Origin of the sequence: Streptomyces sp. NPDC093094, from assembly GCF_044754345.1 — a bacterium.
In the GTDB taxonomy this organism is placed as follows: domain Bacteria; phylum Actinomycetota; class Actinomycetes; order Streptomycetales; family Streptomycetaceae; genus Streptomyces.
The window spans coordinates 1-115343 of record NZ_JBIVOX010000015.1; the positions used below are offsets into that span (position 1 = coordinate 1).

The following is a 115343-nucleotide window of genomic DNA, read 5'->3' on the forward strand; positions in this document are numbered from 1 at the left end:
CCGGCGCCCGGATCCAGGAGGGCGTCAGCGCGCTGGCCGGCTACGGCGGCATCTTCCAGCGCAACACCAGGGCCTCGGGCGTGATCCCGCAGATCAGCGTGATGCTCGGCCCGTGCGCGGGCGGCGCCGCCTACAGCCCGGCGCTGACGGACTTCGTGTTCATGGTCCGTGAGACCTCGCAGATGTTCATCACCGGCCCGGACGTGGTCAAGGCCGTCACCGGTGAGGAGATCACCCAGAACGGGCTGGGCGGTGCGGACGTGCACGCCGAGACCTCCGGTGTGTGCCACTTCGCCTACGACGACGAGGAGACGTGCATCGCGGAGGTGCGCTACCTGCTGTCGCTGCTGCCGCAGAACAACCGCGAGAACCCGCCGCGCGTGGAGGCGTCCGACGCCACCGACCGCCGCAGCGACGTCCTCCTCGACCTCGTCCCGGCCGACGGCAACCGGCCCTACGACATGACGAAGGTGATCGAGGAGATCGTCGACGACGGCGAGTACCTCGAGGTCCACGAGCGCTGGGCCCGCAACATCATCTGCGCCCTCGCCCGCCTCGACGGCCAGGTCGTCGGCATCATCGCCAACCAGCCGCAGTCCCTCGCGGGCGTCCTCGACATCGAGGCCAGCGAGAAGGCCGCACGGTTCGTGACCATGTGCGACGCCTTCAACATCCCGATCGTCACTCTCCTGGACGTACCCGGCTTCCTGCCCGGCGTCGACCAGGAGCACGGTGGAATCATCCGGCACGGGGCCAAACTCCTCTACGCCTACTGCAACGCCACCGTGCCGCGGATCTCCCTGATCCTGCGCAAGGCGTACGGAGGTGCCTACATCGTCATGGACAGCCAGTCCATCGGGGCGGACCTCACCTACGCCTGGCCGACCAACGAGATCGCCGTGATGGGCGCCGAGGGCGCCGCCAACGTCATCTTCCGGCGGCAGATCGCCGAGGCCGAGGACCCCGAGGCCATGCGGCAGAAGATGGTCAAGGAGTACAAGGCCGAGCTGATGCACCCGTACTACGCGGCCGAGCGCGGCCTCGTGGACGACGTCATCGACCCGGCCGAGACCCGCGAGGTGCTCATCCGCTCGCTGGCGATGCTCCAGTCCAAGCACGCCGACCTGCCCTCCCGCAAGCACGGCAACCCCCCGCAGTAACCCGGCGGACCCGCGCCGCAACCTGGCCGATCCCCTGCGGAAACCTCATCCACGGAGACTGACAGCCATGAACCTCCCCGACATCCGCGTCGAGAAGGGCCACGCCGCGCCCGAGGAGGTCGCCGCCATCACGGCGATCCTCCTGGCCCGCGCGGCCGCCCAGCCGTCCACCACCCCGGCCCACCGCGGCCGCGCCAGGGCCGGCTGGCGCCGTCTGGAGCGCGAGCCCGGCTTCAGGGCGCCGCACAGCTGGCGCTGAGCCGCAGACGTACGAAGAAGGCCCCTCTCCGCCGGAGAGGGGCCTTCTTCGTCTCGTACGCCCTCGAAGGAGCGAGGGGAACCGCACGACAAGCCACAACGCTGCCGCAGACGGCGAACAGGCCGTCGACGGCAGCGCTATGGCCGGTCAGCTGCGCCGGCTACCGCAGGCGGGCCATGAGGGCGTGCTCGACCAGCGTGATCAGCGCGGACTTGGCATCCGCGCGGTGGCGGGCGTCGGTCGTGATGATCGGGGTGTCCGGGCCGATCTGGAGGGCCTCGCGGACCTCCTCCGGGTTGTAAGGCTGATTGCCGTCGAACCCGTTGAGGGCGATGACGAAGGGGAGACCCGAGTTCTCGAAGTAGTCGACGGCCGGGAAGCAGTCGGCGAGACGGCGGGTGTCGACCAGCACGATGGCGCCGATGGCGCCGCGGACCAGGTCGTCCCACATGAACCAGAAGCGGTCCTGACCGGGCGTACCGAAGAGGTACAGGATCAGGTCCTGGTCGAGGGTGATACGGCCGAAGTCCATGGCGACCGTGGTGGTCTTCTTGTCCCCGGTGTGGGTGAGGTCGTCGATGCCCGCCGATGCGGACGTCATGACGGCCTCTGTGCGCAGCGGGTTGATCTCCGAGACGGCGCCGACGAACGTGGTCTTGCCCACGCCGAAGCCGCCCGCCACCACGATCTTCGCGGAGGTGGTGGAGCGGGAAGGACCGCCGCTAGAGCTTGCGAAGTCCACTGAGCACCCTTTCGAGCAGTGTCACGTCTGGCTGGCCGCCGGCGTTCTCGGCGCCGCCGGGCTGATGGATGGCGACCAGGCCCGCCTCCGCCAAGTCGGCGACGAGGATCCTGGCCACGCCTAGGGGGATCGTGAGCAGGGCCGAGATCTCGGCCACGGACTTGATCTCCCGGCACAGATTGCAGATCCGCTGATGCTCGGGCAGCTGGCCCTGCATCTGGTGCGGAGCCGCGGTGGTGTGCACCAGTGCCTCGATGGCGAGCTGGTACCGCGGCCTGGTGCGCCCGCCCGTCATGGCGTACGGGCGCACCAAGGGGTTGTTCGACGCCCCGGCGGGCGCCGGCTCAGGGGCGCGTCGCTGCGGCTGCACCGGCTGGATGCGCGGTGAGTGAGGCTGGTCGTACGGCGAAGGGCCGGGGCCCTGCGGAGCGTACGGCTGCCGGTGACCCGGCGCGGAGGGGAAGTCGTACCGGTTCTGGGAACCGTCGCCATGACCCTGGGCAGGGTCGTACGACCAGTTACCCGATGAACCGCCTGGGGGTGTTGCCACTTTCTCCTCCTCCGACTGTGCCGGGCACCCATCCATGTGGAGCCGCGTCCCGAAACCTTACGGTCTCGGGAGGCTGGAACGCACCGTCCGTCTGTCAGTTGAGCAGGCTTCCCTGAAGCTCCGCACGCAGATCGGGCGTCAGGACGCTGCCCGCACGGTCCACGAGAAGGGCCATCTCGTACCCGATGAGGCCGATGTCCGCTTCCGGGTGGGCGAGCACCGCGAGCGACGAACCGTCGGAGATGGACATGAGGAAGAGGAATCCCCGCTCCATCTCCACAACCGTCTGGTTCACGCTGCCGCCCTCGAAGATGCGCGAGGCACCGGCGGTCAGCGAGGTCAGACCGGAGGCGACGGCCGCGAGCTGATCGGCACGGTCGCGGGGGAAGCCTTCGGACATCGCCAGAAGGAGTCCGTCGGCGGAGACCACCACCGTGTGGGACACCCCGGGGGTGTTGTCCACAAAGTTGGTGATCAACCAGTTCAGGTTCTGCGCCGCCTGGCTCATCGGGCTCACACTAACGCTCCTGGTTGTAGGTGCTGTCAGGACCGAAGCCCTGGCCGTTCGTTTCACTTCCTGCGCTGCGTCCCCGCTGGACACCCCGGCGCAGGTTGCTCAGCCTGCCCCTGACGTCCTCGGGGGCGCGGGAGACCTGTGGGCCGCCCTGCGGGGTCGATTCCGCGGTGCCTTCGACCAGGTTGGCCTTGGGCACCCGCCTCGGCAGGCCGGAGGGGGTGACCCCGCCCGCCTTGGGCTTCTTCAGCTGCGCCGCCTGCTGCCAGCGCTCGTCGTTCGCCGAGCGCCAGCCGCTGTCACCGTTGCTCTCCGGCGCGGACGCCGGCGCCTCACGGTTCGCGGACCGCGTGCCGTTCGCACCGGCTCCGGCGGCCCCGCGACGGGGGAGACCGGTGTCGGTGGCCCCACGGCGGGGGAGACCGGTGTCGGCGGCTCCGGTGGACCCGGCGCCTCCGGTGGACCCGCGGCGCGGCAGACCGGAATCGGTCAGCGCGTGCCCGGCGGAAGCAGGGTCCGGACGGTCGAAGCCTACGCGGTCCCGCTCACTCGCGTCAGCGGCCCGCGTGGATTCCGCTTGTGGAGCGTACTGGTCCGGGTAGCCGTTCTGGTAACCGTCCTGCTGCGGCCAGTCTGCCTGGTAGGACTGCTCCTCGTAGCCGGAGAAGCCGTCCGCGGCACCGGCCGGAACCGTTCCGCGGGCATCCTGACCCGACTCCGCATAGTCCGGCTCGGGGTAGCCGCCGGAGGACGAGAAGCCCTCGTCCTGCTGCATTCCGCCGTTCGGTGCGTAGTACTGGTCGTCGTACGCCGTCTGCTGCTGCTCGTCGTACGTCGTCCGCTGGGCATAGGCGTCGGACTCGTCCGGGTAACCGCCCTGGCCGTCGTCGTACGCCTGGCCACCGAACTCGTCGTACGCCTCGGTGGACTGCTGCTCCGGCTGCCCGTGGGTCTGGGCCTCCAGCGCGGCACGGCGGTCCCCGCGCATCAGGGAGCGGCCCACCGGGTCCAGCTCACGGATGTCGTCGGGCACCTCGTAGCGGCTGTCGTCGAAGCCGAGCTCCGCGGCCGTACGCATCTGCTGCGGCTGGTTGAAGTCCTCACCCTGGAAGGACTGCTGCGGCATCATCTGCGAGACGGTGAACTCGTCGCGGCCCGCAGGCTCGCCACCGCCACCGTGCGTGATCGCGTCCGGCAGCATGACCAGCGAGGTCGTTCCGGCCTGCTCGCCCGAGGGGCGCAGCTGGACACGGATGCCGTGCCGGTCGGACAGCCGGCCGACCACGAACAGGCCCATGCGCTGGGAGATCGCGGCGTCCACGGTCGGCGGGTTGGCCAGCTTGTGGTTGATGTCCGCGAAGTCCTCGGCGGTGAGGCCGATGCCCTTGTCGTGGATCTCGACCATCACGCGGCCGTCGGGAAGACGGGTCGCGGTGACGCGGACCTTGGTCTGCGGCGAGGAGAACGTGGTGGCGTTCTCCAGCAGCTCGGCCAGCAGGTGCACGAGGTCGGTCACGGCACGGCCGTGGATGTCGGCCTCCGGCACACCGGACAGCTCGATGCGCTCGTACTGCTCCACCTCGGAGGAGGCGGCGCGCAGCACGTCGACCAGCGGGACCGGCTGGTCCCAGCGGCGGCCGGGCTCCTCGCCGGCGAGGACCAGGAGGTTCTCGCCGTTGCGGCGCATACGCGTGGCCAGGTGGTCCAGGCGGAAGAGGTTCTCCAGCTGGTCCGGGTCGGCCTCGTTGTTCTCCAGGTCGGTGATCAGGGTCAGCTGGCCCTCGATCAGCGACTGGTTGCGGCGCGACAGGTTGGTGAAGATCGCGTTGATGTTGCCCCGCAGCAGAGCCTGCTCGGCGGCGAGCCGGACAGCCTCGCGGTGGACCTGGTCGAAGGCGCGGGCGACCTCGCCGATCTCGTCCGTGGTGGTGATCGGGATCGGCGCGACCCGGGTGTCGACCCGGCCGGGGTCGGTACGGGACAGCTGGTCGACCAGCATCGGCAGACGCTGCTCGGCGATGCCGAAGGCGGCGTTGCGCAGCTGGCGCATCGAGCGGCTCATCTGGCGGGCGACCATGCCGGCCAGGATGAACGCGGCGAGCAGGGCCACCACGACGATGCCGCCGGTGATGAACGTGTCCTGCTTGGCGTCGTCGGCGATGCTGGCGGCCTCGTCCACCGCCTTGTTCACCAGTTCGCTCTCGACCGTGTTGTAGCCCTGGTACTTCGCCGTGGAGGCGCCCATCCAGGTCGTGACGCTGACGCCCTTCTGGGCCAGCTCCTCGGCGCTGAAGGCGCCGGAGGCGATGCCCTGGAGCATGCGGTCGGCGGCGGGCATGGCGGAGTAGGCGCCGCCCTGCGTGGAGGAGGTCTGGCCGGCGTCGACCGCGGTGCCCTTGTCACCGACGGAGTCGCGCTGCTCGGCCATGACCTCGTCGAGCCGGTCGACGTCGGACTGCGTGGCGCCGGAGACGAACTCGTTGACCGCGATGCCCTCGAGGTAGCGGTACGAGACCAGGGACACCCGCTGCTGGGTGGCGACGGTGTCCTTCTCGCTCGGGCGCAGCAGCAGGTGCGTGCCGATCGAGCGCTGGAGCGAGGCGGCCGCCTTGGCGAGCGAGAGGGCGTACACGGTACGGCCGTAGCTCGTGACGTTGCCGGTGCCCAGGCTCAGCTCGTTGGCGAACTCCATCAGACCGTGCTGGACGGCGACGTAGCCCTCCTCGGTCTTCACCGGGTCCATCGCCTCGGTGTAGGCCGTCTTGCGCAGGCCGTCGAGCTTGCTCTCGTTGGTCTGGAACAGCTCCAGGCGGCGCTTGAGAGACGCCGTGTCCGGCATGTTCTCGGTGGCCTGGTCGAACTCTTCCTTCGCCGCGTCGGTGGCGGCCCGCAGCTTCTCGACGTCGTCCGTGGTGCCCTTGCCGGCCAGCAGGTCGGGGGCGCTGAGGTCGCGCTCGTCGAGCAGGGCCTGGCTGTAGACGTCGGCGGCGCGCACCAGGAGCGCCACGTTCTCGGCGTCCTCGGCCTCCTGCCAGGTGTCGATCGAGCTCTTCACCTGGAAGCCGCCCATGACGAGGCCGACCAGCGCGGGTATGAGCAGGATCGCGTTCAGCCGGGTCGGCACCCGCCAGTTGCGCGGGGACAACCGGCCGCCGCTCTCGACGGGGGCCGCGACGGGCTCCGAGCCGGGTACGGGGGCGGGAGCCGCTCCGCGTGGGGGCGGCGTGAAGTTGCCCCGGGCAGGCGGCTCGGGGCCGTTCTTGCTTCGCCTCACTCGACCAACAACCTCTCGGCGGTCGGCACCTTCGTCGTGCCGCAGTGTCTCAGAGCCCGGTTTGTCATCGACCATGAAGTACGTCTTTGACTATTGGGCAGTTCAGGCATTCCAGCACGTCAACCAGTGCAGTTCCAAACATGGGAATGCGGTGGAGCTCGATCTTGTAAGCCCCAGATAAAACGGTCATAAAGAGCGAGCCCCGCCAAAAGACGGGGCTTTCGTGCGCGCAGCGAGACGACCCGACCGCGACGCGTGGCGGCACCACCGGATTCCTCTGCCGAAACGTTATGAACACCGGAGCCGGCCGTGTCAAAGGACACAGCCGGCTCCGGAACGTCTACGGCAACTGCCGTACGGCGGCGCCTTTTTGATCTACCTCAGGCGGGCCATGAGGGCGTGCTCGACCAGCGTGATCAGCGCGGACTTGGCATCCGCGCGGTGCCGCGCGTCGGTCGTGATGATCGGGGTGTCCGGGCCGATCTGGAGGGCCTCGCGGACCTCCTCCGGGTTGTACGGCTGGTGGCCGTCGAACCCGTTGAGCGCCACCACGAACGGCAGCCCGCTGTTCTCGAAGTAGTCGACGGCCGGGAAGCAGTCGGCGAGACGGCGGGTGTCGACCAGGACGACGGCGCCGATGGCACCGCGGACCAGGTCGTCCCACATGAACCAGAAGCGGTCCTGACCGGGCGTACCGAAGAGGTACAGGATCAGGTCCTGGTCGAGGGTGATACGGCCGAAGTCCATGGCGACCGTGGTGGTCGTCTTGTCCCCGGTGTGGGTGAGGTCGTCGATGCCCGCGGACGCGGACGTCATGACGGCCTCCGTGCGCAGCGGGTTGATCTCCGAGACGGCGCCGACGAACGTGGTCTTGCCCACGCCGAAGCCGCCAGCCACCACGATCTTCGCGGAAGTGGTGGACCGTCCGGTGGAGACCGGCCCGGCGCTAGAGCTTGCGAAGTCCACTGAGCACCCTTTCGAGCAGTGTCACATCCGGCGCACCGGTGGTTTCGTCGCCACCCGGCTGATGGATGGCGACCAGGCCGGCCTCGGCGAGGTCGGCCACGAGGATCCTGGCCACGCCGAGCGGCATGGACAGCAGCGCCGAGACCTCCGCGACCGACTTCACCTCACGGCACAGGTGGCAGATGCGCTGGTGCTCCGGGAGGAGCCCCATGAGCGCTGCCGGGTCGGCCGTGGTGCTGATCAGCGCCTCGATCGCGAGCTGGTAACGCGGCCGGGTCCGGCCGCCGGTCATCGCGTAAGGCCTAACCAGCGGCTGGTCGCCCTCATCCCCGTACGGATCATCTGCGTACGGATCATGAGAGGCGGTGGGCGGGGTCATGAATCCTCCGGGCGGGACAGCAAGTCTCGGTCGGTCGTGCCGTCTGAGCAGGGCCGGTGGGGGGATTGTGTCGGCCGAACGATGATTTGGTGAGGCGGGTGGATCCGAGCGGATCAGTGAAGCAGACTTCCCTGTAGCTCGGCGCGCAGGTCGGGCGTGAGCACCGCACCCGCGCGGTCGACGAGGAGCGCCATCTCGTAGCCCACCAGACCGATGTCGCACTCGGGGTGCGCGAGCACGGCGAGCGACGAGCCGTCCGAGACGGACATGAGGAAGAGGAATCCCCGCTCCATCTCGACGACGGTCTGTGCCACGTTGCCGCCCTCGAAGATCCGGGAGGCCCCGGCCGTGAGGGAGGTCAGCCCGGACGCGACCGCCGCCAGCTGGTCGGCGCGATCCCGCGGGAACCCCTCCGACATGGCCAGGAGGAGGCCGTCGGCGGACACGACGACGGTGTGGGACACCCCGGGGGTGTTGTCCACGAAATTGGTGATCAACCAGTTGAGGTTCTGTGCCGCCTGGCTCATCTGGCTCAACTAACGCTCCTGCTGGTGAGAGGGGCTGGGGAAACTGCCGGTCTGACCGTTGCCGTTGCCGGCCTGGCGACCTTGTGCGATGCCCCTGCGGAGATTGGTCAGCCGCCCGCGCACGTCGTCAGGCGCACGCGAGACCTGCGGACCGGTGTGGTGCTGTTGCTGCTGAGCCGTTCCCGGGACGAGGTTCGCCCGGGGAACCCGCTTCGGCAGGCCGGAGGTGGTGATGCCACCTGCGGCCGGCTGCCGGACACGCTCTGCCTGCCGGACGAGGTCGTCGTTCGGCGAGCTGCGCCAGGCGGTGGCGGCGGGACGCTGCGGAGCCGGAGGCTGCTGCGACTGCTGCGGGGCGGCCGGGGCCGACGGGGCCGGGGCCGCACCTCCTTCACCCTGACGTTCCTGGCGGAACCAGTTGGTCTCCAGGGTGTCGTACAGCGGTGTACGGCCGTCGCCCGGCGTGGGGGCCGGCGGCAGGGCCTCCGGCTCGGTACGGGCGGGCCGCTGCGGCCGCTGCGAGGCGGCGGGACGCTGGGCACCGCCCTGCTGGGGCCGCTCGAACTGGCCCGTGGAGCCGTTGCCGTAGCCCTGGGGGGTCTGGGGGACCGGGAACTGGCCCGTGGAGCCGTTCTGGTAGCCCTGCGGGGCCGCGTACTGGCCCGTGGAGCCGTTGTCGTAGCCCTGCACGGCCGGGAACTGGCCCGTGGTCGCCGGGTTCTGCTGGTTCTGCTGGCCGTAGGCGTCCGGGCGGGCGTACTGGCCGGTGTCCTGCGGGCCGTTCGCACCCGGGCGGGAGTAGTCCGAGGGAGCCGCGGGCAGGCCCTGGCGCTCGTCGTACCTCGGGATCTCGGCGGTGGCGCCGGGACCCTGCTCCTCGACGCGCGGCAGGCGGCCGGTGCGGTCGAGCTCGGGCTCCTCGTGGCCGCGCGGGGCGTCCAGCGAGGCGCGGGAGACCTGCGGCTGCGCGTTGTCGTCGCTCCAGGCGGGCCGCTGCTGCGGCGAACCGCCGGGCAGCTCGGCCCGGGCCCCGCCCTGCGGCGGCAGCTGGGGACGGCGACGGCCGCGCGGGCCGCCCTGCTCGGCGTTGGCGTCGGCGCGCTGTCCGGGCACCGGGCCGCGGGGACCGCCGAAGGCGTCCTGGCCCTGGGCCGGAGCGGCGGGCTGACGGCCCTGCCCGGCGGAGGGCGCCTGCCCGAAGGCGGACGGGGCCGGGGCCTGACGGCCCTGCTGGCCGCCCGGACCCTGCTGGGCCGGAGGGGTCTGTGCGGAGTGACCCTGCTGTCCGCGCCCGCCGGCGGGCGCGGCCGGACGGCCGTTGTCACGGCCGGGCAGCGCGGCGCGCGGCCCCTGGCCGCCACCGAGCAGACCACCGCCCGCGGAGGCACCGGCGCCGAGGGCACCGCCGTTCTGGCGCCGGGCCGCGGCAGCGCCGGCGGCGGCCTGAGCCGCGGCCGGACCGCCGTTGCCCGCGCCCTGGCCGGGCTTGGGCTGGGGCTTCTTGCCGCCCTGGGCGACATCGACGGGCAGCATGACCAGTGCGGTCGTACCACCGGAGTCGGACGGACGCAGCTGGATGCGGATGCCGTGCCGCTGCGACAGACGACCGACCACGAAGAGGCCCATGCGGCGGGAGACGGAGACGTCCACGGTGGGCGGCGCGGCGAGCCGCTCGTTGATCGCGGCGAGGTCCTCGGGGGACAGACCGATACCGGTGTCGTGGATCTCGATCAGCACGCGGCCGTCGGGCAGCGCGTGACCGGTGACCTTGACCTTGGTCTGCGGCGAGGAGAACGAGGTCGCGTTCTCCAGCAGCTCGGCGAGCAGGTGCACGAGGTCGTTGACGACGCGGCCGGCGACCTGGGTCGTCGGCACCGAGGCCAGCTCGATGCGCTCGTACTGCTCCACCTCGGACGCGGCGGCACGCAGGACGTCGACCAGCGGGACCGGGCGGGTCCAGCGGCGGCCGGGCTCTTCACCCGCGAGGACCAGGAGGTTCTCACCGTTACGGCGCATACGCGTCGCGAGGTGGTCGAGCTTGAACAGCGAGGCCAGCTGGTCGGGGTCGGCCTCGCGGGACTCCAGTTCGGAGATCAGCGACAGCTGGCGCTGGATCAGACCCTGGGAACGACGCGAGAGGTTGGTGAACATCGCGTTGACGTTGCCTCGCAGAAGGGCCTGCTCGGCGGCGAGGCGGACCGCCTCGCGGTGCACGTCGTCGAAGGCCGCGGCCACCTGGCCGATCTCGTCCCGGGAGTGCACACCGACCGACTCCACGGACGTGTCGACGTCCTGCGGGTCGGACTCGGACAGCTGCTTGACCAGCTCGGGCAGCCGGTCCTGGGCGACCTTGGTGGCGGTCTCCTGGAGGCGGCGCAGCGAGCGGATCATGGAGCGGGCCACGACGAAGGCGCCGACGAGGGACACACCGAGCACCAGCAGGATCAGCGCACCGGAGATGATCGCTTCCTGCTCGGACTCGCTGCGCAGCTCACGGGCCTTCTGCTCCATGTCGTCGAGCAGCGAGGTCTCGATCTTGCGCATCTGCTCGAGCTTCGCCGAGCTGTCGTCCACCCAGTCCAGGTAGGAGCGGCGGCCCAGGCCGTCGAGGCCGTCGGCGGTGTCGAAGGCACGGCCGGCGTAGATGTCGGCGTCCTTGATGGTCGCGTTGCCCTCTTCGATGGGCTTGAGCAGCTCGGCGGCGCTCTCGTCGCCGTAGATGCTGCGGAAGCTCGCGAGCTCGGACTCCTCGCTCTCCAGCGCCGACTGGGCGTAGAGGCGGTCGTTCTCGGAGAGGTCACCGCTGGTCTTGGTGTTCGCGGGGAGCGCGGCGGCCAGGACGGCCCGCTGGATCGACGCGTACTCCTTGGCGGAGGAGAAGGCCGCCAGCGTACGCGTCCGCTGGATCATCTCCGGGTTGCTGGTGGCCTCCGCCATGTCCTGGGAGAGGTCGAGCAGGTGGGTGATCAGACGGTGGTACGCCTCCACGGTCTGGGTGGAGTTGTCCTCGCTCTGGTACGCCTTCGAGCGGACCTTGGCGACGTTGCCGAGCTCGCCGACGAGACCGACGAGGGTGTCGCGGACACCTTCGAGGTTGCCGTCCTTGGCGGCGGCGTCGATCTCCTCCGAGGCGTCGACGAAGTTGTCCATGGCCCGGTCCGTCTTGGTCCGGTAGCCCTTGATCGTGAGGTCGTTCGCGGTGGAGTTGTGCGCGAGCGGACCGGCCGACTTGTCGCGCTCCTCCTGGAGGGCCTGCGCGAGCTCGGTGGCCTGCTTGGTCATGTCCGTCAGCAGCCGCATGTTGTCGAGCTGCTGCATGTCGTCCATCGACTGGTTGATGCGCAGGGCACCCAGCGTGGTCGCGGCGACCACGGGGAGCGCCAGCAGCGACACCAGTCGGGTGGAGATGCGCCAGTTGCGCATCGCTATTCGCGGACCGGGGCCGGTCGGTGCCTGTGTCCGCTTCACCGCCTGCGCGGGCTCGGCCGGCGGTGCGGATGCACCGGAGCGCCCGGCGGCGTCGGACGGAGTCGGGCCCTGGCTCTGGGCGTGCTGGGGCGAGGAGCTGACGGCCTTAGGGCCCGTCCCGCCATGCGTCTCCGGCTCCGCCGAAGCGCTGCCATCCCTCTTGAAACGTCCCTGCACTAGCGTCGCAACCTCTGGACCAGGCGCTCCTCCGAACGAACGGAAGAACGGTGTCGGCATCGTGGGGAACGCCCTGAATACGTTCCCGGATGGTCGTGATGAACCGGCGCTGCTTCCCCCTTCTCGCCCCCGCGCGGCGCTGAGTGCGCCCCTGCGCGGCGGCTCGATCCCGCGGCGGTCCGTGGAATTCCAGCACAGTGCAGGATCTCCAACAAGGGCCGTAGGCCATGCCGTGACATACGTGACACGATGTGAGGGTGGTGTCACGAGGCGTAGACCTACGCCTCCTATATATCGGGCATTCCCCAAGGAATCGCCGGGACAGAGCCGGTGTCCCAGTCGCCATGATCAGGAGCGGAATGGCTGCTTCAGGTGACAAATGTCCGGTTTGTGGGCATGGAGGGCGGGCCTGAATTGACCGGTTTGAGTCACGCTACGTGAGCAAACTCACACGCTCATCATGCCGTCTTCACGCGTTCCTCAGGGAATCGCATGTTTAGCCTGACGCTTTACAAGAGGTAACAGTCTGACAACCGGCCCCTCACCGGCCGCACACCGACAGGATCCGTACCACCGTGAAGACGACGACGCTGTTCCGCACCGCCAACCCGCGGCGCACCACGCTGATGCACCTGACGGACGCCGGCGAACTGCAGACCCCGGAGCTCGTGGAGCACTCGGTCGACCTCCCCGCCCAGACCGCCAACCCCCGGCGCACGGTCCTGATGGAGCTCCCGGCCCCGGCCGCCGCGGCCGGACAGCCCGCCTTCGCAGAGTAGTACGCACGCCGGCCGCGGATCGTTCGCGCCGGCCCGGGGCCCGTCCCAGGGACCCCGCCCGCACGGCACCCAGGCGCCGCGGACCCGACCGGTCCGTGGCGCCTTCGCCTTAATGCGCACGGTGCCCGCCGCCTGCCGCGTTAGCCTGGAGCGTCAGACTCCAGCCGCATCAGTCAAGGGGCCAAGCAACCCGTGCGCATCGCCAGGTTCTCCATCGACGGGAACGTCGCCTTCGGCGCGGTCGAGGGCGAGAAGCAGGACGAGCTCGTCCTCGACATCATCAAGGGCATCCCGTTCGCGGACTTCGAGCTCTCCGGCACGAAGGTGCCGCTGAGCAAGGTCAGGCTGCTGCCGCCGGTGCTCCCCAACAAGGTCGTGGCCTTCGGCCGCAACTACGCCGAGCACGCCCGTGAACTGGGCAACGAGGTGCCGGACGCCCCGTTCGCCTTCTTCAAGCCCGCCACCTCCGTGATCGGCCCGGGCGACGCGATCCAGTACCCGTCCTTCTCCGAGGACCTCCACCACGAGGCCGAGCTGGCCGTCGTCATCGGCCGCATGTGCCGCGAGGTCCCGCGCGAACGCGTCAAGGACGTGATCTTCGGCTACACCTGCGCCAACGACGTCACCGCCCGCGACGTGCAGAAGCGCGAGAAGCAGTGGGCCCGGGCCAAGGGGTTCGACACCTCCTGCCCCCTCGGCCCCTGGGTGGAGACCGACCTCGACCCGAGCGACCTCACCATCCAGCTCACGGTCGACGGCCGGCAGCGCCAGCTCGGCCGCACCAGCGAGATGATCCACTCCGTCGAGGACCTGATCGTCAACATCACCGAGGCCATGACGCTGCTGCCCGGCGACGTCATCCTCACGGGCACCCCGGCAGGGGTCGGCCCCCTGGCTGTCGGCGACGAGGTCGCCGTCACCATCGAAGGCATCGGCACTCTCACCAACAAGGTTGTCAAGCGTGGCTAGCGCACCCGGCTCCCCCGTACGTGTCCGTTTCTGCCCCTCGCCCACCGGTAACCCCCATGTGGGCCTGGTCCGCACCGCCCTGTTCAACTGGGCGTTCGCCCGGCACCACCAGGGCACTCTGGTCTTCCGCATCGAGGACACCGACGCGGCCCGCGACTCCGAGGAGTCGTACGGCCAGCTCCTCGACGCGATGCGCTGGCTGGGCTTCGACTGGGACGAGGGCCCCGAGGTCGGCGGCCCGCACGCGCCCTACCGCCAGTCGCAGCGCATGGACATCTACAAGGACGTCGCGCAGAAGCTCCTGGACGCCGGCCACGCCTACCGCTGCTACTGCTCCCAGGAGGAGCTGGACGAGCGCCGCGAGGCCGCCCGCGCCGCCGGCCGGCCCTCCGGCTACGACGGCCACTGCCGCGAGCTGAGCGAGGAGCAGGTCGCCGGCTACGAGGCCGAGGGCCGCGCGCCGATCGTCCGCTTCCGGATGCCCGACGAGACGATCACCTTCGACGACCTGGTCCGCGGCGAGCTGACCTTCACGCCGGAGAACGTGCCCGACTACGGCATCGTCCGCGCGAACGGCGCCCCCCTGTACACGCTCGTCAACCCGGTCGACGACGCCCTGATGGAGATCACCCACGTCCTGCGCGGCGAGGACCTGCTCTCCTCCACCCCGCGCCAGATCGCCCTGTACAAGGCGCTGATCGAGCTGGGCGTCGCCAAGTCCGTCCCCGCCTTCGGCCACCTGCCGTACGTGATGGGCGAGGGCAACAAGAAGCTCTCCAAGCGCGACCCGCAGGCGTCCCTGAACCTCTACCGCGACAAGGGCTTCCTCCCCGAGGGCCTGCTCAACTACCTCTCGCTCCTCGGCTGGTCGCTCTCCGCCGACCAGGACATCTTCTCGATCGAGGAGATGGTCGCGGCCTTCGACATCAAGGACGTGAACCCCAACCCGGCCCGCTTCGACCTGAAGAAGTGCGAGTCGATCAACGGCGACCACATCCGCATGCTCGATGTGAAGGACTTCACCGAGCGCTGCGCGCCCTGGCTGACGGCCCCGTTCGCGCCCTGGGCCCCGGAGGACTTCGACGAGGCGAAGTGGGAGGCGATCGCCCCGCACGCCCAGACCCGTCTGAAGGTGCTGTCGGAGATCACCGACAACGTCGACTTCCTCTTCCTCGCCGAGCCCGCCTTCGACGAGGCGAGCTGGACGAAGGCGATGAAGGAGGGCTCCGACGCCCTGCTGCGCACGGCCCGCGAGAAGCTGGAGCCGGCCGACTGGACCTCGGCCGAGTCCCTCAAGGAGGCCGTCCTGGCCGCCGGTGAGGCCCATGGCCTCAAGCTGGGCAAGGCCCAGGCCCCGGTCCGTGTCGCGGTCACCGGCCGCACGGTCGGTCTGCCGCTCTTCGAGTCCCTGGAGATCCTCGGCAAGGACACGACGCTGGCCCGCATCGACGCGGCCCTGGCCAGGCTGTCCGCGTAGGTCACCCGCACGCACAGGGGCGGCACCCGGAACATCCGGGTGCCGCCCCTGTGCGTTCGCTCACTGCGCGTCGGCCTCGTCGATCAGATAGGCGCTCTCGTCGAAGATCTCCAGCACGACGACGACCATGATCGCGCCGGCCACCATGTACTCCAGCATCACGCCGGGGGCCACGTACGCCTTGCGCAGATGCTCGTCGGGTCCCAGCTGCGCGGTCGAGTGCTTCCGGAACGGATCACGGGCCAGTATCCCCACGGCCCTGTCCAGGTGGGCCTGGCGCGAGGGAGGCAGGGCGTCGTACGCGGTGCGGGCCTCGACGGTGAACTGGACGCGGTACTCGCTCATGGCCCAAGTGTGCCAGCCGGGCCGCTTCGCCGTATCCGGCCCGTCGGCGGGCCCGGCGGGTTACGGTCGGATCATGAGCATTCGGGCCGTGGTCTGGGACGTGGACGACACGCTGTTCGACTACACGACCGCGGACCGGGAGGGCATGCGGTCCCACCTCGTCGCCGAGGGGCTGATGGAGCGGTACGGCGGCCCCGTGGCGGCCCTCGTGCGGTGGCGGGAGGCCACGGACGCGCAGTGGGCGCGGTTCTCCGCGGGGGAGACGACGTTCCGGGGGCAGCGCAGGGACCGGGTCAGGGTCTTCCTCGGGCAGGGGATGAGCGACGCGGAGGCGGACGCCTGGTTCGAGCGCTACATGACCCACTACGAGGCCGCCTGGGCCGTCTTCCCGGACGTCGTGCCCGCCCTGGACAGCCTTGCGGCCGGCTACCGGCACAGCGTCCTGTCCAACTCCAGCCTCCATGTCCAGGACCGCAAGCTGCGCGTGCTCGGGCTCCACGGCCGCTTCGAGTCGATCCTGTGCGCCGCCGAGCTGGGCGTCTCCAAGCCGCAGGCGGCCGCGTTCCTCGCCGCCTGCGAGGCCCTGGCGCTGCCCCCGCACCAGGTCGCGTACGTCGGCGACCACCCCGAGATCGACGGCCGGGGCGCCGCGGAGGCGGGCCTGCTGTCCGTCTGGATCGACCGCGAGGGCAGGTCCGCCACGGTTCCGGCGCCGCCCGGAGGGCACCGGATCGGGAGTCTCGCCGAACTGCCCGCGGTCCTCGGCGCCGATACCCGTTTTGGAGCCCCGGACACCTTCAGGTAATGTTCTTCCTGCGCCGAGGGGAGCGAGCCGAAAGGCCAAAACCCCGAGGAGCAAGCTAGAACGAGAACCCCCCAGGGGCTTGAGTTCCAGTGGCCTATGGTGTAATTGGCAGCACGACTGATTCTGGTTCAGTTAGTCTTGGTTCGAGTCCAGGTAGGCCAGCTCGCAGAGCTTATCTGCAAAGCCCCCGTTGTGTAGCGGCCTAGCACGCTGCCCTCTCAAGGCAGTAGCGCCGGTTCGAATCCGGTCGGGGGTACAGATCCTTCCCGCGAGGACAGTTGGGTAGCTCCCGCTGACCTTGATGCAGGATCGCTAGGGCCCCCGTTGTGTAGCGGCCTAGCACGCCGCCCTCTCAAGGCGGTAGCGCCGGTTCGAATCCGGTCGGGGGTACTGACTGGTCTAAACCACATTGGTCTATGGTGTAATTGGCAGCACGACTGATTCTGGTTCAGTTAGTCTTGGTTCGAGTCCAGGTAGACCAGCTCGGGCCTGCGGAAACGCAGTGTCCACGCCCCCGTTGTGTAGCGGCCTAGCACGCCGCCCTCTCAAGGCGGTAGCGCCGGTTCGAATCCGGTCGGGGGTACAGCACAGGAAGGCCCTCCGCTTCGGCGGAGGGCCTTCCTGCGTACGGCCGCCGGAGCCTTCGCGCGCGGCCCCGTGTCAGGTGATCCCGTACCGCCGGGCCGACTCCTCCTCCTGTGCCAGCCGGTGCAGCGCCCGCAGCACGGGCTCGAACAGCACCGCGGAGGACACCGCGAGTTCGACCTTCTCCGTGTCGGAGTCGAGCGTCTCCAGGCGGTCGAGATCGCGCCGCGCCGCCTCGTGCATCAACTGCGCGTACGGCGCCATGAGTTCGGCGTCGCAGGGATAGCCGAGCCGCAGCAGCACGGCCACCAGCGCGACCAGCGACCTGTGCACGGGGGAGAGCGAGCCGATCTCCCGCGCCGAGTCCCAGCCCAGCGTCCGCAGCAGCCGGTCCACCTCCGCGCGCGCGGTGGCCGTCGCCGGGGACTCCTCGTCCGGCTCGGGGCCCTGCGGCAGTTCCCACAGCGCCGCGCCCAGCCGGATCGTGCGCCCCAGGGACTCGTCGTCCACGTGCCGGAGCACCTCCCGGGCGGCGGCCACCGGCACCCTGCCCACCTGGATCAGCGCCCGCACCAGCCGCAGCCGGCGCAGATGGGTCCCGTCGTACTCCGCGGTGGTCGCGTTGATCTGCCGGCCCGGCGGCAACAGACCCTCGCGCAGGTAGTACTTGATCGTCGCGGTGGGGACACCGCTGCGGTCGCTCAGTTCGGCCAGCCGCATCTCTTGCGCCTCTCCTTGGGTAGCGGCACTATCCAAGCATGGCGGACTCGGAGAACGTAGGCGGCCGCGGCGCGCGGCGCACCACGGCGGATGCCCGGGGGGACGTGGTCGTCCTGCTGATCGGGATGCGGATCAACAGCTTCTGGGCGGTGCACCAGTGGCTGCCGGTGCTGCTGGGGATGCTGCGGATGCTCGCGGAGCTCAAGAAGGACCCCGGGCGCGGACTGCTGTCGCGGGTGCTGCTGACGGCGTCCCCGCGGACGTACTACGTCGTGCAGTACTGGGAGTCGAAGGAGAAGCTGTACGCGTACGCGAGCGCGCCGGACGGCCTCCATCACACCGCCTGGGGGCGGATCAACCGGATGGAGCGCGAGGGGAAGGTGCGGGGGAGGGTCGGGATCTGGCACGAGGCGTACATCGTGCCGGAGGGGTCCTACGAGGCGATCTACGGGGACATGCCGGCGTTCGGTCTCGCCGCGGCGCACGGACAGGTGCCGCTCGCGGAGCGCGGGCGCTACGCGAAGGACCGGTTCGCGCACCGGTCGGGCGGCGCGGCCGCCCAGGAGCGGTCGTCCGGCTCATGACGGCGCGACCGCCGGCGGACGGCCGGTGGTCGCGGATTCCTCGTCGTCGGGCCGTCGGGCCGTCGGGTTGTCGGGCGTGGGGTGTGGGGCGGGCGCGGGGCCGTCCGTGGCCGCTCGCGCAGTTCCCCGCCCCCCCCTGGAGGCCGGAGGTGTCACCTGACGCCGGAGAAGGGCCGCCGCGGCGTTGAGGCCGCCCTTTCCCGACGTACGGCGATGCCGTGCACTCAGCCCGTGCGGCGCAGGGCCTCGGAGAGACGGGCCGCGGCGTCGATGACCGCCTGGGCGTGCATACGGCCCGGGTGACGGGTGAGACGCTCGATGGGGCCGGAGACGGAGACCGCGGCCACCACGCGGTTGGAGGGACCCCGTACGGGCGCGGAGACCGAGGCCACGCCCGGCTCGCGCTCGCCGATCGACTGCGCCCAGCCGCGGCGGCGCACGCCCGACAGGGCCGTCGCCGTGAAGCGGGCGCCCTGAAGGCCGCGGTGGAGGCGCTCGGGCTCCTCCCAGGCCATGAGGATCTGCGCCGAGGAACCGGCCTTCATCGTCAGCGTGGAGCCCACCGGGACGGTGTCCCGCAGTCCGGACAGACGCTCCGCCGCGGCGACGCAGATGCGCATGTCGCCCTGGCGGCGGTAGAGCTGCGCGCTCTCGCCCGTCACGTCGCGGAGATGGGTGAGCACCGGGCCCGCCGTGGCGAGGAGGCGGTCCTCGCCGGCCGCCGCCGCCAGTTCTGCCAGGCGCGGGCCGAGGATGAACCGGCCCTGCATGTCGCGTGCCACCATGCGGTGGTGTTCCAGAGCCACGGCCAGGCGGTGGGCCGTGGGTCGTGCCAGTCCGGTGGCCGCGACCAGACCCGCGAGGGTGGCCGGACCGGACTCCAGAGCGCTCAGGACGAGGGCCGCCTTGTCCAGAACGCCGACGCCGCTACTGTTGTCCATGCAACGATACTTGCGTCTCACTCTGTGAAACGCAAGTTCAATTTTCCAGAGAACGCGCAACCCTTGGAGACACAGCGGCCCGCGGACCAACGGGCCTGGCGGCGAGCGCCCGGATCAGGGGTGCGGGCGCCGTCTCCTCAAGATCTCTAGTTGGGCCGGCGCACCTTTGCCGGCCGGAGGGAAAGCGATGGGTAGGACACTCGCGGAGAAGGTCTGGGACGACCACGTCGTCCGGCGCGCCGAGGGCGAGCCCGACCTCCTCTACATCGATCTGCACCTGCTGCACGAGGTGACCAGCCCGCAGGCCTTCGACGGCCTCCGCAAGAGCGGCCGCCAGGTGCGCCGTCTCGACCTGACCATCGCCACCGAGGACCACAACACCCCCACCCTCGACATCGACAAGCCGATCGCGGACCCGGTCTCCCGCGCCCAGCTGGAGACCCTGCGCAAGAACTGCGCGGAGTTCGGCGTACGGCTGCACCCGCTCGGCGACGTCGAGCAGGGCGTCGTCCATGTCGTGGGACCGCAGCTGGGTCTGACCCAGCCCGGCACCACCGTGGTCTGCGGTGACTCGCACACCTCCACGCACGGCGCCTTCGGCGCACTGGCGTTCGGCATCGGCACCTCGCAGGTCGAGCATGTGCTGGCCACCCAGACGCTGCCCCTGGCCCGTCCGAAGACCATGGCGATCACGGTCGACGGCGAACTGCCCGAGGGCGTCACCGCCAAGGACCTGATCCTCGCGATCATCGCGAAGATCGGCACCGGCGGCGGTCAGGGCTACGTTCTGGAGTACCGCGGCGAGGCCATCGAGAAGCTCTCGATGGAGGCCCGGATGACCATCTGCAACATGTCGATCGAGGCCGGCGCCCGCGCGGGCATGATCGCCCCCGACGAGACCACCTTCGCGTACCTCAAGGGCCGCCCGCACGCCCCCGAGGGCGCCGACTGGGACGCGGCCGTCGAGTACTGGAGGACGCTGCGCACCGACGACGACGCCGAGTTCGACGCCGAGGTCGTCATCGACGGCGCCGCGCTGTCGCCGTTCGTCACCTGGGGCACCAACCCGGGCCAGGGCGCACCGCTTTCGGCGTCCGTCCCCGACCCGGCTTCGTACGAAGACGCTTCGGAGCGCCTCGCCGCCGAAAAGGCCCTGGAGTACATGGGGTTGGAGGCCGGTCAGACGCTGCGCTCCATCAAGGTGGACACCGTCTTCGTAGGCTCCTGCACCAACGGCCGCATCGAGGACCTGCGCGCCGCCGCCGACCTGCTGAAGGGCCGCAAAGTCGCCGACGGCGTACGGATGCTGGTCGTCCCCGGCTCCGTGCGGGTGGGCCTGCAGGCCGTCTCCGAGGGTCTGGACGTCGTCTTCAAGGACGCCGGCGCCGAATGGCGGCACGCGGGCTGCTCGATGTGCCTGGGCATGAACCCCGACCAGCTGGCCCCGGGTGAGCGCTCCGCGTCCACCTCCAACCGCAACTTCGAGGGCCGGCAGGGCAAGGGCGGCCGGACCCACCTGGTGTCCCCGCAGGTCGCGGCCGCCACGGCCGTCCTGGGCCACCTGGCCTCCCCGGCCGACCTGTCCGACGCCGAGACCCGTACGCCCGCTGGAGTCTGATCAGCCATGGAAGCATTCACCACGCACACCGGCCGGGCCGTCCCGCTGCGCCGCTCCAACGTCGACACCGACCAGATCATCCCTGCTCACTGGCTCAAGAAGGTGACCCGGGACGGCTTCGAGGACGGTCTGTTCGAGGCATGGCGCAAGGACACGGAGTTCGTGCTCAACCGGCCCGAGCGGCAGGGGGCGACCGTGCTGGTCGCCGGCCCCGACTTCGGCACCGGATCCTCCCGTGAGCACGCCGTCTGGGCGCTGCAGAACTACGGCTTCAAGACCGTGATCTCCTCCCGCTTCGCCGACATCTTCCGCGGCAACTCGCTGAAGAACGGCCTGCTCACGGTCGTGCTGGAGCAGAAGACCGTGGACGCGCTGTGGGAGCTCACCGAGCGCGACCCGCAGGCCGAGGTCACGGTCGACCTGGAGGCCCGTGAGGTGCGCGCCGAGGGCATCACCGCCTCCTTCGAGCTGGACGAGAACTCCCGCTGGCGGCTGCTGAACGGTCTGGACGACATCTCCATCACCCTCCAGAACGAGGGCGACATCGCCGCGTACGAGACGGAGCGCCCCGCGTACAAGCCGCGGACGCTCCAGGTCTGACCCCGCCCCCTGAACGGGGTCGAATTCCGGCCACCGCCAGCCCTCCCTGTACCCCCGATCGCCCCCGATCGGGGGTACAGCCGTCTCTGCGTCCGGGTGCCCCGGCCCGGGAGCGCCGCTCGGGCCAACTTGCCTGGTTACAGGGCTGCTTGCCGGGGTAGTCGAGCCGTTGCACCGTCCCTGCGGCGGGAGTTCGGGCGCCTGCGCCGGGCGACAGTTGCCCCCCGAGCAGGCGACAACTCGCCCCAGATGGCACAATCTGTGCATGGAACGCGACGGCCAACTCGAGCTCTATACGGCGGTCGCGAGCCAACTCAAGGAAGCGCACGCAAGAGTGCGCGCACTGCAAGTCCCGGAGGGCGTACGGATGGCGCTGACCCGGAAGCTGCTGGTCATTACGGCCGCGGCCAAGCACGATCTCGCCGATGCGACAAGGCGTCTGGAGCGGTTCACCGCGGACCTCGACAAGGGGCGTCTGCCCGAAGAGGACCGCTGAACAAGCCCGGTGCGGTCGAGTCCGTTGCGGCACAAGGGTGATTAGCCCGTTTCGTGTTTGATTTGCGGTATATATCTGCCTAACGTGCGAAAAAGCTTGAACACTTTCGTTCTGGCGATGTCTCCGAAGGGGAAGACGTGAACAAGGCGCAGCTCGTAGAAGCGATTGCCGACAAGCTGGGCGGCCGCCAGCAGGCCGCCGACGCTGTCGACGCGGTCCTGGACGCCATCGTCCGTGCGACCGTCGCGGGGGACCGTGTCTCGGTCACCGGCTTCGGTTCGTTCGAGAAGGTCGAGCGTCCGGCTCGCTACGCCCGTAACCCCCAGACGGGCGAGCGGGTTCGGGTCAAGAAGACCTCCGTCCCCCGCTTCCGTGCTGGTCAGGGCTTCAAGGACCTGGTCAGCGGCTCGAAGAAGCTGCCGCGTGGCGGCGAGGTCTCCGTCAAGAAGGCCCCCAAGGGCAGCCTGACCGGAGGCGCCTCCGCCACGGTGAAGAAGGCCGCGGCGAAGAAGGCCACCGCGACCGCGAAGAAGACCACCGCCGCCGCGAAGAAGACCGCCGCGACCGCGAAGAAGACCACCGCGGCGGCCAAGAAGACCACGGCGACCGCGAAGAAGACCGCGGCGAAGAAGGCTCCGGCCAAGAAGACCACCGCGACCGCGAAGAAGACCACCGCCGCCGCGAAGAAGACCACGGCGACCGCGAAGAAGACCGCGGCGAAGAAGGCTCCGGCCAAGAAGGTCACCGCCAAGAAGGCCCCCGCCAAGAAGTCGACCGCGCGCAAGACCACCGCCAAGAAGGCCACCGCCCGCAAATAGACGACGGCACAGGGCACTCACGCGCCGGGCCGGACTCCCCGCGGAGCCCGGCCCGCGGCGTGTCCGGGACCTCCGTGGCCTCGCTGTCGTCCGCGGAACCGCAGTTCAGAGGGTCTGCGGTGGCTCTCAGAAGGTCTGCAGGGTCACCAGGGTGATCTTGCGGGCGTCGCCCTCGCCCTCGGTCTCGATCCGCACCCGCTGACCGGGACGCAGCAGCCGCAGCCCGCCCGCGTCGAACGCGGCCGTACCGAAGGGGACAGGGGTGCCGTCGTCGAGCAGCACCTGGCCGCTGCGCGTCTCGGCGTCGTACGTGTATGCGGTCGCGTGCATGTCCGCAGCCTACTGCCCGGGCATCACCAGCCGCGCGGCCGCGGCGGCCGTACGGGGCCCCACGCCCAGGGCGAGAGCCGCGCGCAGATCGTCGCCCGTGTCCACGTCCTGCCGTACGGAATCCACCCCGTCCGGCGCGAGTTCCGCCGCCCCGCTCTCACGGTGACGGGCCCGGGAACCGGGACCGAATGCCGGGAGAAGCCTCCGTCCCGGACCGGCCGCCAGGAGCGTGGTGCCGATTGCGGCGGCGTCCGGAAGAAAAGCACGGGGGAATTGCGCCGCCGCGTCGAGGACCCGGGCCAATTCCACCGGTCGAAGAGCCGGCAGATCGGCGTTCAGGGCCGCCAGCGGGCTTTGGGGGCGCGAAGTCCGCACGGCCGCCTCCGCGTGTGCCAGCGCGGCGTTCAGTCCCGCCCGGGGTTCGTCGGGGACGATGCGCGCGCCGAGCGCCGCCAGCTCCCGCGCCGCCAGCCCGTCGTCCGTGACGACCGCCACATCGCGCACGGCGGCACAGGCCAGCGCCGCCGCCACGGTGTCCTGGGCGAACGCGAGGGCGAGCCCCGGGCGGACCTCGTCACCGGCGGTGTCCGCGAGTCTGCTCTTGGCCTGCGTCAGGGGTTTCAGGGGAATGACCAAGGTCCACTGCACCGGCGTTCCGCCCCTCTCTCGTCCGGGCCATTCTCCCGGTCCCGGCCGGCGCCCCCTGTCGCGGGAGGGACGCGAGGCCCCCTGTGGGGGGTGGCGGGTGACGGGCGGGCGTACGGTGTTCTCGACAGGACGGCGGCCTGGGGCGACACTTGTGCGGCCCCCCAGGCCCTAGAGGAAGGTACTCGCGTGCCCCGCCGCAGAATCGGCTTCTGGTACCGCTTCGCCGCGGTGATCTGCAAACCGCCGCTGGTGCTTCTGCTCAAGCGGGACTGGCGTGGAATGGAGAACATTCCGGCCGACGGTGGATTCATCACCGTGGTGAACCACAATTCGCACGTCGACCCCTTCGGATACGCCCACTATCAGTACAACACCGGACGGGTTCCGCGATTCCTGGCGAAGAGCGGCCTTTTCCGGAAGGGATTCGTCGGCGCCGCCATGCGGGGCACCGGGCAGATCCCCGTCTACCGCGAGAGCACCGACGCGCTCAGCGCCTTCCGTGCCGCGATCGACGCCGTGGAGCGCGGCGAATGCGTCGCCTTCTACCCCGAGGGCACCCTCACCCGCGACCCCGACGGCTGGCCCATGACCGGCAAGACCGGCGCCGCCCGGGTCGCCCTGCAGACCAGGTGCCCGGTGATCCCGGTGGCCCAGTGGGGATGCAACGAACTGCTGCCGCCCTACGCCAAGAAGCCCGACCTCCTGCCCCGCAAGACCCACCGCGTCCTCGCCGGCCCGCCGGTGGACCTCTCGCCCTTCTACGGCCGTGAGATGACCGCGGACGTGCTCAAGGAGGCCACCGAGGCGATCATGGCGGCGATCACCCGCCATCTGGAGGAGATCCGCGGCGAGAAGGCCCCCGACGCGCCCTACGACCCGCGGCGCGAGCGGATCGAGCAGCGGCGCCGCACCCAGGCGCAGAACCAGGGCAGGCAGGCAGAAGGGCAGGACCAGTGAGCAAGCCGGTCAAGGCGGCGGTCTTCAGCGCCGGTTCGTGGGGCACGGCCTTCGGCATGGTGCTCGCCGACGCGGGCTGCGAGGTGACCCTGTGGGCACGCCGTCCCGAGGTCGCCGAGGCGATCAACTCCACCCGGATCAACCCGGACTACTTCCCCGGCGTCGAGCTCCCGGCGAACCTGCGGGCCACCACGGACCCCGCCGAGGCCGCTGCCGGCGCCGACTTCACGGTGCTGTCCGTGCCGTCGCAGACGCTGCGCGGCAACCTCGCCGAGTGGACGCCGCTGCTGGCCCCCGACACGGTCCTGGTCTCCCTGATGAAGGGCGTCGAACTCGGCTCCGCGATGCGGATGAGCGAGGTGATCGACGACGTCGCCAAGGTCGGCTCCGACCGCATCGCCGTGGTCACCGGACCCAACCTCGCCCGGGAGATCGTCGCCCGTATGCCGGCCGCCTCCGTGGTCGCCTGCACCGACGAGTCGGTCGCCCGGCGGCTCCAGGCCGCCTGCCACACCCCGTACTTCCGCCCGTACACCAACACCGACGTCGTGGGCTGCGAGCTGGGCGGCGCGGTGAAGAACGTGATCGGGCTCGCGGTGGGCATCGCCGACGGCATGGGCCTGGGCGACAACGCCAAGGGGTCGCTGATCACCCGCGGGCTCGCCGAGACGACCCGGCTGGGCCTGACGATGGGCGCCGAACCGCTGACGTTCTCCGGACTCGCCGGGCTCGGCGACCTAGTGGCGACCTGCTCCTCGCCGCTGTCCCGCAACCACACCTTCGGCACCAACCTCGGCAAGGGCATGACCCTGCAGGAGACCATCGCCGTCACCCGGCAGACCGCCGAGGGCGTCAAGTCCTGCCAGTCCGTACTGGATCTGGCCCGCCGGCACGGCGTCGACATGCCCATCACCGAGACGGTCGTCGGCATCGTGCACGAGGGCAAGCCGCCGGTGGTCGCGCTCAAGGAACTGATGTCGCGCAGCGCCAAGCCCGAGCGGCGCTGATCACGGGCGCCGGCCACGACGGGGGAGACCGTCCGTGCGACGCTGAGCGACCGTCCGTGCGACGCTGAGCGACAGCGGACGGCGGGCACTGACGAAGCCGGGACCAGCGGGTACTCTCAACGCGATATGAGCACCGAGAACCTCCCCCAGACCCCCCAGCAGGCCGCCCGCAAGCCGCGGGTGGCCGTCGTGTTCGGCGGGCGCAGCTCCGAACACGGGATCTCCGTGGTCACCGCGGGCGCCGTCCTGCGGGCCCTCGACCGGACGAAGTACGAGGTCCTGCCGATCGGCATCACCCGGGACGGCCGCTGGGCCCTGACCGCCGACGAGCCGGAGCGCATGGCGATCACGGACCGCCGTACGCCCAGCGTCGACGACCTGGCCGAGTCCGGCGAGGGCGGTGTCGTGCTCCCCGTCGACCCCGCCAGCCGCGAGGTCGTCTACAGCGAGCCCGGCTCGGTGCCCAAGGCCCTCGGCGAGGTCGACGTGGTCTTCCCCGTCCTGCACGGCCCCTACGGCGAGGACGGCACCCTCCAGGGTCTCCTGGAGCTCTCCGGCGTCCCCTACGTCGGCGCGGGCGTGCTCGCCTCCGCCGTCGGCCAGGACAAGGAGTACATGAAGCGGGTGTTCACCTCCTTCGGGCTCAAGGTCGGTCCGTACGTGGTGATCCGCCCCCGTGAGTGGCAGCAGGACGAGCAGGCCGCCCGCAGGAAGATCGTCGACCTGGCCGGCGAGCACGGCTGGCCGCTGTTCGTGAAGCCCGCCCGGGCCGGCTCCTCCATCGGCATCACCAAGGTCGACGACCTCTCCGGTCTGGACGAGGCCATCGCCGAGGCGCAGCGCCACGACCCGAAGATCCTGGTCGAGGCGGCGGTGCGGGGCCGCGAGATCGAGTGCGGCGTCCTGGAGTTCGAGGACGGCCCCCGTGCCTCGGTCCCCGCCGAGATCCCCCCGCCGGACGCGCACGCGTACTACGACTTCGACGCCAAGTACATCGACTCCACCCCGGGCGTCGTCCCGGCGCCGCTCACCGGGCAGGAGACCGCCGAGGTCCGGCGTCTCGCGGTGGAGGCGTTCGAGGCGGCTTCGTGCGAGGGCCTCGTGCGCGCCGACTTCTTCCTCACGGAGGACGGCGAGTTCGTCATCAACGAGATCAACACGATGCCCGGCTTCACGCCGATCTCGATGTACCCCCAGATGTGGCAGGCGAGCGGCATCGAGTACCCCGAGCTGGTGGACCGTCTGATCCAGGCGGCGCTGCGCCGCTCGACGGGCCTGCGGTAGCTCTTCCGGGAAGACGCGGGGCCGTACCGGCGTACGGCTCCGCCGCGCGGGCGCGAGGAACCACGGACGGGTCCGTCGCGCCCGTTCCGCATCTCTGCGGCACCTCTACGGCGCCGTGTAGCCCTCCTGCCACGGGACGGTCCTCCTGATCGCGGAGGCCAGATCGATCAGCACACCCGAGCTGTCGACCCCGGAAGGCACGGTCACCTCGACGTAGCCCTGACGGTTGGCGGTGGTGAAGCGGTACCCGCCCCCGTCCCGCTTCTCCATCAGCCAGTCGACGCCCTCGACCCCGCCCGGAACCGCGTCGGCGTCCCGCCCCTCGGCGACCTCGGGCGAGACCATCTTCGGCGGCCGGATCACCCCGCACCGCAGTATGATCGCCGGGTCGTCACCCCAGCCTGCGGTCAGCGCCGACGCCGGCTCGGGATCCGCCCGGCTCTCCCCGCCCACCCGGGCCGGCAGCACCTCGTCGAGGTCGCGGCACAGCCCGGTGACCTTCGCGTCAGGGCTGGGAACCGCCGCGGACACGGTGTCGTCCCCTGAGGAGCAGCCCACGGCGGTGAGCAGCAGGGCGAGCGCGGGCAGGCCGATGAGCCGGTGACGGGAAGAGTGCACCGGCCAAGGGTAGACGGGGGCTACAGATGGACGACCGGGCAGGTCAGGGTGCGGGTGATGCCATCCACCTGCTGGACCTTGGCGACCACCATGCGGCCCAGGTCGTCGACGGTGTCGGCCTGGGCGCGCACGATGACGTCGTAGGGGCCCGTCACGTCCTCGGCCTGGATGACACCAGGGATCTTGCTGATGGTCTCGGCGACGGTCGACGCTTTGCCGACCTCCGTCTGGATCAGGATGTACGCCTGTACCACGGAACCTCCAGGGCGGCCACGAGGATCATGTGGGGAAAAGGAACGCCACGGTATCGCGTCGCCGCTCGCCGCGGGGAGACCTGCGGGAACCGGAGCTCGCGCGCCGGGGTGCAGGCACTGCAGAAGTTGACGGTCACCTCGACCGTAGCGAGGACGAAGATGGCTCGCGACCGGGCATGCACAGGGACAGAAGGGGCGGAAGACCGATGAAGGGCACTGTTGGTGAGCTCGGGGAGTTCGGGCTCATCAGGGAGCTCACCTCCCGTCTCACCACCACCCCGGCGGTCCGGGTCGGCCCCGGCGACGACGCCGCGGTGGTGGCCGCGCCCGACCGCCGGGTGGTGGCCAGCACCGACATCCTGCTGGAGGGCCGGCACTTCCGGCGCGACTGGTCCACGGCCTACGACGTCGGCCGCAAGGCCGCCGCGCAGAACCTCGCGGACATCGCCGCCATGGGCGCCGTCCCGACCGCGCTGCTGCTCGGCCTCGTCGTCCCCGCCGAACTCCCGGTCACCTGGCCGAGCGAGCTGATGGACGGCCTGCGCGACGAGTGCCAGGTCGCGGGTGCCTCCGTGGTCGGCGGCGACGTCGTACGGGGCGACACCATCACCGTGTCGATCACCGCGCTCGGCGATCTGCGCAACCAGGAACCCGTCACCCGGGCCGGCGCCCAGCCCGGCGACCTCGTCGCGGTGACCGGCTGGCTCGGCTGGTCCGCCGCCGGATACGCGGTGCTCTCCCGCGGGTTCCGCTCGCCGCGCGCGTTCGTGGAGGCCCACCGCCGTCCCGAGCCGCCGTACCACGCGGGACCGGCCGCGGCGGGCCTCGGCGCGACCGCGATGTGCGACGTGAGCGACGGGCTGATCGCCGACCTCGGGCACATCGCCGAGGCCAGCAAGGTCCGTATCGACATCCGCTCCGGCGCGATCGACGTCCCCTCGCAGATGAACGACATCGGCCAGGCCGTCGGTGTCGACCCGATGCAGTGGGTGCTCACCGGGGGAGAGGACCACGCGATCGTCGCGACCTTCCCGCCGGACGTGAAGCTGCCCGCGCGCTGGAAGGTCATCGGCGAGGTGCTCAACCCGTCCGCGCTGCCCCAGGTGACCGTCGACGGGGCGCCCTGGACGAGCAAGGGCGGCTGGGACCACTTCGGCGAGGTGGAGTCTTGATACCCCGGGTGCTGACGGTCGCCGGCTCGGACTCCGGCGGCGGCGCCGGCGTCCAGGCCGACCTGAAGACCATGCTCGCGCTCGGCGTGCACGGCATGAGCGTGATCACCGCCGTGACCGCGCAGAACTCCCTCGGCGTGCAGGGAGCCTGGGAACTGCCGGTGGAGGCGGTGCGGGCGCAGTACCGCAGCGTCGTCGACGACATCGGCGTCCAGGCCGTGAAGACCGGCATGCTCGCCTCGGCGGAACTGGTCGAGGCGGTCGCCGAGTTGATCTCCGGCACGGACGCGCCGGCCGTGGTGGACCCGGTCGGCGTCTCCAAGCACGGCGACCCCCTGCTGGCCGCCTCCGCGCTGGACTCCGTCCGCACCAGGCTGCTGCCGGCCGCGACGGTCGCCACACCGAACCTCGACGAGGTGGCCCAACTCACGGGGCTGCGGACCGAGTCCGAGGACGATCTGCGCCGGGCCGCGGCGGCCGTGCTGGAGTACGGGCCGCGCTGGGTGGTGATCAAGGGCGGCCATCTGGCGGGAGACGCCGTGGACCTGCTCACGGACGGCACCGTCGAGCACTGGCTGCGCGCGCCCCGGTACGACAACCGGCACACCCACGGCACCGGCTGCACCCTCGCCTCCGCGATCGCCTCGGGGCTGGCGAAGGGGCTGACCGTCCCGGAGGCGGTGACGGCGGCCAAGGAGTACGTCACCGGGGCGATCGCCGCCGGATTCGCCCTCGGCGCGGGGATCGGGCCGGTGGACCACGGCTGGCGGTCCAGGAACTGAGCCACGAGGGCGGGCCGGTCCGCGGGAGCACCGGCCCGCTTCGCCCCGCTCCCTACGGGAACGGCTCCCTGCAGGAACGGCTCCCTACGGGAACGGCTCCCTACGGGAACGGCTCCCTACAAGGACGGCAGAAAGCCGGCCCACCCTGAGGTGGACCGGCTTCATGCGGCGAACCAGCTGTGGCCGCGCGCTCAGCTGAGCGTCAGCGCGAGACCTTGCCGGCCTTGATGCACGAGGTGCAGGCGTTCACGCGCTTCGGCGTCCCGCCGACCACGGTACGCACACGCTGGATGTTCGGGTTCCAGCGGCGGGACGTACGGCGGTGCGAGTGCGAGATGTTGTTGCCGAAGCCCGGCCCCTTGCCGCAGACGTCGCAGTTGGCAGCCACGGGTCACTCCAAAGACTTCAGATGCACTAACGGTTGATCCCGGCATGCCGGGATCGGATCAAGGATCTGAGTGGCGGTGCCAGGGGGAATAGCCCGATGTGTATCGGGCAACCGGAGCAGCATACAACGGCTGCGTCCGTTCAACGAAACTACCATGGCAGCTCAGGGCTCCGCTCCCGGCCCTCTTCCGGCAGGCACCGGCCCGGGGTCTACGCTGCGTCCACGTCAGCAGTCCAGGGAGGCGCAGGTGGCGCAGGTGCCGCAGACATTCTTCGATGCTCTCGCGGTGCGCACCTGGTGCGGACTGGCGCTGCGGGCGCTCGGGCACGCGCGCGAGGAGATCGACGCCATCAACGTCTACCCCGTCGCCGACGGGGACACCGGCACCAACCTCTATCTGACGGCGGAGTCCGCCGCGGCCGCGGTCGAGGCCGTCTTCGACGGGCACGCGGCCGGACGCGAGGGCCCGGCGAGCCCCTCGCTCGCGGACGCCGTGCGGGCCATGGCCCACGGCGCCCTCATCGGGGCCCGCGGCAACTCCGGCACGATCCTCGCCCAGCTGCTGCGCGGCATGGCCCAGGTGCTCGCCGCCGACGGTGAGGCACCTCACACCGACGGCACCGGCCTCGGCCTCGCCCTGCGCAGCGCCGCCGACTCCGCCCGCCAGGCCGTCGCCCATCCCGTCGAGGGCACGGTCCTGACCGTCGCCTCGGCCGCCGCCGACGCGGCCGCCGGGGCCCGGGGCGGCGACTGCGGCGCGGTGGCCCGGGCCGCCCACGAGGGCGCGCGGGCGGCCCTGGCCGCGACCCCGGGCCAGCTCGCCGTCCTGGAACGGGCCGGAGTGGTGGACGCCGGCGGGCGCGGGCTGGTGGCGGTCCTCGGAGCCCTGGTGGAGACATTCACCGGCGAGGCACCCGCCGGCCCGCCCCCGGAAGCGGCCCGCGCACGCGGGGAGGCACCTCCCGCGGACGGCGCGCGCGGGCGGACCCCCGCGGCGGACGGCGTCCCGGGCGACGGCACGGACTGCGCCGACGGCGCCCTCGAAGGCGGACCCGCCTTCGAGGTGATCTATCTGCTGGAGGCCGGGGACGAGGCCGTGGCCCGGCTGCGGCACCGCCTGGACGCGCTGGGCGACTCCCTCGTCGTGGTCGGCGGCGACGGGCTGTGGAACATCCATGTGCATGTCGACGACGCCGGAGCCGCCGTGGAGGCGGGCGTGGAGGCCGGGCGGCCGCACCGGATCCGGATCACCCACTTCGGGCTGGGCGACGTCCACACCGCACACGGCGAACGCCCGCCCCGCGAGCCCGCCCAGCGGGCCGTGGTGGCGGTCGTGCCCGGCGAGGGCCTGGCCGCGCTGTACGCCGAGGCGGGCGCCACCACCGTGCTCGCCCGGCCCGGGGAGCCGCCCGCCAGCGGGGAGCTCGTCCAGGCCGTACGGCGCGCGCACGCACGCGAGGTCGTGCTGCTGCCCAACGACGCCGAGCTGCGCCACACCGCCGCCGCGGCGGCCGAGCAGGCGCGGGCCGAGGGCCTGCGGGTGGCGCTGATCCCGACGCGCTCCGCGGTGCAGGGCATCGCCGCGCTCGCCGTGCACGAGCCGGGCCGCCGTTTCGACGAGGACGTCGTCGCCATGACCTCGGCGGCGGGCACGACCCGCTACGCCGAGGTCACCCTCGCCGAGCACCAGTCCTGGACCACGGCCGGGATCTGCCAGGCCGGGGACGTCCTCGGCCTCATCGACGGCGACGTGGCGGTCATCGGGTCCGACGTCGACGGCACCGCCCGGACCGTCCTGGACCGCATGCTCGCGGCCGGCGGCGAACTCGTCACCCTCGTCCTCGGCGACGAGGCGCCCGACGACATCGCCGATCGCCTGGAAGCCCGTGTGCGGGACACCTACCTCGCCGTCGACACGGTGGTCCACCACGGCGGACGGCAGGGGTCGCTGCTGCTCATCGGCGTGGAGTAGCAGCCGCTCAGGGCTCCTCCCGCTCCAGGGCCAGCCGCAGCAGCCGGCCGGCCTCCGTGACCAGGGCCCGGACCGTCCCGTCGGAGCCGACGGCCGAACCGGCGTACACCGCGAGGACGGCACGCGCGCGTGCCTCGGCCTCACCGGGACGGCCGAGGGCGAGCGCGACCCGGCCCGCGGCGAGCTCGGCGTCCGTGCGGGCGTGCAGGGCGTCGTCCCCCACCGGGTCCTCGCCGTCCCCGCCCGTGCGGTCCCCGGCCACGGTGGTGAACACCGCGACGGCTTCCAGGAGCTCGGCCAGCGCCGCCTCGAGACCCGGCCCGCTCCCGGCGGCGTCCTCCTCGGCGGCCCGGGCCAGCAGGTCCGCGAACTGACGGTGGGTGTGGCCCAGCTCCGCCGCCAGCAGCCGCCGCGCCTCCTCACCGGCCGCCGCGTCGAGGACGGCGGCGTCCAGAGCGGCCGCGCACTCCCGGACGGCGGCCTCCATCAGCGCGCCCGCCGCGCCCGCCGCGCCCGCCGGGTCCGCGTCGTCCGGACCGTCCAGCGCGAGCCACGCGCGGGCCCGCAGCGAGCGGACGAGGCCCTGCGAATCGCCCAGTTCGCGCCACAGCCCGCCCGCGCGCGAGTAGGCCCGGTCCGCCTCCGCGGACAGGCCCGCCGCCCCGAGGGACTCGGCGGCGAGATGGGCGAGTGTCGCGTGGTCCTGCTGCTCGGGCCAGGCGGCGGCGATCTCCGCGGCCCGCAGCCGCCACTCGGCGGCCGCCCGGTGCTCGCCCAGCTCGCTCAGGCAGTCGCCGAGCCACCACTGCGTCTGGACGACCGGGCCGTCGCCGTGCGTGTCCTGCGACAGACCCGCCAGCGCCGACTCCAGCACCTCGGCCGCCTCCGCCCAGCGCCCCTGCCGCAGCAGCAGACCGCCGAGCATCTGCCGTGCCCAGGCGGCCAGCGCCGGATCGCCGGCCGCGTCGGCCCAGTGCGCCGCCTCCAGGGCCTGCCCGGCGGCCTCCGCGACCGCGTCCCTGCCGCCGAGCACCTCGGCCAGCTGGAGGTGCAGCTGGGCCCGCCCGGGCGGCTCCAGATGCGGTCCGCCGTGCTCCAGCGCCGCCCGCAGCGCACGCTCGGTCTCCTCGACGTCCCCCAGCTGGAACGCGAGCATCGCCAGCCGGGCCTCGTACTCCACCGCGAACCACGGCAGCCCCGCGGCCACGAACTCCGCCGCGGCCCGCCCGAACAGCGCCGCCGCCTCGACCGGCTCACCGGCGTGCACCGCCAGCTCCGCCAGCATCGCCCGCGCCTCCGCCGCCCGCGCCGCGAGCCGTACGTCCCCGTCGGCCCGCCCGCCGACCAGCGCGAGCACCTCCCGCACGGCGTCCCGGGCCGCCCCCAGCACCGCGGGCGGACCGTCCCGCTCCGCGGCCTCCTGCACCGCGCGCATCAGGATCCGCGCCCGCCCCATCACCACCGACGCGGCCTGCCGCACCCCGGTCGCGTCCCCGGCGTAGAGGGAGAGCACCTCCTCGTAGGGCCTGGCGACCGACGCCAGAGCCCCTCGCACGTCACCGCCCAGGGCGCGGACGTACGCCGCCCGCGTCCGTGCCGCGAGAGCCTCGCCGGGGTCGCCCGCCTCGGCGTACAGCCCGGCGGCACGCTCGAACAGCTCCGCGCCCGCCGGCCCCAGCCCCATCGCCTCGTGATCGGCGATCTCCGCGCGGTCGCGGACCCCCAGTTCGGCCCCCTCGGCGGCCCGCGCGGCGGCGGCCCACGCCTCGATCGCGTTCGGCCGCAGCGCCTCCGACATCCGCCGCGCCTCGGCGAGCAGCGCCAGCGGGTCGGCCGAGCCGCCCGGCCGCTCCCCGCTCCCGGCCCCGGCACGCGCCGCGGAACCCTCCGACGCCTCGGCCCCCGGCACCGCGCCGCCCGCCCGCACGCCCAGCGGCAGCCGGTCCGTCAGCGGCGCCCGCGCCATCCGCGCGCGCACCCGCTCACCGACGTACGCCGTGCCGTTGCGCCGGTCGAAACGCTCCGCCAGGGACAGTGCCTCCTGCCGCGCGTACGCGCCGAGTTCGGGCACGGTCCACTCCCGGCCCGCCGGACCGGGCACCGCACGGCCGGCCGGTCCCAGCGCGCCCAGCCGGTCCATCAGCAGGGCGACCACGCTCAGGTACTCCATCCTGCTGCGCGGGTGCCCGCCGCCGTCGAAGTACGCGGGGCGCTCCGCGACCAGCTCCAGGGCACGGCCCTCGTTGCCGGTCAGCGCGCAGAACTCCACATGGTCGGCGTAGGCGGCGCGCATGCTCTCCATCGGCCGGACCAGGCGGATGCCCCGCAGATGGTTCGCGCGGGCATCCTCGGGGCGGTCCAGCCGCAGCAGCGGCAGCAGCGAGGACGCCAGGACGTTGTGCGGCTCGTGGGCGCAGGCGAACCCGCCCTCCAGCACCGGCTCCCACAGCCGCAGCGCGTCCTCGTCCCGGCCCCGCTCGGCGTGCCACCAGCCCTGGCCGTTCAGCTCGCAGGCGTGGCAGTCGGCCATGTCGTCGCGGTCGGCCGCGAGCCAGGCGTCGAACGCCCGCTCGGCCCGCTCCGCGTCCCCGACGTGCGAGGCGACCCACAGCTCGGCGGCGCGCACCGCGCGGTCGGAGTACCCGGCCAGACGGTAGCGGCGCTCCATCTCGCCCAGCCACTTCTCGATCGAGGCGAGCGGGATGTCCGGCTGGTCGAGCATCCCGGACGACAGCCACTTGAAGAACCAGTGCAGGGCGTGGATCTCCTCCTCGCCGAAATGCTCCGGGTGCTCGTCCCACAGCCCCAGCAGCCGGGTGAACGGCACGAACAGCCGGTCCTTCTCCGAGCTGTAGTTGCCCACCCGCACCTGGTGCACCAGCGCCTCCACCAGCGCGGCCGGGTCGCGCAGCCGCTCGGCGTCGGCCACCAGCCGCTCCGCCCGCCGGTTGCGGGCCGGGCCCTCGGGCCGCCCGGCGTTCTCCGCCATCGCCTCCCGCAGGGAGCCGAGGTCCTGGACGTCGGTCATGACCGGCCGCCTTCCTCGTGGGTGGCCCACTCCAGCAGGCCGATGAACGCCCGGTTCAGCAGTGCCGAGTCGGCGGGCCGCAGCGGCCGCTGCGCCATCAGCAGGGCCTGGCCGTAGAGGGACTGGACGGCGGTACCGATGAGATCCGGCTCCTTCAGCGAACCGATCCGCCGCACCAGCGGATTGAGATGGTTGAGCACCAGACGCGCGCGGGGTGCGCCGCCGCGCAGCGAGCCGAGGATGCCGGCCCACAGGTCGTCCGCCCGCGCCTGCGCCTCGGCCCGGTCCCGCTCGTGCCGGGACGCCCGGTCGTCGAGATGCAGCGCCGGCACCGACACCGGATGGAAGGCCCGCAGCGAGACATCGCAGTCCAGCGGGTCGAGCACCGTCCGCGCGGCCGCCAGGAAGTCCGACAGCGCCAGCTCCTCGGCCGGGCCGACCGGGTCCAGATGCGCGGTCACCGTGTCGGCGTCCAGCTCGGCCACCGCCGTGCCCGGCCGCACCGACGGCAGCGCCTCCACCAGCTCGCCGTCGTACGTGTAGCCGCCGTTGACCACCCCGATGCCCTGCGCGGCGGCGATCGGGGCGACCTGCCGGAACTCCTCGACCGTCCGCGTGAAGTGCACCACCGGATGCCGCTGCGCGAACTCCTCCAGCGACACCTCCCCGTCCGTGGTCTCGAACGGCAGCCACGGCAGCATCGTGCGCAGCATCTCGCCGTCGTGCCGCGCCAGCGACTTCACCCCGAGGTGGTGCACCCGCAGGAAGGTCCGCAGCCGTTCGGGGTCGCCCGCCGCCAGACCCGTCAGCCACGCCCGGATCCGCCCGCCGAGCGCCTCCCGCACGGCCGCCAGCGTCTCGTCCTCGTACAGCGCCTCGCGCGAGGCGGTGGGCCGCAGGCTGTCCGTGTCGAGCTCGCAGCGCACGAAGAACGCCCAGTCGGGCAGCAGCTGTTCGGCCCGCTCGGTCAGCAGCATGCCCCTGAGGTGGACGCGGTGCCGCGCCCGCTGCGCCGGACTGACCGCCGACGGCAGCACGTACGCCACCCCGCGCAGCCCGGCCAGCGGCACCGACAGGTCGATCGCGTCCAGCGGCGTGAACCCGAACAGCCCGTGGCAGTGCCGGGCCAGTGCCACCCGGCGGGCGGCGGGGGAGGGATGGGCCCGGTCCCAGGGCGCCGGCAGTTCGCCGACCGTCTCGCCGTCCACCGTCACGTCGTACGGCAGCAGCGAGCCGAAGTCCCGCGCCAGCTCCAGCACCCGCGCCGGAGCGAGCCACTCGGCGGCGCCCGGGCGGGCCGTCAGGTACACGGTGGTGCCCGGTTCGCGGCGCTCCTCGTCGGGGAGGGTGCGCACGGTGTACGAGCCGTCGTCGCTCGCCGTCCACTCCACCGGCCGGGCGTCCGGTGCACGGGCACTTCGGCTGACCACCCGGATCCGCTCGGCCACGAGGAAGCAGGCCAGCAGCCCGATGCCGAACTGGCCGAGGAAGTCGGAGCGGGCCGCCGCGATGCCGTCGGCGCGCTTGGAGCTGCGGCCGATGGTGGCCAGCAGGGCGTGCACGTCGGCCTCGGTCAGCCCGACGCCGGTGTCCTCCACCCGCAGCCCGCCGCCGTCCGTGCGCACGCGCACCCGGGCCGGGGCGCCGGGCTGCTCCGCGCGCCGGGCGGTGACCGCGTCCACGGCGTTCTGCAGCAGCTCGCGCAGGTAGACCTTCGGACTGGAGTAGAGGTGATGGGACAGCAGGTCCACCAGACCACGCAGGTCGACCTGGAACGTGTGAGGTGACTGGGATGCCTGATTCGACTGTGAGGTCTGGAAGTCCATCGTCGCAGCGCCGACGGGGGAGGGAGGGACGACGGCGCGGGGTCGGGCGGCACCGGTGGGGCGGCGACCGCGAAAGGATGGCCGGGCGGGCCATCCTAGGGCCGGAACGAGCCGTCTGACCAGGGGTTTCCCGAGACGTATACGGCATTGTCAGAGGTGTGGTGTGGAATGGATCTCGTGCCCGCACTGGAAGAACCGTTGAAGAAGGTGCTCGGCCCCGCCACCGCGAAGGTGATGGCCGAGCACCTCGGCCTGCACACCGTCGGCGACCTGCTGCACCACTATCCGCGCAGGTACGAGGAGCGCGGCCAGCTCACGCACCTCGCCGACCTGCCGATGGACGAGCACGTCACCGTGGTCGCCCAGGTCGCCGACGCCCGGCTGCACACCTTCGCCTCCGCCAAGGCGCCCCGCGGCAAGGGCCAGCGTCTGGAGGTGACGATCACCGACGGCAGCGGCCGGCTCCAGCTGGTGTTCTTCGGCAACGGCGTGCACAAACCCCACAAGGAACTGCTGCCGGGCACCCGGGCGATGTTCGCCGGCAAGGTCTCCGTCTTCAACCGCCGTCTCCAACTCGCGCATCCTGCCTACGAGTTGCTGCGCGGTGACGGCGAGGAGGCGGTCGAGACCTGGGCCGGTGCCCTGATCCCCCTCTACCCCGCCACCGCCAAGCTGGAGTCCTGGAAGATCGGCAAGGCCGTCCAGACGGTCCTGCCCCATGCCCGGGAGGCCGTCGACCCGCTGCCGCCCTCCCTCCGCGAGGGCCGGGGTCTGGTCGGTCTCCCCGAGGCCCTCCTCAAGATCCACCGCCCGCACACCCCGGCCGACGTCGAGGACGCCCGCTCCCGGCTGAAGTGGGACGAGGCGTTCGTCCTCCAGGTGGCCCTCGCCCGTCGCCGCCACGCCGACGCCCAGCTCCCCGCGGTGGCCCGCCGCTCCGGGCCCGACGGCCTGCTGGCCGCCTTCGACGACCGGCTCCCCTTCACCCTCACCGACGGCCAGAAGAAGGTCTCGAAGGAGATCTTCGACGACCTCGCCACGGAACACCCGATGCACCGGCTCCTCCAGGGAGAGGTCGGCAGCGGCAAGACGATGGTGGCCCTGCGGGCCATGCTCGCCGTCGTGGACTCCGGCGGGCAGGCCGCGATGCTCGCGCCCACCGAGGTCCTCGCCCAGCAGCACCACCGCTCGGTCGTGGAGATGATGGGCGAGCTGGCCGAGGGCGGCATGCTGGGCGGCGCCGAGCACGCGACCAAGGTGGTGGTGCTGACCGGCTCCATGGGCGCGGCCGCCCGCCGCCAGGCGCTGCTCGACCTGGTCACCGGCGAGGCCGGGATCGTGATCGGCACCCACGCGCTGATCGAGGACAAGGTGCAGTTCCACGACCTCGGCCTGGTCGTGGTGGACGAGCAGCACCGCTTCGGCGTGGAACAGCGCGACGCCCTGCGCGGCAAGGGGAAGCAGCCCCCGCATCTGCTGGTCATGACGGCCACGCCGATCCCGCGCACCGTCGCCATGACGGTCTTCGGTGATCTGGAGACCTCCGTCCTGGACCAGCTCCCGGCCGGGCGCTCGCCGATCGCCAGCCATGTCGTCCCCGCCGCCGACAAGCCGCACTTCCTGGCGCGCGCCTGGGAGCGGGTCCGCGAGGAGGTGTCGAACGGCCATCAGGCGTACGTCGTCTGCCCGCGCATCGGCGACGAGGAGATCGACCCCCGGAAGAAGTCCGCCGAGGACGAAGCCGAGAAGCGGCCCCCGCTCGCCGTCCTGGACGTCGCCGCACAGCTGGGCGCGGGCCCCTTGCAGGGCCTTGGCGTGGAGGTCCTGCACGGCCGTATGGCGCCGGACGACAAGGACGCCGTGATGCGCCGCTTCGCCGCGGGCGACACCGACGTCCTGGTGGCCACGACCGTCATCGAGGTCGGGGTCAACGTCCCCAACGCCACCGCCATGGTGATCATGGACGCCGACCGCTTCGGCGTCTCCCAGCTCCACCAGCTGCGTGGCCGCGTCGGCCGCGGCTCCGCCCCCGGTCTGTGCCTCCTGGTCACCGAGATGCCCGAGGCGAGCCCCGCCCGCCAGCGGCTGGGCGCGGTCGCCGCCACCCTCGACGGCTTCGAGCTCTCCCGCATCGACCTCGAACAGCGCCGCGAGGGCGACGTCCTCGGCCAGGCCCAGTCCGGGGCCCGGTCCTCGCTGAGGGTGCTGGCCGTGATCGACGACGAGGAGATCATCACCGAGGCGAGGCAGGAGGCCGCGGCGGTGGTGGCCGCCGACCCGGAGCTGACCGCCCTCCCCGGCCTGCGCACGGCGCTGGACGCCCTGCTGGACGAGGAGCGGGAGCAGTATCTGGAGAAGGGGTGAGGAGCGCCGGCCCGGGGCGCGGGGCCGTCATCCGTATGCGGCTACCGCCGCGCGAGCGCGACCAGCCACACTGATACCCGCAGACGCCCACGAACAAGGACCAGAAATGACCCGCGTGATCGCCGGCGCAGCCGGCGGACGTCGCCTGGCCGTCCCGCCGGGGACCGGCACCCGTCCCACCTCCGACCGCGCGCGCGAGGGCCTCTTCTCCACCTGGCAGTCCCTGCTGGGCGGCCCCCTGGACGGTGAGCGGGTCCTCGATCTCTACGCCGGCTCGGGTGCGGTGGGCCTGGAGGCGCTCTCCCGCGGCGCGGGACACACCCTCCTCGTCGAGGCCGACGCCAGAGCCGCCCGCATCGTCCGGGAGAACGTGAAGAGCCTCGGCCTCCCCGGTGCCGAGGTGCGTCACGGCAAGGCCGAGCAGATCGTCCGGACCGCGCCGGCCGCCCCGTACGAGATCGTCTTCCTCGACCCTCCGTACGCCGTGACCGACGACGATCTTCGGGAGATCCTGCTCACACTCCGCTCCGAAGGCTGGCTCACGCCGGAGGCGCTCGTCACCGTGGAGCGCAGCACCAGAGGCGGTGAATTCGGGTGGCCGGACGGTTTCGAGCCGCTCCGGGCCCGCCGTTACGGCGAGGGAACGTTTTGGTACGGTCGCGCCGCCTCTACGTGCGAAGACGCACGATGACCGGACCGGAGAGCGAGGGACCACAAGTGCGCCGTGCCGTCTGTCCCGGGTCGTTCGACCCGATCACCAACGGACACCTCGACATCATCTCCCGTGCCTCCCGCCTCTACGACGAGGTGTATGTCGCGGTGATGATCAACAAGGCCAAGAAGGGCCTGTTCGAGATCGAGGAGCGGATCGACCTGATCCGCCAGGTGACCGCCGAGTACGAGAACGTCCGGGTGGAGGCGTTCCACGGCCTCCTCGTCGACTTCTGCAAGCAGCGCGAGATCCCCGCCATCGTCAAGGGCCTCAGGGCGGTCAGCGACTTCGACTACGAGCTGCAGATGGCCCAGATGAACATCGGCCTCACCGGCGTGGAGACGCTGTTCGTGCCGACCAACCCCACCTACAGCTTCCTGTCCTCCTCGCTCGTCAAGGAGGTCGCGACCTGGGGCGGCGACGTCTCCCACCTGGTGCCGCCGCTGGTCTTCGAGGCCCTGAACAGGCGCCTGCGCGACTCCTGATGGAGCTACAGTCGTCCCGTCCGTCTCCATCACAGCTGTAGAGAGTGGCGAGCACACGGTGGACGTGCAGAACAAGCTCGACGAGATCGTCGCCGCGGTCTCCAGTGCCCGGTCGATGCCCATGTCGGCCTCGTGCGTGGTCAACCGCGCCGAACTGCTCTCGATGCTGGAAGAGGTGCGGGCGGCGCTGCCCGACTCCCTCGCGCAGGCACGGGAGCTCATCGGCGACCGCGAGCAGATGGTCGAACGGGCCCGCCAGGAGGCCGGCCGGATCATCGAGCACGCGCACGCCGAGCGCGGCTCCCTGATCTCCGACACCGAGGTCGCCCGCCGCTCCCAGAACGAGGCCGACCGCATCCTCGGCGAGGCCCGCCAGGAGGCCGAGGAGATCCGTGCGGAGGCCGACGACTACGTCGACTCCAAGCTCGCCAACTTCGAGGTCGTCCTCACCAAGACGCTCGGCTCGGTCGGACGCGGCCGCGAGAAGCTCCTCGGCACCGGCCCCGGCCTCGACGAGCAGGGCTACGAGGACGAGGACGCCCCCGAGCGCAGCCACGACCCGGAGACCCTGCGCCGCACCGCCGACGCCTACGTCGACAGCAAGCTCGGTGCCTTCGAGGCGGTCCTGGCCAAGACCCTGGAGGCCGTCGGCCGCGGCCGGCAGAAGCTCCACGGCCGGATCGCCACCGACGACCTCGGCGCCCTCGCCGACGACACCAGCACCCTCCAGCACTCCAGCGACGCCGACTACCTCGCCGACCTCGCGGCCCTCGCCGAGCGGGACACCCCCGCCGAGCCGCCCCGCCGCCCGGAGTACGAGCCCCAGCCGCAGCCCGCCTACGGCTACCAGCAGCAGACCGACACCTACGGCGGCGGATACCCGCAGCAGGACCCGTACGGCTATCAGCAGACGGCCCAGGCCGACCCGTACGGCTACCAGGGCTACGCGGCCCCCCAGCAGCACTCCTACGAGCCGCAGGCGGCGCACGAGCCCCAGCTGCCGCAGCAGGCCGGCCACCAGGGCTACGCGCTCGACGAGACCAGCCTCTTCGACACCGGCATGATCACGGCCGAGCAGCTGAACGCCTACGAGCAGGGCCGGGGCCAGTAGCGCCGCCGGGAGCCCGCGACCACCGGATTGGGCCGAGAGCGAAAGGTCCAGTATCCTGGCCCTTCGGTCGCGTGTACGTCCGCGATCAGCGCTGCCCCGGAGCACCTCGGGAGCGGTGTCCCTCTGAGTCAGAAGATCGAAAGCAGGAATGACCTCCAACGCCCGCCTCGACCACCGCAAGCCCCTCGTGTTCGACACGCACGAGCTGGGGCGGCGTCCAGGTGCGCTGCAGCGGTTGACCCGCACGGTCGACGCTCCCAGGGACCTCGGTATCGGAGGAGTCGTCGGGGTGCCGGAAGGCGCCCCGGTGGAGCTGGAGCTCCGGCTCGAGTCGGTCATGGAAGGGGTGCTCGTCACAGGCACCGCCCGTGCACAGGCCGAGGGGGAGTGCGTAAGGTGTCTGGAGCCGCTTCAGCTGGATGTCGAAGCGGAATTCCAGGAGATGTTCTCGTACCCTGACGCCGACGAGCGGGGCCGTGTGAAGACGGATCCCGACGACGACGCCGAGGACGACGAGGACAGGCTCTTCCTCGAGGACGGCATGTTCGACCTCGAACCCGTGCTGCGTGATGCGGTGGTGCTCGCACTGCCGATGCAGCCGGTGTGCCAGGAAGACTGCCCGGGCCTGTGCTCCGAGTGCGGGGCGCGGCTGGCGGACGACCCGGACCACCACCACGACGCCGTCGACATCCGTTGGGCGGCATTGCAGGGACTCGCCGGTTCGCTCGAACCCGGCGAGAAGGACGAGATGAGCGGCGGCGCGCTTCCTTCAGCGCACGCCGACGAGAAGCAGGAGAAGTAGCCGTGGCTGTTCCGAAGCGGAAGATGTCGCGCAGCAACACGCGCCACCGCCGGTCGCAGTGGAAGGCTGCGGTCCCCACCCTGGTTGCGTGCGAGCGCTGCCACGAGCCCAAGCAGCAGCACATCGCGTGCCCGTCTTGCGGCACCTACAACAAGCGCCAGGTCCTCGCGGTCTGAGCGGGCTGGTGAGAGGCACTGTGTCCACGCCGAAGAAGAACTCTGCGGACAACACAGCCTCGTCCCACACGCTTCTGGAAGGGCGGCTCGGCTATCAGCTCGAGTCCGCCCTTCTGGTGCGAGCACTGACCCACCGTTCCTACGCGTACGAGAACGGCGGTCTGCCGACGAACGAGCGGCTGGAGTTCCTCGGTGACTCCGTCCTCGGTCTCGTCGTCACGGACACGCTGTACCGCACTCACCCCGACCTGCCGGAGGGCCAGCTGGCCAAGCTCCGGGCCGCCGTGGTGAACTCTCGCGCGCTGGCGGACGTGGGCCGCACGCTCGACCTGGGCTCCTTCATCCGGCTCGGCCGCGGTGAAGAGGGCACAGGAGGCCGGGACAAGGCGTCCATCCTCGCCGACACCCTCGAAGCGGTGATCGGCGCGGTCTATCTCGACCAGGGCCTGGACTCGGCGGCGGAGCTGGTGCACCGCCTGTTCGACCCGCTGATCGAGAAGTCCTCGAATCTCGGAGCCGGCCTGGACTGGAAGACCAGTCTCCAGGAGCTCACCGCGACCGAAGGGCTCGGTGTCCCCGAGTACCTGGTCACGGAGACCGGCCCGGACCACGAGAAGACCTTCACTGCTGCCGCCCGCGTCGGAGGCGTCTCGTACGGCACCGGCACCGGCCGCAGCAAGAAGGAGGCGGAACAGCAGGCCGCGGAGTCCGCATGGCGGGCCATCCGCGCCGCAGCCGACGAGCGGGCCAAGACGGCCGCGAACACCGTCGACACCAGCGCCGGCGAGGCTTCCGCCTCCGCCTGACCGGCGCACCAGCACGGCATCGAGCGCCCGCGCCCCCAGGGGCCGGGCGCTCGGTCTCGTCCACCCGCACTCTCCGGGGGAGTCATGCCAGAGTTGCCCGAGGTCGAGGTCGTACGGCGGGGCCTGGAGCGGTGGGTCGCCCACCGGGCCGTCGCCGAGGCCGAGGTGCTGCACCCGCGCGCGGTGCGCCGCCACACGGCGGGGCCCGACGATTTCACCCACCGCCTCAAGGGCCGTCGCGTCGGTGTGCCACGGCGGCGCGGGAAGTATCTCTGGCTGCCGCTGGAGGACACCGGCCAGGCCGTCCTCGCCCACCTCGGCATGAGCGGCCAGCTGCTGGTCCAGCCGCACGAGACACCCGACGAGAAGTATCTGCGCATCCGGGTCCGGTTCGCCGACGGCCTCGGCACCGAGCTGCGCTTCGTCGACCAACGCACCTTCGGCGGGCTGTCGTTGCACGACACCTCCGAGGACGGACTGCCCGACGTCATCGCGCACATCGCCCGCGACCCCCTCGACCCGCTGTTCGACGAGGAGGCGTTCCACCAGGCCCTGCGCCGCAAGCGGACCACCGTCAAACGGGCCCTGCTGGACCAGTCGCTGATCAGCGGCGTCGGCAACATCTACGCGGACGAGGCGCTGTGGCGTGCCCGCATCCACTACGAGCGGCCCACGTCCGGCTTCACCCGCCCGCGCACCCTCGAACTCCTCGGGCATGTGCGGGACGTGATGAACGCGGCCCTCTCGGCCGGCGGCACCAGCTTCGACAGCCTCTACGTCAACGTCAACGGCGAGTCCGGCTACTTCGACCGCTCGCTGGACGCGTACGGGCGTGAGGGGCTGCCGTGCCGGCGGTGCGGTACGCCGATGCGCAGACGGCCGTGGATGAACCGCTCCAGCTACTTCTGCCCCAGGTGTCAGCGCCCGCCGCGTGCGACGTCGTAGCGCTCGCGGGCGGCGAGGACCTCGTCCATACGGCCCTCCACGAAGTGGATCAGGCCCAGCAGCCGTTCGGCGACCTCATGGCCGAACGGCGTCAGCTCGTAGTCCACGCGCGGCGGACTGGTCGGCCGGGCCTCGCGGTGCACGAGGCCGTCACGCTCCAGGGCCTGGAGGGTCTGCGAGAGCATCTTCTCGCTGACGCCGTCGACCCGGCGGCGCAGCTCGCTGAAGCGCAGCGACCCCTCGTGCAGCGCCCCCAGCGCGAGCGCGCCCCAGCGTCCCGTGGCGTGCTCCAGCGTGCCGCGCGAGGGGCACGCCTTGGCGAAGACGTCGTAGGGCGGATTCCCGGTCTCCGTGCTCATACATCGAGCGTACAGCGCTAACCACCGGTTAGCGCCCTGCTCAGCAGCTGAACCCGAAAGCCCCGTTCCGCGAATCCGCTCCGACGGGCGGGAGATTCTCAGTAGCCGAAGTCCTGCGTCCACCAGGGGCCGCCGTCGGCGAAGTGGACGCCGACGCCGAGGGTCTTGAAGTCGCAGTTCAGGATGTTCGCGCGGTGGCCCGGGCTGTTCATCCAGGCGTCCATGACGGCCGCGGCGTCGGCCTGGCCGCGGGCTATGTTCTCGCCGCCGAGGTCGACGATGCCGGCCTTGTCCGCGCGGTCCCAGGGGCTGGCGCCTTCGGGGTCGGTGTGGTCGAAGAAGCCGCGGATCGCCATGTCCTCGCTGAAGGAACGGGCCAGCAGGCCGAGCCCGCTGTTCGCGGCGACCGGGCTGCAACCGGCGTTCTCGCGCTCGACGTTGACGAGCCGCAGCACCTCGGCCTCGGCCGCGGCCTGGGCGGACACCGTCACCGGGGCGGTGGGCTCGGCCGGGGTCTTCGGGGCCTTCTGGGTCGGCGGCGTCTTCGGCTTCTCGGACGGGGTGGTCCGGGACTTCTCCTGCCCCTGCCCCTGCCCCTGTCCCTGCGCCTTGTCCTGTCCCTGGCCCTGGCCCTGGCCCTTCCCGTTCTCCTTCTGCTCCTGCTGCGGTGCCTCGGTCGGCGCGGCCGACGCGGAGGGAGCGGGAGCGGCGGGAGCGGAGGTGGTGGGGGAGACCGAGCGCTGGGAGCCGCGGCTCGTGGAGCCGGGCTCGCGGCTCTCCTCCTCGGTCGCGGTACCGGACGTGCCGCCCTGCTGCGTCTCGACGTTGCTCGGGCTGTCGGCGGACTGCACGTTGTCGGAGCCGCCGCCGAGCCGGTAGTTCTCACCGCCCGGCAGGACACCGGCCGCGACCGCGACGGCGCCGATGGCGACCGCGGCGGACACCCCGAGCAGACCGGTGCGCACCGGCGTCACCATGGTCTTCTTCGGGCGGCGGTGCGACACGGCGGCGCGACGCGCGGCCTCGTCCTCGAACTGATAGACCGGGTTGTCGGGTATGCGGAACGAGCCGATCTCGGACACATGGGACATCCGGTGCGGATCCTCGTCGGGCAGGGGACCCCCGACCATGCCGATGACCGCCGTGTCGGCGAGCGCCGGACCGGCGAAGCCGTCCCCGTACCCCGTCATGCGCCCGCTGTCGTCGGGTGCGTAGAGATAGGCGTCGCTGCGGGCGTAGGCATCGTCGTACGCCTCCGAGCCGAGATAAGGCGCGATGCCCGGCGCGGTGGGGGCGCCCCCGTACGAGTTCCGAGGTCCCTGGCTCCCCGCGGCGGAGATGTCCGCCGACGAGCCCCCCGTGGCACGGCCGGCGTCGGAGCGTCGGTGGCGTCCCATGTTGTGGCCTTCCTGGTCCTTGCGGTCCTTGCCGTCGACTCGTCCCCCACGGTCAACGCATCTCACCCGATCGAGTGAGTTTCATATGAGAAGCATTGGGTGGGGACGGTACCGCATGGCGCCAGGGGAGGAAGTGTCCCGCGGGACATTGGCCGGTTAGGTTGCACCCATGAGTGAGGATGTACGGCTGGTCGCCTGGGTGCGGGGACGGGTCCAAGGGGTGGGTTTCCGCTGGTTCACACGCGCCAAGGCGCTGGAGATCGGCGGCCTGAGTGGTTTTGCTCTCAATCTGGACGACGGACGTGTACAAGTCGTTGCGGAAGGGCCCCGCGCGGGCTGCGAAGGGCTTCTCGGCTGGCTCCGGGGTGCCGACACGCCCGGACGGGTGGACGGTGTCACCGAGATCTGGGACACACCTCGCGGCGGATACGACGGCTTCGCCATTCGCTGACCCGCTGCGTCCCAAGGGCCTCCACGGCCGTCCCGGAGCATTCCGCCGAAGGCCGCCCGGAGGGGAAAGCTCCTGGTTGTTGCCAAGAACCCCTTGCCGTGGGAGGCTCCGCACGGAAAGATGATCGCTACGCCCCTGGGGCCCCGCAGGAGTCGCGAAGCCGCTGTTTTCCGGCCGTGAACCCCGGGCCGCCCCCCGATGCGGGGCGTGATCGTGTTGACCGTCAAACTTTTTGGTGAGACGCTGAAAGCCCCGCGCACCTTAGCTGTTTGGCATGGAACAACGGCAGAGCAGCACTTGAGCCTGCCAAGCACCGCGGGTGCGAATCCCTCACGACCCACACCGCTTCGGTCGGTCACTCAGTGTGGAGGACCATCCATCATGGCAAAGGCGCTTCTCGGTTACGTCGGCGGCTCCGACCCTCGACTCCTCGCCGAGATGCGACGGCTCCAGCAGCGCGTGCAGGACCTGGAATCGGAGCTCGGGCGAATCCAGGCCGAGAACGACGCGCTGACGGCTGCCGCTTCTCACCACGAGATCATGGAGAGCATCGACGCACACCAGGCGGAGCCTGCGCTCACCTGATCACTGCATCGCAGTACCCGGCAGTACATCGACAGCAGTGGTTGGGCTGCCCGTATCAACCGCTCAGTTGTCAGAGTTTGCAAGGGACGCCTCGGCGTCCCTTCTTTCTTTTCCCCCGCATCCTTTCAGCCTCTTCAACGTCTGAGATGCCCCCGCCGTTCATCCGCGAAACCGCGCGTTCGTGGAGTGAGACAGGACCCGGAAGGTAAAGTCCAGCGCCGTGCACCTCAAGGCCCTGACCCTCCGAGGGTTCAAGTCGTTCGCATCGGCCACCACGCTGCGGTTCGAACCGGGCATCACGTGCGTCGTCGGACCGAACGGCTCGGGCAAGTCCAATGTCGTGGACGCCCTGAGCTGGGTCATGGGGGAGCAGGGCGCCAAGTCGCTGCGCGGCGGCAAGATGGAGGACGTCATCTTCGCCGGCACCACCGGCCGGCCGCCGCTGGGGCGCGCGGAGGTGTCGCTGACCATCGACAACTCCGACGGCGCGCTGCCCATCGAGTACGCCGAGGTCACCATCACGCGGATCATGTTCCGCAACGGCGGCAGCGAGTACCAGATCAACGGGGACACCTGCCGGCTCCTCGACATCCAGGAGCTGCTGTCCGACTCCGGCATCGGCCGCGAGATGCACGTCATCGTGGGCCAGGGCCAGCTCGACTCCGTCCTGCACGCCGACCCGATGGGCCGCCGGGCCTTCATCGAAGAGGCCGCGGGCGTGCTCAAGCACCGCAAGCGCAAGGAGAAGGCGCTGCGGAAACTGGACGCGATGCAGGCCAATCTCGCCCGTGTGCAGGACCTGACGGACGAACTGCGCAGGCAGCTCAAGCCGCTGGGCCGGCAGGCCGCGGTGGCCAGAAGGGCCGCCGTCATCCAGGCCGACCTGCGCGACGCCCGGCTCCGTCTCCTCGCGGACGACCTCGTACGGCTGCGGGACGCGCTCGACGCCGAGGTGGCCGACGAGGCGGCGCTGAAGGAGCGCAAGGAATCCGCCGAGCAGGAGCTGAGGAAGGCCCTCCGGCGCGAGGCGCTCCTGGAGGACGAGGTGCGCCGCCTCACGCCCCGGCTCCAGCGCGCTCAGCAGACCTGGTACGAACTGTCCCAGCTCGCCGAGCGGGTGCGGGGCACCGCCTCCCTGGCCGACGCCCGGGTCAGGAGCGCGGGCTCCGCGCCCCCCGAGGAACGGCGCGGCCGCGACCCCGAGGACATGGAGCGCGAGGCCGCCCGGATCCGTGAGCAGGAGGCCGAACTGGAGGCCGCGCTGGAGGCGGCCCAGCGCGCCCTGGACGACACCGTCGCCCATCGCGCCGAACTGGAGCGTGAACTGGCCGCCGAGGAGCGCCGGTTGAAGGACGCCGCCCGGGCCGTCGCCGACCGGCGGGAGGGGCTCGCCCGGCTCGCGGGCCAGGTCGACGCGGCCCGTTCCCGCGCCGCCTCCGCCCAGGCCGAGATCGACCGCCTCGCCGCCGCCCGCGACGAGGCGCAGGAGCGTGCCGTCGCCGCACAGGAGGAGTACGAGGCTCTCCGGGCGGAGGTCGACGGCCTCGACGCGGACGACGCCGAACTGGCCGAGCGGCACGAGGAGGCCAGGCGGCACCTGGCCGAGGCCGAGGCGGCACTGACCTCCGCCCGGGAGGCCAGTGCCGAGGCCGAACGCCGTCGCGCCGCGACCCGGGCCCGCCACGAGGCCCTGTCGCTGGGCCTGCGCCGCAAGGACGGCTCGGGCGCACTCCTGGCCGCGCGGGACCGCCTCGCCGGAGTCCTGGGCCCGGCGGCGGAACTCCTGACGGTCACCCCGGGCTACGAGGTCCCGCTGGCGGCGGCCTTCGGAGCGGCGGCGGACGCCGTCGCCGTGTCGACCCCGGCGGGGGCCGCCGAGGCGATCAGGCTCCTGCGCAAGCAGGACGGAGGCAGGGCGGCACTCCTGCTCGCGTTCCCCGGCAGGCCCTCCGGGGGCGTGAGGCCGTGTCCGGCATGCGGCCACCGCCGCGAGGGCGCGACCGGCCACGACGACGCGGCGGACGGCCATCTGCCGGCTCCCCCCGCGGCGCACTTCGTGAGCGCCCCCGACCACCTCATGCCCTCCGTCCACAGGCTGCTCCACGGCATCGTCGTGGTCGGCACCCTCGAAGAGGCCGAGGAACTGGTCCACGCCCACCCCCGCCTCACCGCCGTCACCGGCGAGGGCGACCTCCTCGGCGCCCACTTCGCCCACGGCGGCTCCGCGGGCGCGCCCAGCCTCCTGGAGGTCCAGGCATCCGTCGACGAGGCCGCCGCGGAGCTGGAGGAGCTCCGGATCCGCTGCGAGGACCTCGCCGGGCAGCAGGCGGCCGCGACCGGGCGGCGCAAGGAGGCCGCCGCTCTCGTCGAGGCGCTCGGTGAACGGCGCCGGGCCGCCGACAGGGAGAAGTCGGCGGTGGCCCAGCAGCTCGGCGCGCTCGCCGGACAGGCGAGGGGCGCCGCGGGCGAGGCCGAGCGCAGCAGCGCGGCCGCGGCCCGGGCGCAGGAGGCGCTGGAGCGGGCCCTCCAGGAGGCGGAGGAACTCGCCGAGCGGCAGGCCGTGGCCGAGGAGATGCCGTTCGAGGAGGAGCCCGACACGTCGGTCCGTGACCGGCTCGCCGCGGACGGCGCCAACGCGCGCCAGACCGAGATGGAGGCCCGCCTCCAGGCCCGTACGCACGAGGAACGCGTCAAGGGTCTCGCCGGCCGGGCCGACTCCCTCGACCGGGCCGCCCGGGCGGAGCGCGAGGCACGCGCGCGTGCCGAGCAGCGGCGGGCCCGGCTGCGGCACGAGGCGGCCGTCGCGCAGGCCGTGGCCGTCGGCGCGCGCACGCTGCTGGCGCACGTCGAGGTGTCCGTCGGCCGTGCCGAGCGTGAACGCGCCGCCGCCGAGACCGCCAAGGCGCACCGCGAGCAGGAGCTGGGCGCGGCCCGCACCGAGGGCCGGGACCTCAAGGCCGAGCTGGACAAGCTGACCGACTCCGTGCACCGGGGCGAGGTGCTCGGCGCCGAGAAGCGGCTGCGGATCGAGCAGCTGGAGACGAAGGCGCTGGAGGAGCTGGGCGTGGAGCCGGCCGGGCTGGTCTCCGAGTACGGGCCGCATCAGCCCGTGCCGCCCTCCCCGCCCGCCGAGGGCGAGGTGCTGCCCGAGGATCCGGAGGACCCGCGCAACCTGCCGCGGCGCTTCGTGCGGGCGGAGCAGGAGAAGCGGCTGAGGGCGGCGGAGCGGGCGTACCAGCAGCTGGGCAAGGTGAATCCGCTCGCGCTGGAGGAGTTCGCGGCGCTGGAGGAGCGGCACAAGTTCCTCAGCGAGCAGCTGGAGGACCTGAAGAAGACCCGCGCCGACCTGCTCCAGGTCGTCAAGGAGGTCGACGAACGCGTCGAGCAGGTCTTCACCGAGGCGTACCGGGACACCGCGCGGGAGTTCGAAGGTGTCTTCGGCCGGCTGTTCCCGGGCGGTGAGGGCCGGCTCGTCCTGACCGACCCCGGCAACATGCTGACCACCGGCGTGGACGTGGAGGCGCGTCCGCCGGGCAAGAAGGTCAAGCGGCTCAGTCTGCTGTCCGGCGGCGAGCGGTCGCTGACGGCCGTCGCGCTGCTGGTGTCGATCTTCAAGGCGCGTCCCAGTCCGTTCTACGTCATGGACGAGGTCGAGGCGGCGCTGGACGACACCAACCTCCAGCGGCTGATCCGGATCATGCAGGAGCTGCAGGAGGCGTCGCAGCTGATCGTGATCACGCACCAGAAGCGCACGATGGAGGTCGCCGACGCGCTCTACGGCGTGTCCATGCAGGGCGACGGTGTGTCGAAGGTCATCTCACAGCGACTGCGCTAGCGATCCGTTCATGCTTCATTCAATAAGTGAACTTCCACTCCTGGTCGGTACCCCGTGTACCCCCATCTTGCATCTGAAAACTCACACCACTCGAACTATTGACTTCGATACTTGAAGGCATAGTCTCTGCAACGTTGCTTTTACCTTCAGGTGTCACCGCCTGAGAGGGCTCACCCCCCACCGGCAGCGTTGCCGTGGCCCGAGGAGTTTTTCCGTGACCAGCACAGCGCAGGCACCCCAGCAAGGAACCAGGACGGCTCCGCCCCAGCATCTCGGGCGCGTCGTCTTCATCGCCGCCGCGGCGGCGATGGGCGGCTTCCTCTTCGGCTACGACAGCTCCGTGATCAACGGCGCCGTCGAGGCCGTGCGGGACCGGTACGACATCGGATCGGCCGCGCTGGCCCAGGTCATCGCCATCGCCCTGATCGGCTGTGCCGTCGGTGCCGCCACCGCGGGCCGCATAGCCGACCGCATCGGCCGTATCCGGTGCATGCAGATCGCCGCAGCCCTGTTCACCGTCAGCGCCGTCGGCTCCGCGCTGCCGTTCTCGCTGTGGGACCTCGCCCTGTGGCGCGTGGTCGGCGGCTTCGCCATCGGCATGGCCTCCGTCATCGGCCCGGCGTACATCGCCGAGGTCGCCCCGCCCGCCTACCGCGGCCGCCTCGGCGCCTTCCAGCAGGCCGCGATCGTCGTCGGCATCGCCGTCTCGCAGCTGGTCAACTGGGGTCTGCTCAAGGCCGCCGACGGCGACCAGCGCGGCGAGATCCTGGGCCTGGAGGCATGGCAGGTCATGCTCGGCGTCATGGTGGTCCCGGCCGTCCTCTACGGTCTGCTGTCCTTCGCCATCCCCGAGTCCCCCCGCTTCCTGCTCTCCGTCGGCAGGCGCGAGCGCGCCCGCGAGATCCTCGGCGAGGTCGAGGGCGACATCGACCTCGACGCCCGCGTCGCCGAGATCGAGCACGCCATGAACAGCGAGCAGAAGTCCGGCTTCAAGGACCTGCTCGGCGGCTCCTTCTTCTTCAAGCCGATCGTCTGGGTCGGTATCGGCCTGTCGGTCTTCCAGCAGTTCGTCGGCATCAACGTCGCGTTCTACTACTCCTCGACGCTGTGGCAGTCCGTCGGCGTCGACCCGAGCGACTCGTTCTTCTACTCGTTCACCACGTCGATCATCAACATCGTCGGCACCGTGATCGCGATGCTCTTCGTGGACCGGATCGGCCGTCGCCCGCTCGCCCTCATCGGCTCCGTCGGCATGGCGATCGGCCTGGCCCTGGAGGCATGGGCGTTCTCGTACGACCTCGTCGACGGCAAGCTGCCCGCCACCCAGGGCTGGGTCGCGCTGGTCGCCGCCCATGTGTTCGTGCTCTTCTTCGCCCTGTCCTGGGGTGTGGTCGTCTGGGTCATGCTCGGCGAGATGTTCCCGAACAAGATCCGCGCCGCCGCCCTGGGCGTGGCCGCCGCCGCGCAGTGGATCGCCAACTGGGCCATCACCGCGAGCTTCCCGTCGCTGGCCGACTGGAACCTGTCCGTCACCTACGTGATCTACACCGTCTTCGCGGCGCTCTCCGTCCCCTTCGTCCTGAAGTTCGTCAAGGAGACGAAGGGGAAGTCGCTGGAGGAGATGGGCTGACCTCCTGAACCCGGGGAGAAGGGCTCCATCCCCGCTGCCCCTCTCCTCGTCCCCGTAGGACGTACTGCCCCGGCTCACCCACCGAGCCGGGGCAGTACGTCTTCGCAGAACAGACGCAGCCCGCGCCACCCCTCCTCCAGCGGCATCCCGCCCACCAGCGGATGCAGCACAAAGGTGTCGAGGCCGAGGCCCGCACACTCGTCCGGGGTGAGCACCCGGTACACGCCCTCCGCGCGCAGCTCCGCCACCGTCGTGGCCGCCGAGCGCGCCGCGGAGCGGACGCCGGACGACTGCCAGGACGCGTAGGTGCGCGCCTCGTGCAGGAAGCGGTCGCCGTACTCGGCCCAGGTGCGGTCGGGATCCTCCGAGAGATGCAGGAGCGGGGTCTCGGCGGCGGGCATCATCGTCCAGCCCTCGGTCCCGTACTCCGTGAGCCGCTCCTTGTAGTACGCCTCCAGCTCCGGCAGATGCGCGCTGGGGAAGAACGGCAGCCCGAACCGTGCCGCACGGCGGGCCGCGGCCCGGGAGGAGCCGCCGACCAGCAGCAGCGGGTGCGGCCGGGTGAAGGGGCGCGGGGTGACCCGTACCGTACGGCCCCGGTAGGTGAACTCCTCCCCGGACCAGGCGCTGAGCAGGGTCCGGAGCAGTTCGTCCTGGAGCCGGCCGCGGCGGGCGAAGTCCACGCCGAACATCGCGTACTCCTGCGGCCGGTAGCCGATGCCGGCCACCGTCACCAGCCGGCCGCCGCCGATCAGGTCCAGCACGGCGATGTCCTCGGCCAGCCGCAGCGGGTCGTGCAGCGGGCCGATCGCCGCGGAGACCGTCACCGTGAGACGGCGGGTCGCGCCCAGGACCGCGCCCGCGAAGGTGAACGGCGACGGCAGCCAGTTGTCCGCCACGCCGTGGTGCTCCTCCGTCTGCACGGTGGCGATCCCGTGGTCGTCGGCGTACGCGGCCATCTCCAGGGCGGCCCGGTAGCGGGCGGCGAGGGAGACGGGGCCGGCGCCGGGTTCGACGAGGTTGAGGCGTACGACCGTGACGGGCATGGCGGCCCCCTTCGGCGCGGCGGACGGCGGCTCGGCAGGGGGACCGTAGCTGACGGTTCGTCAGATGACCAGAGGTGCGGTAGGCCGCCGGCCGAGGGGGGCCGGAGCGCGCGTCGAGGACGCGTCGAGACGCGGGCCGAAGACGGATGGAGGGCGGACCGGAGCGGGTCGAAGACGGACGGGGCGCGGACCGGAGCGGACCGAAGTGCAGGTCGAGGGCGAATCAGGGGCGGACCGAGGCGCGGTCCGGGGTGCGGGCCGAGGGTGAACCCGGAACGGGCTGAAGGGGGGTCGGAGCGCGGTCCGGAGCGCGATCCGAAGGGGGCTGGGGGGCGGGTGAACCCGGAACGGGTCGAAGGGGGCGCGGTCCGGGGCACGGGCCGAGGGTGAACCCGGAACGGGTCGAAGGGGGTGCGGAGCGCGATCCGAAGGGGGCGCGGGCCGGAGGAGGGTCCGGGTGTGGATCGGGGCGCGGGCCGAAGGGGGCACATCGGCCTGTCGGAGGAACGTACGAGCGGGTCCGGGCCGGACCCATGGCCGATACTGGACGCGTTATGGACATCGTCATCCTTGCTGTAGTCATCGCCGTGGTCGTGCTCGGCGCGATCGGCGGGCTCATCGTCGGCAGCCGGCGCAGGAAGCCGCTGCCCCCACCGCCGCCCGCCGCCCCCGACATCACCGCCCCTCCGGCCGAGCCGCACGTCGGCGACGAGGCCGAGACGCCGCGGGACGAACCGCGCCGCACCATCGAGGAGGTGGACCTCCCCGGTGGCGGCGCCCCCGCCGCCGTCGAGGAACCGCCCGTCGTCGAAGAGCTCCCGCCGGCCGAGATCGAGGTCCCGGAGCCCACCGCGGGGCGCCTGGTGCGCCTGCGCACCCGTCTGTCCCGCTCGCAGAACGCCCTCGGCAAGGGGCTGCTCACGCTGCTCTCGCGCGAGCACCTCGACGAGGACACTTGGGAGGAGATCGAGGACACCCTGCTCACCGCCGACGTCGGCGTGATGCCCACCCAGGAGCTGGTCGAACAACTGCGCGAGCGCGTGAAGGTGCTCGGCACCCGCACGCCCGAGGAGCTGCGCGGACTGCTCCGCGCGGAGCTGCTGAAGCTGGTCGGCACCGAGATCGACCGCAGCGTGAGGACCGAACCGGACGACCGCAAGCCCGGCATCGTGATGGTCGTCGGCGTCAACGGCACCGGCAAGACCACCACCACCGGCAAGCTGGCCCGCGTCCTGGTCGCCGACGGGCGCACGGTCGTCCTGGGCGCCGCCGACACCTTCCGGGCCGCCGCCGCCGACCAGCTCCAGACCTGGGGCGAGCGCGTGGGCGCCCACACCGTGCGCGGGCCCGAGGCCGGCGACCCGGCCTCCGTCGCGTTCGACGCGGTCAAGGAGGGCAAGGAGATGGGGGTCGACGTGGTCCTCATCGACACCGCCGGCCGTCTGCACACCAAGACCGGCCTGATGGACGAGCTGGGCAAGGTCAAGCGCGTCGTCGAGAAGCACGCCCCGCTCGACGAGGTGCTCCTCGTCCTCGACGCCACCACCGGACAGAACGGCCTGGTGCAGGCCCGTGTCTTCGCCGAGGTCGTCGACATCACCGGCATCGTCCTCACCAAGCTCGACGGCACCGCCAAGGGCGGCATCGTCGTCGCCGTCCAGCGCGAGCTGGGCGTCCCGGTCAAGCTGATCGGCCTCGGCGAGGGACCGGACGACCTGGCCCCGTTCGAGCCCGAGGCGTTCGTGGACGCGCTCATCGGAGAGTGACACCCGCCCGCTGACCCGTCCGTGCACGCGCACACGGATCCGCACAGCAGAAGCGCCCGCCCCCGAGATGCAGTCGAGGGGCGGGCGCTTCGTCATGGCGGGCGCCGCACCGGCGCCGTCACCCTCAGGCGCGTGAGCGGTGCGCCACGTACGCCAGGGTGCCGAGCAGCAGACGCGCCTGGGGCGGCCGGGTCGCCGAGTCGAGGTCCGGGGCGCGCAGCCAGCGGACCGGACCGAGGCCGGCGCGGTCGGAGGGCGGAGCGGTGATGAAGCCGCCGGGACCCAGGGCGCGCAGATCGAGACCGGGGTCGTCCCAGCCCATCCGGTACAGCAGCGTGGGCAGCTCGGCCGCGGCGCCGGGGGCGACCAGGAAGTGGGCGCGGCCGTCGGGCGTGACGGCGACCGGTCCCAGGGGCAGCCCCATGCGCTCCAGCCGGACCAGGGCGCGGCGCCCGGTGGTCTCGGCGACCTCGATGACGTCGAACGCCCGCCCGACCGGCAGCATCACCGCCGCGCCCGGGAACTCCGCCCACGCCCCGGTCGCCTCGTCCAGCGTCGCCCCGGCCGGCACCTCGGGGGCGAAGTCCAGCGGATGCGCGCCGGGGGTGCGGCAGTCGCCGCGGCCGCAGGAGCACTCGCCCGCGGCGGCCCGGGCGCCGGGGACGACGTCCCAGCCCCAGAGCCCGGTGTACTCGGCCACGGCGGTGCACTCCGACGAGCGCCCGCGGCGGCGCGTGCCGGACCGGATGTCGCGAATGCCCCGGCTGCTGCCGATCGTGAAGCCCATGCCCCCTCCAACGGGTCCGGTGCGCCGGTGGTTACGAGACCGCCGGGCGATGACCTGGCGGTCCTCGCCGTCGGCCGCGAGCGGCGCCTTCGGGTACACCGGGTGGTGCACCCGGCGGTGCGCGCCCCTGTGTGCACCGCTCCGCCCACTTGTGGCCGTCCTCTGTCAAGTGAATCCCGTGAAGGCCACCGTGAGTTCATTCGAAGGGGTGGCGAATGGTGGCGTTTCCGGGATCGCCATGGCTGGAGGGGTGATCGTAGGATTACTTTGTGTGCACGAATCCGGCGGCACATGCACCCGTGGGTATGCCGGAGGCAAGTCGATTCACCGTTCGAAGGGTGGCAACTCCCGGACGGGCGGCCCGATTGACGGGCATTCTGATAGGGCTTGACGCAAAGGGGCGGCAAGCGGTCTTCAGGGACGGGGGCTTCCAGTGGGCGGCAACGGCGGAAGCGGGACGAACGCTGACAAGCGCCCCAACGAGCTGCTCGGCTCGTGGTTCGTGCGCAGCGGCTGGTCCAAGGGCGAGCTGGCCCGCCAGGTGAACCGCCGGGCCCGCCAGTTGGGCGCCAACCACATCTCCACGGACACCTCGCGCGTGCGCCGCTGGCTCGACGGCGAGAACCCCCGCGAGCCGATCCCGAGGATCCTGTCCGAGCTGTTCTCCGAGCGGTTCGGCTGTGTCGTCTCCGTCGAGGACCTCGGTCTGCGTGCCGCCCGCCAGTCACCCTCCGCGACCGGGGTCGACCTGCCCTGGACCGGGCCGCAGACGGTGGCGCTGCTCGGTGAGTTCTCCCGCAGCGACCTGATGCTGGCCCGGCGCGGCTTCCTCGGCACCTCCCTGGCCCTGTCCGCGGGGCCGGCCCTGATCGAGCCCATGCAGCGCTGGCTCGTCCCCGTCGCACCCGCCCCGGCGGAGCGGGCCGAGCCCGGCGGACCCGCTCACCGCGCGCGCGGTGAACTGTCCCGGCCGGAGCTGGATCTGCTGGAGTCCACCACCGTGATGTTCCGGCAGTGGGACGCCCAGTGCGGCGGCGGACTGCGCCGCAAGGCGGTCGTCGGCCAGCTGCACGAGGTCACCGACCTCCTCCAGGAGACCCAGCCCGAGACCACCACCCGACGGCTGTTCAAGGTCGCCGCCGAACTCGCCGAACTGGCGGGCTGGATGTCGTACGACATCGGGCTCCAGCCCACCGCCCAGAAGTACTTCGTCCTCGCGCTGCACGCCGCCAAGGAGGCCGGTGACCGGCCGCTCGGCTCGTACATCCTCTCCAGCATGAGCCGTCAGATGATCCACCTCGGGCGGCCCGAGGACGCCCTGGAGCTGATCCACCTCGCCCAGTACGGCAGCCGCGACTGCGCCAGCCCGCGCACCCAGTCCATGCTGTATGCGATGGAGGCCCGCGCGTACGCCAACATGGGCCAGCCCGGCAAGTGCAAGCGGGCCGTGCGGATGGCCGAGGACACCTTCGCCGAGGCCGACGAGTGGGACGACCCCGACCCCGACTGGATCCGCTTCTTCTCCGAGGCCGAGCTGCACGGCGAGAACAGCCACTCCTTCCGCGACCTCGCCTATGTCGCCGGCCGCAGCCCCACCTACGCCTCGCTCGCCGAACCCCTGATGCAGCGGGCCGTGGACCTGTTCGCCGAGGACAGCGAGCACCAGCGGTCCTACACGCTCAACCTCATCGGCATGGCCACCGTCCACCTGCTCCAGCGTGAACCCGAGCACGCCACCGTGCTGGCCGCACGGGCCATGCAGGTCGCCAAGAAGGTGCGTTCCGAGCGGGTCAACACCCGCATCCGCAAGACCGTCGACACCGCCGTGCGCGACTTCGGCGATCTCGCGGAGGTCGTCGACCTCACCGACCGGCTCGCGATCGAACTGCCCGAGACCGCCGAAGCGGTCTGAACCGCACCGCACAGAACTCCGGCCGCGGCCGGCCCTCCCGAACTGCCCGACTCGGCTCCCCCATGCCAGTCATTCGGAAGGCCGGCCGCGGCCGGTTTCCTTCTCCCGCGTGAGCCACCGGGGAAGGTTGCGCCACGATAACGATCGCGCAACCCGAGATCTGCCGATTCACCGACGCGTAACACGCACGGCGCCTTCGTCACCGCCGCGAAACAACGAGGGGCTTCCACCGAAACCGCGCTGCGCCAATCTCATGGCGCATAACCGGCCCACCCCTCAATCCGCACAGGCTTCGCCCGCACGGGGCCGTACCAACGACGAGGAGACGCCGATGGCACCAGCCATCACGCTTGCCGCAGAGACGGAGCTCTCTGCCGCCAACACAGGCTTCATGCTCATCTGCTCCGCCCTGGTGATGCTCATGACGCCGGCGCTGGCCTTCTTCTACGGAGGCATGGTCCGGGTCAAGAGCACCCTGAACATGCTGATGATGAGCTTCATCAGCCTCGGGATCGTCACCGTCCTGTGGGTGCTCTACGGCTTCTCGCTCGCCTTCGGCACCGACTCCGGCAGCCTCATCGGCTGGAACTCCGACTGGGTCGGCCTCAGCGGGGTCGACAAGGACGAGCTGTGGGGGACCTACAACATCCCGCTCCTCGTGTTCATGGTCTTCCAGCTGATGTTCGCGATCATCACCCCCGCGCTGATAAGCGGTGCGCTCGCGGACCGCGTGAAGTTCAGCGCCTGGGCGCTGTTCGTCGCCCTGTGGGCGACCGTCGTCTACTTCCCCGTCGCCCACTGGGTCTGGGGTGAGGGCGGCTGGGCCTTCGACATGGGCGTGATCGACTTCGCCGGCGGTACGGCGGTGCACATCAACGCCGGTGCCGCGGCCCTCGGCGTGATCATCGTCATCGGCAAGCGCGTCGGCTTCAAGAAGGACCCGATGCGCCCGCACAGCCTCCCGCTGGTCATGCTCGGTGCCGGTCTGCTGTGGTTCGGCTGGTTCGGCTTCAACGCCGGCTCGTGGCTCGGCAACGACGACGGCGTCGGCTCCCTGATGTTCGTCAACACCCAGGTCGCCACCGCCGCCGCCATCCTCGCCTGGCTCGCCTACGAGAAGATCCGCCACGGCGCGTTCACCACGCTGGGCGCCGCCTCCGGTGCCGTCGCCGGTCTGGTCGCCATCACCCCGTCCGGTGGTGCGGTCTCCCCGGTCGGCGCGATCGCCGTCGGCGCCGTCGCCGGTCTGCTGTGCGCCATGGCGGTCGGCCTGAAGTACAAGTTCGGCTACGACGACTCGCTCGACGTCGTCGGCGTCCACCTGGTCGGCGGCATCGTCGGCTCCCTGCTCGTCGGCCTCCTCGCCAGCGGCAAGGGCCAGTCCGACGTCGAGGGCCTCTTCTACGGCGGCGGCCTGGAGCAGTTCTGGAAGCAGTGCGCCGGAGTCTTCGGTGTCCTCGCCTACTCGCTGGTCGTCTCCGCGATTCTCGCCTTCCTCCTCGACAAGACCATCGGCATGCGGGTCTCCGAGGACGACGAGGTCGCCGGCATCGACCAGGCCGAGCACGCCGAGACCGCATACGACTTCAGCGGTGCCGGCGGCGGTGCCGCCCGGACCGCCGCGCCGGCCCCCGTCACCGCGGCCGCGAGCAAGAAGGTGGACGCATGAAGCTCATCACCGCCGTCGTCAAGCCCCACCGGCTCGACGAGATCAAGGAAGCCCTCCAGGCGTTCGGGGTCCACGGCCTGACCGTCACCGAGGCCAGCGGCTACGGCCGCCAGCGCGGTCACACCGAGGTCTACCGGGGCGCCGAGTACACCGTCGACCTGGTGCCGAAGATCCGCATCGAGGTCCTCGCCGAGGACGACGACGCCGAGCAGCTGATCGATGTCATCGTCAAGGCCGCCCGAACCGGCAAGATCGGTGACGGCAAGGTCTGGTCCCTCCCCGTCGAGACGGCCGTACGCGTCCGTACCGGCGAGCGCGGCCCGGACGCGCTCTGACACAGAAGAACAGGAGTCGCTGGGTGACGAGCACGGACGTCCGTGAAGAAGAAGAAGGTCCGGGACCCAGCGGCTACGCGGCGGCCCGGCTGCGCCTCCTCACCGAGGAGGCGCGGTCCGGGCCGCCGCGCCGTGCCGCCCTCGCCGGACTCACCGACGACTGGCTGGCCGGCCTGTTCGACGCCGGCATCCGCGCCGCGGCCGGCGGGAACCCGCGCGGAGTCTCCCTCGTCGCCGTCGGCGGCTACGGACGCGGCGAACTGTCCCCGCGCAGCGACCTCGATCTGCTCCTGCTGCACGACGGGAGCGCCCCCGACGCCGTCGCCGCCCTCGCCGAACGCGTCTGGTACCCGGTCTGGGACCTCGGACTCGCCCTCGACCACTCCGTGCGCACCCCGGCGGAGGCCCGCAGAACCGCCGGGGAGGACCTCAAGGTCCAGCTCGGTCTCCTCGACGCCCGCCACATCGCCGGCGACCTCGGCCTGACCGCCTCCCTGCGCACCACCGTCCTCGCCGACTGGCGCAACCAGGCCCCCCGGCGCCTTCCCGAACTCCAGGAACTGTGCGTCGAGCGCGCCGAACGCCAGGGCGAGCTCCAGTACCTGCTGGAACCCGACCTCAAGGAGGCCCGCGGCGGACTGCGCGACGCCACCGCCCTGCGCGCCGTCGCCGCCTCCTGGCTGGCCGACGCCCCCCGCGAAGGACTCGACGACGCCCGCCGCCGCCTCCTCGACGTCCGCGACGCCCTGCACCTGGCCACCGGCCGTGCCACCGACCGGCTCTCCCTCCAGGAACAGGACCAGGTCGCCGCCGGACTGGGACTCCTGGACGCCGACATCCTGCTGCGCCAGGTCTACGAGGCCGCCCGGGTCATCTCGTACGCCAGCGACGTCACCTGGCGCGAGGTGGGCCGCGTGCTGCGCGCACGCGCCGTACGGCCCCGGCTGCGCGCCATGCTCGGCGGCGGCAAGCCCGTCGCGGAGCGGACGCCCCTCGCCGAGGGCGTCGTCGAGCAGGAGGGCGAGGTGGTGCTCGCCCGCGCCGCGCGTCCCGACCGCGACCCCGTCCTCCCGCTGCGCGCCGCGGCGGCCGCCGCACAGGCCGGCCTTCCGCTCTCCCTGCACGCCGTACGGCGTATGGCGGCCGGCGGGCGCCCCCTGCCCACGCCCTGGCCCGCCGAGGCGCGCGAACAGCTCGTCACCCTGCTCGGCTCCGGCCGCCCGACCGTCGAGGTCTGGGAGGCGCTGGAGGCGGAGGGCCTGGTCAGCCGGCTGCTGCCGGACTGGGAGCGGGTGCGGTGCCGGCCGCAGCGCAACGCCGTGCACGTGTGGACCGTCGACCGCCACCTCATCGAGACCGCCGTCCGCGCGTCCGAGTTCACCCGCCGCGTCAGCCGCCCCGACCTGCTGCTGGTCGCCGCCCTGCTGCACGACGTCGGCAAGGGCTGGCCCGGCGACCACTCCGTCGCCGGCGAGATCATCGCCCGTGACGTGGCCGCCCGCATCGGCTTCGACCGCGCGGACGTGGCCGTCCTCGCCGGCCTCGTACGCCATCACCTGCTGCTCGTCGAGACCGCCACCCGGCGCGACCTGGAGGACCCCGAGACCGTACGGGCCGTCGCCGACGCCGTCGGCTCGCAGAGCACGCTGGAGCTGCTGCACGCGCTGACCGAGGCGGACGCGCTGGCCACCGGCCCCGCCGCATGGTCGTCCTGGCGCGGCTCGCTCGTCGCCGACCTGGTCAAACGCGTCTCGGCGGTCCTCGCAGGGAACGGCCCCGACGAGCCCGAGGCCGCCGCGCCGACCGCCGAGCAGGAGCGGCTCGCCGTCGAGGCGTTCCGCACCGGCGGGCCCGTCCTCGCGCTGCGCGCCCAGACCGAGCCGGCCGCCGAGGAGCCCTCCGAGGACCCCGAGCCGCTCGGCGTGGAACTGCTGATCGCCGTACCGGACCAGCCGGGCGTGCTGCCGGCCGCGGCGGGCGTCCTCGCGATGCACCGGCTGACCGTCCGCACGGCCGAGCTGCGCGCCCTGGACCTGCCCGACGGCTTCGACGGCTCGGTCCTCCTGCTGAACTGGCGTGTCGCCGCCGAGTACGGCTCCCTGCCGCAGGCCGCCCGGCTGCGCGCCGACCTGGTCCGCGCGCTGGACGGCTCCCTGGACGTGGCCGGCCGCCTCGCGGAACGGGACGCGGCCTATCCGAGACGGCGCGGTGTCGTCGCGCCGCCCCCGCGGGTGACGGTGGCCCCGGCCGCCTCCCGGCTGGCCACGGTGATCGAGGTCCGCGCGCAGGACGCGCCGGGGCTGCTGTTCCGGATCGGGCGGGCCCTGGAGGACGCGGCCGTCCGGGTGCGCAGCGCGCACGTGTCCACCCTCGGCGCCAACGCGGTCGACGCCTTCTACGTCACCGGGGAGAAGGGCGCGCCGCTGCCGGGGGAGGAGGCCGCCTCGCTGGCGCGAAAGCTGGAGGAGACATTGAGAGGATGACCGGGGGGATCCGGCGACCTGTGCCGCCGGGATACTCTGGAAGACGCTCAGACTGCCCCCGACTCCGAGGACCGACGCCGCCGTGTTCGATACTCTCTCCGACCGCCTTTCAGCGACCTTCAAGAATCTGCGCGGCAAGGGGCGTCTGAGTGAGGCGGACATCGACGCCACCGCGCGCGAGATCCGTATCGCGCTCCTCGAGGCGGACGTCGCCCTGCCGGTCGTCCGGGCGTTCATCAAGAACGTCAAGGAGCGCTCGCTCGGCGCCGACGTCTCCAAGGCGCTGAACCCCGCCCAGCAGGTCCTCAAGATCGTCAATGAGGAACTGGTCACCATCCTCGGCGGCGAGACCCGCCGGCTGCGGTTCGCCAAGCAGCCGCCCACGGTCATCATGCTGGCCGGTCTCCAGGGTGCCGGTAAGACCACCCTCGCGGGCAAGCTCGGCCGGTGGCTGAAGGAGCAGGGTCACTCCCCGCTGCTGGTCGCCTGTGACCTCCAGCGCCCGAACGCGGTGAACCAGCTCAGCGTCGTCGCCGAGCGCGCCGGTGTCGCCGTGTACGCGCCGGAGCCGGGCAACGGCGTCGGTGACCCGGTCAAGGTCGCCAAGGACTCGATCGACTTCGCCAGGTCGAAGGTCCACGACATCGTCATCGTCGACACCGCGGGCCGCCTCGGCATCGACCAGGAGATGATGCAGCAGGCCGCGGACATCCGGGACGCGGTCTCGCCCGACGAGATCCTCTTCGTCGTCGACGCCATGATCGGTCAGGACGCGGTCAACACCGCCGAGGCGTTCCGCGACGGTGTCGGCTTCGACGGCGTGGTGCTCTCCAAGCTCGACGGCGACGCCCGCGGTGGTGCGGCGCTGTCGATCCGCGAGGTCACCGGCAAGCCGATCATGTTCGCGTCGAACGGCGAGAAGCTCGACGACTTCGACGCGTTCCACCCGGACCGGATGGCCTCCCGCATCCTCGACATGGGTGACCTGCTCACCCTGATCGAGCAGGCGGAGAAGACGTTCAGCCAGGAAGAGGCCCAGAAGATGGCCTCCAAGCTGGCGTCGAAGAAGGGCCAGGACTTCACCCTGGACGACTTCCTGGCCCAGATGGAGCAGGTCAGGAAGATGGGCTCCATCTCCAAGCTGCTCGGCATGCTGCCCGGCATGGGCCAGATCAAGGACCAGATCAACAGCATCGACGAGCGGGACGTCGACCGCACCGCCGCGATCATCAAGTCGATGACCCCGGGCGAGCGCCAGGACCCGACGATCATCAACGGCTCGCGCCGCGCCCGTATCGCCCGCGGTTCCGGTGTCGAGGTCAGCGCGGTGAAGAACCTCGTCGAGCGGTTCTTCGAGGCCCGCAAGATGATGTCCCGCATGGCCCAGGGCGGCGGCATGCCCGGTATGCCGGGTATCCCCGGCATGGGCGGCGGCCCCGGCCGGACCAAGAAGCAGCCGAAGAAGGCCAAGGGCAAGCAGCGCTCCGGCAACCCGATGAAGCGCAAGCAGCAGGAGCAGGAGGAGGCCGCCCGTCGCGCGGCCGCCGCCGAGGGCGGCGCCTTCGGCCTGCCGGGCCAGCAGGCGGGCCAGGACTTCGAACTGCCGGACGAGTTCAAGAAGTTCATGGGCTGACCGGCCCCGGCCGTACGTCCACCGAGGGCGCCCTCCGCCGGGAGGGCGCCCTCGGTGCTGTGCATCCGCATGCTTGTACGGCTTTCGTGCCGTAACGTCCGAATATGACCAACTCGGCGCCGTCACGCAAGTCCCCCGACAAGCCCTGGCGCACCGAGGGCACGCCGGATGAACAGCCCCAGCCGTCCTCCGGCTGGCGCAGACCGCGCGGCGGCTGGTGGGGCCTGGCCCTGGCCGCCCTGCTGGTGTTCCTGGTCGCCTACCTCGCGCTGGCCTTCTTCGACGAGGGGGACGAGCCGACGATCTCCTACACCGAGTTCAGCCAGCAGGTCGACGCGGGCAACGTCAGCAAGATCTACTCCAAGGGCGACGCCATCCAGGGCGAGCTGAAGGAGAAGCAGGACAGACCGGGCCAGGACGGCACCTACACCAAGTTCAGGACGCAGCGCCCGTCCTTCGCGGACGACGGGCTCTGGGAGGACCTGAGCAGGAACAAGGTCACCGTCACGGCGGAGCCGGTCGTCCAGCAGCGCGGCATTCTGGCCAACCTGCTCATCTCGCTGGCTCCGATGGCGGTGCTGGTCGCCCTGTGGATCTTCGTCGCGCGGCGGATGAGGCACGGCATGGGCGGCGCGGGCGGCATGTTCGGGCGCAAGCCGCCGCCCAAGCCGGTCGAGCTGGAGCCGGGGCATCAGCGCACCACGTTCGAGGACGTCGCCGGCATCGACGAGGTCGCGGGCGAGCTGAACGACGTGGTGGACTTCCTGAGGAACCCGGACGCCTACCGCCGCATGGGCGCCAAGATGCCGCGGGGTGTGCTGCTGGCCGGTCCGCCCGGCACGGGGAAGACGCTGCTGGCGCGGGCCGTCGCGGGGGAGGCGGGGGTGCCGTTCTTCTCGGCGTCGGCCTCGGAGTTCATCGAGATGATCGTGGGCGTGGGCGCGTCCCGGGTGCGGGAGCTGTTCGCCGAGGCCCGCAAGGTGGCCCCGTCGATCATCTTCATCGACGAGATCGACACCATCGGCCGGGCGCGCGGCGGCGGCGCGAGCGTGAGCGGCCACGACGAGCGCGAGCAGACGCTGAACCAGATCCTCACCGAGATGGACGGCTTCTCCGGCTCGGAGGGCGTGATCGTCATCGCCGCGACCAACCGCTCCGACGTCCTCGACCCGGCGCTGACCCGGCCCGGCCGCTTCGACCGGATCGTCAACGTCTCCCCGCCCGACCGCGGGGGCCGTGAGGCGATCCTGGAGATCCACACCCGGGAGATCCCGTTGTCCGGCGACGTGAACCTCGGCCAGGTCGCCCGCACCACCCCGGGGATGACCGGCGCGGAACTGGCCAACCTCGCCAACGAGGCCGCCCTGCTCGCCGTGAAGCGGGGGCAGGAACAGGTGAACCAGTCGGACCTGTCCGAGGCGCTGGAGAAGGTGCAGCTCGGGGCGGAGCGGCCGCTGGTGATGCCGCTGGAGGAGCGGCGCAGGACGGCCTACCACGAGAGCGGGCACGCCCTGCTCGGCATGCTCCAGCCGGGTGCCGACCCGGTCCGCAAGATCACCATCGTGCCGCGCGGAAGAGCGCTCGGCGTGACGCTGTCGACCCCGGATTCGGACAAGTACGCCTTCACGGAGGAGTATCTGCGGGGCCGGGTCATCGGCGCGCTCGGCGGCATGGCCGCGGAGGAGACCGTCTTCGGTGTGGTGACGACCGGTGCCGAGAACGACCTGGAGCAGGTCACCGGCATCGTCCGCGGAATGGTCGCCCGCTGGGGCATGAGCGAACGCGTGGGGCGTCTGTCGGCCCTGCCGAGCGACGCCCAGCAGGCGTACGGGCTCGCCGCCGCCCCGCAGACCCTCGACGCCATCGACGACGAGATGCGCCGGATCGTCGACGAGTGCTACGACGAGGCACGCCACAAGCTGCGCGACCACCGGCGGCAGCTGGACGCGCTGGCGGAGGCGCTGCTGGAGCGGGAGACGCTGGAGGAGGCGGACGCCTACCGGATCGCCGGGATCACCCGCCTGACGAAGGACCACGGGGAGGACGTGCCGCGCCCGGAGGACACACGGTCCGGGGAGGGCGGGTAGCCGAAGGCCGGGGGCTCGTCCGGACCCCCTGGCGGCCGCCTGCCGACCGGCGTCCGACCGGCGTCGTGCAGGGCTTCCGACCGGCTTCCGACCGGCGTCCGGCCAGGCTTCCGACCGGCGTGCGGCAGGGTCTCCTTTCGGCCGGACTTCCTGAGGTGTCAGGGCACGCGGGCGATCAGATAGCGGAAGACGTTCGGCATCCACACCGTGCCGTCCACCCGCCGGTGGGCGTGCAGCGCCTCGGCCAGTTCCTTGCCGGCCTGCTCCCGGTCCTCCGCCGTGAGCGCCGCGTCGAGCAGCCCCGTCGACATCAGTCCGCGTACGGCGCTGTCGAGGTCGGCGTACCCGAACGGGCAGGCGACCCGGCCCGATCCGTCAGGTCTCAGACCGGCCCGCCGGGCGACGTCCTCCAGGTCGTCGCGCCGCGCGGGGCGCCAGTCGCCGCTGCCGCGCGGCGGGTCCGCCGGTCCGAGGACCGTCCTGATCACCGCGGAGGTGGCGCACCGCTCCGGCGGGCCCCAGCCGGTCAGCACCACCGGCGCCCCGCGCTCGGCCAGCGGCGCCGCCTCGGCGAGCACCTCGCCGAGCCACTCCGCGTCGCCCGCCAGGGAGCCGACGGGCTCGAACACGGTCACCAGGGTGTACGGCGGTGCCCCCGGGACGGCCGCGTCCCGGGGCGAGCCCCCGACGAGCCGGGCCTGCACGCCTGCGTGCGCGCCCCGCTCGGCGGGGAGCAGCCGCTCCCGGGCCAGCGCGAGCAGTTCCGGGGAGGAACCCTCCACACCGGTGACGGCGGCGCCGCGGGAGGCCGCCGTCAGCAGGGCGAGCCCGCTGCCGCAGCCGAGGCCCAGCAGCCGGGTCCCCGGTCCGACGTCGAGTCGCTCGTAGACGGCCTCGTGGAGCGGGACCAGCATCCGCTCCTGGATCTCGGACCAGTCACGCGCGCGTGCACGCAGATCCACGCGGGAGTGCGGTCCCGCGTGAGGCCGGTGCTGCCGCACGAGCGTAGGTGTCATGAAAAGCGCCCCATTTCGCCGAGAGTCGATGCCGGGCCGGCTTGCGCGGCCCGCGTGCCGTGCGCTCGCTGTTCCCCCCGTATGTCAGGTAACTCCCGGCTCGCGGCGGCGTCCAGTGGTCGTGGGGCCCTGCTTGCGGACCGGTCGCGCATGTGGCGAGATTTCACATCCCGGCAACCTGGGACACGCCCACGGCGTCCGTGCGCGGGGGGCGACCGGCGGGGCGACACCGGTGGGGCACGGCGGTCCGGGGCGTTCCCCCGGTGCCCCGGTTCCGCCCCGGAGCGGGGCGGTGTCGGGGGGCGCGGACACGCCCGGTAACGTCACGGACGCCGCCGACGCTGATCCGGATACCGGTCCGGCCGCCGGGAGGCGACCGAAACGCCTCTTGCGCCGGCACGGCCCTCGGTCCTACCGGTACGCGCGACAGTCCTCCACGCGGGTCGTAGGGGTTACTACGCACCGGCTTGTGACGAGCTGCGAGGCTTCTCCGCAGATCGGCGCACCCGCCCTCGTCGGGACGCATCAGCGGCAACTGACGGGTACGTGCAAATTATTTGGGATGCCCCGGAATAGGAACACAGGGGCACCCTGGCTCGTTGTCATTACGTGAGCACGACACAGACACCACCTGTTCTCGCCGCAGAACTGGCGCAGGCGTGGGCCGACATTCAGCGGTACCACCCCGAGCTGCCGGACCTTGCCGCGCCCGAGTCACTGATCGGGGAGTCGTCGTCCGCCTGCGGTCACGAACTCTCCTTCGAACGGCTGCTCCACGAGGCCGTCCACGGCATCGCCGCCGCCCGCGGGGTCCGGGACACCTCCCGCGCCGGCCGGTACCACAACCGCCGATTCCTCGCGATCGCCGAGGAGCTGGGCCTGGACCACCCCGACGAGCCGCATCCGAGCAGCGGCTTCTCGCTGGTCACGCTCAACCCCGAGGCGAAACGGCGCTACCGGCCGACGATCGAGCGTCTCCAGCGGGCTCTGAAGGCCCACACGGCGGCGACCTCGGCCGACACCGCCCGCACCTTCAGAGGGCCGGCGGCCCGCCACGGCTCCTCCGGCGGAGGCGTCCGCGTCAAGGCCGTCTGCGACTGCGGCCGCAACGTCCGCGTCGTGCCGTCGGTCCTCGCGCAGGCACCGATCGTGTGCGGCGGGTGCGGGAAGCCGTTCCGGATCCCCGAGGCCGTCGGGGTGGCGTAGCCCGCCCGTGACCACCGGCATCTCGTGGCTGCCGGTGCGGCCCGGACCATGGCACCCGACGTACCTCACCTCCGCGCCGGGTGCCTCTCCGGCATGCCCGGGTGCAGTGGCAGTGCGCCCTCGGCCCGAACGGGTCCGCAGGGTGTGGCACAATGGCTAGCTGTACTCGACAGCCGCACAGGACCCCTCTCTCCTCCGGCTGACGCGTCCATCGGGCCACTCGGGTACCGCATTCCCCACGCGGCATACCGCTGTGCCCCACCACGTCAGATCCAGGAGAACCCACTCCCGTGGCAGTCAAGATCAAGCTGAAGCGTCTGGGCAAGATCCGTTCGCCTCACTACCGCATCGTCGTCGCCGACTCCCGCACCCGCCGTGACGGCCGTGCGATCGAGGAGATCGGCAAGTACCACCCGACCTACAACCCGTCGGTCATCGAGGTGGACGCCGACCGCGTGGCGTACTGGCTGGGTGTCGGCGCGCAGCCGACCGAGCCCGTCCTCGCCATCCTGAAGAAGACCGGCGACTGGCAGAAGTTCAAGGGCGAGCCCGCCCCGGCTCCGCTGCTCGTCGCCGAGCCCAAGAAGGCGCGCCCGTCGTTCGAGGCCCTGGGCGGCGACGACGAGGGCAAGGGTGAGGCCATCACCCAGAAGAAGAAGGCGGAGAAGAAGGACGAGGCTGCCGCCGAGTCCGAGTCGGCCGAGGCCTGAGCATGCTCGAGGAGGCTCTCGAGCACCTCGTGAAGGGCATCGTCGACAACCCTGACGATGTGCAGGTCGCCTCGCGCGACCTGCGCCGCGGGCGGGTGCTGGAGGTCCGGGTCCACCCGGACGACCTCGGCAAGGTGATCGGCCGCAACGGCCGCACCGCACGCGCTCTGCGTACCGTCGTGGGCGCCATCGGCGGCCGCGGTGTCCGTGTCGACCTCGTCGACGTGGACCACGTCCGCTGACGCTTACCGCATCCGGCTCGGGCCGGGGAGGGCCGTGAAGGCCGTCCCCGGCCCGTGGTCGTCCTGACAGGAGATCTGTACACGTGCAGCTGGTAGTCGCACGGATCGGCCGCGCCCACGGCATCAAGGGCGAGGTCACCGTCGAGGTACGCACCGACGAGCCCGAGCTGCGGCTCGCGCCGGGCGCCGTCCTGGCCACCGACCCGGCGGCGACCGGGCCGCTCACCATCGCCACCGGCCGTGTCCACAGCGGCCGGCTGCTGCTGCGCTTCGAGGGCGTCGCCGACCGCACCGGCGCCGAGGCGCTGCGCAACACGCTGCTGATCGCCGACGTGGACCCCGAAGAGCTGCCCGAGGAAGAGGACGAGTACTACGACCATCAGCTGATGGACCTGGACGTGGTCACCACGGACGGCGTCGAGGTCGGCCGGATCACGGAGATCTCGCACCTGCCCTCCCAGGACCTCTTCATCGTCGAGCGGGCGGACGGCAGCGAGGTGATGATCCCCTTCGTCAAGGAGATCGTCGTCGAGATCGACCTGGAGGAGCAGCGGGCCGTCGTCGACCCGCCGCCCGGGCTGATCGACGACCGCGCGGAGGTCGCCTCCGGCCGGGACGCCGACGGGGACGCGTCCGGGGACGCGGCCGGCCGGGACGCCGACGGGGACGCGTCCTGATGCGGCTCGACGTCGTCACGATCTTCCCTGAGTACCTGGAACCGCTGAACGTCTCCCTCGTCGGCAAGGCACGCGCGCGGGGGCAGCTGGACGTGCACCTGCACGACCTGCGCTCCTGGACGTACGACCGCCACCACACGGTCGACGACACGCCCTACGGCGGCGGCCCCGGCATGGTCATGAAGACCGAGCCCTGGGGCGACGCCCTGGACGCCGTGCTGGCCGACGGCTACGAGTCGGGCGCGGGCGGGCCGGCCCTGATCGTCCCCACGCCCAGCGGCCGTCCGTTCACGCAGAAGCTGGCCGTGGAGCTCTCCGAGCGCCCCTGGCTCGTGTTCACGCCCGCCCGCTACGAGGGCATCGACCGGCGTGTCATCGACGAGTACGCCACCCGGATGCCGGTCCACGAGGTGTCCATCGGCGACTACGTCCTGGCGGGCGGCGAGGCGGCCGTCCTGGTCATCACGGAGGCCGTGGCCCGGCTGCTGCCCGGCGTCCTCGGCAACGCCGAGTCCCACCGGGACGACTCCTTCGCGCCCGGCGCGATGGCGAACCTCCTGGAGGGCCCCGTCCACACCAAGCCGCCGCTGTGGCGCGGCCGGGACATCCCCGAGGTGCTGCTCAGCGGCCACCACGGCAGGATCGCCCGCTGGCGCCGCGACGAGGCACTGCGCCGCACCACGGCCAACCGGCCCGACCTGATCGAGCACTGCGACCCGAAGGTCTTCGACAAGAAGGACCGGGAGATGCTGTCCGTCCTCGGCTGGGCCCCCGATCCGCAGGGCGAGCCGTACGGCCGATTTTGGCGGCGGGTCGAGGACGTGGAAGAATAGGCCGCTGCTGTGCGCCGTCCGGTGTGCGCCCCTGCCGCAGGGGGACACGACGCCCGCTCCGACGCGTACGGCAGTTCCCACCACACACTTCTAGTTTCCGTTGATGACCTGTGGCATCAGCGAAGAAAGCAGACGAAATGTCGCACCTGCTCGACTCTCTCGACGCCGCGTCGCTGCGCAGCGACGTCCCGGCCTTCCGCCCGGGTGACACCGTCAACGTCCACGTCCGCGTCATCGAGGGCAACCGCTCCCGTGTGCAGCAGTTCAAGGGCGTGGTGATCCGTCGCCAGGGTTCCGGCGTGCGCGAGACCTTCACGGTCCGCAAGGTCTCCTTCTCCGTCGGCGTCGAGCGCACCTTCCCGGTGCACACCCCGATCGTGGAGAAGATCGAGCTCGTCACCCGCGGTGACGTGCGTCGCGCCAAGCTGTACTACCTGCGTGAGCTGCGCGGCAAGGCCGCGAAGATCAAGGAGAAGCGCGACAACTGATCGCGCGTCCGTGTTCACATCGGGGCCGGATAACATCGGGCCCCGATGGACACCGAAGCACAGCCGACGGAGCGCGACCGCTCCTCCCGCCCTTCCCGTCCCGGGGATTCCCCGGAGACCGGAGGGCCGGAGGAACGGTCGCGTTTCGCGTTGGTGTCGCGGATCACCTCCTGGCTGCCCGGCGGCGGGATCACCCTCTCCCTGCTGGTCTGCCTGCCGTTCCTGCTGCTGGTGAACGCTTTTGTGGCGCAGCCGTTCCAGATCCCCAGCGGTTCCATGGAGCAGGGATTGAGGATCGGGGACCGCGTTCTCGTAAATAAGTTGGCGTACCGTTTCGGGGCCGAGCCCGGACGGGGAGACGTCGTCGTGTTCGACGGCACCGGCTATTTCGGGAACGCCGACTACATCAAGCGCGTCGTGGGTGTGGGGGGAGACCACGTGGTCTGCTGTGACAAGGAGGGCAGGATCGAGGTGAACGGCCGGCCGGTCGACGAGTCGACGTTCCTGTATCCCGGTGACCGGCCCTCCACGGTGGCTTTCGACGTCGTCGTGCCCGAGGGCCGTCTGTTCCTCCTCGGTGACCACCGCGGCTCCTCCAGCGACTCCCGCGACCACCTGGGCTCGCCCGGCGGCGGCATGGTGCCCGTCACCGACGTGATCGGCCGGGCCGACGCGGTCGTATGGCCTCTCGGACATGCCGGCCGGCTGGAGCGGCCACCGGCCTACGCGCACGTGCCGGAGGCCGGCGGGGTCCGGACGTCGGGCGGTGACCGTGGGTAACCGGGGAAAGCCGCGCGGCATACCGAGCAGTGCCGCCGAGGATCTGCTGCCCACCGGCTCGCGACGGGCGTCCGCCGGCTCCTCCGACGTGCGCTCGCGGGCCGAGCGGCGCAAGCTCCAGCGCAAGGTCAAGCGACGCCGGCGCCGCTCCGCGGTCAAGGAGATCCCGCTCCTGGTCGGTGTGGCGGTGCTCATCGCCCTCGTCCTGAAGACGTTCCTCGTCCAGGCGTTCGTGATCCCGTCCGGTTCCATGGAGCAGACCATCCAGATCGGCGACCGGGTGCTGGTGGACAAGCTGACCCCGTGGTTCGGCTCCGAGCCCGGGCGGGGGGACGTCGTCGTCTTCAAGGACCCCGGCGGCTGGCTCCAGGACGAGCAGCCGGGCGGCAAGAAGGACGACCCCGTCGTCGTGAAGCAGGTCAAGGAGGGGCTGACCTTCATCGGCCTGCTGCCCTCCGAGGACGAGAAGGACCTCATCAAGCGGGTCGTCGGGGTCGGCGGCGACCGTGTGAAGTGCTGCGACGCGCAGGGACGGGTGACCGTCAACGGCATACCGCTGAACGAGACCGGCTACCTGTTTCCCGGGAACCTCCCCTCCGAATCCAAGTTCGACGTCACGGTGCCCCAGGGACGCCTGTGGGTGATGGGCGACCACCGGAACAACTCCGCCGACTCACGCGCCCACCAGGAGGACTTCGGCGGCACCGTGTCGCTGGACGAGGTGGTGGGCCGCGCGGTCGTCATCGGCTGGCCCCTCAACCACTGGACGACGCTGGACGAACCACAGACCTTCTCCTCCGTGCCCGACTCGTCGCCCGGGTCGACCGCGGCCCCCTTGCTGTCGCATAGGGTTGCCTCCGACGATCCGTACGCAATGACCCAGCTCCCGAGCCCTGCGGAACTCCCGCTCGTTATGGGAGTGGTGGGCCTGCACCGGCTGAGGCGCAGGCGGTGGCACAGAGTAAGGAGTTGGCGTGGGGGATGTGGCGGTTGGCGCACGGTCCGGACACGACGGCGAGGAGCACCGCGGACGCCCCGTGGAAGCGCCCGGCGCGGCCGCGGACGGCGTCATGAGCTCCGGGAGTGACGCCGGTACGACCGAGGACGGCACCATGGCGGGCGAGCAGAGGCCGGGCGGCGCGGAGCCCGGCGGGCCCCAGGGAAAGAAGCAGCGTTCCTTCTGGAAGGAGCTGCCGATCCTGATCGGTATCGCGCTGGTGCTCGCGCTGCTGATCAAGACGTTCCTGGTGCAGGCGTTCTCGATCCCCTCCGACTCGATGCAGAACACCCTCCAGCAGGGCGACCGGGTGCTGGTCGACAAGCTGACCCCGTGGTTCGGCTCCGAGCCCGAGCGCGGCGAGGTCGTCGTCTTCCACGACCCGGACAACTGGCTGGCCGGCGAGCCCACGCCCGACCCCAACGCCCTGCAGAAGGTCCTCAGCTGGATCGGCCTGATGCCGTCCGCGGAGGAGAAGGACCTGATCAAGCGGGTCATCGGCGTCGGCGGTGACACCGTCGAGTGCACCGGCACCGGCCCGGTGAAGGTCAACGGCAAGGCGCTGGACGAGCCGTACGTCTACCCGGGCAACACCCCGTGCAGCGACGACGACCAGGGCGGCCGGTTCAAGGTGGAGATCCCCGAGGGCTTCATCTGGGTCATGGGCGACCACCGGCAGAACTCCCGCGACTCGCGCTACAACCAGTCGGACTCCCACCAGGGCATGGTGCCCGTGGACAAGGTCGTCGGGCGGGCCGTCGTCAAGGCATGGCCGATCAACCGCTGGGGCACGCTGCCGGTGCCGGACACCTTCGACCAGCCCGGTCTGGACGAGAAGCCGTCGGCGTCCGGGGCCCTGACGACCGCGCCGCAGGCCGTGGCGCTCGTGGGCGTGCTGCCGGTCGCCCTGTGGCGCCGCCGCCGCGACTGACCGGGGCTCCCGTCCCCCGGCCCGGTTCCCGCCCCTGCCCCGACCGGGCCCGTACCCGAGCCTGACCAGGTTCTTGCCTGTGCCCCCGCCCAGCCCCTTCGTACGTGACCCAGGTCGCGGCGGAGGGGCTGACCGCTTCCCGTACCGCCGGGTAGGGTGCGGACCCATGGGTGAGAGCGCGACGCGTACGGCCCCGCAGCGCGGCGGGACAGACGGGGCACCGGCGGGCGGCCGGGCCGGACATGTGCTGTCCGGGCTGGCGGTGGCGCTGGGCCTGCTGCTGTTCCTCGCCGGGTTCGGCTGGGCGGCGGTGGTCTACCGTCCCTACACCGTGCCCACCGGCTCCATGAGCCCGACGATCGCCGCGGGCGACCGGGTGCTGGCCCAGCGCGTCGACGGCGACGAGATCCGCCGGGGCGACGTCGTCGTCTTCAAGGACGCCAACTGGGCGAACGCACCCCTGGTGAAGCGGGTCGTGGCGATCGGCGGGGACACCGTGGCCTGCTGCACGGGCGGCCGCCTGACCGTCAACGGCAAGCAGATCGACGAACCGTATCTGCCCGCCGGCCAGGCCGCCGAGAGCATCGCGATCCCGACCGTGACGGTCCCCGAGGGCCGGCTCTTCCTGCTCGGCGACGAGCGGGCCGGCTCGCTGGACTCCACCGCCCACCTCCAGGACGCCGCCAGCGGCACGGTCGCGCGCTCCGCGGTCAGCGGCCGGATCGACGCGGTCGTCTGGCCCATGAACGGTCTGCTGGAGCGTCCCACCGGGTTCGTGGCACTGGGGGAGGGGCTGTCCGAGCCGGGACCGTTCCGGCTGATCGTGGGCATGATCATCGGTGGGGCCGCGCTGGTCCTGGCCGGGTCGGCCTACGGGCCGATCGCCAAGCGGGCCGGCGCCGCCCGCGCCCGCCGTACGGAGAACGCCGTTGCCCGCTGAGACGACGGACACGTCGCGGGACGCGTACGAGGGCGGGCTGCGCAAGGTCGCCCGGGTGGTGCTGCTCGATCCGCAGGACCGCATCCTGCTGCTGCACGGACACGAGCCCGGTGATCCGTCGGACGACTGGTGGTTCACCCCCGGCGGCGGAGTGGAGGGCGACGAGACGCGCGAAGAGGCCGCATTGCGGGAACTCGCCGAGGAGACCGGCATCACGCAGGTCGAGCTCGGACCGGTGCTGTGGCGGCGCAGATGCTCCTTCCCGTTCGCGGGGCGCCGCTGGGACCAGGACGAGTGGTACTACCTCGCCCGTACGACGCAGACCGAGACCCGGGCCGCGGCCCTCACCGAACTGGAGCGGCTGAGCGTCGCGGGCGCCCGCTGGTGGGCGTGCGAGGAACTGGCCCGGACGCATGAGACGGTGTATCCGACCAGGCTCGCCGGGCTGCTGCGCAGACTGCTCGACGAGGGTCCGCCCGCCGCTCCCGTCACCCTTGACACGGAAATCGTCTAGGGGGCCGTGGTGCTGGCGCACAATGGGTGGATCGCACGGCTGAAGGGGAACATGCCATGAGCGCCGAGGACCTCGAGAAGTACGAGACCGAGATGGAGCTCAAGCTCTATCGGGAGTACCGCGACGTCGTCGGTCTGTTCAAGTACGTGATCGAGACCGAGCGGCGCTTCTACCTGACCAACGACTACGAGATGCAGGTGCACTCGGTCCAGGGCGAGGTCTTCTTCGAGGTGTCCATGGCGGACGCCTGGGTGTGGGACATGTACCGGCCGGCCCGGTTCGTGAAGCAGGTGCGGGTACTCACGTTCAAGGACGTGAACATCGAGGAGCTCAACAAGAGCGATCTGGAGCTTCCGGGGAGCTGAGGCCCGCCGTCCCGGCGGGTGCGCGGTGAGCCCTCCGCGGGTTCGTCCGGGCCGGCGTTCACCTGGGCGGGTGGCGCGGTTCTCCACAAGGGCCCGGCCGTCCACCAAGATCAACTCGCTGGCACCGGCCGCGTGATCGTCGGCACCGGAGGTGGTGCCGACATGAACGCACGCAACGCACTCGGCAGGTACGGCGAGACCCTGGCCGCCCGGCGGCTGACCGAGACCGGCATGACGGTCCTGGAGCGCAACTGGCGCTGCGGCAGGGCCGGAGAGATCGACATCGTGGCCCGCGACGGGGACGTCCTCGTCGTCTGCGAGGTGAAGACCCGCAGGGACGGCGCCTTCGAGCACCCGATGGCCGCCGTGGGCCCGCAGAAGGTGCAACGCCTGCGGGACCTGGCCGAACGCTGGATCCAGCGGTACGGGGGAGCCCCGCCGGGCGGCGTCCGCATCGACCTCGTCGGCGTCCTGCTGCCCCGGCGCGGCGCACCCGTCGTCGAGCATGTGCGGGGGGTGGCCTGACATGGGCTTCGCACGCACCTGCTCCGTGGCCCTCGTCGGCGTCGAGGGGGTCGTCGTCGAGGTCCAGGCCGACCTCGAACCCGGCGTCGCGGCGTTCACCCTGGTGGGCCTCCCCGACAAGAGCCTCACGGAGAGCCGGGACCGGGTCCGGGCCGCCGTCGTCAACTCGGGGACGGCCTGGCCGCAGAAGAAACTCACGGTGGGACTCAGCCCGGCGTCGGTGCCCAAGAGCGGCAGCGGCTTCGATCTCGCCGTCGCGGCGGCCGTCCTGGGCGCCGCCGAGCGGATCGACCCCCGCGTCCTGGCGGACATCGTCATGATCGGAGAACTGGGCCTCGACGGCCGGGTGCGCCCCGTCCGCGGCACCCTGCCGGCCGTGCTGGCGGCCGCCGACGCCGGTTACGAACAGGTCGTGGTGCCGGAGTGCGCGGCCGCCGAGGCGTCCCTGGTGCCGGGCGTCTCCGTGCTCGGCGTCCGCAGCCTGCGCCAGCTCGTCGCCGTCCTCGCGGACGAACCGGTGCCCGAGGAGGAACCCGACGAGCAGGGCCGGCCCGACCCGCTGCTCGCCGGGCTGCGCATGCCCGGCACCGGCGCGGCCACGGGCGTGCACGGCATGGCGCACCAGGACGCCGGGCACGACCTCGCCGACGTCGTGGGCCAGCTCTCGGCGCGCGTGGCGGCGGAGGTCGCCGCCGCCGGAGGCCACCACCTGTTCCTGGAGGGGCCGCCGGGCGCCGGGAAGACCATGCTCGCCGAGCGGCTGCCCGGCATCCTGCCCCGGCTCACCCGGCAGGAGTCCCTGGAGGTCACTGCCGTGCACTCGGTGGCGGGGCTGCTGCCTCCCGGCAAACCGCTGATCGACGTGGCCCCCTACTGCGCCCCGCACCACTCGGCCACCATGCAGTCCCTGGTCGGCGGCGGCCCCGGCATCGCCCGGCCGGGCGCGGTGTCGCTGTCGCACCGGGGCGTTCTCTTCCTCGACGAGACCCCCGAGTTCGGCAGCCGGGCCCTCGACGCGCTGCGCCAGCCGCTGGAGGCGGGCCATGCGGTCATCGCCCGCAGCGCCGGGGTGGTGCGCTTCCCGGCCAGGTTCCTGATGGTCGTCCGTTATGCGGTGGTGAACATGTCCGCCGCTACAGTCCCGCTTCATGTCGATCTTGGGTTGGCGGGTGTTCTTCACCCGCCGCGGGCTGCCGCGTCCGCGTACGGAAGACGTCGTGTACGCGGACCCGGAAGCGTTGGACGAGTGGTTGGACGAGCACGGCGTCCTGGACGGGCAGCCGTTTCTGATCAGCCCGGCGGGCGGGTACGACGTCGAGCTGAACAGCATCTTCGCCACGGTGCTGAGCGCGAGTCCGCGGAACACGCAGGCTGCGGTCGCCCGCGACCTGCGGGGGTTCTTGAACTTCCTGTGGTTCAGCCGTCCCGGTACGGATTCGCGTACGGGCGAACGTGCACAACCGCGTACATGGCGGGAGGCGACGCCGGAGGACCGGGCGGCCTACGAGCGGTGGCGACGCAAGGACCCGGCCGGGCCGCGGGTGGAGGACTCGACATGGGACCGGGAGGTGTCCACGGTCAACGAGTTCTACCTCTGGGCGATCTCGCAGGACCTCGTCCGGGTGAATCCGATCGTGCAGCGGACGGTGACCGTCCTGGACCCGGTTCACGGGCGGCGCGAACGGCTGGCCCCGGCGGAGTCTTCGCACGTCGGGCCTCGGCGGGATGTGAAGTGGCTGCCGCCGGCGTCCTACCTGCGGTGGCGGGACGTGGGGATTCGCGGGTTCGGCCCGGACGGACTGCCCTCGCCGCGGTTCCGGGGCCGCTTCGCGGCCCGGAACTCGGCCTACAGCGACCTGATGGTCCGCACCGGGATGCGTCTGGACGAGCAGAGTTCGCTGACCTTGTTCGAGCTGCCGGAGGCCGAGCCGGGACTGCACAACGCCCGCACCCGGCTGCCGAACGCCGTCGCCAAGAACGGCTCGGGCCGCGTGATCTACGTCCCCGTTCCGACGCTGAAGGACGTATGGGAGTACGTCGAGATCGACCGCACCGAGGCCGTCGAGGACGCTCGCGCCCGCGGTCGCTACGACGCCGTCCGATCGCCGCTGGTGGTCGAGGACCGGGACCGCGCCGCGGTCCGGCTCGGCGGCCGGTGGGTGCCGGTGGCCAAGCTGGAGCCACACGAGAGGCGGCGCCTGTTCGTTGAGGGCAAGGAGGGCCTGGAGCCGGCCGCGCTGTGGTTGACCGAGCGGGGGCTGCCGATGACGCCCTCGGGCTGGCAGCAGGTGTTCAAGGACGCCAACGCCCGCTGCCAGGCCCACGGCCTGCGGGACAGGGCTCACCCCCATGCCCTGCGCCACTCCTACGCCGTGGTGACCCTGGAACAGCTCTGGCGGGGGCACTTGCAGGCACTCGGCGAGATGAACGCCGACCAGCGCGAGCTCTATCAGATGGTGTTCGGCGACCCGCTGAACTGGCTGCGGATCAGACTCGGACACCGGTCGGTCGTCACCACACAGCTCTACCTGCACACCCTCCAGGAACTGGAGATGGAGACGCGGATCGCCCTGATCCCTGCGGATAGCTGGGGGCCGAGCGGGTTCTGTTCCCAGGGATGGGAGGCGGTCGCGTGACCACCGCTCCTTCCCGTCCGGGCCGCGGCCGGTCGGCCGCGCTTCCATCCGGCCCCTACGAACCGCCGCCCGCCGTCCGCCCGACCCCGGCAGGGTTTGAGGTCGCATTCGAGGGCGAGGACGGCCGCCGCAAGGTCTTCTCCCTCGCCTTGCTGCCCCTGCCGGGCTGGCACGAGGACCTGGCCGCCGCCGAAGCGGTCCGGTTCGGGCCGACCGGCACCTGCCGCACCCTGAACAGCGCCGAACACGTCCACAACTCCGCCCGGCTGCTACTGACCTCCCTCGCCGAGCTGGACGAGCCCCCGGCCACCGCCGGGGACCTGCGCGAATCCCATCTGCTGCGGCTGCGGATGCAGTTGCAGAACAACTCGAAGTCGGGCGCGTTCCTCACCCGGTTCGGGGCCGTGGTCACGCTCCTGCGCTGCCTCCCGGCGGGCCGGCTGCGGCCGGAGGTGCAGGACTTCCTCGGCCGCAGAGGGCACGTCGCCGGCCGCAGCCCGGAGGGCCTGCCCGGCTACTCCGACCGGGAGTTCACCGCGATCGTCACGGCCGCACGCTCGGACGCCGCGGCGATCCGGGACCGGATCGCCGCGGGCGAGCGACGGCTCGCCCGCGTCCAGGCCGAGGGCCTGGACGTCTTCGAGGGCCAGGACCGGATCGACGCCGAGAGGCTGCTGCGGCTGGCCCGCACCGGCACGGCCCGCGGCATCCCCAACGGCCGCACCCTGCCTCCCGGCGTCCCGGGCAACCAGTGGCGGCTCCAGCTCGCCCGGCAGTTGTTCCTCACCGAGCGGGACGTGCTGCCGCTGCTGATCCTGGCCGTCGCGGTGACCGGGCGGAACGTCGAGACGATCAAGGAACTTCCGGCCGAGCACCGCGTCCTGGAAGACCGGGCGGTCGCGGTCGGCCTGCTCAAACGTCGCCGCAGCAAGAGCGCGAGCCGGGAGACGGTCCACTGGGAGGTCGGCCCTCCCAGCCGCCAGCTGCACACACCGGGCGGCTACTACCTGCTGCTGCACAAGCTGACCACCCCCAGCCGCTTGCTCTGCGGCACAGACCGGCTCTGGTCGATTTATGCGGGGATGCACGGCCGCACCGCGAAGAACGCCGCCTACTGGGACGCCAAGCAGGAGTCCGCCGGGCACGTCGCTCCGTTCACCCTGCGGATGAACTCCCTGGGCCGCCCGACCCTGACCGAGTGGGCCGCCTCCCACGGCCTGCGCGACGACGACGGCGGTCCGCTGTCTGTGAGGATGAACCGGATTAAGACCACGGTCGAAGTCCGCACCACCCGGGCCCTGGGCGGGCACCTGCCGACCGCGTCGCGGACCAACACCCTGGACGTCTCCTTCCGCCACTACCTCAAGCCCGACCCGCGCATCCGCGACTGGGCCGAGCGCGTCATGACCCAGGCCCTGACAGACGCCGAGGACCACGCACGAGCCACCACGACCCGGGTCCTGGACGAAGCCGCCGAGAAGGCGATGGCCACCGACCCGCACACGGCGGCGAAGCTGCTGGGCACGACCCCCGACAAGATCGCTCAGGCCCGGGACGGGCAGTTGGACACCCTCGTCAGCGCCTGCCTGGACTTCGACCACGGACCGTTCGATGACGGACCGTGTCGGCAGTCGTTCCTGACCTGCCTGCGCTGCGAGAACGCGCTCGTGCTGGAGAAACACCTGCCAGCGCTGCTGGCCCTGCTGGACCGGCTGCAGGCCGAACTCGACGCCACGAACGTCGCGGACTGGTGCCGGCGCCATGCCGTCACCTGGCTGATCCTCACCCGCCGCGTCCTGCGGCGGTTCACCACCGCCCAGATCGAGCGGGCCCGGCAGACGAAGCCGTCCGACCTGCCGCTGACTCTGCTCGACGGCCCGAAGGAGATCGCGTGACCACGCTCGCCACGATCACCGTTGCCGAGCCGCGGTTCGCCCCGGACCTGCTGGTCCTGCGCAACCGGCCGCTGCGGCCGGGAGTGTCCTTGCAGGACACCGCGCGGTTCGGCGACGAGGTCTGGAAGCTGAAACCGGCGATCGTCCAGGACCACCACCGCGAACTGATCTTGAACTTCCCCAAGATCCCCGGCTGCTTCCGGCAGGTCGCCAAGGAACTGATGGCCTGCGAACTCGCCTACGATCTGCCGCCCGGCGAACGTCCCGCGAGGATCTTCACCCTGCGCGGGCACTTCGCCGACCTACGGATGTTCCTCGAATGGGCCGCGAAGCGGGGGGCCACCCGCCTGGCCGACCTGACCCCCGGGGACCTTGCCGACTACCTCACCCACCTGGGCACCCTGCGGATCGCCCTGGACACCCGCCGCACGAAGACGTTCGTCGCCCGGAAGCTGTGGTTGTTCCGCACGAAGCTGTCCGACGCGCTCGCCTTCGACCCGGCCGTCATCCCCGGCTGGGTCCGCCCCAAGCACCGCAAGGACGGCGAGAACACCACCGAACGCATCCCCGAACAGGTCATCGGCCCCCTCCTGACCTGGGCACTTCGCTGGATCGAAGACTTCTCCGACGACATCATGCGAGCCCACGACGAGTACCTCGACCTGCGGCACAACACCGTGAACAACCGCATCCGCCGCGGGGCACCGAGGATCAAGGGGGCGCCGGCCTACCTCGCCACGGTCCTCGACCGCTACCGGGCCCAGGGCCAGCCGCTGCCCGGCGCCCACGGCTGCCCCAGCCAGCGGACGGACGACTGGGTCGTCAACACCAGCCACCTCGCCCGTCAAGTCGGCTGCAACCGCGGCGCGTTCAACACCGACACCTGCCGGGCCATGATCGCCGATGCCCTCCGTGAACTCGGCCTCGACCACGGCACCTACCTCCTCACCCAGATTGAGGGCCGTCTCGACGGCCGCCCCTGGCGCGGGCGGATCGCCTACGAGGAGGTCCAGCGGCTCGACCGGCTCCTTGCCGCGGCCTGCTACATCGTCGTCGCCTACCTCTCCGGGATGCGCGACAGCGAGGTCAAGCACCTCGCCCGCGACTGCCTGAGCACGGCCGCCGACGAACACGGACGCACCTACCGGCGCCGGATCACCAGCCTCGCCTTCAAGGGCGAACAGGACGTCCGCGGAGTCGAAGCCCAATGGATCGTCGGCGAACCCGTCGAACGCGCGATCCGCATCATGGAACGGCTCGCGCAGCCCGACCATCAGCGTCTTTTCAGCGTCCTGGCCAGCTCGCCGCACTACAGCCGCACCGACCCCAACCGGTCGAAGACCAGCACGCAGACCATCGCCGACCTGCGGGCCTTCATGGACTGGATCAACGACTACTGCACCGCCCACGGACGCGGCGACTTCATCCCGCCCGTCAACGGGCGCCGCTGGCCGATCACCACCCGCCAGTTCCGCCGGACCCTGGCCTGGTTCATCGCCCGCCGCCCCGGCGGCACCATCGCCGGCGCGATCCAATACCGGCACCTCAGCGTCCAGATGTTCGAGGGCTATGCCGGGACGTCCGAGTCCGGGTTCCGGCCCGAGGTCGAAGCCGAGCAGGCCCTCGCCCGCGGCGAACAGCTCCTCGACCTGGTCGGCACCGGCGAACACCACCGTCTGACCGGCCCCGCCGCCGAGGAGGCCGAACTACGGCTCGCGGAGTTCGCCCACCACGCCGACTTCCGCGGCAAGGTCGTCACCGACCCGGTCCGCCTCAAGCGCCTCATGACCCGCCAGGACCCGCACATCTATCCCGGCGGCTTCGTCACCTGCGTCCACGTCCCGGAACGGGCCCTCTGTCGCCGCGGCGACGACACCGAGGGGCCGTCCCTGCCCGACTGCCAGCCTCTGCGCTGCCGCAACGTCGCGCTCAACGCGGACAACCGCGAGGCCCTGGCCACCCACCTCCGACACCTCGACACCGCCCTCGCCGGCGGCGACGCGCTTGCGCCCTTCCCTCGCCAGCGGATGCAGCACCAACACGACGAGATCGCCGCGTTCCTCGCCCGCCACACCCCCGACCAGGAAGCCCCATGACGCTTGAACTCCCCACGGATGCCCAGGTCAAGCAGGCGATGGACGACGTCCTCGCCGAGGCTGCCCGCACCGGCCGCACGGCCACCGTCACCGCCGTCGAGCGACGGCTCGGCCTGCGGCACGCGACGTTCTATCGCCACTACCAGCCGCTGATCACCGACTACTTCCGCCCGAAGGCCCAGGTCGGCAGCCAGCCCGCAGCGACGACAGCAGCGGACGCGGAGAACGACCGGACCATGAAGCGGCTCCGCCAGGAGAACACCGAGCTCCGCAAGCTGACGAACATCTACGCGGAGACGATCCGACAGCTCACGATCGACAAGACCGCTCTCGAAGCCCAGGTCCAGGCCCTCAGCGGGGTCACCCAGCTGAGGCCAAGAGGATGAGCGCATGACGGAGGGGTCCCCACCGGGTGGCTTTGTTTACGAGATACGACAGCGTTTGTTCACGTCTTCGGGAGGCACCCGTCATGAGGCGAAGGCGTTGTTCACGAGAACGGGAGGCACCGAGTACCGGCACTGGGTGACACAGCGGATCTGCTGCCCAAGGTGCCCTCGTGTCGGCGCGTGCCACGTGGCTTTCATGGAGCGAGCAGAGGGCCGAAAGTCTGTCGGCCGATGCGCTCGGCGGTCGGCTGGTCGACTACCTGGCCGGGTACGTCGGGGTGCTGACTTGTCCAGGCGCGGGCGTTCGCGGCGTTGGTGAAGAAGTTCAGCGCGTCGCAGCAGGCCGAGGCGGCGGGTCCGCCGCCAGGCCGCTGCCCCACGAAGACCACCGCGGTGGCGGGTTCCCACCGCACTGTGCCGGTGGTCGAGGTGACGGTGATGGGTTCGCCGGTGACCGGGTCGGCGGAGGAGATCACCGCGTCCTGGCCGAGCATGGCCGGGATACCCAGGGCATCGATGGCACACATCGACCAGACCTCCACCTCGCTTTCAAGGCGGACCCGGTGGCGGGTGGGGGCAGCGGAGAACGGATAGGCGGCGCGGATGTTCCCGGTCTCGTCCAGGGTGAGGAAGTCCTCGTCCGCCAGCTCGGCGAGCACCTCGGCAGCGTTCCTCCCGGTCCCGGCCGCGACCGGCTGAAGCATCTGCGCGTCGGGAGCGGCTCCCGTGGCGGCGAAGTGGCGCAGGATCTGCTGGTGCACCACGCGCAGGCCGTTCTCGGCGGGCGCACGGCGGCCGCGGCCGGCCCGGCCGACCACATCCAGCGGCTGCGGGGGGCAACAGTCCGAGGCCCTCACGCTACGGCCCTGTGGGGTCGCCCCGGCGAGGGCCTGGCGAAGGGCGGACTCGTCCGGCACCCCCAACACGGTGCCGTCGGCGTGCCGGTAAAGGCGGCACGAGAGGCTCGGTACGGCCCCGGGCGGCGCGAAGGGGTCGATGCCGTCGATCAGGATCGTCGGCGACCCGAACATGCCCCAGCGGGCGGCCTCGGCCTCGTCGGTCACCTCGACCAGGTCCACCTGAGCCTGTCGTCCAGCCAGCGCGGCGGTCACCCGCTCAAGCGCGGGCCGCGCGTTCGGGCAATCCGCCACCGTCAGCACCGTGACCTGCATCTGCTTGTCCTCCTAGACCGTCGTCCGTCTTCCGGACCGACGGTAGACCTTCCAGCACACTGGAAGGTCAAGGGTTAGCCTGGAGCCATGCGCATCGGCGACCTCGCCACCCACACCGGGCTGACGACCAAGACCATCCGCTTCTACGAGGACAGCGGCCTGCTGCCCGCACCACCGCGCACGCCGGGCGGCTACCGGGACTACCCCGACCACACGGCAACGCGACTCGCGTTCATCCGCGACGCCCAGCGCGCCGGACTCACCCTCGCCGAAATCCGCTCGGTCCTCGCCCTGCGCGACGACGGCCACGCACCCTGCACTCATGTCACCCGCCTCATCCACGGGCACCTGGACGACATCGACCGACGCATGGCCGACCTCGTCGCCACGCGCGAAGCACTCCGCGACCTCGCAGGCCGCGCAGCGACCACCGACCCCGCCGCCTGCGGCGCGGACGACATCTGCACCATCCTCAAGCCCGCACAGCCGTAGACCGCTGCCCAAACTCGTGAACATTCAGGCTGCGGCCCAGGAGCCAACCGCCTCCGAAACTGAATTCAAAGTGCTGTCCGTTCTCATGAACAGAGCCACCACCGGGCTTCCGGCGGGGACCCCTCCGTCATCTCTCCCGGCCCACGCAGAGCGGACAACGGACAGATTCAAACCCTCCCCATAACCTCGCCGCCAACCCCTGCCCGTGCGGGCGCTTCTCCCGGACGGACGACCTGTGCGAGTGCCCGCCCGCCGCGATCCGCCGCTACCAGGCCAGGCTCTCCGGTCCCCTGCTCGACCGGGTCGACCTCAGGGTGGAGGTGGACCGTGTGACACGAGCGGAGCTCACCCGGCGGGACGCCCGCGGAGAGGCCACCGCCGTGGTCGCCGACCGGGTGCGGCAGGCCCGTGAACGCGCCGCGGCCCGGCTCGCCGGCACACCGTGGCGAACCAACGCCGAGGTGCCCGGACGGGAACTGCGCAGCCGCTGGTACGCCGCGAGCGGCGCCATGGACGAGGCCGAGCGCTGCCTCGAACGCGGTGTGCTGACCGCCCGCGGCCTGGACCGGGTGCTGCGCGTGGCCTGGAGCGTGGCCGACCTCGTGGGCCACGACCGGCCGGGCGCCATGGACGTCACCCTCGCACTGCAGCTGCGCACCGGCGTCCCCAGGGGTGTGCCCATGGCCATCGGAGCACTGGCATGAGCGGCGGACCCGGCCACGACCTCCTCGGCCGGGTCTTCCTCGCCCGTGTCGTCGAGCCCGGCGACGAGGCCGCCGGACGGTGGGTGCGGGAGGCCGGGGTGGCCGAGGCGGTGGCACGGCTGCGCGGCGGGGGCGAGGCACCGCCCGGGGTGAGCGCCACACGCTGGAGCGGGCTGCTGGCCCGGGCACGCCGCGCCGAGCCCGAGCGGGACCTCGCCGTGGCGAGGGACACCGGTGTGCGGTTCGTGTGCCCCGGCTCGGCCGAGTGGCCCGGCCAGCTCGACGACCTGGGCGACGCCCGCCCGATCGGACTGTGGGTGCGCGGACGGCCGGGTCTGCGCATGTGGGCCCTCAGGTCCGTCGCCGTCGTCGGCGCCCGGGCCTGCACCGAGTACGGCGCCCATGTCGCCGTCACCCTCGCCGCCGGGCTCGCCGAGCACGGCTGGGTCGTCGTCTCCGGCGGCGCCTACGGGGTCGACGGCGCCGCCCACCGCGGTGCCCTGGGCGCGGGCGGCGCGACCGTCGCCGTCCTGGCCTGCGGGGTCGACCGGCCCTACCCGCGCGGCCACACCGAGTTGATCAACAGGATCGCCGAACAGGGACTGGTCATCGGGGAGTTGCCGCCCGGTGAGCATCCCACGCCCAGCAGATTCGTCCTGCGCAACCGTGTCATCGCCGCCCTGACCAGGGGAACCGTGGTCGTCGAGGCCGCTCACCGCAGCGGCTCGCTGGTCACGGCACGCGCCGCGCAGCGGCTGGGGCGGCACACCATGGGCGTCCCCGGCCCGGCCACCAGCGCCCTGTCCGCCGGCGTGCACGAACTGCTGCGCGGCGAGGCGGTGCTGGTCACCGACGCCGCCGAGGTCGTCGAACTGGTCGGCGCCATGGGACAGCTCGCCCCGGAGCGGCGCGGCCCCGTGCTGCCGCGCGATCTGCTGGCCCCCGCGACCCGGCGGGTCCTCGCCGCCCTGCCCGCCCGCGGGGCCGCCGCACCGGAGGAGCTCGCCCGCGGCGCCCAGACGACACAGGACGACGCGATCGCGAGACTGTACGAACTCGGAGCACTGGGCTACGTCGAACGACACGGCGACGGCTGGAAGTTGACACGCCAGGCGATGACCTCCCTCCGCGGCGGTCGCCCCCCGTGCTGACCGAGGGGGTTCGTCCGTCCGGGGGAAGCCGTACTCCCCTTGGGAATGCGCGGAGTTGACGTGTCACGGCGGTCCCGCGGCGTGGCCGCCATGACCCGGTGGGGCGCACAGCGGAACGTATCTGCGCACAGGTCGGGGCCCGTCCTTCGCGCACCGCGACAGCCCAGTCACGCTACGCTCACGAAGTTCCCGGCACAGGCCGGCAACTCGGCATCAGGCCGACAGCTCACCCACGTACCCCTACATCGCACGCTTCACGGCAGAACGGCTCAAGGCGACGAATGCCCCAGCACACCTCCGGGTCCGACCGGGCGGCCATCCCCCCAGCCGCCCGCGACGGTGGCGGCGTGCGGCCGCCCGCTCCCTCGACGCTCGACGAACTGTGGCGGTCGTACAAGGCCACCGGAGACGAACGGCTGCGCGAACAGCTGATCCTGCACTACTCGCCGCTCGTGAAGTACGTGGCGGGCCGTGTGAGCGTGGGCCTGCCGCCCAACGTGGAACAGGCGGACTTCGTCTCCTCCGGCGTCTTCGGGCTCATCGACGCGATCGAGAAGTTCGACATCGGGCGGGAGATCAAGTTCGAGACGTACGCGATCACCCGGATCCGCGGGGCGATGATCGACGAACTGCGCGCGCTGGACTGGATCCCGCGCTCGGTGCGGCAGAAGGCGCGCAACGTGGAGCGCGCCTACGCCACCCTGGAGGCACGGCTCAGGCGCACCCCGACCGAGGGCGAGGTGGCCGCCGAACTGGGTATCGCCGTCGACGAACTGCACGCCGTGTTCAGCCAGTTGTCGCTGGCCAACGTGGTGGCCCTGGAGGAGCTGCTGCACGTCGGGGGCGAGGACGGCGACGGGCTCAGCTTCATGGACACCCTGGAGGACACCGCCGCCGACAACCCGGTGGAGGTGGCCGAGGACCGTGAACTGCGCCGCTTCCTCGCCCGGGCGATCAACACGCTGCCCGACCGGGAGAAGACCGTCGTCACGCTCTACTACTACGAGGGCCTGACCCTCGCCGAGATCGGCAACGTGCTCGGTGTCACCGAGAGCAGGGTCAGCCAGATCCACACCAAGTCCGTGCTCCAGCTGCGCGCGAAGCTGGCGAGCTTCGGCCGGTGAAGGACCCGTCGGGCTGCGTCACTCCCGTTCGGGGTGGCGCGTCCGTACAGTGGTTGACGTGCCAAGGATTCGAGCGGCCTCCGTGGCCGAGCACCGGTCGATGCAGCGAGCCGCCCTGCTGGACGCGGCTCGTTCCCTGCTGTCCGAGGGCGGGACGGAGGCGCTGACCTTCCCGGCCCTCGCCGAGCGCACGGGGCTGGCGCGCTCGTCGGTCTACGAGTACTTCCGCTCGCGGGCCGCGGTCGTCGAGGAGCTGTGCGAGGTCGACTTCCCCGTGTGGGCCGCGGAGGTCTCGGCGGCGATGGAGCGGCAGGAGGCGCCCGAGGGCAAGGTCGAGGCGTATGTGCGGACGCAGCTGGAGCTCGTCGGGGACCGGCGGCACCGTGCCGTGGTGGCGATCTCGGCGAGCGAGCTGGACGCCGGGGCGCGGGAGAAGATCCGGGCCGCGCACGGCGGGCTCGTGGCGATGATCGTCGACGCCCTCGCGGAACTGGGGCACGCGGAGCCCCGGCTGGCGGCGATGCTGGTGCAGGGGATCGTGGACGCCGCCGTGCGGCGCGTCGAGCTGGGCGCGGCCGAGGAGCCCGGCGTGATCGCGGACGCGGCCGTGGCGATGGTGCTGCGGGGCGTGCACGGCTGACACGGGCCGCGGCCGGGCGGTTCCCGCGGCCGGGCGAGCGCTCGCGGCGGTGACGGCCCGGGATCAGGCGGGCGGCTCCGGCACGCCCGGCACGGGCAGCAGTCTCGACGGACCTGTCCGCAGCAGTTCCGGCGGCAGCAGGCCCAGCGGGTCCAGATAGGCGGTCCCCCGGCGCAGGCCCCAGTGCAGACAGGGCTCCGCGCAGTGGGAGCCGCCCGGCTCCACGGTGCCGACCGGCTGTCCCGGCGTCACCCGCTCGCCCTTGCGGACCGTCGCGCGCACGGGCTGGTACGTCGTGCGCAGGGGAGGATCGCCCGTGCCGGCGAGGGTCACCGCGACCACGCCCCTGCCGGCCACCGGGCCCGCGAAGGAGACCCGGCCCGCCGCCACCGCGCGCACCGGGGAACCGGGAGCCGCCGCGAGGTCGACGCCGCGGTGCCCGGGACCGTACGGCGTCGTCGGGGGCTGCCAGCCACGCAGGACAGGTGGCCGGGAACCGACGGGCCAGACCCGGCCCGGGGCCGGAGCGGGCGGGGGCGCGGAGGCCGGCGGCGGGACAGGGGTACCGGCCTCGGCGGCCGAGGTCAGGACCGTGAGAACCAGTCCCAGCAGCAGGGCCCGGGTCGTCTGCGCGTAGCGCTTCGTTCGCATGGAGGCACCGTCCCGCACCCCCGCCGTACATGGCCGGGACCTGTGGGCCGGTGGCCGCTTGTGGACGGCGGCGTCACCCGGCGGCCCTCAGGTCCCGTACACTTCTGATGGCGACCCGGGCCACCGGGTCGACTTCGCACGCCCCGACATCGGCGGGTCTCCCACCGGTGTCACGCGCCCCTCGGTCCTTCGCGGCAGGCGCATCGGGAGCGTCAGGCGCGGGAGCCGTCCGGCACCCGCGGCACAACCGAGAAACATGAGGAGAACGGCCATGGCCGTCGTCACGATGCGGGAGCTGCTGGAGAGCGGCGTCCACTTCGGTCACCAGACCCGTCGCTGGAACCCGAAGATGAAGCGCTTCATCTTCACCGAGCGCAACGGCATCTACATCATCGACCTGCTCCAGTCGCTGTCGTACATCGACCGCGCCTACGAGTTCGTCAAGGAGACCGTCGCCCACGGCGGCACGGTCATGTTCGTCGGCACGAAGAAGCAGGCGCAGGAGGCCATCGCCGAGCAGGCCACCCGCGTCGGCATGCCCTACGTCAACCAGCGCTGGCTGGGCGGCATGCTCACCAACTTCTCGACCGTCTACAAGCGTCTGCAGCGCCTCAAGGAGCTCGAGCAGATCGACTTCGAGGACGTCGCGTCCTCCGGTCTGACCAAGAAGGAGCTCCTGGTCCTCTCCCGCGAGAAGGCCAAGCTGGAGAAGACCCTCGGTGGTATCCGCGAGATGCAGAAGGTGCCCAGCGCCGTCTGGATCGTGGACACCAAGAAGGAGCACATCGCGGTCGGCGAGGCCCGGAAGCTCAACATCCCGGTCGTCGCCATCCTCGACACCAACTGCGACCCCGACGAGGTCGACTACAAGATCCCGGGCAACGACGACGCGATCCGCTCCGTCACCCTGCTCACCCGTGTGATCGCCGACGCCGTCGCCGAGGGTCTCATCTCCCGCTCGCGCGTCGCCACCGGTGACAAGGGCGACAAGGGTGCGGGCGAGCCGCTCGCCGCGTGGGAGCGCGACCTGCTCGAGGGTGAGAAGAAGGACGAGGCTCCGGCCGCCGAGGCCGCTGCCGCTGAGGCCCCTGCCGCCGAGGCTCCCGCCGCTGAGGCCCCTGCCGCTGAGGCTCCGGCCGCTGAGGCTCCGGCCGCCGAGGGCGAGCAGGCCTGACCTGTCAGGGCTGACGACGGGGGCGGCGGCATGACGTCCGCCCCCGTCGTTCACCCCCCCCCAGGTCGGCGGAGCGTCCGCCGCCCCCGCTGCACGGGGAGGCGGACCCCGTAGATCTCCGATCTTCCAGACTTCGAGAAAGACTCACAGACTCATGGCGAACTACACCGCCGCTGACGTCAAGAAGCTCCGCGAGCTCACCGGCGCCGGCATGATGGACTGCAAGAAGGCGCTGGACGAGGCCGAGGGCAACGTCGACAAGGCCGTCGAGGCGCTGCGCATCAAGGGCCAGAAGGGCGTCGCCAAGCGCGAGGGCCGCTCCGCCGAGAACGGCGCCGTGGTCTCGATCATCGCCGACGACAACTCCTCCGGTGTCCTGGTCGAGCTGAAGTGCGAGACGGACTTCGTCGCCAAGGGCGAGAAGTTCCAGGCCGTCGCCAACAAGATCGCCGAGCACGTCGCGGCGACCTCCCCGGCCGACCTGGAGGCCCTGCTCGCCTCCGAGATCGAGGCCGGCAAGACCGTCCAGGCGTTCGTGGACGAGGCCAACGCCAACCTGGGCGAGAAGATCGTCCTGGACCGCTTCGCCCAGTTCGCCGACGGCTACGTGCTCGCGTACATGCACCGCACGATGCCCGACCTGCCCCCGCAGATCGGTGTCCTCGTCGAGCTCGACAAGCCGGACGCGGACGTCGCCAAGGGCATCGCCCAGCACATCGCCGCCTTCGCGCCGAAGTACCTCTCCAAGGAGGACGTGCCGGCCGAGGTCATCGAGACCGAGCGCCGCGTCGCCGAGGAGACCACCCGCGCCGAGGGCAAGCCCGAGGCCGCGATCGCCAAGATCGTCGAGGGTCGGGTCAACGGCTTCTTCAAGGACGCGACGCTGCTGGGCCAGCCCTACGCGCTCGACAACAAGAAGTCGGTCCAGAAGGTCCTGGACGAGGCCGGTGTCACCCTGAAGCGCTTCACGCGCATCAAGGTCGGCATCTGAGTCCGTACCGGGACCGACGCGCGACCCACGGCGGACTACCGCTAGGGTCGACCGCAGTCGTCCGCGTACGCCGTCGCACGCGCGTGTGACGGACGACAGCAGATCTGACGAGGAGGCCATTGCCGCGTATGGGAAGCACACCCCACCGGCAATGGCCTTCTTCGTATGTGCAACACGTGAAAGAGGCGGGATCTCCATGACCACCAAGGCCCAGAAGAGCGACGACGGCAAAGTGCGCGGCCGGTATCTGCTGAAGCTGTCCGGAGAGGCGTTCTCCGGTGGCGGGGGCCTGGGCGTGGACCCGGACGTTGTGCACAAGATCGCCCGTGAGATCGCCGCCGTCGTGCGTGACGGCTTCGAGATCGCGGTCGTCATCGGCGGCGGCAACTTCTTCCGCGGCGCCGAGCTCCAGGTGCGCGGCATGGACCGCGCCCGCTCCGACTACATGGGCATGCTCGGCACCGTGATGAACTGCCTCGCCCTCCAGGACTTCCTGGAGAAGGAGGGCATCGACTCCCGGGTGCAGACCGCCATCACCATGGGCCAGGTCGCCGAGCCGTACATCCCGCTGCGTGCCGTGCGCCATCTGGAGAAGGGCCGCGTGGTCATCTTCGGCGCCGGTATGGGCATGCCGTACTTCTCCACCGACACCACCGCCGCCCAGCGCGCCCTGGAGATCGACGCCGAGGCGCTGCTCATGGGCAAGAACGGGGTGGACGGGGTCTACGACTCCGACCCGAAGACCAACCCGGACGCCGTGAAGTTCGACGCCCTCGGCTACGGCGAGGTCATCACCCGCGATCTGAAGGTCGCCGACGCCACCGCCATCACGCTGTGCCGTGACAACAAGCTCCCGATCCTCGTCTTCGAGCTTCTGGCCGAAGGCAATATCGCTCGCGCCGTCAAGGGTGAGAAGATCGGCACGCTGGTGGGTGACCAGGGCAGCCGGGCCTGACCGGAGACACACCCGGAGCCTGACCGGGGGATGGACAATGTTCCGCCGGTCGGGAACCGTGCAGGTACAAGACGCGACGCAGCCGGCCGCCGCCCCTACGAGGAACCGCAGCCGGGCCTTACTCAAGACACGCAGGAGCAAGTGGTGATCGAAGAGACCCTCCTCGAGGCCGAGGAGAAGATGGAGAAGGCCGTCGTGGTCGCCAAGGAGGACTTCGCCGCGATCCGCACCGGCCGTGCGCACCCGGCGATGTTCAACAAGATCGTGGCCGACTACTACGGCGCGCTGACGCCGATCAACCAGCTGGCCTCGTTCTCCGTGCCGGAGCCGCGCATGGCGGTCGTCACCCCGTTCGACAAGAGCGCGCTGCGCAACATCGAGCAGGCGATCCGTGACTCCGACCTGGGCGTCAACCCGAGCAACGACGGCAACATCATCCGCGTGACGTTCCCCGAGCTCACCGAGGAGCGCCGCCGCGACTACATCAAGGTCGCCAAGACCAAGGGCGAGGACGCCAAGGTCTCGATCCGTTCCGTGCGCCGCAAGGCCAAGGACGCCATCGACAAGCTCGTCAAGGACGGCGAGGTCGGCGAGGACGAGGGCCGCCGTGCGGAGAAGGAGCTCGACGACACCACCGCGAAGTACGTCGCCCAGGTGGACGAGCTCCTGAAGCACAAGGAAGCGGAGCTGCTCGAGGTCTGATGAACGACTCTTCCTGGGGGGCGCCGCAGACCGGGTACTGGGGGCCGTCCGACCAGGGACCCGGCCGGGGGTATGCCCAAGGGGCTGCCCCGGCGGGTCCCGCGTACGATGCGCCTGAGGCGCAGCACACTCGCCCCATGCCCATCGTGCCCGGCCCACCCGCCCATGGCGGAGACCAGGATGACGACCGGGGGGCCGCTCCGCCGAGCGGCCCCTTGTTCCGCGACGACATGTCGCCAGCACAGCCGTACGACACGCCGCAGGCGCAGCCCCACCGGGCGGTGCCGCAGAATCCGGAGCCCATGCCCGACTCCCCGCAGCCGGCGCCCGCACCGCCGAAGAAGAGCGCGGGGCGGGACCTGGGTGCCGCCATAGGCGTGGGCGTCGGGCTCGGCGCGGTGATCGTCGCGTCGCTGTTCGTCGTCAAGGCCGTGTTCGTCGGCGTGGTCGCGGTCGCCGTGGTCGTCGGCCTGTGGGAACTGACCAGCCGGCTCCAGGAGCGCAAGGGCATCAAGGCGCCGCTCGTGCCGCTGGCGCTGGGCGGCGCGGCCATGGTCGTCGCCGGTTACGTCCGGGGCGCCGAGGGCGCCTGGGTGGCGATGGCCCTCACCGCGCTCGCCGTGCTCGTGTGGCGGATGACGGAGCCGCCCGAGGGCTACCTCAAGGACGTCACCGCAGGCGTCTTCGCGGCGTTCTACGTGCCGTTCCTCGCCACGTTCGTCGCGCTGATGCTCGCCGCGGACGACGGGCCCTGGCGGGTGCTGACGTTCCTGCTGCTGACCGTCGTCAGCGACACCGGGGCGTACGCGGTCGGCTGGCGCTTCGGCAAGCACAAGCTCGCCCCGCGCATCTCGCCCGGCAAGACCCGCGAGGGCCTGTTCGGCGCGGTGTCCTTCGCGATGGCCGCCGGCGCGCTGTGCATGGAGTTCCTGGTGGACGACGGCACCTGGTGGCAGGGCCTGCTGCTGGGGCTCGCGGTCGCCGCCAGCGCCACGCTGGGCGACCTCGGCGAATCCATGATCAAGCGGGACCTGGGCATCAAGGACATGGGCACCCTGCTGCCCGGTCACGGCGGCATCATGGACCGTCTGGACTCGCTCCTGCCGACGGCGCCCGTGGTGTGGCTGCTGCTGGTGCTGTTCGTCGGTTCCGGCTGACGGGCCGCGCGCACACCCCGTGCACCGCACGCCGCACACCAGGCGCGTGTCTTCCGTACGGTCCGAGCCCCTGCCCCTTCGCGGGCGGGGGCTCGTCCGTTCTCCGGCGTGGCCTCACGGCGGGCCGGGTGGGACGATTTCGGTGTACGCCCGTAAAGGGGGTCCACCATGTCCGCCATCCGAGAATCCATCGACGTCGACTGCCCTCCCGCAGACGTCTACGCGTATGTCACCGACCCCTCCCACCTGCCCGAGTGGCAGCTGAGCGCCGTCTCGGCGGAGCCGCTGGAGGAGGGGCCGCTCCACCCCGGCTCCCAGGTCCGGGTCACCCGCCGCATCGGCACCCGCGAGATGCCGATGACCGTGGAGTTCGACGCGCTCGACCCTCCGTACGCCTGGGACCTGCACGGCGTCGAGGGGCCCGTGCGGCCGCGCACCCACGGCCGGATCGAAGCGCTCGACGACGGCAGGCGCTCCAGGGTGACGATCGAGATCGACTTCGAGGGACACGGCCTCGGCAAGGTCCTGCTGCCCCTCGTCGTCCGCCCGCAGGTCCGCAAGGAACTCCCGCGCGACGAGATGCTGCTCAAGCAGCGGCTGGAGCGGACCACCGGTTAGCCGCGGCGGCCGGCCGCGCGGCCGGGGCGCGGCGGGCCCGGCGGGGCTTGACTCCGAGCAGGTACTCTGGAAGGGCTCGTGGCTCCGCCGCGGGCCCTTTCCGCCGCTCCCCGCCGTCGCGGGGACCGTCCCGTGAGGTCTCCTGGCTCCGGCACCGTCCTGCCGTGCTCCCCGCCCGCCCGGGGGATGCCAGGTCCCGCCCGTCATGAGGAGTCGTCCTACCGTGGCACGCCCCGTTCCCGGTGAGCTCACCTTCGTCGCCCCGCGCGGAGCCAAGAAGCCGCCGAGGCACCTTGCCGATCTCTCGCCCGCGGAGCGCAAGGAAGCCGTCGCCGAGACCGGCGAGAAGCCGTTCCGTGCCAAGCAGCTCTCGCAGCACTACTTCGCCCGGTACGCGCACGACCCGCAGGAGTGGACCGACATCCCCGCAGGCTCGCGCGAGAAGCTGCGGGAGGCGCTGTTCCCCGACCTGATGACCGTCGTACGGCATCTGTCGACGGACCAGGGGACCACCCGCAAGACGCTGTGGCGGCTGTTCGACGGCACGCTCGTCGAGTCCGTCCTGATGCGCTACCCGGACCGGGTGACCATGTGCATCAGCTCGCAGGCCGGATGCGGGATGAACTGCCCGTTCTGCGCGACCGGCCAGGCGGGCCTCGACCGGAACCTGTCGACCGCCGAGATCGTGCACCAGATCGTCGACGGGATGCGCGCGCTGCGGGACGGCGAGGTGCCCGGAGGCCCCGCGCGGCTGTCCAACATCGTCTTCATGGGCATGGGCGAGCCCCTCGCCAACTACAAGCGGGTCGTCGGCGCCGTCCGGGCACTGACCGACCCGGCCCCCGACGGGCTCGGGCTGTCGCAGCGCGGCATCACCGTCTCCACCGTCGGCCTGGTGCCCGCGATCCACCGGTTCGCCGACGAGGGCCTCAAGTGCCGGCTGGCGATCTCCCTGCACGCCCCGGACGACGAGCTGCGCGACACCCTGGTCCCCGTGAACACACGGTGGAAGGTGCGCGAGGTGCTCGACGCCGGGTTCGAGTACACGGAGAAGTCCGGCCGCCGGCTGTCCATCGAGTACGCGCTGATCCGGGACATCAACGACCAGGCATGGCGCGGCGACCGTCTCGGCCGGCTGCTCAAGGGCAAGCCTGTACATGTCAACCTGATCCCGCTGAACCCGACGCCGGGCTCGAAGTGGACCGCCTCGCGGCCCGAGGACGAGAAGGCGTTCGTCGAGGCCATCGCCGCGCACGGCGTGGCGGTGACCGTCCGGGACACCCGAGGTCAGGAGATCGACGGAGCCTGCGGCCAGCTCGCGGCCACCGAGCGGTAGTCTGATCCCGGACAACTTCATACCTTCGTATTCCGACAGGGGAGCGCCACAGCGCTGAGAGTGCGGCGAACGGGCCGCAGACCCTCTGAACCTCGCCCAGGTCATTCTGGGTAGGAAGTTCGGTCATCACTCGAGCTGTTGCGCCCCGCCCGGGCACCCCCAGGGGTCCCGGGCGGGGCCGCGTCTCTTCCTGGACCGTCCCAGGAGGAATCCAGTGCACACCAAGACGTTCGTCGCCGCGGCCGCCGGCCTCGGCCTGATCACGCTGTCCGCGTGCGGTTCGTCCGGCTCCGAAAACGCCGGCGGTGGATCCGGCTCCAAGACCGTCACCCTCGTCAGCCACAGCTCCTGGGCCGTCTCCGACGACGTCCTCGCCGCCTTCGAGAAGGAGTCCGGCTACCAGGTCAAGGTCCTGGAGGACGGCGACGCCGGGCAGGCCGTCAACAAGGCCATTCTGACCAAGGACAACCCCCAGGGCGACGTCCTCTTCGGCGTCGACAACACCCTGCTCTCGCGCGCCCTCGACAACGGGCTGTTCCAGCCCTACGAGGCCGAGGGGCTCGCCCGGGTCGGCGCCGCGCACCAGCTCGACAAGGACGGGCACCGGGTCACGCCCGTCGACTTCGGCGACATCTGCGTCAACTACGACAAGCAGTGGTTCGCCGACCACAAGCTGACCCCGCCGGCCACCCTCGACGACCTGGCCGAGCCCGCGTACAAGAACCTCCTCGTCACCGAGAACGCCTCCACCTCCTCGCCCGGCCTCGGCTTCCTCCTCGGCACCGCCGCGAAGTACGGCGACGACGGCTGGCAGGACTACTGGAAGAAGCTGAAGGCCAACGGCGTGAAGGTCGTCGACGGCTGGGAGCAGGCGTACAACGAGGAGTTCTCCGGCTCCGCCGGCGGCAAGAAGGCCAAGGCCGACCGGCCGCTCGTGGTGTCCTACGCGTCCTCCCCGCCCGCCGAGGTGATCTTCGCCGACCCGCGGCCCAAGGACGCGCCGACCGGCGTCGCCACCGGCACCTGCTTCCGCCAGACCGAGTTCGCGGGCCTGCTGAGCAACGCGAAGAACCCCGAGGGCGGCAAGGCGCTGATCGACTTCCTGATCTCCCCGCGCTTCCAGGAGGACATGCCGCTCAACATGTTCGTCTACCCGGTGACCGAGGGCGCCGAGGTGCCCGCCGAGTTCACCCGGTACGGTCCCGCCGCCCGGGCTCCCGAGACCATGGAGCCGGCGAAGATCGCCGAGAAGCGCGACGACTGGGTCAAGTCGTGGACCTCGCTCGTAGTGAAGTAGCCCCGAAGCGGCGCACGGGGAACGCGGCGCGGCTCGGGCTGATGGCCCTGCCCGTCGCGTTCTTCGGGCTGTTCTTCGCCTACCCCGTCGCCGCGATCGTCGAGCGGGGACTGCACACCGGCGGGGCCTGGCAGCTGGGCCGGCTCGGCGAGGTGCTCACCGACCCCGGCATCCGGCACGTGCTGTGGTTCACCACCTGGCAGGCCCTCGCCTCCACCGCGCTCACCCTGCTGATCGCGCTGCCCGGCGCCTATGTGTTCGCCCGTCTCGACTTCCCCGGCCGGCAGGTGCTGCGGGCCGTGGTCACCGTGCCGTTCGTGCTGCCCACGGTCGTCGTCGGCACCGCGTTCCTCGCCGTCGTCGGCCGCGGCGGACTCCTCGACGAACTGTGGGGCGTACGGCTCGACACCACCGTGTGGGCGATCCTGCTCGCCCATGTCTTCTTCAACTACGCCGTCGTCGTACGGACCGTCGGCGGACTGTGGGCGCAGCTCGACCCTCGGCAGGAGGAGGCCGCGCGGATGCTCGGCGCGTCACGGTTCGCCGCCTGGCGCACGGTCACCCTGCCCGCGCTGGGGCCCGCCGTCGCGGCCGCGGCCCTCATGGTCTTCCTGTTCACCTTCACCTCCTTCGGCGTGGTGCAGATCCTCGGCGGACCGACGTTCTCGACGCTGGAGGTCGAGATCTACCGGCAGACCACCGAGATCTTCGACCTGACCACCGCCGCCGTGCTCACCCTGGTCCAGTTCGCCGCGGTCGGCGCGATCCTCGCCGTGCACGCCCGGACCGTACGGCGCCGGGAGACGGCCCTGCGGCTGGTGGACGCGTCCCTGACGGCGTCCCGGCCGCGCGGGGCGGGGCAGTGGGCGCTGCTCGCCGCCGTGCTCGCGACCGTGGCCGTGCTCGTCGTGCTGCCGCTTGCGGTGCTGGTGCAGCGGTCCCTGGACGCCCCGGACCTCGGCTACTACCGGGCGCTGACCTCCTCCGACAGCGGAGTGTTCCTGGTGGCCCCGATCGAGGCGATCGGCAACTCGCTGGCCTACGCCGGTGCCGCCACCGCCCTCGCCGTGGTGATCGGCGGGCTCGCCGCGGCCGCGCTGGCCCGGCGGGACGCGGGGCGGCTCGTGCGCGGCTTCGACGCGCTGCTGATGCTGCCGCTCGGCGTGTCCGCGGTGACCGTCGGCTTCGGCTTCCTGATCGCGCTCGACGAGCCGCCGCTGGACCTGCGCGCCTCCTGGATCCTGGTGCCGCTGGCGCAGGCGCTCGTCGGCGTGCCCTTCGTGGTGCGGACGATGCTGCCGGTGCTGCGGGCGGTCGACGCCCGGCTGCGCGAGGCCGCCGCCGTGCTCGGGGCGTCGCCGTGGCGCGTGTGGCGGGAGGTCGATCTGCCGATGGTGCGGCGGGCCCTGCTGGTCGCCGCCGGGTTCGCCTTCGCCGTGTCCCTGGGCGAGTTCGGGGCGACCGTGTTCATCGCGCGCGCGGACAGTCCGACCCTGCCGGTCGCCGTGGCCAAGCTGCTCGGGCGGCCGGGAGACCTCAACTACGGGCAGGCGATGGCCCTGTCGACCATTCTGATGCTGGTGTGCGCGGCGGCGCTGCTGATCCTGGAGCGGCTGCGGACCGACCGGACGGGGGAGTTCTGATGCTGCTGGGCCTCGAAGGGGCGACCGTACGGTTCGGCGGGCGGACGGTGCTCGACGCGGTCGACCTGGAGGTCGCCGAGCACGAGACCGTGTGTGTGCTCGGGCCGAGCGGCAGCGGCAAGTCGACCCTGCTGAGGGTCGTCGCCGGGCTCCAGCCGCTGGACGACGGCCGGGTGCTCCTCGACGGACGCGACCAGAGCGGCGTGCCCGCGCACCGGCGCGGCGTCGGGCTGATGTTCCAGGACCACCAGCTCTTCCCGCAGCGGGACGCCGGCGGCAACGTCGCCTTCGGGCTGCGTATGCGCGGCGCGTCCAGGCGGGAGCAGCAGGAGCGCGTGGCCGAGCTGCTCGACCTCGTCGGCCTGCCGGGCGCCGCGGGGCGGGCCGTGGCCGCGCTGTCGGGCGGCGAGCAGCAGCGCGTGGCACTGGCCCGGGCCCTCGCCCCGAGGCCGCGGCTGCTGATGCTGGACGAGCCGCTCGGCCAGCTCGACCGTTCGCTGCGGGAGCGGCTCGTGGTGGAACTGCGTGAGCTGTTCGGCCGGCTGGGCACGACCGTGCTCGCCGTCACCCACGACCAGGGCGAGGCGTTCGCGCTCGCCGACCGGGTCGTGGTGATGCGGGACGGGCGCATCGCCCAGTCCGGCACGCCGCTTCAGGTGTGGCAGCGGCCGGCCGACGAGTTCGTGGCCCGCTTCCTCGGCTTCGACAATGTCGTGCCCGCGACCGTGACCGGCGAGGCCGCGGACACACCGTGGGGCAAGCTGCCCGTGCCCGAGGGCTCCCCGCAGGGCGCGCACGCCGTCCTCGTCCGGCCGGCCGGGGTACGGCTGGTCCCGGCCGCGGAGGGGCTGCGCTGCACGGTGGCCGCCCGCACCTTCCGGGGCACCCACGTCGCCGTCCGCCTCCAGCCCGAGGACGCGCCCCTGCTGGAGGCGGCCTGCGCGCTGCGGGAGGCGCCGGAGGTCGGCGACGAGGTGGCGGTGGCGTTCGACGCGGCGGAGACGGTCGTGCTCGGCTGACCGGTGCGGCGGCCTGCCGCGGAGGCGGCCGTTTCAGGCCGGGCGGCTCCCGGCCGGGCTGTTCTCGGCCGGGCGGCCCGGGGAGAGGTGCTCTCGGCCGACCGGGCCGAGGGCCCGAAGGGCGGCGGGGCCGTGGGGCGGCGAGGCCGTAGGGCGGCGGTGGGGCGGCGGGTCCGTGGGGTGGCCGTGGGGTGGCGGGACCTGCACGTCGTCGGTTCGGGCGATGATCGTACCGGCCCTGTGGAAAACGCCGTGCCCGCTGATCACGCAGCTCCTACCGTGGGCACCATGACGCGACTGACCCATGACCGCTACTGCGACGAGATCGCCCGCCAGGTGGACCTGTTGAGGTCCCAGGTCACTTCCGGCACCGACCTGTCGGCCACCGTGCCGACCTGCCCCGACTGGTCGCTGGAGCAGCTTCTGCGGCACACCGGCGGCGCCCTGCGCTGGGTGGAGGCGCTGGTGCGCACCCGGGCGGAGAAGGACATCCCCGAGGAGGAGATTCCCCTGGTCGGCGGTCCGGCCGCCGAGGGCGACCCCGCCGCCCTGGACGCCTGGCTGGCGGAGACCGGCGAACTGGTGGTCGCCGCGCTGCGTGCGGCGGGGCCGGACACCGGGGTGTGGTCCTGGGCGAGATCGCAGGACTCGGGCTTCTGGGCCCGTCGGATGTGCCACGAGATCACGGTCCACCGCGCCGACGCGGCCCTGACGACGGGCCTGCCCTACGAGGTCGCGCCCGAGGTGGCGGCCGACGCGATCGACGAGTGGCTGGAGATCGTGCAGTGGCTGGAGCAGAAGACACCCATACGGCCTGACGTCCCCGGCAGCATCCACCTCCATGCCACCGACACCCCGGCCGAGCTGGACGCGGAGTGGCTGATCGAGCTGACGGGAGAGGGCGTCCGGTGGCGGCGCGGGCACGAGAAGGCGACCGTCGCGCTGCGCGGCCCGCTCGTTCCGGTGCTCCTGGCGTTCTACCGCCGGCTGCCGCCGGACGCGCCGGGACTGGAGGTGCTCGGCGAGCGCGGGCTGCTGGACCTCTGGCTGGAGCGGGCCACCTTCGAGTGAGACCCGTCGACGACCCGCTCCGGTGACGCGAGGCGTCAGCTGTTGCTGTTCGAGCTGCGTCGGCGCATGCCGAAGAAGACCGCGCCACCGCCGGCCACGACCAGCGCGGCCGCGACACCGGCGATCAGACCGGTGTTGGAGTTCGCGCCCGTCTCGGCGAGGTTGGACTCACCGGCCGCGGGCGACGGGGCGTTGCCCGGCGTCTCCGCGGGCGGCGCGCTCTCGCTCTCGGGGGCCGACGGGGCCGGCGTGGTGGACTCGGACGGGGCCGGGGCGCTCTCCGAAGGCGTCTGCGACGGCTCGGGCGCCGACGGGGTGGGCTTCGGGGTGTCACCCTTCTTGCAGGGGGTGGACTCCGTCACGAGGTTCGGCTTGATGTCTTCGTCGACGAAGCCCTTGGCCAGGACGTGGATGCGGTACTCCGCATTGGGCTTCCAGTCCTCGGCGAAGGTGATCGTGGTGCCCTCGGCGGACCCCTTCACCTCCTGGGTGCCGACCAGACGGGCGTCGGCGCCGTTGTTCTCCAGGTAGACCGAGATGGTGGCGGTGACGCCGCCCGGGTCCCTGTCGGTGACGGTGATGACACCCTTGTCGCCGTCGCACGTGGCGGCGGCGGTGAACTCGCTGATGTCGCAGGCCAGCGCGTTGCCGGCGAAGCCGAGCGCGAGCGCGGCGGAGGCGGCGGCGACACCGAGGGTACGCACGGAACGGCGTGCGTTGCGGCGGGATATGGACACGTTTGTCCTTAAAGTGAAGTGCAATTGAGGGGGGTTGGGGGGAGGGAGGGGCACCCCCCGGAGGGAATGCTTCAACTCCCCCTGGAGCCTCAAAGATTTATAAGCGCTCCATAAGAAGTGTCAATGCACATACACGTCAACAGCCTCGCCTTTGCCTTCTTATTAACCGCCGAGACGTTTCAGCGCGTCAGGAGCGTCCTCGATCCGGTCGACCAGGGCGATCCGCTCCTCCATGGAGCGCTCCCGGGCGAGGGACCGGAGCAGCGGCCAGGCCGGCAGCCGCTCGGTCCAGTGCGCGCGGCCCACCAGCACCATGGGCCTGGGCTCGCCGCGGGACTCGTAGTAGTTCGGGGTCGCGTTGTCGAAGATCTCCTGCACGGTGCCGGCGGCGCCGGGGAGGAACACCACGCCCGCGTCGGAGCGGGCCAGCAGACCGTCCTCGCGGGTGGCGTTGGCGAAGTACTTGGCTATGTGGGAGGCGAAGGGGTTCGGCGGCTCGTGGCCGTAGAACCAGGTGGGGATGCCCACCGAGGTGCCGCCCTTGGGCCAGCGGGAGCGCACCTCGAAGGCGGCCGCGGCCCAGTCGGTGACGGAGGGGGTGAACTTCGGCACCGCACGCAGGAGTCCGAGGGACTCGCTCAGCATCGCGTCGTCGTACGGGGCGGCGTACGCGCCGAGGTTCGCGGCCTCCATCGCGCCGGGACCGCCGCCGGTGGCGACCGTGAGGCCGGAGCGGGCCAGCTCCCGGCCGAGGCGGGCGGCGCCCTCGTACTCGGGGGTGCCGCGGCCCATGGCGTGGCCGCCCATGACGCCCACCACCCGGGTGCGGGAAAGGAGTTCGTCGAGGGCGTCCGACACGGAGTCGTCGTGGACGGAGCGCAGGGTGGAGGCGTATATGTCACCGTCCGCCCCGGTCCGCTGGAACCAGGCGTAGGCGCGGGCGTCGGGGGTGGCCTCGTAGCCGCCGTCCGCGAGGGAGGCGAACAGCTCGTCGGGCGAGTAGAGCAGGCCGCGGTAGGGATCGAAGGGCAGGTCCGGGACGGGCGGGAAGACCAGGGCGCCGTCCGCGCGGACCTTGGCGGCGGCGTTCTCGCGCATCGGGCAGCCGAGGAAGACGGCGCCCGAGGTGCCGGTGGCGAGGAGCTCACGGGTACGGTCCGTCAGATCGACGGCCTGGACGCGGAATCCGGCGAGGGTGCCGCGGGCGGCGACGGTCGCGTCGAACTCCTCGAGTGTCTCTATCTCGCGGTCGTTGTGGTGGGCCGCATGGGCGGGCATCGTCTGCACCCGCCCATGCTAGGGGCGTTGTCCGGACTGCTCAGGCCCCCGGGCGCCGGGCCCGACACCGTCGTGCTCAGCCCTCGACGGCGGAGGGGTCCATCCAGACGATCTCCCAGGTGTGGCCGTCGAGGTCGTCGAAGGCGCGGCCGTACATGAAGTCCATGTCCTGGACGCGGGGTGAGGCGGTGCCGCCGGCGGCGACGGCCTTCTCCACGAGCTCGTCGACCTTCTCGCGGCTCTCGGCGCTCAGCGCGATCAGGACCTCGCTGGTCTTCGCGGCGTCGGCGATCTCCTTGTCGGTGAAGGTCGCGTAGAACGGCTTGGTGAGCAGCATCGCCACGATCGCGTCGCTGATGACGACCGAGGCGGCGTTGTCGTCGCTGAACTGGGGGTTGATCGAGTAGCCGAGCTCCGTGAAGAACTTCTTCGAGGCGTCGAGGTCGTTCACGGGCAGGTTCACGAAGATCATCTGTTGGTACATGCGGGCTCTCCTGTCGGGTCGTGCGGCGGTGTCGTGCCGTTCGAGGGGTAGACCGGGGGCGGGAGGAGAAGTCATCGCCCTCCGCCGGTCTTTTTCGCCTTCACCCGGCGGGCGGGTCTCAGCCGGTCAGCGGCTGTGCCGCCAGCACCGCGACGACGAGGGTCAGCGGACCGAACACCGCGAGCAGCGCCGCGGCACGCAGGGAGGCGGCCGCGCGCAGGGTGTGCGCCGGTGCGCCGAGGCGCAGCAGCGCGGACGTGGTGCCGGCGCGGGACTGCCGGGCCTCCACGGCGGCGGTGAGCAGGGTGGCCAGGGTGCAGCCGGCGACGAGGAGCGAGCCGAGGACGGTCAGGGGGCCGACGGCGGTGCCCCCGGGGGAGTGGAGCGCGCCCATGGCGTAGGCGGCGGAGGCCACCGCGCAGACGACGCCGAGGGGCCTGCCGATACGGGTCGCCTCGTCCATCAGGACGCGTCCGGCGAGGAGACGGAGGGCACCGGGCCGGACGGCCTGCAGCAGGAGGCCGCACAGATGGGTCAGTCCGGGGCCCGCCAGGGCGAGGCCGGCGGCGGTGAGGCACCAGCCGACGAGGACGCCGAGGGAGTTGCCGGTCAGGCCGCCGGGCAGGGAGAGGCCGGCGGACGCCGTGGCGCGGCCGGCCCATGCCTCCACCGCGAGGCCCGCGGCGAGGGTGGCGATGCCCCAGGGCAGGCCGGTGGGGCCGGGGCGGGGCGCGGGGACGTCCCCGTGCGAGGTGGGGCGGCCGGCTTCCCGCAGGCCGGTCCCGTCCGTGCCCGGGTCCGCCGGGGCCGGGCCGGGGAAGGTGTCGCCCGCCTGCGCCCGGCGGGCGCCCGCGCCGGCGTGTGCCGTCCGGACGGCGTGACCGTCGCCCGGGGACTGCGGCCCCGGGCCCAGCCTCGCGCCGAAGCGGCCGTACGTCCCGAAGGTCTCCTTGCCCGTGTCCTTCCCGTACGCCCCGAAGCGGCCGAAGAGCCTCGGCGTGCCGGGGCGGCGCGTCTCGCGCGGGCGCAGGAGCACCGCGACCGAGACGGAGGCGGTGACCGGGACCAGGGACAGCAGGGTCAGGGCGGCCGGGAGCGGGAGCGGCCGGTCCGCCGCCAGGACGTCCATGGCGCCGCCGTCGACGGGCAGGCCGGTGAGGTCGCCGCGGAGATGGAGGAAGAGCAGCAGGGCCAGCATCGAGCCGAGCAGCGTCGACAGGGCGGTGGCCGTCGCGGAGAGGGCCATCAGCCGGGCCGGGCCCAGCCCGATCGCCGAGAGGCCGGGCCGGGGACGGGTGCCGGGATCCGCGCGGGCCACCGCGACCGCGAAGTGGACCGTCGCGGCGAGCGGCACCGCGCACCAGGCCAGACGCAGCAGCGAGGACGCCGTCGTGTCGGGGTGGGACAGGGCGTGGCCGAGGGTGCACAGGAGGAGGAAGCCCGTGCCGGCCGAGGCCACGGCCACCAGCAGGCGGCGCAGCTGGACGGCCGGACGGGCGCCGCGGGTCAGACGGAGAGCGAGCACGTGGCCCGGCCTTCCGACTCGGCCATGGGGGGCAGGTGCACGGTGTTCACCCGGCGTCCGTCCAGCAGGTTGACGGTGCGGTCGGCGAGGGCGGCCGTCTCCGGATCGTGGGTCGCGAGCACCACCGTGATGCCGTGGGAGCGGGCGGCGGTGGTGAGGGTGCGCAGCACGTGCGCGCGGTCGGCGCGGTGCAGCGGGGCGGTCGGCTCGTCGGCGAACAGCACCGACGGGGCCGGGGCGAGGGCCCGGGCGATGCAGACGCGCTGGCGTTCGGCGTGGGTCAGCTCGTGCGGGCGCCTGCGGGACCGCTCGCCGATGTCGAGGCGTTCCAGCCACTCCAGGGCGGCCGTCTTGGCGCGGCGCCGGTTCACGCCGCGCAGCATCAGCGGCAGGGCGGCGTTCTCCCACACGTTCAGCTCGGGGACGAGGGCCGGGGTGGGGTCGATCCAGCAGAAGCGGTCGCGGCGCAGCCGTTCGCGGGCCAGGGGGCCCATGGTGTGCACGGGGACGCTGTTGAACCAGACCTCGCCGCGGCGCGCGGGCACGAGTCCCGACAGACAGGCCAGCAGGGCGGTCTTGCCGCTGCCGCGAGGGCCCCCGACGGCCAGGATCTCGCCCTCGCGGACGCCCAGCGAGACGCCGCTGAGCCCGGGTGAGCCGTCGCTGTGCTGGTAGTGCAGGGACCGTGCCCAGAGCACGTCGTTGTCCGGCGGGGCCTCCATGGCGTACACCTTCGTTCAGATCCGTAGTTCCCGTGCCTTCGTCCCCCGTGCGGGGGAACGAAGGCTGGGCCGATCGGTCACTGGCACGCTAGGCAGCCCGGGAAGGGACCCCGGACAGCACGCGGCCCCGGGCGTCCGTTTCTCACTCGAACGGACGGCACCGGGGCCGGTGTTGATCACCTGAGAGGAAGGTCGGGAAGGAAGACCGGATCCTTGGGGCGGATCAGAGCTTCGTCCACGCCTCCGTCAGGGTCGCGCGCAGGATCTGCTCGATCTCGTCGAAGGTCCCCTGGTCGGAGATCAGCGGCGGGGCGAGCTGCACGACCGGGTCGCCGCGGTCGTCGGCACGGCAGTACAGGCCGTTGTCGTAGAGGGCCTTGGACAGGAAGCCGTACAGGACGCGCTCGGTCTCCTCCTCGTCGAAGGACTCCTTGGTGTGCTTGTCCTTGACCAGCTCGATGCCGTAGAAGAAGCCGTTGCCGCGGACGTCGCCGACGATCGGCAGGTCGTGCAGCTTCTGGAGCGTCTTGAGGAACGCGCCCTCGTTGTCGAGGACGTGCTGGTTGAGGTTCTCCCGCTCGAACAGGTCGAGGTTGGCGAGGCCGACCGCGGCCGACACGGGGTGGCCGCCGAAGGTGTAGCCGTGCAGGAAGGTGTTGTCGCCCTTGTAGAACGGCTCGGCGAGGCGGTCGGAGACGATGCACGCGCCGATCGGGGAGTAGCCCGAGGTCATGCCCTTGGCGCAGGTGATCATGTCCGGGACGTAGCCGAACTTGTCGCAGGCGAAGGTGGTGCCGAGGCGGCCGAAGGCGCAGATGACCTCGTCGGAGACGAGCAGCACGTCGTACCGGTCGCAGATCTCGCGCACGCGCTGGAAGTAGCCGGGCGGGGGCGGGAAGCAGCCGCCGGCGTTCTGCACGGGCTCCAGGAAGACCGCGGCGACGGTGTCCGGGCCCTCGAAGAGGATCTGCTGCTCGATCTGGTCGGCGGCCCAGCGGCCGAAAGCCTCGGGGTCGTCGCCGAAGATCGGGGCGCGGTAGATGTTGGTGTTGGGCACCTTGTGCGCGCCGGGCACCAGCGGCTCGAAGGGTGCCTTCAGGCCCGGCAGGCCGGTGATGGACAGGGCGCCCTGCGGGGTGCCGTGGTAGGCGACCGCGCGGGAGATGACCTTGTACTTGGTCGGCTTGCCGATGAGCTTGAAGTACTGCTTGGCGAGCTTCCAGGCGGTCTCGACGGCCTCGCCGCCACCGGTGGTGAAGAAGACCTTGTTGAGGTCGCCGGGGGCCTCGTGCGCCAGGCGCTCGGCCAGCTCGACGGCCTTGGGGTGGGCGTAGGACCACACCGGGAAGAAGGCGAGTTCGCTCGCCTGCCGGGCGGCGACCTCGGCGAGCTCGGTGCGGCCGTGGCCGGCCTGGACGACGAACAGGCCGGCGAGACCGTCGAGGTAGCGCTTGCCCTTGTCGTCGTAGATGTAGGTTCCCTCACCGCGGACGATGGTCGGGACGGGGGAGTTCTCGTACGACGACATCCGGGTGAAGTGCATCCACAGGTGGTCGTACGCGCTTCGGCTGAGGTCCTTGGTGCTCACGGTTATCGGGTCCTCACGGTTATCGGGTTCCCCACATGTAGGTCTGCTTCTTCAGCTTCAGGTAGACGAAGCTCTCGGTGGAGCGCACGCCGGACAGGGCCCGGATGCGTCTGTTGATGACGTCCAGCAGATGGTCGTCGTCCTCGCAGACGATCTCGGCGAGGATGTCGAACGAGCCCGCGGTCATCACCACGTACTCGACTTCCGACATGGCCGTCAGCGCCTCCGCTATGGACTCCACGTCGCCCTCGACGTTGATGCCGACCATCGCCTGCCGGCGGAAGCCCACGGTGAGCGGGTCCGTGACGGCGACGATCTGCATGACGCCCTGATCGAGCAGCTTCTGCACACGCTGGCGCACGGCGGCCTCGGAGAGTCCCACGGCCTTGCCGATGGCGGCGTACGGCCGGCGGCCGTCCTCCTGGAGCTGTTCGATGATGGCGAGGGAGACGGCATCCAGCTGCGGGGTGCCGTTCCTGGGCTCGCGGGAGTCCTTCTGGTCTGCGCTTCGACTGGCCACGGCCTCACTCTGCACGAGGACTCGACAGTTTCGCAAGGCTGGATCGATGAAATCCGTTGTTTATAAGAGTGATGCGTGCGGATTTCGCAGATCCGGTGCGTCGGGGGGTGTTGAAACCGTGGAAGGAGGGATTAGGGTGGGCATCTCAAGGAATGGACACCCGACAGGAGGGCCGGCAGTGACCACCGAGCTGCGTCGTCTGCGCAACTACATCGACGGAGAGTTCCGGGACGCCGCCGACGGACGGACCACCGACGTGGTGAACCCCGCCACCGGCGAGGCGTACGCCACCGCACCGCTGTCCGGACAGGCGGACGTCGACGCGGCCATGGCGGCCGCCGCCGCGGCCTTCCCGGCCTGGCGCGACACCACCCCGGCCGAGCGTCAGAAGGCCCTGCTGAAGATCGCCGACGCGTTCGAGGAGCGCGCCGAGGAGCTGATCGCCGCCGAGGTCGAGAACACCGGCAAGCCGATCGGGCTCACCCGGTCGGAGGAGATCCCCCCGATGGTCGACCAGATCCGCTTCTTCGCGGGTGCGGCCCGGATGCTGGAGGGGCGCAGCGCCGGCGAGTACATGGACGGCATGACCTCGATCGTGCGCCGTGAGCCGGTCGGCGTCTGCGCGCAGGTCGCGCCGTGGAACTACCCGATGATGATGGCCGTGTGGAAGTTCGCCCCGGCCCTCGCCGCGGGCAACACCGTCGTGCTGAAGCCCTCCGACACCACCCCCGCCTCCACGGTGCTGATCGCCGACATCATCGGCTCGATCCTGCCCAAGGGCGTCTTCAACGTCATCTGCGGCGACCGTGACACCGGCCGTTCGATGGTCGAGCACTCCACCCCGGCCATGGCCTCCATCACCGGCTCCGTACGCGCAGGCATGTCCGTCGCCGAGTCGGCGTCCAAGGACCTCAAGCGCGTCCACCTGGAGCTCGGCGGCAAGGCACCGGTCGTGGTCTTCGAGGACACCGACATCGCCAAGGCCGTCGAGGACATCTCCGTGGCGGGCTTCTTCAACGCCGGCCAGGACTGCACGGCCGCGACCCGGGTGCTCGTGCAGGAGTCCATCCACGACGAGTTCGTCGCCGCGCTCGCCAAGGCCGCCGCCGACACCAAGACCGGTCAGCCGGACGACGAGGACGTCCTCTTCGGCCCGCTGAACAACCCCAACCAGCTCAAGCAGGTCTCCGGCTTCATCGACCGCCTCCCGGCCCACGCCAAGGTCGAGGCGGGCGGCCGTCAGGTCGGCGACAAGGGCTACTTCTACGCCCCGACCGTCGTCTCCGGCCTCAGGCAGGACGACGAGATCGTCCAGAACGAGGTCTTCGGCCCGGTCATCACCGTCCAGTCCTTCACCGACGAGGACCAGGCCGTCGAGTGGGCCAACGGCGTCGAGTACGCCCTCGCCTCCTCCGTCTGGACCAAGGACCACGGCCGCGCCATGCGCATGTCCAAGAAGCTCGACTTCGGCTGTGTGTGGATCAACACCCACATCCCGCTGGTCGCCGAGATGCCGCACGGCGGCTTCAAGAAGTCCGGCTACGGCAAGGACCTCTCCGGCTACGGCTTCGAGGACTACACCCGCATCAAGCACGTGATGACGTCGCTGGACGCGTAGGCACACCGGCGCTGCGACGCGGCCCCGGACGGAGGACGGACCGTCCGGGGCCGCGTCGTGCCCGGGGCGGTTCCGCCGGCACCCGTGCCCCCGTGTCGCCGTGTCCAGCCGTGCCCCCGCGACACCGTCCAGGCGCTCGACAGGGTGTCGGCTGTCCCCGTTTCCGCTCGACGTCCCGTCGATTGTCCCGGCGCGGACGCACCCGGCATCCTTCCGAGGTGCCCTCCAGGATCGCGCGTCCCTCCCGCCGTTCGCTGCTGCGCGCCCTCGGCGCCGCCGCTCTCACCGGGGCGGCCGGCTGCGGCGTGCCGGCCGCGTACGTCGCCCCCGGCGACCGCGCCGCCTCCGACCGGTCCGCCGTCGACAAGCGGCTGACCTGGGCGAACTGGCCGCTGTACATAGACACCGACGACGAGGGCGGGGGTGGCCGGCCCACCCTGGACGCCTTCGAGCGGCGCACGGGCCTGTCCGTCGAGTACGTCGAGGAGATCAACGACAACGACGAGTACTTCGGCAAGATCAGCCCCGCGCTGATGAACCACCAGCCGACCGGCCGCGACCTGATCGTCATCAGCGACTGGATGTGCGCCCGGTTCGTCCGGCTGGGCTGGGTGCAGGCGATGGACCGGGCCCGGCAGCCCAACGTCACGCGGTATCTCGACCCGCTGCTGCGCTCGCCCGCCTTCGACCCGGGCCGCGCCTTCACCGTGCCCTGGCAGTCCGGCATCACCGGCATCGCCTACAACCGCCGGAGGCTGGGCCGCGAGATCCGGCAGGTCTCCGACCTGTGGGCGGACGACCTCAAGGGCCGGGTGACCCTGCTGTCCGGCCTGGACGAGGCGTTCGCGCTGCTGATGCAGGGCGACGGGGTGGACGTGTCACGCGCTGGACCGCCGACGACTTCCACCGGATGTGCGACGGGGTCGAACGGCAGCTGAGCAGCGGCCGGATACGCCGGTTCACCGGCAACGACTACATCAAGGACCTCGCCGGCGGAGACGTCCTGGCCTGCCAGGCGTACTCCGGCGATGTCATCCAGCTCCAGGCCGACGACCCCGACATCCGCTTCGTCGTCCCCGAGGAGGGTGCCGAGCTGTGGTCGGAGTCGCTGATGATCCCCGGCCTCGCCGAGCACAAGGCGAGCGCCGAACGGCTCGTCGACCACTACTACGACCCCGAGGTCGCCGCGGAACTGGCGGCCTGGGTCAACTACGTCTGCCCCGTGCCGGCCGCCCGGGACGTCCTGGCGTCCTCCGGCGACGAGGAGACCGCCGCGCTGGCCGAGAACCCGCTGATCTTCCCCGACGGGACGATGCGCGCGAGGCTGGCCGTCGCACGGGACATCACGGCCGCGGAGCGCACGGAGTTCGGCAGGCGGTGGAACGCGATCGCCGGTCTGTGACGACCGCGTCCCGCCGCCGGCCGGCGGCGGGACTTCCTTGAGCCTCTTCCCCCGGGCCCGGGCGCTCAGTGTCCGTGCGGGGCGTCCTCCGCGTCCTTCGTGTGCTCCGAGTCCTCCGCGTGCTTTGTCGCGGGTGCCGGGGCCGCGGTGCCGTCCGTGCGCACCGTGAAGGCGGCCGTCCGCACCGCGCCGTCGGCCTTGAAGTCGAGGAAGAGGCGGTAGGCGCCGTCGCTCGGCGCGGCGGCGGTGAAGGCGACCTTCGGCCCCGAGGCCGCCGTGCCGTGCGCCTTCTCGTGCGGGTGGACGTGCAGATAGGCCAGATCGCCGGAGCGCAGGGCGACCAGGTGGCCGTAGGCCCCGAGGTAGGGCTGGAGGCGGACGGGCCGGCCGTCCCGGGTGACCTCGAAGGCCAGCTCGCTGTCGGAGCCCGGGGCGAGCGAGCCGGTGAGCCGGACGGTGTAGCCGTCGACGGTGGCCCGCGCGCCGGTCTCGGGGAGCGGGGCGGGCGCGTACCGACCGGTGACCGCGAGGTCGGTGCCCAGCGTCAGGTTCCTGCCGCCCGCGGCGGGCGTGAAGTCGGCGAAGACCCGGTAGGAGCCCGCGGCCGGCAGGTCCGCGCCGACGCTCCAGGTGCCGTCGGCGGCGCGCACCGGGTGCAGATGGCGGTACGCCGTGAGGTCCCGGGACGCCACGATCAGATGCAGCTCCTTCTCGTGCTCGCGCCGGTACTCGGTCACCGGACGCCCGTCCGCGTCGCGCACGGTGAAGCGCAGCACGCTCTTCGCCCCGGCGGATACGCGGCCGGTCTCCAGGTCGAGTGTGTAGCCGCCCTCGGAGACCTGGAGGCCGCCGGGCGGATCCGCCTCGGTGCGCGCCCCGGGGGTGTGGCCGCCGTGCGCGGCGGGCTTCTCGTCCGGGCCGGAGGAGACCGGGCCGACGGCGTCCCCGACGGCGAAGGCCGTGCCGAAGGTGGCGGCCACGGCCGCGGCGAACGCGGCGATCTTCACTGCGGGCTTCATCTCGGGCTCCTGGGTACGGGGGACGGTGCGAAGCGACCTCTTCATTCATACATACCCCCCTGGGGTATGGCAAGGCTTGCCAGGAAATACCTGTGGGGGGTATATCTGGAGGAGTCAGATACCCCCTAGGGGTATGCATCGGTCCTGGAGGACTCCTCATGACCACGACGGCCCCCGAGGCCACCGACGCAGGCCGGGTCGAACTCGCCATCGGCGGTATGACCTGCGCCTCCTGTGCGGCGCGCATCGAGAAGAAGCTCAACCGCATGGACGGCGTCACCGCCACGGTCAACTACGCGACCGAGAAGGCGAAGGTGACCTTCTCGGGCGCCGTGACCGTGCCCGACCTGATCGCGACGGTCGAGGCCACCGGGTACACCGCGCAGGAGCCGCGCCCGGCCGTGTCCGGGGCCGTCCCCGCGCAGGGCACCCCCGAGCCCGATGAACTGCGGCCGCTCAGGGAGCGCCTGGTGACGGCCGTGGTGCTGGCCGTGCCGGTGATCGCGATGGCGATGGTCCCGGCGCTCCAGTTCGAGTACTGGCAGTGGCTGTCGCTGACCCTGGCGGCGCCCGTGGTGACCTACGCGGCCTGGCCGTTCCACCGGGCCGCGTGGACCAACGCCCGGCACGGGGCCGCGACGATGGACACCCTCGTCTCGGTCGGCACCTCGGCGGCGTTCCTGTGGTCGCTGTGGGCTCTCTTCCTCGGCACCGCCGGGACGCCGGGCATGACCCACCCCTTCGAGCTGACCGTCGCCCGCACCGACGGCTCGGGGAACATCTACCTGGAGGCCGCGGCCGGGGTCACCGCCTTCATCCTGGCCGGGCGCTACTTCGAGGCCCGCTCCAAGCGCAAGGCGGGCGCCGCGCTGAAGGCGCTGCTGGAACTGGGCGCCAAGGAGGTCACCGTCCTGCGCGGCGGCCGCGAGGAGCTGATCCCGGTCGGCGAGCTGCGGGCGGGCGACCGCTTCCTGGTCCGTCCGGGGGAGAAGATCGCGACCGACGGCACCGTGGTGGAGGGCTCCTCCGCCGTGGACGCCTCGATGCTGACCGGCGAGTCCGTGCCCGTCGAGGTCGGCGCCGGCGACGGCGTCACCGGGGCCACCCTGAACGCGGGCGGCCGGCTGGTCGTCGAGGCCACCCGGGTCGGCGCCGACACCCAGCTCGCCCGGATGGCCCGGCTCGTGGAGGACGCGCAGAACGGCAAGGCCGCCGCCCAGCGGCTCGCCGACCGCATCTCCGGCGTGTTCGTCCCGGTCGTCATCGCCCTCGCGGTCGCCACCCTGGGCTTCTGGCTCGGCAGCGGGGCGGACCTGACCGCAGCCTTCACCGCCGCCGTCGCGGTGCTGATCATCGCCTGCCCCTGCGCCCTGGGCCTGGCCACGCCGACCGCGCTGATGGTCGGCACCGGGCGGGGTGCCCAGCTCGGCATCCTGATCAAGGGGCCCGAGGTGCTGGAATCCACCCGCAAGGTCGACACCGTCGTGCTGGACAAGACCGGCACCGTGACCACCGGCCGCATGACCCTCCTCGCCGTCCACACCGCCGACGGCACCGACGAGGCCGACGTCCTGCGTCTGGCGGGAGCCCTGGAGCACGCCTCCGAGCACCCCGTCGCCCAGGCGGTCGCAGCCGGTGCCGCGGCCAAGGCGGGGCCCCTGCCCGTGCCGGAGGACTTCGCCAACGTCGCCGGTCTCGGCGTGCAGGGCGTCGTCGACGGACACGCCGTCCTGGTCGGCCGCGAGAAGTTGCTCGCCGAGTGGGCGATCGAACTGCCCACCGCGCTGAAGGAGGCGAAGGCGGCCGCCGAGTCCGCCGGGCGGACGGTGATCGCGGTCGCCTGGGACGGCGAGGCCCGCGCGGTGCTGGAGGTCGCCGACGCCGTCAAGGACACCAGCCGCGAGGCCGTCACCCGGCTGCGCGCCCTCGGGCTGACCCCGATCCTGCTCACCGGGGACAACGAGGCCGTCGCCCGCGCCGTGGCCGCCGAGGTCGGCATCGCCCCCGAGCACGTGATCGCCGGGGTCATGCCGCAGGACAAGGTCGACGTCGTCGAGCGCCTCCAGGGCGAGGGCCGTTCGGTCGCCATGGTCGGCGACGGCGTCAACGACGCGGCCGCGCTGGCCCGGGCCGACCTGGGTCTGGCCATGGGCACCGGCACCGACGCCGCCATCGAGGCGGGCGACCTCACCCTGGTCCGCGGGGACCTGCGGGTGGCGGCCGACGCGATCCGGCTGGCCCGCCGCACGCTGGGCACCATCCGCTCCAACCTGTTCTGGGCCTTCGCCTACAACGTCGCCGCGCTGCCGCCGGCCGCGGCGGGACTGCTCAACCCGATGCTCGCCGGAGCGGCCATGGCCTTCTCCTCGGTCTTCGTGGTCGGCAACTCCCTGCGGCTGCGCCGCTTCCGGGCGGCCGTGTGACAACACCCAGGAGCGGGGCCCCCGTTGCGACGGGGACCCCGCTTTTGAACGCGTTCAACAACGGCGTACGCTGAGCGCCATGAATGACAGAGCCGCCCTGCTGAAGGGCATCCGCGCCTGGCTGGTCCTCTTCGTCGTCTGCCTGGTGCTCAGCGGGGCCACGGCCTTCCCCCTCGTCCACGAACTGCGCTGGACCGAGGACCTGCTGCACGCCCTGTCCGTGCAGGACCACCTGCCGGGGCTGACGGACTGGATCACCCGGGTGCGCCGCGGACTCGACACCGCCGACGCCGACTTCCCGTTCCTGCTCTACGGCACCGACTGGCTCGCCTTCGCCCATCTGGTCATCGCCGTCGCCTTCTACGGCGTCTTCCGGGACCCGGTCCGCAACATCTGGGTCGTGGAGTTCGGGATGATCGCCTGCGCCGGGATCGTCCCGCTCGCCCTGATCTGCGGACCGATCCGCGGCATCCCCTTCTGGTGGAGCGTCGTCGACAT

The 115343-nt window shown here is 71.7% G+C and carries 104 protein-coding genes, 5 tRNA genes, 3 pseudogenes and 1 riboswitch (1 of these 113 running past the window's edge); of the genes and pseudogenes, 79 read left to right on the plus strand and 33 right to left on the minus strand.

The window, feature by feature from the left end; all coding sequences use genetic code 11:
- Positions 1–1160: acyl-CoA carboxylase subunit beta (locus ACIQGV_RS28380; protein WP_402499106.1), on the plus strand; the 1160-nt coding region annotated here is incomplete at its 5' end.
- A gap of 67 nt (positions 1161–1227) precedes the next feature.
- Entirely contained in the window at positions 1228–1419 is a 192-nt protein-coding gene (locus ACIQGV_RS28385; RefSeq protein WP_402499108.1) for an acyl-CoA carboxylase subunit epsilon, read from the plus strand.
- 160 nt (positions 1420–1579) lie between these two features.
- Here ACIQGV_RS28385 and ACIQGV_RS28390 read toward each other — a convergent pair whose 3' ends face one another.
- The 8 genes from ACIQGV_RS28390 to ACIQGV_RS28425 form a co-directional block, all read right to left on the minus strand.
- Positions 1580–2161, minus strand: coding sequence for a GTP-binding protein (locus ACIQGV_RS28390; protein WP_402499111.1), 582 nt, complete (start codon positions 2159–2161; stop codon positions 1580–1582).
- The gene (locus ACIQGV_RS28395; RefSeq protein ID WP_402499113.1) at positions 2142–2711 is read right to left on the minus strand and encodes a DUF742 domain-containing protein; all 570 of its coding nucleotides are present in this window, start codon (positions 2709–2711) and stop codon (positions 2142–2144) included. The genes ACIQGV_RS28390 and ACIQGV_RS28395 overlap by 20 nt, the downstream gene beginning before the upstream one ends.
- Before the next feature lie 94 nt (positions 2712–2805).
- A complete protein-coding gene (locus tag ACIQGV_RS28400; protein WP_190151225.1) occupies positions 2806–3219 on the minus strand; it encodes a roadblock/LC7 domain-containing protein in 414 nt (137 codons plus the stop codon).
- 10 nt (positions 3220–3229) lie between these two features.
- Positions 3230–6499 (minus strand): nitrate- and nitrite sensing domain-containing protein, encoded by a 3270-nt coding sequence (locus tag ACIQGV_RS28405; RefSeq protein WP_402499116.1) that lies wholly within the window; start codon positions 6497–6499, stop codon positions 3230–3232.
- Positions 6500–6874: 375 nt separating this feature from the next.
- Complete coding sequence (locus ACIQGV_RS28410; RefSeq protein ID WP_386378097.1) at positions 6875–7465, minus strand: ATP/GTP-binding protein; 591 nt, start codon at positions 7463–7465, stop codon at positions 6875–6877.
- Positions 7446–7844: a DUF742 domain-containing protein gene (locus ACIQGV_RS28415; RefSeq protein WP_399652334.1), complete on the minus strand. Its 399-nt coding sequence runs from the start codon at positions 7842–7844 to the stop codon at positions 7446–7448. The genes ACIQGV_RS28410 and ACIQGV_RS28415 overlap by 20 nt, the downstream gene beginning before the upstream one ends.
- A 113-nt stretch (positions 7845–7957) precedes the next feature.
- A complete protein-coding gene (locus ACIQGV_RS28420; protein WP_003973453.1) occupies positions 7958–8371 on the minus strand; it encodes a roadblock/LC7 domain-containing protein in 414 nt (137 codons plus the stop codon).
- A gap of 9 nt (positions 8372–8380) precedes the next feature.
- Positions 8381–12016 carry a nitrate- and nitrite sensing domain-containing protein gene (locus ACIQGV_RS28425; protein ID WP_402499120.1) on the minus strand — a complete coding sequence of 1212 codons (3636 nt, stop codon included), beginning with the start codon at positions 12014–12016 and terminating at the stop codon, positions 8381–8383.
- Between the two features lie 575 nt (positions 12017–12591).
- Here ACIQGV_RS28425 and ACIQGV_RS28430 point away from each other — a divergent pair.
- The 3 genes from ACIQGV_RS28430 to gltX all read left to right on the plus strand — a co-directional run bounded on the left by ACIQGV_RS28430 (position 12592) and on the right by gltX (position 15241).
- Complete coding sequence (locus tag ACIQGV_RS28430) at positions 12592–12795, plus strand: hypothetical protein (RefSeq protein WP_402499123.1); 204 nt, start codon at positions 12592–12594, stop codon at positions 12793–12795.
- 192 nt (positions 12796–12987) lie between these two features.
- Positions 12988–13764, plus strand: coding sequence for a fumarylacetoacetate hydrolase family protein (locus ACIQGV_RS28435; RefSeq protein WP_402499125.1), 777 nt, complete (start codon positions 12988–12990; stop codon positions 13762–13764).
- Positions 13757–15241, plus strand: coding sequence for a glutamate--tRNA ligase (gltX, locus tag ACIQGV_RS28440; RefSeq protein WP_402499127.1), 1485 nt, complete (start codon positions 13757–13759; stop codon positions 15239–15241). Before ACIQGV_RS28435 ends, gltX begins: the two co-directional genes overlap by 8 nt.
- Before the next feature lie 60 nt (positions 15242–15301).
- Here gltX and ACIQGV_RS28445 read toward each other — a convergent pair whose 3' ends face one another.
- A complete protein-coding gene (locus ACIQGV_RS28445; protein ID WP_402499129.1) occupies positions 15302–15586 on the minus strand; it encodes a hypothetical protein in 285 nt (94 codons plus the stop codon).
- A gap of 73 nt (positions 15587–15659) precedes the next feature.
- On the opposite strand from ACIQGV_RS28445, the gene ACIQGV_RS28450 reads away from it, so the two are divergent.
- The 6 genes from ACIQGV_RS28450 to ACIQGV_RS28475 all read left to right on the plus strand — a co-directional run bounded on the left by ACIQGV_RS28450 (position 15660) and on the right by ACIQGV_RS28475 (position 16974).
- Complete coding sequence (locus ACIQGV_RS28450) at positions 15660–16391, plus strand: HAD family hydrolase (protein WP_402499131.1); 732 nt, start codon at positions 15660–15662, stop codon at positions 16389–16391.
- Positions 16392–16481: 90 nt separating this feature from the next.
- A tRNA-Gln gene (locus tag ACIQGV_RS28455) sits at positions 16482–16553 on the plus strand.
- Positions 16554–16574: 21 nt separating this feature from the next.
- Positions 16575–16647, plus strand: a tRNA-Glu gene (locus ACIQGV_RS28460).
- Positions 16648–16708: 61 nt separating this feature from the next.
- Positions 16709–16781 (plus strand) — tRNA-Glu (locus ACIQGV_RS28465).
- A gap of 20 nt (positions 16782–16801) precedes the next feature.
- Positions 16802–16873 (plus strand) — tRNA-Gln (locus tag ACIQGV_RS28470).
- A 28-nt stretch (positions 16874–16901) separates the two neighbouring features.
- A tRNA-Glu gene (locus tag ACIQGV_RS28475) sits at positions 16902–16974 on the plus strand.
- A 77-nt stretch (positions 16975–17051) separates the two neighbouring features.
- On the opposite strand, the gene ACIQGV_RS28480 is transcribed toward ACIQGV_RS28475, so the two are convergent.
- Positions 17052–17696 (minus strand): MerR family transcriptional regulator, encoded by a 645-nt coding sequence (locus ACIQGV_RS28480; protein ID WP_402499134.1) that lies wholly within the window; start codon positions 17694–17696, stop codon positions 17052–17054.
- A gap of 38 nt (positions 17697–17734) precedes the next feature.
- Here ACIQGV_RS28480 and ACIQGV_RS28485 point away from each other — a divergent pair, with 38 nt between their 5' ends.
- On the plus strand, positions 17735–18280 hold the full coding sequence (locus ACIQGV_RS28485; RefSeq protein WP_402499136.1) for a DUF4188 domain-containing protein: 546 nt from the start codon (positions 17735–17737) through the stop codon (positions 18278–18280).
- A 224-nt stretch (positions 18281–18504) separates the two neighbouring features.
- Here the strand turns inward: ACIQGV_RS28485 and ndgR are convergent, their stop codons facing one another.
- Positions 18505–19221, minus strand: coding sequence for an IclR family transcriptional regulator NdgR (ndgR, locus tag ACIQGV_RS28490; RefSeq protein ID WP_015036427.1), 717 nt, complete (start codon positions 19219–19221; stop codon positions 18505–18507).
- A gap of 187 nt (positions 19222–19408) precedes the next feature.
- On the opposite strand from ndgR, the gene leuC reads away from it, so the two are divergent.
- The 4 genes from leuC (at position 19409) to ACIQGV_RS28510 (ending at position 22753) form a co-directional block, all read left to right on the plus strand.
- Positions 19409–20839 carry a 3-isopropylmalate dehydratase large subunit gene (gene leuC / locus ACIQGV_RS28495; protein ID WP_402499139.1) on the plus strand — a complete coding sequence of 477 codons (1431 nt, stop codon included), beginning with the start codon at positions 19409–19411 and terminating at the stop codon, positions 20837–20839.
- A 6-nt stretch (positions 20840–20845) separates the two neighbouring features.
- Positions 20846–21439 (plus strand): 3-isopropylmalate dehydratase small subunit, encoded by a 594-nt coding sequence (gene leuD / locus ACIQGV_RS28500; RefSeq protein WP_402499141.1) that lies wholly within the window; start codon positions 20846–20848, stop codon positions 21437–21439.
- A 265-nt stretch (positions 21440–21704) separates the two neighbouring features.
- A complete protein-coding gene (locus tag ACIQGV_RS28505) occupies positions 21705–21935 on the plus strand; it encodes a hypothetical protein (RefSeq protein WP_402499143.1) in 231 nt (76 codons plus the stop codon).
- Between the two features lie 137 nt (positions 21936–22072).
- The gene (locus tag ACIQGV_RS28510) at positions 22073–22753 is read left to right on the plus strand and encodes an HU family DNA-binding protein (RefSeq protein WP_402499146.1); all 681 of its coding nucleotides are present in this window, start codon (positions 22073–22075) and stop codon (positions 22751–22753) included.
- A 126-nt stretch (positions 22754–22879) separates the two neighbouring features.
- On the opposite strand, the gene ACIQGV_RS28515 is transcribed toward ACIQGV_RS28510, so the two are convergent.
- Both ACIQGV_RS28515 and cofC read right to left on the minus strand, forming a co-directional pair.
- Entirely contained in the window at positions 22880–23083 is a 204-nt protein-coding gene (locus ACIQGV_RS28515; RefSeq protein ID WP_402499148.1) for a hypothetical protein, read from the minus strand.
- A gap of 9 nt (positions 23084–23092) precedes the next feature.
- The gene (cofC, locus tag ACIQGV_RS28520) at positions 23093–23731 is read right to left on the minus strand and encodes a 2-phospho-L-lactate guanylyltransferase (RefSeq protein ID WP_402499150.1); all 639 of its coding nucleotides are present in this window, start codon (positions 23729–23731) and stop codon (positions 23093–23095) included.
- Between the two features lie 186 nt (positions 23732–23917).
- On the opposite strand from cofC, the gene ACIQGV_RS28525 reads away from it, so the two are divergent.
- The 3 genes from ACIQGV_RS28525 to ACIQGV_RS28535 all read left to right on the plus strand — a co-directional run bounded on the left by ACIQGV_RS28525 (position 23918) and on the right by ACIQGV_RS28535 (position 26979).
- Positions 23918–24688, plus strand: coding sequence for a lysophospholipid acyltransferase family protein (locus ACIQGV_RS28525; protein ID WP_402499153.1), 771 nt, complete (start codon positions 23918–23920; stop codon positions 24686–24688).
- On the plus strand, positions 24685–25695 hold the full coding sequence (locus ACIQGV_RS28530; RefSeq protein WP_402499156.1) for an NAD(P)H-dependent glycerol-3-phosphate dehydrogenase: 1011 nt from the start codon (positions 24685–24687) through the stop codon (positions 25693–25695). The genes ACIQGV_RS28525 and ACIQGV_RS28530 overlap by 4 nt, the downstream gene beginning before the upstream one ends.
- 126 nt (positions 25696–25821) lie before the next feature.
- On the plus strand, positions 25822–26979 hold the full coding sequence (locus ACIQGV_RS28535; protein WP_402499159.1) for a D-alanine--D-alanine ligase family protein: 1158 nt from the start codon (positions 25822–25824) through the stop codon (positions 26977–26979).
- A gap of 105 nt (positions 26980–27084) precedes the next feature.
- On the opposite strand, the gene ACIQGV_RS28540 is transcribed toward ACIQGV_RS28535, so the two are convergent.
- Complete coding sequence (locus ACIQGV_RS28540; RefSeq protein ID WP_402499161.1) at positions 27085–27597, minus strand: DUF3515 domain-containing protein; 513 nt, start codon at positions 27595–27597, stop codon at positions 27085–27087.
- Positions 27598–27617: 20 nt separating this feature from the next.
- Positions 27618–27851: an Lrp/AsnC family transcriptional regulator gene (locus tag ACIQGV_RS28545; RefSeq protein ID WP_003997603.1), complete on the minus strand. Its 234-nt coding sequence runs from the start codon at positions 27849–27851 to the stop codon at positions 27618–27620.
- 206 nt (positions 27852–28057) lie between these two features.
- On the opposite strand from ACIQGV_RS28545, the gene ACIQGV_RS28550 reads away from it, so the two are divergent.
- Positions 28058–29023 (plus strand): thiamine-phosphate kinase, encoded by a 966-nt coding sequence (locus tag ACIQGV_RS28550; RefSeq protein WP_402499163.1) that lies wholly within the window; start codon positions 28058–28060, stop codon positions 29021–29023.
- A complete protein-coding gene (gene thiD, locus ACIQGV_RS28555) occupies positions 29020–29805 on the plus strand; it encodes a bifunctional hydroxymethylpyrimidine kinase/phosphomethylpyrimidine kinase (protein ID WP_402499166.1) in 786 nt (261 codons plus the stop codon). Before ACIQGV_RS28550 ends, thiD begins: the two co-directional genes overlap by 4 nt.
- A gap of 202 nt (positions 29806–30007) precedes the next feature.
- Here thiD and rpmB read toward each other — a convergent pair whose 3' ends face one another.
- The gene (gene rpmB / locus ACIQGV_RS28560) at positions 30008–30193 is read right to left on the minus strand and encodes a 50S ribosomal protein L28 (RefSeq protein ID WP_003993230.1); all 186 of its coding nucleotides are present in this window, start codon (positions 30191–30193) and stop codon (positions 30008–30010) included.
- Positions 30194–30440: 247 nt separating this feature from the next.
- Between rpmB and ACIQGV_RS28565 the strand changes: the two genes are divergently transcribed.
- Positions 30441–32165 carry a DAK2 domain-containing protein gene (locus ACIQGV_RS28565; protein ID WP_402499169.1) on the plus strand — a complete coding sequence of 575 codons (1725 nt, stop codon included), beginning with the start codon at positions 30441–30443 and terminating at the stop codon, positions 32163–32165.
- 7 nt (positions 32166–32172) lie between these two features.
- On the opposite strand, the gene ACIQGV_RS28570 is transcribed toward ACIQGV_RS28565, so the two are convergent.
- Positions 32173–35193, minus strand: a complete 3021-nt coding sequence (locus ACIQGV_RS28570) for a tetratricopeptide repeat protein (protein WP_402499171.1) — start codon at positions 35191–35193, stop codon at positions 32173–32175.
- Positions 35190–37019 carry an HSP90 family protein gene (locus ACIQGV_RS28575; protein WP_402499173.1) on the minus strand — a complete coding sequence of 610 codons (1830 nt, stop codon included), beginning with the start codon at positions 37017–37019 and terminating at the stop codon, positions 35190–35192. Before ACIQGV_RS28575 ends, ACIQGV_RS28570 begins: the two co-directional genes overlap by 4 nt.
- Before the next feature lie 168 nt (positions 37020–37187).
- Here ACIQGV_RS28575 and recG point away from each other — a divergent pair, with 168 nt between their 5' ends.
- The 8 genes from recG (at position 37188) to mutM (ending at position 44420) form a co-directional block, all read left to right on the plus strand.
- A complete protein-coding gene (recG, locus tag ACIQGV_RS28580; RefSeq protein ID WP_402499175.1) occupies positions 37188–39383 on the plus strand; it encodes an ATP-dependent DNA helicase RecG in 2196 nt (731 codons plus the stop codon).
- Positions 39384–39489: 106 nt separating this feature from the next.
- Positions 39490–40074 carry a 16S rRNA (guanine(966)-N(2))-methyltransferase RsmD gene (rsmD, locus tag ACIQGV_RS28585; protein WP_402499178.1) on the plus strand — a complete coding sequence of 195 codons (585 nt, stop codon included), beginning with the start codon at positions 39490–39492 and terminating at the stop codon, positions 40072–40074.
- Between the two features lie 26 nt (positions 40075–40100).
- Entirely contained in the window at positions 40101–40580 is a 480-nt protein-coding gene (gene coaD, locus ACIQGV_RS28590) for a pantetheine-phosphate adenylyltransferase (RefSeq protein WP_402499461.1), read from the plus strand.
- A gap of 58 nt (positions 40581–40638) precedes the next feature.
- Positions 40639–41691, plus strand: a complete 1053-nt coding sequence (locus ACIQGV_RS28595) for a cell division initiation protein (protein ID WP_402499180.1) — start codon at positions 40639–40641, stop codon at positions 41689–41691.
- Between the two features lie 148 nt (positions 41692–41839).
- Complete coding sequence (locus ACIQGV_RS28600) at positions 41840–42493, plus strand: YceD family protein (protein WP_402499182.1); 654 nt, start codon at positions 41840–41842, stop codon at positions 42491–42493.
- A 2-nt stretch (positions 42494–42495) separates the two neighbouring features.
- A complete protein-coding gene (gene rpmF, locus ACIQGV_RS28605; RefSeq protein ID WP_099201005.1) occupies positions 42496–42669 on the plus strand; it encodes a 50S ribosomal protein L32 in 174 nt (57 codons plus the stop codon).
- Between the two features lie 8 nt (positions 42670–42677).
- A complete protein-coding gene (gene rnc / locus ACIQGV_RS28610; RefSeq protein WP_402499185.1) occupies positions 42678–43475 on the plus strand; it encodes a ribonuclease III in 798 nt (265 codons plus the stop codon).
- 84 nt (positions 43476–43559) lie between these two features.
- Positions 43560–44420: a bifunctional DNA-formamidopyrimidine glycosylase/DNA-(apurinic or apyrimidinic site) lyase gene (gene mutM, locus ACIQGV_RS28615; RefSeq protein WP_402499188.1), complete on the plus strand. Its 861-nt coding sequence runs from the start codon at positions 43560–43562 to the stop codon at positions 44418–44420.
- Here mutM and ACIQGV_RS28620 read toward each other — a convergent pair.
- Together ACIQGV_RS28620 and ACIQGV_RS28625 are read right to left on the minus strand one after the other, a co-directional pair.
- Entirely contained in the window at positions 44393–44779 is a 387-nt protein-coding gene (locus ACIQGV_RS28620; protein ID WP_402499190.1) for a winged helix-turn-helix transcriptional regulator, read from the minus strand. The two genes, mutM and ACIQGV_RS28620, sit on opposite strands and share 28 nt — an antisense overlap.
- A 98-nt stretch (positions 44780–44877) precedes the next feature.
- The gene (locus ACIQGV_RS28625) at positions 44878–46176 is read right to left on the minus strand and encodes a CAP domain-containing protein (protein ID WP_402499192.1); all 1299 of its coding nucleotides are present in this window, start codon (positions 46174–46176) and stop codon (positions 44878–44880) included.
- A gap of 169 nt (positions 46177–46345) precedes the next feature.
- On the opposite strand from ACIQGV_RS28625, the gene ACIQGV_RS28630 reads away from it, so the two are divergent.
- The 4 genes from ACIQGV_RS28630 (at position 46346) to ACIQGV_RS28645 (ending at position 52677) form a co-directional block, all read left to right on the plus strand.
- Complete coding sequence (locus ACIQGV_RS28630) at positions 46346–46627, plus strand: acylphosphatase (protein WP_402499194.1); 282 nt, start codon at positions 46346–46348, stop codon at positions 46625–46627.
- A gap of 381 nt (positions 46628–47008) precedes the next feature.
- Positions 47009–47212: a hypothetical protein gene (locus ACIQGV_RS28635; RefSeq protein ID WP_402499196.1), complete on the plus strand. Its 204-nt coding sequence runs from the start codon at positions 47009–47011 to the stop codon at positions 47210–47212.
- Between the two features lie 220 nt (positions 47213–47432).
- Positions 47433–51047, plus strand: coding sequence for a chromosome segregation protein SMC (gene smc / locus ACIQGV_RS28640; protein ID WP_402499197.1), 3615 nt, complete (start codon positions 47433–47435; stop codon positions 51045–51047).
- A gap of 214 nt (positions 51048–51261) precedes the next feature.
- Positions 51262–52677, plus strand: a complete 1416-nt coding sequence (locus tag ACIQGV_RS28645; RefSeq protein WP_402499199.1) for a sugar porter family MFS transporter — start codon at positions 51262–51264, stop codon at positions 52675–52677.
- Positions 52678–52751: 74 nt separating this feature from the next.
- Here the strand turns inward: ACIQGV_RS28645 and ACIQGV_RS28650 are convergent, their stop codons facing one another.
- Positions 52752–53723, minus strand: a complete 972-nt coding sequence (locus ACIQGV_RS28650) for an LLM class flavin-dependent oxidoreductase (protein ID WP_402499201.1) — start codon at positions 53721–53723, stop codon at positions 52752–52754.
- Positions 53724–54277: 554 nt separating this feature from the next.
- Between ACIQGV_RS28650 and ftsY the strand changes: the two genes are divergently transcribed.
- On the plus strand, positions 54278–55489 hold the full coding sequence (gene ftsY / locus ACIQGV_RS28655) for a signal recognition particle-docking protein FtsY (protein WP_402499202.1): 1212 nt from the start codon (positions 54278–54280) through the stop codon (positions 55487–55489).
- A 124-nt stretch (positions 55490–55613) separates the two neighbouring features.
- Here ftsY and ACIQGV_RS28660 read toward each other — a convergent pair whose 3' ends face one another.
- Positions 55614–56276, minus strand: coding sequence for a bifunctional DNA primase/polymerase (locus ACIQGV_RS28660; protein WP_402499204.1), 663 nt, complete (start codon positions 56274–56276; stop codon positions 55614–55616).
- A 433-nt stretch (positions 56277–56709) separates the two neighbouring features.
- On the opposite strand from ACIQGV_RS28660, the gene ACIQGV_RS28665 reads away from it, so the two are divergent.
- The 6 genes from ACIQGV_RS28665 (at position 56710) to ftsH (ending at position 66395) form a co-directional block, all read left to right on the plus strand.
- A complete protein-coding gene (locus tag ACIQGV_RS28665; RefSeq protein WP_402499206.1) occupies positions 56710–58188 on the plus strand; it encodes a hypothetical protein in 1479 nt (492 codons plus the stop codon).
- Positions 58189–58519: 331 nt separating this feature from the next.
- Positions 58520–59857 carry an ammonium transporter gene (locus ACIQGV_RS28670; RefSeq protein WP_402499209.1) on the plus strand — a complete coding sequence of 446 codons (1338 nt, stop codon included), beginning with the start codon at positions 58520–58522 and terminating at the stop codon, positions 59855–59857.
- Positions 59854–60192, plus strand: coding sequence for a P-II family nitrogen regulator (locus ACIQGV_RS28675; RefSeq protein ID WP_003997576.1), 339 nt, complete (start codon positions 59854–59856; stop codon positions 60190–60192). The genes ACIQGV_RS28670 and ACIQGV_RS28675 overlap by 4 nt, the downstream gene beginning before the upstream one ends.
- 23 nt (positions 60193–60215) lie before the next feature.
- Positions 60216–62675: a [protein-PII] uridylyltransferase gene (locus ACIQGV_RS28680; RefSeq protein WP_402499211.1), complete on the plus strand. Its 2460-nt coding sequence runs from the start codon at positions 60216–60218 to the stop codon at positions 62673–62675.
- Between the two features lie 82 nt (positions 62676–62757).
- Entirely contained in the window at positions 62758–64308 is a 1551-nt protein-coding gene (gene ffh, locus ACIQGV_RS28685) for a signal recognition particle protein (RefSeq protein WP_402499213.1), read from the plus strand.
- Between the two features lie 104 nt (positions 64309–64412).
- The gene (gene ftsH / locus ACIQGV_RS28690) at positions 64413–66395 is read left to right on the plus strand and encodes an ATP-dependent zinc metalloprotease FtsH (RefSeq protein WP_402499216.1); all 1983 of its coding nucleotides are present in this window, start codon (positions 64413–64415) and stop codon (positions 66393–66395) included.
- 158 nt (positions 66396–66553) lie between these two features.
- Here the strand turns inward: ftsH and ACIQGV_RS28695 are convergent, their stop codons facing one another.
- A complete protein-coding gene (locus tag ACIQGV_RS28695) occupies positions 66554–67411 on the minus strand; it encodes an SAM-dependent methyltransferase (protein ID WP_402499218.1) in 858 nt (285 codons plus the stop codon).
- Between the two features lie 609 nt (positions 67412–68020).
- Between ACIQGV_RS28695 and ACIQGV_RS28700 the strand changes: the two genes are divergently transcribed.
- From ACIQGV_RS28700 to ACIQGV_RS28785, 18 genes and pseudogenes are all read left to right on the plus strand, one after another.
- Positions 68021–68617, plus strand: coding sequence for a hypothetical protein (locus ACIQGV_RS28700; protein WP_402499220.1), 597 nt, complete (start codon positions 68021–68023; stop codon positions 68615–68617).
- A gap of 290 nt (positions 68618–68907) precedes the next feature.
- Positions 68908–69327, plus strand: a complete 420-nt coding sequence (gene rpsP, locus ACIQGV_RS28705; RefSeq protein WP_030048919.1) for a 30S ribosomal protein S16 — start codon at positions 68908–68910, stop codon at positions 69325–69327.
- A 2-nt stretch (positions 69328–69329) separates the two neighbouring features.
- Complete coding sequence (locus ACIQGV_RS28710; protein ID WP_005479813.1) at positions 69330–69569, plus strand: RNA-binding protein; 240 nt, start codon at positions 69330–69332, stop codon at positions 69567–69569.
- 83 nt (positions 69570–69652) lie between these two features.
- The gene (rimM, locus tag ACIQGV_RS28715; protein WP_402499222.1) at positions 69653–70246 is read left to right on the plus strand and encodes a ribosome maturation factor RimM; all 594 of its coding nucleotides are present in this window, start codon (positions 69653–69655) and stop codon (positions 70244–70246) included.
- Positions 70246–71079 (plus strand): tRNA (guanosine(37)-N1)-methyltransferase TrmD, encoded by an 834-nt coding sequence (trmD, locus tag ACIQGV_RS28720; RefSeq protein ID WP_402499225.1) that lies wholly within the window; start codon positions 70246–70248, stop codon positions 71077–71079. Before rimM ends, trmD begins: the two co-directional genes overlap by 1 nt.
- Before the next feature lie 137 nt (positions 71080–71216).
- The gene (rplS, locus tag ACIQGV_RS28725) at positions 71217–71567 is read left to right on the plus strand and encodes a 50S ribosomal protein L19 (RefSeq protein WP_402499229.1); all 351 of its coding nucleotides are present in this window, start codon (positions 71217–71219) and stop codon (positions 71565–71567) included.
- 45 nt (positions 71568–71612) lie between these two features.
- Complete coding sequence (lepB, locus tag ACIQGV_RS28730; RefSeq protein ID WP_402499231.1) at positions 71613–72347, plus strand: signal peptidase I; 735 nt, start codon at positions 71613–71615, stop codon at positions 72345–72347.
- A complete protein-coding gene (gene lepB / locus ACIQGV_RS28735) occupies positions 72340–73434 on the plus strand; it encodes a signal peptidase I (protein ID WP_402499464.1) in 1095 nt (364 codons plus the stop codon). The genes lepB (ACIQGV_RS28730) and lepB (ACIQGV_RS28735) overlap by 8 nt, the downstream gene beginning before the upstream one ends.
- The gene (gene lepB / locus ACIQGV_RS28740; protein WP_402499233.1) at positions 73322–74275 is read left to right on the plus strand and encodes a signal peptidase I; all 954 of its coding nucleotides are present in this window, start codon (positions 73322–73324) and stop codon (positions 74273–74275) included. The genes lepB (ACIQGV_RS28735) and lepB (ACIQGV_RS28740) overlap by 113 nt, the downstream gene beginning before the upstream one ends.
- 166 nt (positions 74276–74441) lie before the next feature.
- Complete coding sequence (lepB, locus tag ACIQGV_RS28745) at positions 74442–75215, plus strand: signal peptidase I (protein WP_402499235.1); 774 nt, start codon at positions 74442–74444, stop codon at positions 75213–75215.
- On the plus strand, positions 75205–75729 hold the full coding sequence (locus ACIQGV_RS28750; protein ID WP_402499237.1) for an NUDIX hydrolase: 525 nt from the start codon (positions 75205–75207) through the stop codon (positions 75727–75729). Before lepB (ACIQGV_RS28745) ends, ACIQGV_RS28750 begins: the two co-directional genes overlap by 11 nt.
- A gap of 56 nt (positions 75730–75785) precedes the next feature.
- Complete coding sequence (locus ACIQGV_RS28755) at positions 75786–76094, plus strand: DUF2469 domain-containing protein (RefSeq protein WP_005311352.1); 309 nt, start codon at positions 75786–75788, stop codon at positions 76092–76094.
- Between the two features lie 162 nt (positions 76095–76256).
- The gene (locus ACIQGV_RS28760) at positions 76257–76619 is read left to right on the plus strand and encodes a YraN family protein (RefSeq protein ID WP_402499238.1); all 363 of its coding nucleotides are present in this window, start codon (positions 76257–76259) and stop codon (positions 76617–76619) included.
- Position 76620: 1 nt separating this feature from the next.
- Positions 76621–77724, plus strand: a pseudogene (locus ACIQGV_RS28765) (YifB family Mg chelatase-like AAA ATPase); the annotation flags it as partial.
- A gap of 43 nt (positions 77725–77767) precedes the next feature.
- Positions 77768–79255 (plus strand): tyrosine-type recombinase/integrase, encoded by a 1488-nt coding sequence (locus tag ACIQGV_RS28770; protein WP_107071277.1) that lies wholly within the window; start codon positions 77768–77770, stop codon positions 79253–79255.
- The gene (locus ACIQGV_RS28775; RefSeq protein ID WP_040247752.1) at positions 79252–81150 is read left to right on the plus strand and encodes a hypothetical protein; all 1899 of its coding nucleotides are present in this window, start codon (positions 79252–79254) and stop codon (positions 81148–81150) included. The genes ACIQGV_RS28770 and ACIQGV_RS28775 overlap by 4 nt, the downstream gene beginning before the upstream one ends.
- Entirely contained in the window at positions 81147–83246 is a 2100-nt protein-coding gene (locus tag ACIQGV_RS28780; protein ID WP_040247751.1) for a hypothetical protein, read from the plus strand. Before ACIQGV_RS28775 ends, ACIQGV_RS28780 begins: the two co-directional genes overlap by 4 nt.
- Complete coding sequence (locus ACIQGV_RS28785) at positions 83243–83632, plus strand: hypothetical protein (protein WP_040247749.1); 390 nt, start codon at positions 83243–83245, stop codon at positions 83630–83632. Before ACIQGV_RS28780 ends, ACIQGV_RS28785 begins: the two co-directional genes overlap by 4 nt.
- Before the next feature lie 194 nt (positions 83633–83826).
- On the opposite strand, the gene merB is transcribed toward ACIQGV_RS28785, so the two are convergent.
- A complete protein-coding gene (merB, locus tag ACIQGV_RS28790) occupies positions 83827–84792 on the minus strand; it encodes an organomercurial lyase (protein WP_402499240.1) in 966 nt (321 codons plus the stop codon).
- 99 nt (positions 84793–84891) lie between these two features.
- On the opposite strand from merB, the gene ACIQGV_RS28795 reads away from it, so the two are divergent.
- From ACIQGV_RS28795 to ACIQGV_RS28815, 5 genes and pseudogenes are all read left to right on the plus strand, one after another.
- Positions 84892–85296 (plus strand): heavy metal-responsive transcriptional regulator, encoded by a 405-nt coding sequence (locus tag ACIQGV_RS28795; RefSeq protein WP_009190886.1) that lies wholly within the window; start codon positions 84892–84894, stop codon positions 85294–85296.
- Positions 85297–85481: 185 nt separating this feature from the next.
- Positions 85482–86000 (plus strand): annotated as a pseudogene (locus tag ACIQGV_RS28800) (ATP-binding protein); the annotation flags it as partial.
- The gene (gene dprA, locus ACIQGV_RS28805; RefSeq protein ID WP_402499244.1) at positions 85997–87151 is read left to right on the plus strand and encodes a DNA-processing protein DprA; all 1155 of its coding nucleotides are present in this window, start codon (positions 85997–85999) and stop codon (positions 87149–87151) included. The pseudogene ACIQGV_RS28800 and the gene dprA, both read left to right, overlap by 4 nt.
- 281 nt (positions 87152–87432) lie before the next feature.
- Positions 87433–88275 (plus strand): RNA polymerase sigma factor WhiG, encoded by an 843-nt coding sequence (whiG, locus tag ACIQGV_RS28810; protein ID WP_402499246.1) that lies wholly within the window; start codon positions 87433–87435, stop codon positions 88273–88275.
- Between the two features lie 82 nt (positions 88276–88357).
- A complete protein-coding gene (locus ACIQGV_RS28815) occupies positions 88358–88915 on the plus strand; it encodes a TetR/AcrR family transcriptional regulator (protein WP_402499466.1) in 558 nt (185 codons plus the stop codon).
- A gap of 63 nt (positions 88916–88978) precedes the next feature.
- On the opposite strand, the gene ACIQGV_RS28820 is transcribed toward ACIQGV_RS28815, so the two are convergent.
- Entirely contained in the window at positions 88979–89566 is a 588-nt protein-coding gene (locus ACIQGV_RS28820) for a murein hydrolase activator EnvC family protein (RefSeq protein WP_402499248.1), read from the minus strand.
- 271 nt (positions 89567–89837) lie between these two features.
- Here ACIQGV_RS28820 and rpsB point away from each other — a divergent pair, with 271 nt between their 5' ends.
- The 11 genes from rpsB to ACIQGV_RS28875 all read left to right on the plus strand — a co-directional run bounded on the left by rpsB (position 89838) and on the right by ACIQGV_RS28875 (position 101529).
- Positions 89838–90740: a 30S ribosomal protein S2 gene (gene rpsB, locus ACIQGV_RS28825; RefSeq protein WP_402499250.1), complete on the plus strand. Its 903-nt coding sequence runs from the start codon at positions 89838–89840 to the stop codon at positions 90738–90740.
- 154 nt (positions 90741–90894) lie between these two features.
- Positions 90895–91731 carry a translation elongation factor Ts gene (gene tsf / locus ACIQGV_RS28830; RefSeq protein ID WP_402499252.1) on the plus strand — a complete coding sequence of 279 codons (837 nt, stop codon included), beginning with the start codon at positions 90895–90897 and terminating at the stop codon, positions 91729–91731.
- 196 nt (positions 91732–91927) lie between these two features.
- Positions 91928–92686: a UMP kinase gene (gene pyrH, locus ACIQGV_RS28835; protein ID WP_402499254.1), complete on the plus strand. Its 759-nt coding sequence runs from the start codon at positions 91928–91930 to the stop codon at positions 92684–92686.
- Positions 92687–92830: 144 nt separating this feature from the next.
- Complete coding sequence (frr, locus tag ACIQGV_RS28840) at positions 92831–93388, plus strand: ribosome recycling factor (RefSeq protein WP_166020979.1); 558 nt, start codon at positions 92831–92833, stop codon at positions 93386–93388.
- Positions 93388–94545: a phosphatidate cytidylyltransferase gene (locus ACIQGV_RS28845; RefSeq protein WP_402499257.1), complete on the plus strand. Its 1158-nt coding sequence runs from the start codon at positions 93388–93390 to the stop codon at positions 94543–94545. The genes frr and ACIQGV_RS28845 overlap by 1 nt, the downstream gene beginning before the upstream one ends.
- A 168-nt stretch (positions 94546–94713) precedes the next feature.
- The gene (locus ACIQGV_RS28850; protein WP_402499259.1) at positions 94714–95163 is read left to right on the plus strand and encodes an SRPBCC family protein; all 450 of its coding nucleotides are present in this window, start codon (positions 94714–94716) and stop codon (positions 95161–95163) included.
- A gap of 205 nt (positions 95164–95368) precedes the next feature.
- Complete coding sequence (rlmN, locus tag ACIQGV_RS28855) at positions 95369–96499, plus strand: 23S rRNA (adenine(2503)-C(2))-methyltransferase RlmN (RefSeq protein ID WP_402499262.1); 1131 nt, start codon at positions 95369–95371, stop codon at positions 96497–96499.
- A 27-nt stretch (positions 96500–96526) separates the two neighbouring features.
- Positions 96527–96634, plus strand: a riboswitch (TPP riboswitch).
- A 79-nt stretch (positions 96635–96713) separates the two neighbouring features.
- A complete protein-coding gene (locus tag ACIQGV_RS28860) occupies positions 96714–97796 on the plus strand; it encodes a thiamine ABC transporter substrate binding subunit (RefSeq protein ID WP_402499264.1) in 1083 nt (360 codons plus the stop codon).
- Positions 97772–99439, plus strand: coding sequence for an ABC transporter permease (locus ACIQGV_RS28865; RefSeq protein WP_402499267.1), 1668 nt, complete (start codon positions 97772–97774; stop codon positions 99437–99439). The genes ACIQGV_RS28860 and ACIQGV_RS28865 overlap by 25 nt, the downstream gene beginning before the upstream one ends.
- A complete protein-coding gene (locus tag ACIQGV_RS28870) occupies positions 99439–100458 on the plus strand; it encodes an ABC transporter ATP-binding protein (protein WP_402499269.1) in 1020 nt (339 codons plus the stop codon). The genes ACIQGV_RS28865 and ACIQGV_RS28870 overlap by 1 nt, the downstream gene beginning before the upstream one ends.
- A gap of 288 nt (positions 100459–100746) precedes the next feature.
- On the plus strand, positions 100747–101529 hold the full coding sequence (locus ACIQGV_RS28875) for a maleylpyruvate isomerase family mycothiol-dependent enzyme (RefSeq protein WP_402499271.1): 783 nt from the start codon (positions 100747–100749) through the stop codon (positions 101527–101529).
- A gap of 35 nt (positions 101530–101564) precedes the next feature.
- Here ACIQGV_RS28875 and ACIQGV_RS28880 read toward each other — a convergent pair whose 3' ends face one another.
- From ACIQGV_RS28880 to ACIQGV_RS28910, 7 genes are all read right to left on the minus strand, one after another.
- Entirely contained in the window at positions 101565–102266 is a 702-nt protein-coding gene (locus ACIQGV_RS28880) for an LAETG motif-containing sortase-dependent surface protein (protein WP_402499273.1), read from the minus strand.
- Between the two features lie 162 nt (positions 102267–102428).
- Positions 102429–103553 (minus strand): LOG family protein, encoded by a 1125-nt coding sequence (locus ACIQGV_RS28885; protein WP_402499276.1) that lies wholly within the window; start codon positions 103551–103553, stop codon positions 102429–102431.
- A gap of 67 nt (positions 103554–103620) precedes the next feature.
- Positions 103621–104028, minus strand: a complete 408-nt coding sequence (locus ACIQGV_RS28890; RefSeq protein ID WP_402499279.1) for a VOC family protein — start codon at positions 104026–104028, stop codon at positions 103621–103623.
- 118 nt (positions 104029–104146) lie between these two features.
- Complete coding sequence (locus ACIQGV_RS28895) at positions 104147–105553, minus strand: hypothetical protein (RefSeq protein ID WP_402499282.1); 1407 nt, start codon at positions 105551–105553, stop codon at positions 104147–104149.
- The gene (locus tag ACIQGV_RS28900) at positions 105535–106275 is read right to left on the minus strand and encodes an ABC transporter ATP-binding protein (protein WP_402499285.1); all 741 of its coding nucleotides are present in this window, start codon (positions 106273–106275) and stop codon (positions 105535–105537) included. The genes ACIQGV_RS28895 and ACIQGV_RS28900 overlap by 19 nt, the downstream gene beginning before the upstream one ends.
- Before the next feature lie 223 nt (positions 106276–106498).
- The gene (locus ACIQGV_RS28905; protein WP_402499288.1) at positions 106499–107863 is read right to left on the minus strand and encodes an aspartate aminotransferase family protein; all 1365 of its coding nucleotides are present in this window, start codon (positions 107861–107863) and stop codon (positions 106499–106501) included.
- A 19-nt stretch (positions 107864–107882) separates the two neighbouring features.
- A complete protein-coding gene (locus tag ACIQGV_RS28910) occupies positions 107883–108398 on the minus strand; it encodes an Lrp/AsnC family transcriptional regulator (RefSeq protein ID WP_402499469.1) in 516 nt (171 codons plus the stop codon).
- A gap of 163 nt (positions 108399–108561) precedes the next feature.
- Between ACIQGV_RS28910 and ACIQGV_RS28915 the strand changes: the two genes are divergently transcribed.
- Both ACIQGV_RS28915 and ACIQGV_RS28920 read left to right on the plus strand, forming a co-directional pair.
- Complete coding sequence (locus ACIQGV_RS28915; protein WP_402499291.1) at positions 108562–110001, plus strand: gamma-aminobutyraldehyde dehydrogenase; 1440 nt, start codon at positions 108562–108564, stop codon at positions 109999–110001.
- A 218-nt stretch (positions 110002–110219) separates the two neighbouring features.
- Positions 110220–111403 (plus strand): annotated as a pseudogene (locus tag ACIQGV_RS28920) (spermidine/putrescine ABC transporter substrate-binding protein).
- 65 nt (positions 111404–111468) lie between these two features.
- On the opposite strand, the gene ACIQGV_RS28925 reads toward ACIQGV_RS28920, so the two are convergent.
- Complete coding sequence (locus ACIQGV_RS28925) at positions 111469–112422, minus strand: hypothetical protein (protein ID WP_402499294.1); 954 nt, start codon at positions 112420–112422, stop codon at positions 111469–111471.
- A 158-nt stretch (positions 112423–112580) separates the two neighbouring features.
- On the opposite strand from ACIQGV_RS28925, the gene ACIQGV_RS28930 reads away from it, so the two are divergent.
- Positions 112581–114845, plus strand: coding sequence for a heavy metal translocating P-type ATPase (locus tag ACIQGV_RS28930; protein WP_402499297.1), 2265 nt, complete (start codon positions 112581–112583; stop codon positions 114843–114845).
- 79 nt (positions 114846–114924) lie between these two features.
- Positions 114925–115343, plus strand: partial view of a hypothetical protein gene (locus ACIQGV_RS28935; RefSeq protein ID WP_402499300.1) — the 5' portion only. Its footprint extends 148 nt past the window's final position; only the first 419 of its 567 coding nucleotides appear in the window; the start codon lies at positions 114925–114927; its stop codon lies beyond the right edge, outside the window.

Bases quoted from the DNA above. Each gene is read 5' to 3' on its own strand.
- ACIQGV_RS28385 (WP_402499108.1), top strand. From the start codon at position 1,228: ATGAACCTCCCCGACATCCGCGTCGAGAAGGGCCACGCCGCGCCCGAG.
- ACIQGV_RS28400 (WP_190151225.1), bottom strand. From the start codon at position 3,219: ATGAGCCAGGCGGCGCAGAACCTGAACTGGTTGATCACCAACTTTGTG.
- ACIQGV_RS28415 (WP_399652334.1), bottom strand. From the start codon at position 7,844: ATGACCCCGCCCACCGCCTCTCATGATCCGTACGCAGATGATCCGTAC.
- ACIQGV_RS28420 (WP_003973453.1), bottom strand. From the start codon at position 8,371: ATGAGCCAGGCGGCACAGAACCTCAACTGGTTGATCACCAATTTCGTG.
- ACIQGV_RS28445 (WP_402499129.1), bottom strand. From the start codon at position 15,586: ATGAGCGAGTACCGCGTCCAGTTCACCGTCGAGGCCCGCACCGCGTAC.
- ACIQGV_RS28450 (WP_402499131.1), top strand. From the start codon at position 15,660: ATGAGCATTCGGGCCGTGGTCTGGGACGTGGACGACACGCTGTTCGAC.
- ACIQGV_RS28480 (WP_402499134.1), bottom strand. From the start codon at position 17,696: ATGCGGCTGGCCGAACTGAGCGACCGCAGCGGTGTCCCCACCGCGACG.
- ACIQGV_RS28485 (WP_402499136.1), top strand. From the start codon at position 17,735: ATGGCGGACTCGGAGAACGTAGGCGGCCGCGGCGCGCGGCGCACCACG.
- ndgR (WP_015036427.1), bottom strand. From the start codon at position 19,221: ATGGACAACAGTAGCGGCGTCGGCGTTCTGGACAAGGCGGCCCTCGTC.
- leuC (WP_402499139.1), top strand. From the start codon at position 19,409: ATGGGTAGGACACTCGCGGAGAAGGTCTGGGACGACCACGTCGTCCGG.
- leuD (WP_402499141.1), top strand. From the start codon at position 20,846: ATGGAAGCATTCACCACGCACACCGGCCGGGCCGTCCCGCTGCGCCGC.
- ACIQGV_RS28505 (WP_402499143.1), top strand. From the start codon at position 21,705: ATGGAACGCGACGGCCAACTCGAGCTCTATACGGCGGTCGCGAGCCAA.
- ACIQGV_RS28515 (WP_402499148.1), bottom strand. From the start codon at position 23,083: ATGCACGCGACCGCATACACGTACGACGCCGAGACGCGCAGCGGCCAG.
- ACIQGV_RS28535 (WP_402499159.1), top strand. From the start codon at position 25,822: ATGAGCACCGAGAACCTCCCCCAGACCCCCCAGCAGGCCGCCCGCAAG.
- ACIQGV_RS28550 (WP_402499163.1), top strand. From the start codon at position 28,058: ATGAAGGGCACTGTTGGTGAGCTCGGGGAGTTCGGGCTCATCAGGGAG.
- ACIQGV_RS28570 (WP_402499171.1), bottom strand. From the start codon at position 35,193: ATGACCGACGTCCAGGACCTCGGCTCCCTGCGGGAGGCGATGGCGGAG.
- ACIQGV_RS28575 (WP_402499173.1), bottom strand. From the start codon at position 37,019: ATGGACTTCCAGACCTCACAGTCGAATCAGGCATCCCAGTCACCTCAC.
- recG (WP_402499175.1), top strand. From the start codon at position 37,188: ATGGATCTCGTGCCCGCACTGGAAGAACCGTTGAAGAAGGTGCTCGGC.
- rsmD (WP_402499178.1), top strand. From the start codon at position 39,490: ATGACCCGCGTGATCGCCGGCGCAGCCGGCGGACGTCGCCTGGCCGTC.
- ACIQGV_RS28600 (WP_402499182.1), top strand. From the start codon at position 41,840: ATGACCTCCAACGCCCGCCTCGACCACCGCAAGCCCCTCGTGTTCGAC.
- mutM (WP_402499188.1), top strand. From the start codon at position 43,560: ATGCCAGAGTTGCCCGAGGTCGAGGTCGTACGGCGGGGCCTGGAGCGG.
- ACIQGV_RS28620 (WP_402499190.1), bottom strand. From the start codon at position 44,779: ATGAGCACGGAGACCGGGAATCCGCCCTACGACGTCTTCGCCAAGGCG.
- ACIQGV_RS28625 (WP_402499192.1), bottom strand. From the start codon at position 46,176: ATGGGACGCCACCGACGCTCCGACGCCGGCCGTGCCACGGGGGGCTCG.
- ACIQGV_RS28630 (WP_402499194.1), top strand. From the start codon at position 46,346: ATGAGTGAGGATGTACGGCTGGTCGCCTGGGTGCGGGGACGGGTCCAA.
- ACIQGV_RS28635 (WP_402499196.1), top strand. From the start codon at position 47,009: ATGGCAAAGGCGCTTCTCGGTTACGTCGGCGGCTCCGACCCTCGACTC.
- ACIQGV_RS28650 (WP_402499201.1), bottom strand. From the start codon at position 53,723: ATGCCCGTCACGGTCGTACGCCTCAACCTCGTCGAACCCGGCGCCGGC.
- ftsY (WP_402499202.1), top strand. From the start codon at position 54,278: ATGGACATCGTCATCCTTGCTGTAGTCATCGCCGTGGTCGTGCTCGGC.
- ACIQGV_RS28660 (WP_402499204.1), bottom strand. From the start codon at position 56,276: ATGGGCTTCACGATCGGCAGCAGCCGGGGCATTCGCGACATCCGGTCC.
- ACIQGV_RS28670 (WP_402499209.1), top strand. From the start codon at position 58,520: ATGGCACCAGCCATCACGCTTGCCGCAGAGACGGAGCTCTCTGCCGCC.
- ACIQGV_RS28675 (WP_003997576.1), top strand. From the start codon at position 59,854: ATGAAGCTCATCACCGCCGTCGTCAAGCCCCACCGGCTCGACGAGATC.
- ftsH (WP_402499216.1), top strand. From the start codon at position 64,413: ATGACCAACTCGGCGCCGTCACGCAAGTCCCCCGACAAGCCCTGGCGC.
- ACIQGV_RS28695 (WP_402499218.1), bottom strand. From the start codon at position 67,411: ATGACACCTACGCTCGTGCGGCAGCACCGGCCTCACGCGGGACCGCAC.
- ACIQGV_RS28710 (WP_005479813.1), top strand. From the start codon at position 69,330: ATGCTCGAGGAGGCTCTCGAGCACCTCGTGAAGGGCATCGTCGACAAC.
- trmD (WP_402499225.1), top strand. From the start codon at position 70,246: ATGCGGCTCGACGTCGTCACGATCTTCCCTGAGTACCTGGAACCGCTG.
- rplS (WP_402499229.1), top strand. From the start codon at position 71,217: ATGTCGCACCTGCTCGACTCTCTCGACGCCGCGTCGCTGCGCAGCGAC.
- lepB (WP_402499231.1), top strand. From the start codon at position 71,613: ATGGACACCGAAGCACAGCCGACGGAGCGCGACCGCTCCTCCCGCCCT.
- lepB (WP_402499235.1), top strand. From the start codon at position 74,442: ATGGGTGAGAGCGCGACGCGTACGGCCCCGCAGCGCGGCGGGACAGAC.
- ACIQGV_RS28755 (WP_005311352.1), top strand. From the start codon at position 75,786: ATGAGCGCCGAGGACCTCGAGAAGTACGAGACCGAGATGGAGCTCAAG.
- ACIQGV_RS28760 (WP_402499238.1), top strand. From the start codon at position 76,257: ATGAACGCACGCAACGCACTCGGCAGGTACGGCGAGACCCTGGCCGCC.
- ACIQGV_RS28770 (WP_107071277.1), top strand. From the start codon at position 77,768: ATGTCGATCTTGGGTTGGCGGGTGTTCTTCACCCGCCGCGGGCTGCCG.
- ACIQGV_RS28785 (WP_040247749.1), top strand. From the start codon at position 83,243: ATGACGCTTGAACTCCCCACGGATGCCCAGGTCAAGCAGGCGATGGAC.
- ACIQGV_RS28795 (WP_009190886.1), top strand. From the start codon at position 84,892: ATGCGCATCGGCGACCTCGCCACCCACACCGGGCTGACGACCAAGACC.
- dprA (WP_402499244.1), top strand. From the start codon at position 85,997: ATGAGCGGCGGACCCGGCCACGACCTCCTCGGCCGGGTCTTCCTCGCC.
- whiG (WP_402499246.1), top strand. From the start codon at position 87,433: ATGCCCCAGCACACCTCCGGGTCCGACCGGGCGGCCATCCCCCCAGCC.
- ACIQGV_RS28820 (WP_402499248.1), bottom strand. From the start codon at position 89,566: ATGCGAACGAAGCGCTACGCGCAGACGACCCGGGCCCTGCTGCTGGGA.
- rpsB (WP_402499250.1), top strand. From the start codon at position 89,838: ATGGCCGTCGTCACGATGCGGGAGCTGCTGGAGAGCGGCGTCCACTTC.
- tsf (WP_402499252.1), top strand. From the start codon at position 90,895: ATGGCGAACTACACCGCCGCTGACGTCAAGAAGCTCCGCGAGCTCACC.
- pyrH (WP_402499254.1), top strand. From the start codon at position 91,928: ATGACCACCAAGGCCCAGAAGAGCGACGACGGCAAAGTGCGCGGCCGG.
- ACIQGV_RS28845 (WP_402499257.1), top strand. From the start codon at position 93,388: ATGAACGACTCTTCCTGGGGGGCGCCGCAGACCGGGTACTGGGGGCCG.
- ACIQGV_RS28850 (WP_402499259.1), top strand. From the start codon at position 94,714: ATGTCCGCCATCCGAGAATCCATCGACGTCGACTGCCCTCCCGCAGAC.
- rlmN (WP_402499262.1), top strand. From the start codon at position 95,369: ATGAGGAGTCGTCCTACCGTGGCACGCCCCGTTCCCGGTGAGCTCACC.
- ACIQGV_RS28870 (WP_402499269.1), top strand. From the start codon at position 99,439: ATGCTGCTGGGCCTCGAAGGGGCGACCGTACGGTTCGGCGGGCGGACG.
- ACIQGV_RS28875 (WP_402499271.1), top strand. From the start codon at position 100,747: ATGACGCGACTGACCCATGACCGCTACTGCGACGAGATCGCCCGCCAG.
- ACIQGV_RS28890 (WP_402499279.1), bottom strand. From the start codon at position 104,028: ATGTACCAACAGATGATCTTCGTGAACCTGCCCGTGAACGACCTCGAC.
- ACIQGV_RS28900 (WP_402499285.1), bottom strand. From the start codon at position 106,275: ATGGAGGCCCCGCCGGACAACGACGTGCTCTGGGCACGGTCCCTGCAC.
- ACIQGV_RS28925 (WP_402499294.1), bottom strand. From the start codon at position 112,422: ATGAAGCCCGCAGTGAAGATCGCCGCGTTCGCCGCGGCCGTGGCCGCC.
- ACIQGV_RS28930 (WP_402499297.1), top strand. From the start codon at position 112,581: ATGACCACGACGGCCCCCGAGGCCACCGACGCAGGCCGGGTCGAACTC.